The organism is Bartonella sp. W8151 (assembly GCF_016100385.1).
Lineage (GTDB): Bacteria > Pseudomonadota > Alphaproteobacteria > Rhizobiales > Rhizobiaceae > Bartonella > Bartonella apis.
On sequence record NZ_JACFSO010000003.1, the window covers coordinates 237,830 to 353,172 of the forward strand.

The window sequence follows — 115,343 nt, forward strand, 5'->3', positions numbered from 1 at the left end:
TGTCAGAACCGGCATAACTTTTGAAAAGAAACGGATGGGGTTAATGCCCGAAATTCCAAGCAGAAGCCCGTGAATGCAAAACATGATTGCAAGCCCGAGATAGGATGCGACGATAAACGCCAATAATTTCAGAATATCTGCTGCATTGGAAGTTGCCGCAACTTTTGTCATAAGAGCAAAAACACCGTAAGGGGTAAGCAGGATAACAATACGGACCAATTTCATGACCCAGGCTTGTAATGTATCAATCGCAGAAATGACGCCGTTTCCTTTTTCCGGATTGTCTTTCATCAAGCGTATGGCTGCAGCACCAAGAAATGCCGCGAAAATAACGACACTTATAATAGAAGTAGGATTGGCACCGGTGAGATCGGCAAACGGATTTTTCGGTACGAAAGAAAGTATGAGCTGCGGAACACTCATGTCAGCAACTTTGGACATGTAATTGGTTTGAATAGCGCTCAGTCGGGCACTTTCGGCGCTGCCCTGAACAAGACCTTCGGCCGATAAGCCAAAGAGATTGACCATCATCACACCAACAAAAGCTGCAATTAACGTAGTAAACAACAAAATGCCTATTGTGATAGTGCTGATTTTGCCGAGCGACGAAGCCGAATGAAGACGTGCAACTGCCGAAAGGATGGATGCGAATACCAGCGGCATAACGATCATCTGTAACAGCAGAACATAGCCGTTGCCGACGATATTGAACCATTCGATCGATTTTTTCAGTTGCAGATTTTCCAAGCCGTAAATGGACTGCAATATAACCCCGAAGATGATGCCAATCACAAGTCCGATCAGAACACGGCGGGAGAGGCTCCATCCGGTTCTGGACGTTTTAGCGATTGCGACGAGTAGCAGAATGAATATGACGAGATTGGCAATAAATCCGATGATCATTAAAAGCTGTCCTATGGCCGGGTATAAAAACAACCCATTGCATCAATGTACCCCAATCATGTGATATAGGGGACAGCACCTATGATCTCAAAGAAAAATATTTCAATAATAAAGATAATTAAGCGAAAATATGCTACCTCAAAACAATTATTGAGGATCTTTTACCGTGTCGACTTGAGGGATAGCAGACTGGTTAACCGAACCCGTCATAGTTGTGTAATCCACTTTATTCTGGAAAATTGATTGTGTCAGCTCGGCATCCTTACGATCACCCAACATAGGGACGAGGATGAGACCAAGCGCGATGGCAACGGAACCAAAAAGCAATACTATTCGCAAAACACCTGTCCCTGCTGATTGAGTAAGGTCGTTACGGTTTGTTTTTAAAGACTCTTGGTGGTGCATTATAATTACTCCAGAGTAACCGTCTGCCAGACTAAAAGTTACCTGTTAATAAGGATTTAACGCGCGACTTGGGTGCGACATTTTTGTCAAACAACGTAAAGAAATTGTTAAAGAAGAATGTCTTTCAAAATAGGTATAAGCGGTTTATCGGCAGGCGGCATCGGATAGTGATCAAGATTGGAAGCCGAAACCCATTTAAGGTTTTGTCCTTCGGCTCCCTTTGCTATTCCTTCATAACGTCTACAAATATAAAGCGGCATCAATAGATGGAATTTTTCGTAAGTGTGACTTGCAAAAGTCATCGGTGACAGACAAGTTTCATTTACAGTGATTTCCAACTCTTCATGAAGTTCGCGAATGAGAGCTTCTTCGGGCGTTTCCCCGGGCTCGATTTTTCCTCCGGGAAATTCCCATAATCCGGCCAGTGTCTTTCCCTTCGGGCGCTCTGCCAGTAACACGCGATTGTCGGCATCAATCAACGCGCAGGCGACGACAAGAAGAATAGGTTTTGAATTGGTCAAACGCCCGGTCTCCAATATTGATAATGGTAAATTGTTTTGAAACCTGCATCGGTATAAAGGCGCCATGCTGCACTGTTCAAAGTTTCCACCTGCAACCACAGACATTCAATGGGGACTTCAGCCGACTTCCGGCTGATCGTGCTGATCAGGCTTTGCAATGCTAGTCCGCCAAGGCCGCGCCCTCTCAAACCCGGAACGATTGCAAAATCGATAAGCCCGACCTGACCGAAATCGTTTACAGCAATGATATTGCCGATCACTTGACCATCACGGTCGAGTTCAAAAAATGAAGGCTTTCCTTTGATACGTTTTAAAAGCTTGAAATAAATCTCGGCATAGCGATTTTCATGGGTGTGGTTCAGCACAGTCAATTTGCTATAAGCTTCGACATCAATAGCTTTCAGTTTGACATCCGATCTAGAAATATGGGGAAGTGGTTTAAGAGCCATCACAGCCACATCTTTGAAATTTGCCCAACCGTTTTGCTTGAGTTCGTCGAAAAGCTCGAGCGGGGCAAGCGGTGTCATACGAAGTGGCCGCTTATACACGCCGTTGTCAAAACAGAGGTGTTTGACCCGTTCCCTCATATTTTTGTTATCATCAGGATCAAGCGGGGTCACCGAATTGATGCGGTCCGATGGAAAATCCGGCGTTGACCGGCAAGCCCAGACACCATCATAAAATTCTTTCTCTGTCGGCCACGCACGGGCAGAAAGTGCTTCAAGCCGGCGTATCTCGGCCAGAGTTGTACTCCGGCGATCCAAATTATCAACTTCTGTAGTCACCATTAATCTCGACATATTCTTTGGTCAAATCGCATGACCATATCGTTGCACAGCCATTACCCAAGCCAATATCGGCTTTAATGACTATATGGGAGCCTTTCATGTAGTTCGAGGCTTCCTCTTCACTATAACGGGGATCACGTTCGCCATCAACGGCCAAGCGGTGGGGGCCGAACCAGATTGACAATCGGTCGCGGTCGGCCTCCATTCCGGCTTTACCGACTGCCATAACCACGCGTCCCCAATTGGCATCTTCACCGGCGACTGCGGTTTTTACCAGTGGCGAATTGGCAATGGAACGGGCAATGGTTCTAGCCGCTTCATTTGTCGTTGCACCTTCGACTTTAACTTCGATAAGATGATGGGCTCCTTCACCGTCAGTGACGACTTGCAAAGAAAGCTCGTGCAGAATTTCATAAATGCCGTCGGCTAGAATTTTGTAACGCGGGTCATTTTTTTGATTGAGCGGTTTGGTGTTTCCCTCAGCTGTACCGGTAGCAAACAAAAGAAGGGTATCTGATGTCGAAGTATCACTATCAACTGTAATCGCATTGAAGGTATCGCGCACTTTATCGGATAATATATCCTGTAAAATTGCCGGATGCACGGGAGCATCTGTCACAATAAATGAAAGCATCGTTCCCATATCGGGGGCAATCATTCCGGCACCCTTGGCAATGCCGTTAATGATGATCGGGTGACCATCAAAATCGACGGTTCGCGTTGCAAGTTTCGGATACGTATCCGTTGTCATAATGGCTTTGACGGCTTCAAGCCATTTGTCTTCTTTGGCATTTTTTGCCATTTCAGGTAGCAAACCGGTAAAGCGCGAAGCATCCATTGGTTCACCAATAACGCCGGTGGATGCAAGATAGATTTCTTCCGGAGTAGCACCCAATGCCTCGGCTGCCGCTTTCGCCGTGGCATCCGTCGTTGCTATCCCTTTTTTGCCGGTAAATGCGTTGGCATTACCGGAATTAACAACAACGCCACGCGCCACCCCATGAGAAAGAATTTTTCTGCAATGATCGACAGGGGCAGACGGACATTTTGACCGAGTGAACACTCCGGCGACACTTGTTTCATTATCGAAAACAATAAACAGGAGGTCGGTACGGCCTTTATATTTGATATGCGCTTCGGCAGTATCGAGACGGACGCCTTTTATTAACGGCATTTCGGGATAAGCCTTTGGTGCAAGGGGAGAAATTTTGCCAACCATAGCAACCTCTTGAAAAATGGAAATTTAAAAAACAATAATGCCGGACAAAGCATTTGAAAAGCTAATTGTCCGGCATTTATCATAAAATCAAAAAGAAGCTTATTGGTCTTCTTCCTCGGGCTGTTCTCCGGGAAGATCACCCGTGTCGCTATCGGGCTTCTGCATCATTTTAGCGACATCTTCATCGGGATATTTGACGTCCATTTTTCCACGCAGATCACCAATCATTTTGACGTAGCGTTCGCGTGCAATCATATTACGAATACCGTCTTTGACATCGGCCAATGCAGGTGGCTGTTTTTCGCGACGGTCTTCAACCTTGATAATGTGCCAGCCGAACGGGCTTTCAACCGGTGTTTTTGTATATTCGCCAACTTTCAAAGCAAAGGCAGCGTCTTCAAACGGCTTGACCATTTGCCCACGGCTGAAGTAACCGACATCGCCACCTGTTGTAGCAGCCGATTTTTCGCTTGATTTTTCCTTGGCAACCTCGTCGAATTTCGCACCTTTATCGAGGCTTTTGATAATATCTTCAGCTTCTTTCTTGGTTTTTACCAGAATATGGCGGGCGCGAACTTCCTGTTCCTTGGGAAGACCAGCGATTTCCTTTTCGTAACGTGCTTTGACATCGTCATCGGTAATTTTATCAACAATGGAATTTTTGAAATAAAGCTGCTGAAGAACATTATCGCGCATAATAGCCATGCGTTTTTCGTATTCGGGTGTTTTGTCGAGCCCGTCTTTCAACGCTGCATCGGACAATGTCTTCATATCGACGTAAATTTTTAAAACGGTAATCCGGCGTTGTTGGTCGGGTAGACGGGCAAGTCCCGGATCAATGTCATTGGCCATGGCGTCAAGGTCGCCGGCAGTCACATTTTTGCCGTCGACGACAGCCATCACATGTGACGGATCAACCGGTTTTTCAGGCTGTGCTGCGGGTGCTCCTGAAGGATCCGGCAATTTGGGCTGGGCCGGAGTGGCAGCGTCCGGTGTGCTCTGTTGAGGTTGAGGAGCATTCTGTGCTGACGATGTCAGGCTGGTGCCAAGAAGCAGAGCCGACGACAGCAATAGGGTTAGGGGAATGGATTTCATAAACGGTCTCCTTGCGAACAGACAAGATGTTCTGGACTGAAATTTTGGTTAAATTCGGGACATTCATACCATGTTGTTTGACAAGTTGATAAAAATGTTTGGAATTTTGGGCAAAATTCACATCTTTTCTGTGGCTATTGTGATATTCGGGTGTTGTCCCACTTTCCAAAATATGTGCAAAGTGAGCCGAAACGGGTGTAAAATTTGGAAACTATGCGGTTTTTTATCCATATTTCTCATGGATATAAACTTCGGCCTCAATGTTGACAGAAAAAGTCGCGACACCTATCTGTGTCGTAAATATTGGGTATACTTCAGGTTTTAAGACTTTGTCGGCATTCTTGCAGCCATAGTCTGTTGCATGCTCTGCCGTTGAAGGTTAAAGCGTGTACGTCATTCAACCGGCGTTCATCAAGCGCCAGTAACTAACATCGGAAAGGACCAGAAATGGTCAGTTTAGGCGGCCTTGCGCGCAAATTATTCGGTTCGGCTTTTGAACGTCGGGTAAAATCTCTTCGCCCTAAAGTTGCAGAGATCAATGCACTCGAAGAACAATTCAAAAAATTGAGCGATAGTGAATTGCGGCAAAAAACCGATGAATACCGCGCAAGATTACAAAAGGGAGAAACACTTGATTCTCTTTTGCCAGAAGCTTTTGCAACTGCAAGAGAAGCTTCCAAGCGCGTTTTCGGTTTGCGACCGTTCGATGTCCAGCTTATTGGCGGTATTGTTTTGAATAATCGCGGCATTGCGGAAATGCGTACCGGTGAAGGTAAAACATTGATGGCAACCTTGCCGGTCTATCTCAACGCTTTGGAAGGCAAAGGGGTACACGTCGTCACGGTTAACGACTATCTGGCAAAACGCGATGCCGAAACAATGGGGAAGCTTTACGGTTTTCTTGGTCTTACAACCGGCGTTATTGTTCATGACCTTGATAACGACCAGCGTCGCGCTGCTTATGCCTGCGATATCACCTATGGCACCAACAATGAACTCGGCTTCGATTATCTGCGTGACAATATGACATTTGATCGTAGCCAGATGGTTCAGCGAGGACATCACTACGCGATTGTCGACGAAGTTGATTCTATTCTGATTGACGAAGCAAGAACGCCGCTTATCATTTCCGGACCTCTTGAAGATCGTACCGATTTCTATAAACAGATTGATACTTTTATTCCGCCGCTGAAGCCCGAAGATTATGAAATCGACGAAAAGCAGAAGACAGCAACTTTTACCGAAGTCGGTACAGAAAAAGTTGAAAAAATGCTTGCCGAGGCAGGGCTGTTAAAGGGGCACGGCCTTTATGACATCGAAAATGTCAAGATTGTGCATCACATCAACAATGCGTTGAAAGCCCATAAATTGTTTACGCGCGACAAAGATTATATTGTGCGTAACGGCGAAGTCATGATCATTGACGAATTTACCGGTCGTATGATGCCGGGGCGCCGCTATTCGGAAGGGCTTCATCAGGCTTTGGAAGCCAAGGAACATGTCGCTATCCAGCCGGAAAACCAGACACTTGCTTCAATCACTTTCCAGAACTATTTCCGCATGTATGACAAATTGGCCGGTATGACCGGTACTGCGGCAACCGAAGCGGAAGAATTCGGCAATATTTATGGCCTCGAGGTTATCGAAATTCCGACCAACCTGCCGGTCAAACGTATCGACGAGAATGACGAGGTCTATCGCACTGTCGAAGAAAAATATCAGGCAATTGTTCGTGATATCCGTGCCTCCCACGAACGCGGGCAGCCTATTCTGGTTGGTACTACATCAATCGAGAAATCCGAACATCTGGCTGATCGTCTGCGCAAAGACGGCATTACCGGTTTTAATGTATTGAATGCCCGTTATCACGAACAGGAAGCTTATATCGTGGCACAGGCCGGAGTGCCCGGTGCAATTACAATTGCAACTAATATGGCAGGTCGCGGTACCGATATCCAGCTTGGCGGCAATGTCGATATGCGTGTTGAACAGGAATTGAAAGATGTTCCTGAAGGTCCCGAACGCGAAGCAAAAATTGCGGCAATTAAAGAAGATGTTGCAAAATTGAAGGAAAAGGCACTTGCCGCCGGTGGCCTTTACGTTCTGGCGACAGAACGCCATGAAAGCCGGCGTATTGATAACCAGTTGCGTGGTCGTTCAGGTCGTCAGGGTGACCCCGGACGGTCGAAATTCTATCTGTCATTACAAGATGATCTTATGCGCATTTTCGGTTCCAACCGCATGGACGGAATGCTCCAAAAACTCGGCCTGAAAGAAGGCGAGGCAATTACCCACCCGTGGATTAACAAGGCACTCGAAAAAGCGCAGAAAAAGGTCGAGGCGCGCAATTACGAAATTCGTAAAAATCTCCTGAAATATGACGATGTCATGAATGACCAGAGAAAAGTTATTTTTGAACAACGTATGGAGGTTATGGATTCGGAAGATCTGACAGATATGATCGCAGAAATGCGCGATGAAGTTATAGAGGATCTCGTTGAAAAATACGTGCCGCATGGAACTTATTCCGAACAATGGGATGCTGTCGGACTGCGTGACCAATTACGAGAATTGTTCAACCTCGATTTACCGGTTGAAGATTGGGCAAAAGAAGAAGGCATTGCCGAAGAACAGATATTGGAACGCGTCAAGAAAGCGATGGACGAAAGGGCAAAAGAGCGTGCGGAACGGTTCGGCCCGGAAGTCATGGCCTATTTCCGCAAAGCTATGTTGCTTGAAAGTATTGATACATTATGGCGTGAACATCTGGTCAATCTTGACCATTTGCGTTCTGTCGTCGGATTCCGCGGTTATGGTCAGCGTGATCCGCTCAACGAATATAAAACTGAATCTTTCGAACTCTTTCAGGCAATGCTTTCCAATTTGCGGCGTGACGTGGTTTCCAAACTTATGCGCTTTGAAATCGTTGAACAGCCGAGCGAACCGGCTCCGCTTCCGGAAATGCATGCTGATCATCCGGAATTTAACGGTCAGGACGACGCTGATGGCCTGGTTTCGGTTAGCGCGCAGGACGACACTGTCGTTGCACCATCCAAACGTGATCCGAAAGATCCGACAACATGGGGGAAAGTCGGACGTAACGAACTTTGTCCCTGTGGGTCAGGTAAAAAATACAAACACTGCCATGGATCGTTTGTTTAAACGATAAAACAGTATCGCCTTTCTAATTTGTGCTACATAAGATAAAAATTCCGGTTACAAAAAATCGGAATTTATTCGCTCGACATTCTGAAAATTTAAATTGACGCAAAATTGCGTCTATTTGTGCTTGTAGCAAATTTTTGTAATGGTTGGAAAATATGAATAAATATTTGAAAGCCGGATTGGTCAAAAAGAGTTTTATTTAAAACGTGGTGCAAGCTTAACTTGTCCGGTTATTTTAGGTTACATTCAGGGGTTTTAATAAACTTATATGCAAGTTATAAAATCTGAATGAAAAACTCTTTTTTCTTTTACGCAATTAGATGAACGGTTCAGTAGTTATCATGGAAGATAAGCCCGATTATGAAAAAGAATTACGCAAAAGCGGCCTCAGAATTACGAGGCAACGGCGTATTATTCTTGGTCTTCTTAATAATAATCTGGATCACCCGAACGCGTTCGAGCTTTTCAAACGTGCGAGTGAAAAAGATCCAACGATTTCGTTGTCAACGGTCTACCGTACAATGAAGGCTCTGGAAGAAGTCGGAGCAATCGAACGGCACGAGTTTGAAGGCGGGCCATCCCGTTTTGAACAGAAAGATCGCGAGCATCACGACCACCTCATTGATATCGACACCGGCGATGTTATTGAATTCCGCTCCGACCTGATTGAAAAATTGCAAGAAGAAATTGCCCATTCATTAGGCTATGACATTATTCATCATCGCTTTGAACTTTATGGGAAGAAACGCAAGCGCTAGATGAGAGGTTTGTCTTTAAAAAACGTGTTCATCTCAAGATGAATGGTGCAAAAAGACGCTTGTTTTTCAAATTCACGTCGAGCAAATGCCGTTTTGGCATTGGCAAGCAGCTTGTGGTGCATTATCAAAGATTTGACCGGTCTTAGTCAGTGATCGGAACGATTGATCCATATAAATATATAGGCCTTTGAAAAATATGGTTGCATTACCGCAAGAGCGTATGAATCAACTCGAAAAGCATTTCGAGATGATCGAAAGTGAAATGGCGAATAATCCGGATGCCGAGACCTATGTAAAACTCGCCTCGGAATATTCCGAATTGCAACCTGTTGTCGGTCTGATACGCGAACTTAATAAAGCTCATCATGAAGCAAATGACCTTGAAGCCATGTTGAAAGATCATTCAATTGATCCGGAAATGCGTGGTCTTGCCGAAGAAGAACTTCCCGGCATGAAAGACAAAATTGCAAAATTGGAACATGATGTTCAAATCGAGCTATTGCCGAAAGATGCTGCTGACGAAAAAAGTGCAATTTTGGAAATACGTGCAGGTACCGGCGGGTCGGAGGCTGCTCTTTTTGCAGGTGATCTTTTTCGCATGTATGAACGTTATGCGAGTTTGCACGGTTGGAAAGTGGAAGTGGTTTCCGCAAGCGAAGGGGATGTCGGAGGCTATAAAGAAATTATCGCTTCTGTCACAGGAAAGAGCGTGTTTTCGAGGTTGAAATTCGAGTCGGGTGTGCACCGTGTTCAACGTGTTCCGGAAACGGAAGCCGGTGGGCGCATTCATACCTCGGCGGCAACCGTTGCGGTTTTACCTGAAGCGGAGGAAATTGATGTCGAAATCAAACCGGAAGATATAAGGATTGATACAATGCGGGCATCAGGCGCTGGTGGCCAGCATGTCAACACAACAGATTCCGCTGTGCGTATCACTCACCTGCCAACCGGTATTATGGTTGTGCAGGCCGAAAAATCCCAACACCAGAACCGCGCACGCGCGATGCAAATTTTACGGGCACGACTTTATGATCTGGAGCGACAAAAGGCCGACAGTGAACGCTCTGCTTCCCGTAAAAGTCAGGTCGGTTCGGGAGACCGTTCCGAGCGCATTAGAACTTATAATTTTCCGCAAGGTCGTGTGACAGATCACCGGATAAATCTTACGCTCTATAAGCTTGACAGAGTTATGGAAGGTGAACTTGACGAGTTGATTGACGCATTAATTGCCGATCATCAGGCGAGTTTGCTTGCAGAACTCGGCAATAACGGCTGATTATGGCAAGTCTTTCTGACGTTTTGAAAAAAACAAGAAAACTGTTTCGCAACAGAAAATTGGACAATGCCGATCTTGATGCTCGCCTACTGGTCGAGTTTTTCACATCGACGACGCGAAAGGATGAAATCCTCAATGCCGATTTTCAAGTGAGCGAAGACGCCTTGCAACGGCTTGATAAGGCAATTGTTGAACGTCTGAATGGTAAGCCGGTCTACCGGATTATCGGAAAACGGGAATTTTACGGGATAGAATTTCATCTGTCCGCTGATACTCTTGAACCAAGAGATGATACAGAAGCGCTTGTCGATCTGGTGTTCCCGGAAATTCGCTCTATTGCTGATCGGTACGAGGAAGCCGAAATTGTCGATATGGGAACTGGAACAGGGGCCATTGCAATTGCTCTTCTGGCAAATGTTGACGGGCTTAAGGCAACGGCTGTCGATATCAGCGAGGACGCCTTAAAAACAGCATCATTGAACGCGGAAAGCGCAAGAGTAGCAGATCGTTTCAGCTCATTAAAAAGCGACTGGTTTTCTGGTTTGTCAGGAAAGTTCGATATGATTATATCGAACCCGCCCTATATTCCGGAAAGCGAAATTTCCATCCTTGCAACCGAGGTGAAAAAATATGACCCGCTCAGAGCCTTGTCCGGCGGAAAAGACGGACTTCAATTTTATCGGAAGCTCGCCGAAGAAAGCCGACCATTTTTGAAACCGCATGGAATGATTGCGGTTGAAATTGGCAAAGGTCAGGAAAAAGACGTGATTGCTCTTTTTTCAGAGAATGGTTTTGAATTGAAAAAGACGCGCAAAGACTTGAATGGTATTTTGCGCGCCTTGTTGTTTTGCTGACCGTGAAACTCACGTTCTTAGCATTTGCTTCATTTTTCTATAGCAATGAAAAATTTAAGCCAGTTCACGGCGCCGTAACAAATAGCAGAATATAAATGCAATGATGACGAGCGTGCCGGTAAAGGCGATGACCATGTCCCAGCCGCCATGGAACCAGAACCAGCCGCCAAAAGCACCGATGAAGCTCGATCCCATGTAGTAGAACAGAAGGTAAAGTGCTGTCGCATGCCCTTTTGCTCCAACTGCAATGCGCCCAACCCAACTGCTTGCCACCGCATGAGCGGAGAAAAAACCGATTGTTACGCACACGATACCGACAATAAACCAGAACAGACTGTTAGTGAGGGTCAAAATCAGCCCTAAAGCCAGAATCGCAACGGAAATGAACAATAGCGAGCTGCGGTGATATTTATTGGTCAGGTTCCCGGCAATCGGCGAAACGATAATACCTGAAACATAACTCAGGAAGATAAAGCCGATCTCAGTCGGGCTAAGGAAGAACGGTGCTCCGCTCATACGAAAGCCGGTATAGTTCAAAATCGCAACGAAATCACCGAACACCAAAGCGATGAAAAGATAAATGTAAAGCAACCGTATCGAGCCGATATGGCCTATCCATGCTCTTATGTGGTGATGGATATTGATGCCGTGTACGGCGACGAAGTTCTTGGATGGTGGCAACAGAAAATAGAACGCAATGGCTGCAATCAAATCGATAATACCGATAATAGCCAACGCCCATTGCCAATTGAACCACTCGATAAGGCTGCCCATACCAACCCGGCCCATCATGCCGCCGAATGCCGTACCACCGACATAAAGCCCCATGATTTTTCCGAATCCTCGTGGTGCAATTTCTTCGGCAAGGTAGGCCATCGCAACGGCCGGCACGCCCCCTAAGAGAATGCCTTCCAACGCACGTGCGACAAGAAGCCAATGCCAGCTCGACGCAAAAGCTGCGACTATGTTCAGAACAGAAGCACCGATCATCGATGCGGTCATCAAACCGCGGCGGCCGAGCGCTTCGGAAAAAGCACTTGAAAGAAGAATGGAAAAGGCGAGAAAGCCCGTTGATATAGAAAGCGCCAACGAACTGTTCGCTGGCGTTATATGATAGTGGTTTGCGAAAGATGGTAGTAGTGGCTGAACGCAATAAAGAAGAGAAAAAGTTGCGAAGCCGGCAAAAAACATTGCCACGCTTATGCGCTTATATAAAGTCGTTCCGCTTTGTACACCAGGTTCAGCCTTAGTGGCTGTTGAGGTAGTCATTTTATACTCCGAGTATCTACCTCCCCCCGATTAACTCTCCGCTATTATGGCGGGTGGCTCTAATGTAATTTCATAAAAATCTAAATTCAATTTATATAATTGAACCGTCAACAAAAAGTGACATTGTAAAAGGGAAATTTGCGTGATCCCTTTTTCGCAAAACGCGTAAAAATTGTATATAATCTGACTTGGCTTTTTAAAACATATTGACGCAAATTTCATGAGTGATACTAGATATTGTGTTCAGGGTTCTCTTTGATTCGAATTTTGAGATTCGAAATCGGATGAAAGAGCTAAGAGGGAATTCGGTAATTTATTAGAAAGCCGAAGCTGCCCCCGCAACTGTAAATGGTAAGTCAGAACCGTATGCCACTGGGGTCACCCGGGAAGGTGGTTTTGGCGCTTCAAGCCATGAGCCAGGAGACCTGCCTTGAATTGAATGTCAACAGACGGGGTGTTCTGGTTATGGCCTTTCCGGCCGTGTTTTGTGCGGATGTGGGCTTAGCCATATCCCCCACATTGCTTCGGGAAGGAAGTTTTATGTTCAAGATTCTTAATCATTTTTCCTGACCGGCTGAAGTTTGCCTTATCGGCGCAACTTTTAAAAAACGTCTCTTATGCTGCTTTCTCAAGGAAGAAAGCAGGCGGGACTTTGCAACCAAAAATCAGGAAAAATCATGACAATTACAATTTACAGCCGACCATCTTGCGTACAATGCAAAGCAACATACAAGGCATTGGATAATAAACATATTTCTTACGATATTGTGGATATTTCCAAAGATGCGGAGGCTTTATCCTATATCGAAAGTTTGGGTTATAAAATGTTGCCGGTGGTTATTGCCGGAAACAATCACTGGGCCGGTTTCCAACCTGATAAAATAAACGGGCTCGAATGATATGGCACTTCTTGTTTATTATTCGAGTGCCACCGGCAATACCGATTATTTTGTGCAACAAATCGGTGAACCGTCTTTAAGACTTTTCAAAAAAACGGCAATTCCGAAAGTGGTTGAACCTTATGTTCTGGTGGTACCGACTTACGCCGGTGCCAAAGGCGATGGGGCAGTGCCTAAAACCGTTATCAATTTTCTCAATGATCAAGAAAACCGGCAATTTCTTAAAGGCGTTATTGCTGGCGGCAATCGTAATTTCGGCTGGGCTTATGCGCTTGCCGGAAAAGTCATTTCTCAAAAGTGTCGTGTGCCCTGGCTTTATAGTTTCGAGCTCAGGGGGACAACAGAAGACGTGAACCTTGTCAGACAAGGATTAGGAAAATTATGGAAACAGATAGCGCAGAAAAAACAGAAACTTTAGATAGTGACAAAAATTATCATTCCCAAAATGATCATTCCCAAAATTATCACTCATTGAATGCAATGCTCAATCTTTTTGACGATAACGGGCTTATCCAGTTCGATAAAGACCGTGAAGCCGTGCGGCAATATTTTTTGCAGCACGTCAATCAGAATACGGTATTTTTCCATGATCTTGAAGAGAAGATCGATTACCTCGTGCGTGAAGGATATTACGAAAAAGCCGTTTTCGATTGTTACGACTTTGCTTTTATAAAAAAAGTTTTCAAACGTGCCTATGCGTTCAAATTCCGCTTTCCCACGTTTTTGGGTGCCTTCAAATATTATACGAGCTACACGCTCAAGACCTTCGACGGGAAAAGATATCTCGAACGTTACGAAGATCGTGTCGTTATGGTGGCGTTGACACTTGCACGAGGCGACAAGAAATTTTGTGAAAAACTTGTCGATGAAATGATGACCGGCCGCTTTCAACCTGCAACGCCAACATTTCTCAATGCCGGCAAAAAACAGCGCGGCGAACTTGTTTCCTGTTTTCTTCTGCGGGTTGAAGACAATATGGAGTCGATCGGTCGTGCAATCAATTCTTCTTTGCAATTGTCCAAGCGCGGTGGTGGGGTCGCTTTGTGTCTCACCAATATCAGAGAACGAGGCGCACCGATCAAAAAAATACAAAACCAGTCGTCCGGTATTGTGCCGGTCATGAAACTTCTTGAAGATGCATTTTCTTACGCCAATCAATTGGGCGCAAGGCAGGGGGCAGGGGCGGTTTATTTAAGTGCCCATCACCCCGATATTATGCGTTTTCTGGATACCAAGCGGGAAAATGCCGACGAAAAAATTCGCATTAAAACGCTCTCCCTTGGTGTGGTCATCCCTGATATTACTTTCGAGCTTGCGCGCAATAACGAGGATATGTACCTCTTTTCACCCTATGATGTAGAAAGGGTCACGGGCAAAGCTTTATCCGACATATCTTTGAGCGAACATTATCGTAAATTTGTTGATGACCCGCGCATCACCAAGAAAAAAATCAATGCCCGCGATTTTTTTCAAACTCTGGCCGAAATCCAGTTTGAATCGGGTTATCCCTATATTGTGTTCGAAGATGCGGTCAATCGCGCTAACCCCATTGCCGGACGCATCAATATGAGCAATCTTTGCTCCGAAATTCTTCAGGTCAATGAGCCGAGCACATTGAATGCCGATTTGAGCTATCGTCACATCGGTAACGATATTTCGTGCAATCTCGGTTCGCTCAATATCGCTCAAGCCTTCCAGTCCAACGATTTCGGAAAAACGGTTGAAACAGCGGTCCGGGCTTTAACAGCGGTTTCCGAAATGAGCGATATTGTCTGTGTACCATCCATTGAAAAGGGCAATCGCGAGGCGCACGCTATCGGCCTCGGTCAAATGAATTTGCATGGCTTTCTTGCCAAGGAGCATATTTATTATGGCTCTCCGGAAGCACTCGATTTCACCAATCTCTATTTTTATACAGTTGCCTATCATGCATTGAGAAGCTCGAACCTTATTGCCAAAGAAAAGGGCAAAACATTTCAAGGTTTTGAACAATCAGCCTATGCCGATGGGCGTGCGTTTAGAAAATATCTTACTCAAAAGTTCGAGCCGGAAACACAACGCATTAAAAAGCTTTTTGCCGATCGCCATTTCATAATTCCCAATGTGAAAGACTGGCAGGAGCTTGAGCAATCGGTAAAAAAATGGGGGCTTTACAACCGTTATTTACAGGCGGTTCCGCCCACCGGCTCGATTTCCTATATCAATAATGCCACAGCGTCCATTCACCCGATTGTTGCAAAAATAGAAATACGCAAAGAAGGCAAGATCGGTCGGGTTTATTATCCGGCACCTTATATGACCAATGATAATCTTGAATATTATCAGGACGCCTATGAAATAGGTCCTGAAAAGATCATTGATACTTATGCCGCAGCCGGTCAACATGTCGATCAGGGCTTGTCATTAACGCTGTTCTTTCCGGATACTGCCACGACGCGCGATATCAACAAAGCGCAAATCTACGCGTGGAAGAAAAAACTCAAAACCATCTATTATGTACGGCTACGCCAAAAGGCCTTGAGCGGGACCGAAGTCGAAACCTGTGTTTCCTGTAGCCTTTAAGGATAAATTTCTGATGCTAACAAACTATTTAAAAACCATTCCGGCTATCAACTGGAATAAGATTGAAGACGAAAAAGATCTCGAGGTCTGGAACAGATTGACAGGAAATTTCTGGCTTCCTGAAAAAGTACCGCTTTCCAATGATGTCTCGTCATGGGCAAGTTTGACACCAGAAGAACAGCAATTGACCATCCGCGTATTCACCGGACTTACTCTTCTTGACACAATGCAAAATTTTGTTGGCGCCATTTCGCTTTTGCCGGATGCAATCACTCCGCACGAGGAAGCGGTGCTCACCAACATTGCTTTTATGGAAGCAGTCCATGCCCGTTCCTATTCGTCAATTTTTTCGACGTTATGCCTGACAAAGGATGTCGACGAAGCCTATCGCTGGTCGGAAGACAATGCTTGTCTCCAGAAAAAGGCGGCACTCGTTCTTGATTATTATAATGGCAGTGATGCTTTGAAGCGAAAAATTGCTTCGGTTTTTCTGGAAAGCTTTTTGTTTTATTCCGGCTTTTATTTGCCGATGTATTGGTCAAGTCGGGCAAAACTTACCAATACTGCCGACCTTATCAGGCTGATCATTCGTGATGAGGCGGTGCATGGTTATTATATCGGTTACAAATTTCAAATCGGCTTCAACAAACTTCCTCAAAGCAAGCAGAATGAAATCAGGGATTTTACCTATACGCTTTTAATGGAGCTTTACGACATAGAAACAAAATATACCGAACAGCTTTATGACGGAGTAAATTTGAGCGAAGAAGTGAAGGTATTTTTACACTATAACGCGAATAAGGCATTAATGAATCTGGGATTTGAGCCTCTGTTTCCTCCAGATATTTGCAAAGTCAATCCGGCCATTCTTTCAGCTCTTTCACCGAATGCAGATGAAAACCATGATTTCTTTTCAGGCTCCGGTTCATCTTATGTGATCGGTAAAGCGGTAGCGACAGAAGACGCTGATTGGGATTTTTAAAACTTTAAAGAAAAACAGAAGAGAAGAGTGCTCCTCTTCTCTTCTTAAAGAAAATGCAACACGCAATTTGCCAAAACGTAATGCCCATTAAAATCTATGGACAACGAAACTAATCACTAGCGCCGCGGCAAATATTGGGCACCAAAGCTGCCGCCTCATCAGAGGGCTGGCGCTTGATCATGTAAAAAACCGATTGCTTGAAAACAGCTTAAAGCGCGGTTTCTTCAGTTTGTTCAATGGCATCAGAAGGGGTGAAACTATTGTGTATCAAACTATTGCAGACAACAGAGTTTTGACCGATGCGTCATCTATTCGCCCTTCGCGTTATGAACGTGCAATCGGAAAACGGGAAAGCGAGATGACGCAGGACTCGATAATCTCTTGCCGATAACGATATAACTTAGCGGGTCTGCCACCGGTTTTTGTCTCGAATTCCCCGACTTCTTCAATAATACCTTGTTGTTCGGTCAAGCGACGGAAGTTCGGCTTATGAAGGCGCCTTCCAATAATGGCCTCAACTGTCTTTTGTAACTGCAATAAGGTAAATTTTTCGGGCAAAAGCTCGAATATAACAGCACGATATTTGATTTTTCTTCTAAGTCTTGCAATTGCTGTTGCCAAAATCCGGCGATCATCAGCAAACATCGGCGTACCAGCATATAGGCTCCCACCTGCTTCGGCAATCAATCCTGCTTCATACAAAAGTTCGTATCTTTGAAGTATGAAATCTTCATTCCATGAAAAACCGTTACAGCCGAAGAGAAAAGAAATCCTGCGCTTTTTAAAGGCGCATGTCTGCGGATCTTTTTCCGCCCACGCGTTAAGTGCATCGATAATTTTATCAACGCATGAATGTTTCCCGTTGCGACAATCATCCCACGGAAAATGTTCGTACCAGTCATGCCACTCGACTTCAGGCAAAAACCCGTCATGCTCGCGTACCAACCCCAAATAGCTAATCGAGACAGTAGGCATATTGCCTTCCGATATAACTCGGTCGCGATTGGTAAAAGTATAAAGTTGTTCGAGAAAACCGACGGGATGCCCTGTTCGTGTGTTCACCCAATCGCGCAGAGTTGATTGTAAACTCTGTTTATAGTTTTTGAGCGGTCCTGACGGTAATTTTTGTTGAGGTCCGACGGTAATAACTTTCGGATTGTCATCAGTAACCGAGACTATGACTCCGATAAGTTCAATCTTGGAAAGAGCTGTCTGTTTGGTTGCAATTGTCATTTTTCAAATATTTAGCTTTAGTTTAGGGCCTAAAGAAATATAAGTCGCGCCCGATGCCAGTTTTATATTTCTTCTTATTTTTGTCTCCAAGCAATTAGGGGCATGGATTTTCTGCCATATAGAGCAGCAAACTGAATAGCCAAGATTAAAAAACAGCGAAATAGCAATTTAAAGCCATTTGGAGATTATCCGGTTCTTGAAAGAGTTCGCATGCGAGGAGGAAGAATAATTTTCAAATCTCATTTTCGAGTACTCTCCAACAAATTTATTTAATATTGTTGTGATTGTTCGATTGAATGCTTTCCGTTGAATACCATAAAATCCGGATGAAAAGGTAGTTTAAAATTTTTTTAAAAAATGCGAAAAATAAAAAATTATTTTTTCAGAATACAAAACTCTTTATCACTTCGGTTGAAGACATCCAAACAATTGGAATTACTGAAAATTTCCGTTAAATAACCTTGAATAAAAATCTCGTCGGCATCGATTTTAAAATTTAATACGACCTGAAGATGGTAAATAAAAACCGGCTTTAAAGCCGGTTTTTAATGAAGGGATATTATGCGATTGCTTTATTAATGGTGGTTTACAGGCGAACCATCGCCAAAATGCGCTTCATTTGCCAAAACTCCGTGCGTTGCTTCACCGGATTTTTGCGCGTGACCGATAATATAACTGTCTTCGACCGAACCATCGCCGAATCCATTTGCCCGTGTATAAGCACGTGAATTACCAGTGTAACCATGGTTGACACCTGATTGGGCACTTGCACCGATGACAAAAGTGTTGACCGGCGAACCATCGTCAAAAGCATAACCACTGGCATAGGCGCTGCTTACACCACATAAACTTGCAAGCGCAATAAACATTAATTTTTTCATTTCATTCACCGTTTTTATGAGCCCTTAGCTTTGGCTAACGGCTTTAATTGCAATTGGATCAATCTGGATATTTTCCAAACTCTCTATCGCTTATATCTTCATCGCGGCAATCAATCTCAAATCACTTTAAAATGTATATATCACGGAAAAGTGATAATACAAAATATAGCAAAAACAACAGGTTAATATTCATTAATTCCCGTCCAATGGAGGTTTATCAAGTCGGGATCACGATTTTTGTGAAGTGGCTTCAAAAAAGGCTAGAAGGTATCTCTCATGTCTTTCAGAAAGTCGATTTTTTGCCTTGCAAGCTGCAAACTTTGTTCGAATCTTGCAGTCTCTTGTTTCTTCAATTCTTCCGATTTGATCCGGAGGATATATGACGGGTGAAAAGTGACAAGAATCGGTGATTTTTCTTCTGTCTCGATTATTTTGCCTACCAAACCGGTTATCGGCTCGTTCAAACCCGTGAGAGAAAACAGGGCCGTTTTTCCCATGGCAACGATAAGTTTCGGTTTGACAACATCGATTTCTTTCATCAGCCACCAGCGACAATGCTCGACCTCGCTGCGATCAGCTCTTTTATGAAGGCGTTTACGACCTTTAAGCTCGTATTTGAAATGTTTGACGGCGTTAGTGATGTAAACTTCGTTTCGTTGGATGTGGGCTTTGTAAGCCGCCTTTTCAAAGATTTGCCCTGCCGGACCGATGAACGGTCGACCGACAAGATCTTCACGATCGCCCGGTTGTTCTCCAACAATCATAAGAGAAGCATTTTCAGGCCCTTCGCCACAGACAGCCTGCGTTGCTGAACAATGCAACGGGCAACGCTTGCATGATTTGACGCCTTTATTGAGATGATCCAAAGTTCCAAACTTTGCTTGCAACTTTAAATTCGTCTGCAAGATATTCTGAGCACACCTTTTCGATAAGCGGGAATGAAAGAGCGGAGGTTGAAGAACCGGTTGTCTTTCCATCTTTTCAACGCGCGTATCCGCATTACCAATGAGACTATCGATCATTTGCGCTTCGGGAAGGTTGCTCCAGTATTTTTTCGGCATATGACTTTGCATGGTTTTGACTTTCAGTCTCGCCGGGTTAAAGATACTGGCAAAATAGGTTTTCCAGAGCTCTTCGATTTCATCTTTATTTTGCGGCTTTTTTAATATTGGTTCGCCAAAAAACAGACTTTTGTTAAAATAGAACGCACTGCCTTTCGGCGTTAGAATTTGCCAATCCATGTCACCAAAACGCCGGCAGAAAAACGGTATAGCTTCCGCAATAATGAAATGCTGAGGTTCATACCAGGCGGTAAAACAACGCCTGAAAGTATCGTCGCCAAGACTGTCAATTTCTTTGAACCGTAAAAACGCATGCATATGGTGGATATCATGGCAAACAGCCTTTTGCCGCGATAGGGCAGTGGCGATATCAATGTCGTAAATTTTTTCAAGAACAGTTTTGTCCTGCTGTAAACGGTAAAGAAGGCGATATAAAAGGGCGGCCGAATCTTCGCTTTCGTGGCAGATGACATTTTTCGCAAGATTGATGAACTGCTTGGGCACCAGAAATTCTTGGCCGTCTTTTGTAGGCGGATAATTTTCTGAATGTTGAGAAGAAGGCTCGCCATCAAATAAAGTTGGAGCCGAATAGTGATGCCAAAACACATTTTCCGGACATACGTCTTCCTGCAATAGCAAACGCGCCTTTGTTCGCCACTCGTTAAAATCTCCCTGTTTTTTCAAAATAATTGTTTTCATGATGAAAATAGATCAAGTTGAGTGGGACGCGCACGAAAACGCTCGGCAAGGTGTGAACTGTCGAGAAGGTTTCTGGGTGTCCAACGTTCGGCAGTCACAAACGGTTTTATTTTTTCAAGGCTGATATGAAAGGTTTTCAAATCCGAAAAATCGAGCCGCTTGAACCGGCGCGCTATCAATATCCGTTTCACATTACGCACTCCAAGGCCTGGAACACGCAACAACATTTCTTTGTCGGCCTTGTTGATGTCAACCGGAAAAAGATGCCGGTTTTGCAACGCCCAGGCGAGTTTCGGGTCAAATTCAAGTTCGAGCATGCCGCCATTTGTTTTTGTGGTCAGCTCTTCCATTGAAAATCCATAGAACCGGTAAAGCCAATCAGCTTGATAAAGCCTGTGTTCCCTTAAAAGCGGCGGGCGCTTGACAGGAAGCAGGTTCGATGCATCCGGAATCGGACTGAATGCCGAATAATAGACGCGTTTCAGCCGATAACCTGAATAAAGCTCGGCGCTTGATTGCAAGATTGTTGCATCATTGGCATCGTCGGCACCGATGATCATTTGGGTGGATTGTCCTGCGGGCGCAAAGCGTTGCGTTTTTTTCGTCTGCAATGTCGCGTCTTTGGAGGCTTCGATATCAATCCTGACATTTGCCATAGCTTGTTTGATTGTCAGGATCTTTTTTTGCGGAGCAAAGCGGTTAATGCTTTTTTCTGTTGGCAGTTCAACATTGATTGACAGTCGATCTGCATAACGTCCGGCTTCCTTGATAAGCGAGTCCGAAGCATCCGGAATGGTTTTTAAATGGATATAGCCGCCAAAATGGTGAATGGTTCGCAAATCGCGGGCCACCTTCACCAATTCCTCCATTGTCTGGTCCGGAGAACGGATAATGCCGGAAGAAAGAAACAAGCCTTCAATGTAATTTCTGCGGTAAAATTCGAGCGTCAAAAACACCACCTCGTCAGTGGTAAAACGAGCCCGCTCGACATTGCTTGAAGACCGGTTGACACAATAGGCGCAGTCAAAGATACAAAAATTTGTGAGTAGAATTTTTAACAGCGAAACGCAGCGCCCGTCAGGCGTAAAGGAATGGCAAATTCCCATATTTGCCGTAGACCCCAAGCCGCTTCTTGTGGGCGGTTGACGCGTGGAACCGCTTGATGCACAGGAGGCATCATATTTGGCAGCATCAGCCAGAATTGCCAATTTTTGTTTAAGCGTTTTGACCATTATGTTCACTATTTGTTCTTTTTGGAAATATAGACATGGAACCGAGGAAGTAAAGGAAAAATAACGTTTCACCACGCGCTGAAATCAACAATTCTGCTGAATATCAGTGTTATTCCGGATAAAGCCGGCTTAATCGGTCAAAGTGTTTCTCATTGTGTTCCACTTTGTAACGTTACCGCTGCGAATGACCTGAGCCAAACGTTAATAATAAGCCTTGAATGAATAATCTATCGAATAAATATGCTGTCGCCTGAACTTCCATAAAACAAATTGTCCTGTGATAATTCGGGTGAGGAGACCTCATAAGGTTTTGCGTGGCTTATGTGTTGCGCGCCATTTTTGCGATAAGCCGTAAGCCAGTCCGAAGATAGCCGACACCAGAGATCCGCAAAGAATCGCGAATTTTGCCGCTTCCAATTGTTCAGGATGGCTAAACGCTAATGTCGCTGTAAAAATAGCCATAGTAAACCCGATCCCGCCCAGTAAACCGACAAGAACCATTCCGCGCCAGTTTACACCCGAAGGAAGATTGCAAAGGCCAAAACGTACGGCAATGAAACTTATAAGCACAATGCCTAGCGGCTTACCGATAATGAGACCAAGTCCAGTTCCAATTATGATGATGAAGGAGGAATGATCTGCAAAATCGACATTGGAAATATCGATACCCGCATTGGCCAGAGCAAAGAGTGGCATAATGACAAACAATACCCAAGGACTAAAGGCGGCAACGAGTCGGGATACGGGAGCGTCAACTGCAGCTTCGCTCTTCTTTATTTCAAGAAGAGCAAAACGGTGCTTTGAAGCGCTATCTTCAGGCTTTTCATTTTTCAATATCTCCAAAGCGTAAGACATACGTTCGATAGGCGAAATCAATGAGCGGGGCGGAAGCGCCGGCGTCAATAATCCCAATATAACGCCTGAAAGGGAAGGATGGATTCCGCATATCATCAGTCCAAGCCAGAGGAGAGCAGCGGGAAGGACGTAAATCAGAGCCGAATTAATTCCTATCCATTGCAAAAAAACGAGGATGATAATTGCAAGACATGCAATCGGCAGTCCTGTCACGTCAAAGCCATTAGAATAAAAAATCGCAATAATCAAAATAGCGATAATGTCATCAATAGTGGCAAGCGCAAGCAAAACAATTCTTAAATTGTTTGGAACCGATTTACCCAGAAGAGCCAAAATGCCGATTGCAAAAGCGATGTCAGTTGCAGTGGGCACTGCCCAACCATGGCTGGTCTCTGGCCCATGATTGATAGAAAAATAAATGATTGCCGGCATAATAACGCCGCCGACAGCTGCAACCAGAGGCAACAGCGCCTGACTTAGTTTTGACAATGCCCCATCGTAAATTTCCTGCCTTATTTCCATACCTGCGACAAGGAAAAACAGAGTCATGAAACCGTCATTGACCAGAAAGTGCAGGTCTTTGGAAAAGGAGTATCCAAAGGCTTCTATCGAAATCCTTTGGTGCCAGAAATTTTGGTAAGCGGTTCCATAAGTTGAATTGGCAAGGATGAGAGCAACCATTGTTGCAATAACGAGGGCAACACCCGCCATTGCATCAATATGAAGTAAATTGCGACAACTTAAAAATATTTTTTCGGCAATAACTGATGCACGATTGGGCAAGCGGTGGGAATTATTTTTCATGGCAAGTTCCTTTTTGCTGGCGGCCCGACCAGCTTGAAACCTGCCCGAAACGATTTTCCAGACACCCGTTGGCAACTATATAAAATTGACTGGAAACTACAATGACAATTTTCTATCTTTCTTATCCGACAGTTGTCAGAGCAGAATAAATTTCCGCTTATCACTCTTTGAACGCTTTGTTAAATTATATAAAAATAAATTTTTTATATACATAAAAATTATAAATAAAAAAAGAAGCAAAACAAATATGATTGAATATTTTATTTAATATAAAATAATATATCCTGAATAAATTTATTATAAAGGGGATGAGATCCCCTTTATAAATCGGAATTTATGTCCTTTAATTTTCGTTTTTTACCGTAAGGTTTACTTTGTTGAGCGCAGTTGCAAGATCGTTTTGCAAGGCGGTTTCAAGATCGGTAGCTGTTAGCCCTTGATTATCCTTGGCTTCAAGCGATATTTTGAGCATTCCGGGTTTTTTAGCAAAAGCGCCGAACGCAGATGAAATCTTTTGTGCTTCTTCGTGATCTTTCAAAAGCATTGCCGGACTCTTCGTCATAACGACATAAAAGTCTTCATACAGTTCCTGTTTGAGATCATGTTTACTGTCATTCAGATTTTGGGCAAGATAGGTAAACAATTTATCTATGAAGCCGAAATCGGAATAACGCATATCTGCTTTGGTAATGCCAATCTGGTTTGCAGCATCAAGAGCCGCTTCTTTATCGCCGGAAAATAGTGCAGATCCGGCATTGATAATTGTAGCTGACATTTGACCCGAACCGATACCGTTGGCGGTGAAAGAAAGGTCGTTCAAAGACAGAATTTTTCGACTGGAATTATACGAAAAATCAATCTTCCCCGAGAGATCCAACGTAGTGAACCCCATATTTTTCAACATTTCAAAATCTTTTTGCGGCATTTCGGATGTGTTGAGCGAAAAGCCATCGAGCGACACCAGCAGACTTTCGGGAACCGGTTGATTCCATTCGCGAGGCAGAAGCTGAAACGAATTGAGGCTCGCCTTGATTTTCGGCAAATCAATATCAGCTTTTTCAACCTGCGCATCAATAGCTGTTATCGCTGAAACAAGTGTTACAACCAATGCATTTCTTGCAGCCTTTTCATTTTTTTCATCCCCGCTCTTTTTGGCTTCAAGATAGGCTCGTGCAAGATTTTCCGGCACTGCTTCCATCGGATGCATTTTCAGTCCGTTGGTTTTGAACTTATCAAGCGAAAAATGCGCATTGCGGTTTGTGCCTTCAAAAACGTCAATTGCGATATCTCCGAGTTCTACCGGTCCGAAGATAGTACGCCCGACCTTGTCGGGTTTGATTTTACCGGCGAGTATTGAATAAGCATAACCGACATCAATATCATCCGCCCGCATGGCATTGCTTTTACCGATGAGACGAAGACCGTTGGTACTATTTGTATCGGAATTTTTTAAACCGACATTGGTAGTCATGCCTTCAATGCCAACAGAGCCGATATTGCCGCCCTTCAAACTTGAAAGCCAGAAGCCTTTAACGTTGAGTTTTTCTGTTTCGCCATTCGGATTGTCTAACGAAACCTCTATGTTCGGCGCATTGACGGATGATACGTCAACCCTCATCAAGGCCTGTAAAACATTGGATTCAATTGATGTATCCTTGTCTTTCAGCGTGATACCATTGAGAGTAACTTCCGGAACTTCGATGTGGATATTGTCGCGTTTCAAATCGATATTATAAATAGTAAACGAGCCAGGCACAAAACCGACTGGCGGACGGCCGGAAATGGCTCCGATTTTAAGGCTGACGCCTTCAGGCACAGGCAATGTCACATTTTTGAGGTTGACATTCCCGGCAACTGTTACTTCCGATTGATCGGCCTTGACGCCATGTTTTACCATCTCGTCTTTGACAAAGCTGTTAAGGTAGGGGGCGGCCATATAAAAAGCGCCAACAGCCAATATGGCCAGGATGACCACGCCTCCGATAATATAAATTAACCAGCGTTTGAGTGTTGCTATCAACCAGCCACCGAAATTGGCCATTCTTTTCTTCCAGTCTTAATGTTGTATATCTGCGCTCAAGTCGATTTTATCGAACAGGCTCAACGGAGCAAGTCGAGCCGCTAAAAAGTCTGCTAATCCGATACCTTGTTTGGATCTTGCTTTGGCATGGATATTAAGAGTTCCACCGCTTTCTATAAAGTTTTGCAGTGCTTCTCCAAATTTTTGTGAATTTTCCGCACCAAGGAAAAGTGCAATAGCCAATCTGGCTTTGACAGCCGCCTCCTTGCGTTTATCAGCAAAATTTTCGTCTGTATTCGCATCATAAAATTTTGCAAAACGATCAAGAAAGTTATCAGCGTTTACAGTCAAGTCCATGCTCTTTGCATGTATAACCAAACCTGCTGCGGCAATAGTCATGACATTATCCGAAAAAAATGCCGGATCGACATTGATGAACGAGCCTTTAAGAGACCAACTTCCCATGTCGGGATAATTCATAGTCAACTCCTTAATATCAAGAGTTTCATTGTCGGCATTCCATGAACCATCAAAAATAAAATCCTCCGATATTGTCTTATAGCCGAGCTGATTGAGCAAACCGCCGTTCGTGGCCTCAGAAAAGCCGAGCTCGGTTAAAATGGGGAATTCCTTATCCCAATCTGTCGCGGAGCCTTCCACCCCTTTCAATGCTATTTTCAGTGATGTCGGAATGGCTCCCAGACTGAAATTCGCTTTCACATTCAGAGAATTTATTGTGACAGGGGAGTTGTCAGCGCCGTTTTCTGAAGGCGGAGGCAATAATGAAAAACCGGACAGATGAATAGTGTCAAATTGCGGCATCAAAGGGAGGTTCTCACTTTGAAGAAAAGCTGTAAAAACACGGCTGATACTATCAAGATCGCCTTTGTCCAATTTGTCCAATTTAGTCAGCAAGTCATTAATATGAGGAAAACGCAGTTGCGAGATTGAAAAATCGTCAAGCGTTGTCGTGTTGTTGTCTCTGTCTATGTTTTTAATGCCTTTCAACGCGATGTCGAATTTGCCATTATTGTAAATGAAAGCGCTATCTTGAACATCTGTGCTGTTATCGGGGTGTTTTATAGCAAGTCCGGTTAAATGAATATCGGCAAAACCGATAGACGGAATGATAGCAAGTTTCTGTGTGAGCAATTTTGCTTCATCAGATTTGTCAATGCTGTTAACGCCATCGGCATTGTCAAGCTGTTTGACCATTTCCGAAATAGAAAATGGCAGTTGGCGCACTGAAAATTTTGTTCCGGAAATTTTTTCGAGCGTTGTATTGCCGGCGTTTTCCTTATCTATAACGTCGTCAATCGACAATTTTGCAACCCACCAATTGCCCGTTATATCTTTAAACGGGTTTTCTGTTTCGCCAGCAGAAGACGGCTCACTATAATAGCGAACGAGATAACCGATATTGAAATTTTCAATTTCAGCCTTGCCGGTTTTGGTCGATATAATACGATCTATTGTGGAAGCATCACGTTCCTCAGACAAACGGATTTCCCCCGAAAGACCATCGCTCGTCAATTTTTTGACAATTCCTTTATCAAAATCATTGAACACAACATTGTTGTACGTCATCGACTCGCCGCCGTGACCGGTTTTGCGTGTCACAGTCATTGAAGGGGCAACAATTTTTTTTACTGCAATATTTGTAACGTCAAAAAAAACGTTTCCATTATTGGCGCTGGTCTTATCATTAAGCGCAAAGTTTTGCACGTTCATCGCGGGAACCGAGACTTCGGTTTTACCGAATTGATAAGAAAGGTTTTCCAATTTTAGATTTTTACTGGTTTTACCAGAAAAATTGACCTCACCTTTGATTGTTTCGATGTTCAAGCTTTCTGCAGACGAGAGTTTCACTTTCGCATTATGGGCAGTGAAATGACGTCTCCAATTGACGTCAAGTGAACCAACGCTGACACCATTGGTTTTCAGAAAATTTTCAACATGCTTTTGTGCCGAGCCTGCAAGATAAAAAACAAAGCCGCCACAAATAAGGGCAATAATAACAAGGCCTGTAATGATCTTTTTCCAAGGCATTTTTTTTGTAGCCTGATCGGCGGTCTGTTCACTCATTGAATTCACCCTCAATTGACAAAAAAATTTGTTGCAATACGGCTTGTCCCATTTCTTTTAATGCCAAACAATCGCGACTTTTTTCTGGCAAAACAATCCTTAATATAAGCGGGCTCAGGAGTCTCGTTCTTTTTTAAAACCTTAGCCCATCAATTTCCGGTTGATAAAAGGATTTTGCATGGTTTAACCGGATTCGGGCAGAAATCTATGGTTGCAGGGGCTTGATCCCATATCCCGACGTGGTTTTCAATATGCTAGCGGGTTCTGTTTGATTATCCGGCATCTCATAAAGCGGAAAATTGGTCGCGGAATTGATAAAAGTCTGTTTTGCCGGAAATCTTGAATGGGAACCGGTTGTTGAAAAGGCTTAATTCCTCAAATATCTACACAGGATCAATTATTTTACCGGCAATTATTTTACCGGTAATGCAGTCTTGCTGTTTTTCTCCGTCGGATTGGCCGTCATTAGACTGTTATAGGAGCTAAACAGACCGATCATACTTTGAGGAGCGTATCTACCAAGCAATTCAAAGACAATCAGGAGAGCAACAGCAACAACGACGCCGCCGATCAAAAACTGACGCATTCTGGTTCTGGACTTTCGTTGATACATGAATTCCCACCTTGATCATAATTTATATGAGTTATTATCAGAAAATAATAAATTATACTGTTTTCGAGAAAAGCGAAAATGTAGTGAAACGTCAAGTTTTGTGATAATGAACGAATGAAACTTCCGAACCTAAGCAGCAACATATTTGGGTTTGATGTATTTTTTTACGGCTTTTTCCAAACTTTTTTCAAAGTGAACCGAAGGTGGCTTAATTCCGTGCGAAAGAAAGTCTTTCAAAACCTGTTCTGAAGCTCCACAAATAACAAGGGTAATTCCTTGTTTTTTGGCTTTTTCGGCGAGGCTTTCAATTGTATTCGCACCTGTTGCATCAAGAAATGGAACCTGCACGAAATCAAGGATCATTGTGCGATAATTATCGCCGATCCGGTCAAGAACGGAGCCGATAGATGCAGCAGCACCGAAAAAGAATGCGCCGGAAATGTGGTAGATGACTGTATTGCTATCCTTTTGGATGTTGCCTTCATAGTGCGAGTTTGGCTGATTTTTAGCGTCTGCAATGTCTTCGGCAACCAGCGGACGATCGGCGGTAACGCTGGCAGCTTTCGACATGCGATGGATAAACAGTAATGCACCCAAAGCAAAGCCGATGATGATGGCTTCGGTAACATTGCGGAAAATTGTCAACGATAACGAAACAAGGAGGACGACAGCATCGCCTGCCGATGCCTTAAGAAGAAGCAGGATTGCACGCTTGTCAATCATGTTCCACGAGATAATGGCAAGAATTCCGGCAAGGCACGCCAGCGGAATAAAATTTGCAAGAGGAGCCAAAATTACCAGAAATAGAAGCAAAAAGACGGAATGGAAAATTCCGGAGATTGGACTTCTTGCACCGGCACGTATATTGGTGGCTGTACGTGCGACAGCACCCGTAACGCAAATACCGGAAAAAAGCGCGGAGGCTATATTGGCCACACCTTGTGCGACCAGCTCGCAATTCGAGCGATGTCTTCTTCCGGTCATGCCGTCGGCAACAACTGCCGATAACAGGGATTCAATTGCGCCGAGCAATGTAAATGTCATGGCATTGGGAAAAACCGCTTGAACCTTGTCGAAATTGAATTCCGGCAGTCGCGGTGAAGGGAGTGTCGAAGGCATTGTGCCGAATTTTGAACTGATGGTTACAATATCAAGGTTGAAAAACGCGGTAACCGCACCGCCGATAATGATTGAAAGCACCATGCCCGGCCAATTCGGACGTAATTTTTTCAAGCTTGTAATGAATATGATCGTGGCCACACAAAAGATGATAGAAAGCAGGCTGTACGTCCCGATATTATTCCAGATAACCGGTAGTTTTTCCAAAATCGGCCCGGGCTCTTTCTCGTTAAGCTCAAGTCCGAGCATATTGATAAGTTGGCTTGAAACAATAATAACGGCAATACCGGCGGTAAATCCCACTGTAACAGGATAGGGGATGAATTTGATATAAGTGCCAAGCCTGAGATAGCCGAGCGCCATAAGCATCATTCCCGACATCAGTGTAGCAAATAAGAGCCCGTCCATACCGTGTTCGGCAACAGTCGTTGAAACTACGATAATAAAGGCGCCTGCAGGGCCGCCGATTTGAAAACGGCTTCCGCCAAGAAGAGCAATGAAAAATCCCCCGACTATCGATGTGTATAATCCCTGTACCGGCGATGCACCGGAGGCGATTGCGATTGCGATGGAAAGGGGCAGGGCGACAATGGCGACTGTAAGACCGGCAACCACATCGGCACGAAAATCAACAAAATGATAACCTTCGCGCAAGACTGTTATAAGCTTTGGCTGGAAAAGCTCGCTAAAGGATATTTTTTCAACAGCCTTTTTGGATCGCGCCATGATTGAACACAAAGAACCTGAAAGAGTAGTTCAATTTTGATAGCATAGTTGTTTTTGTCTATCTACTTTCTTCAACGATAATAAAGCGCCGATCACATAAGTTTTATAATGTTTTTCAGGTAAAAAATTGTTTTCTGTTTATTATCATTGAAGCAACAATGACATGAAAGTTAACCTAATGCCAAAAACAAAGGGCGAGCATCAAAAAGTTAGCAAAAATAATAATAGCGTTGCCCGATTTGTTGCAATTCTTGTCGCTGCTGCGTTTTTTATGGAAAATCTTGATGCAACCGTTATCGCAACGGCATTGCCGCAAATGGGGGAAACATTTGCGACAGATCCGGTCAACATCAATGTTGGCATGAGTGCCTATATGCTAACACTTGGCGTATTCATTCCGGCAAGTGGCTGGTTGACAGACCGGTTCGGTTCGCGTGCCATGTTTTCGTTAGCAGTTTTTGTTTTTACACTTGCATCATTCTTGTGCGGACTGTCACCGAATTTGACTGTTTTTATTTTGGCCCGTATTCTGCAAGGAATAGGAGGCGCACTTATGGTTCCCGTCGGCCGCCTCGTCGTTTTGCGCGAAACTCCAAAAAACAAGCTTGTCGAAACAATTGCTCTTCTTACCTGGCCGGGATTGGTTGCACCGATTTTGGGGCCGCCTCTTGGCGGTTTCATTGCACAATATTTCCACTGGAGCATCATTTTCTTCCTCAATATTCCTTTAGGACTGATTATCCTTTTGTTGAGTCTGAAAATTTTTCCTGATGAAAAATTGAAAACATCGCAATCTTTCGATCTTATGGGGTTCCTGCTTACAGGTGTAGGGCTGGCAACCCTTCTTTTTGCTGCAGAAAAAGTCGGTGATAGCCACGGTTTGTCGGCGCTTGTTATGGCTTGTTTTATAATTGGTGTGACATTGCTTTTGTGGAGTATTTTTCATCTCAAGCGTGCCGAGGCGCCGCTGGTTTCGTTAACAGCACTTTCCTATCAAACATTCGCCGTGTCGATATATGGAGGAACAGCCTTCAGGATGACAACCAATGCCGTTCTCTTTATCCTGCCGCTGATGGCCCAATTGGCAATGGGGTTTTCGCCGACAGAGGCGGGGCTTTTATTAATGCCGATCTTTATCGGTACTCTTGCAATTAAACCATTTACAACTCCGCTGCTGCGCTATTTCGGTTTCAAGCGCACGCTCGTTGTCAATTGTCTTTTCAATGCGTTATTCTTGGCACTTTTTGGCACATTCTCGCGTGATATGCCGCTTTCTGTCATGGTTGGAATATCGGCTTTAAGTGGCGTTTTCCGTTCGGTACAGTTTACAGCGCTCAATACAATTGCATTTGCCGATATTCCCGATGACGAAATGAATGGTGCGAACACGCTGTTTTCAACAGTTTTCCAATTGGGAATAGGTCTTGGTATCGCTCTGGGTGCAATTTCATTGCGTGCCGGTGTCGCCTTAACAGGTGTCGAGCTTGAAACGTCTATAGAGCCATTCAAAATCGCGCTTTATCTCGTTGCGTTCATCAGCCTGTTGCCACTATGGGGATTGATGCGGATGAAACAGGGCGCGGGAGATCTTGTCGCCGGACATGTGAAGAGCTAGATTTAAAAAAAGCCGTAGGCCATCCTGGGGAACAGATAGGCCGGAAGGATGAATGGAGAGTGGGCAGCATCTTATCATGACAGCAGATCAGGTTATGGCTTTTTCCATCATCGGTTTGATGATGGCCGTTTTCATTTGGGATCGCTTTCGCTATGACGTCGTTGCAGTTTTGACGCTGCTGCTTGCTTGTGCCGTCGGTATTGTCAGTCCTAAAGACGCTTTCAAAGGATTTAGTGACGACATTGTCATTATTGTCGCCAGCGCATTATTGGTGAGTGCCGGAGTAGCCCGTTCCGGAATCATGGAGCTGATCATCCAGCGTGTCTGGCCGGATGTCAAATCCGTGCGCTTACAACTCTGTTTTCTTGTCATTGTGGTGACAGTACTTTCGGCCTTCGTCAAAAATATCGGCGCTCTGGCAATTATGCTGCCGATTGCGTTCCAGTTTGCCCGCCGTTCGAACGTCTCGCCTTCTGTCTTTTTAATGCCTATGTCGTTTGGTGCCTTGCTCGGTGGGTTGATGACACAAATCGGCACCTCGCCAAATGTGGTGGTTTCTGCGATGAGAGAACATCTTGTCGGCAAAAGTTTTACAATGTTCGATTTTACGCCTGTGGGTGCAACTGTTGCTGCTGTCGGTGTTTTATACCTTGTATTTTTTTCGTGGCTGGTACCGGCTCGTGCCCGCAAGTCTTTAACAACCGATAGCAGTTTTTCCAACCGCGACTACATTGCCGAAGCACGCGTGGAGAGCGGATCAACCGTGATCGGCAAACAGATTTCCGACCTTGTCAAACCGGCGGCAGGAGATGCAATGGTTTTACAGGTCATAAGGAACAAGAACCTTATTTCACCATTGCCGGATTTTTTGCTTGCTGAAGGTGACACTATTGTCCTTGAAGGAACACATGGTGGCCTCGATTCCGTTATCAACACCGCAAAACTTGATATTGCCAAAGGACGAGACGTCCAGACGGGAGACAAGCTACAGCAGGTTGAAGTTGTCGAAGCTGTCGTCACAGATAACTCGCCCTTGATCGGCATCAACGCAAAAAGGCTTAATCTGTTTGATCGCTATGATGTCAATTTGTTAGCTTTAAGCAGGCCGCAGGAACGGGTGAGGCAACGGCTTGGAGATATTGTCTTCAGGCTCGGCGATGTTATCGTTTTGCAGGGAAGGGATGATGTTATCCCCAATCTTTTGCAGGAATTGAAATGTTTGCCGCTCGCCAAACGTAACATCATGTTCGGTAGCCTTCGTCACGGCCTCGTGCCGTTAGCGATATTGTTTGTCGCAATTGCTGCAACAGCATTGCAAATTGTGCCGGTCGCGCTTGCTTTTTTTGCGGCAGCCGTTGCCATGATTGTTTTTCGTGTCATCCCTGCAAGAGACGCTTATCAAGCACTCGACGGCCAGATATTGGTTATGTTGGCGGCGCTTATACCGGTAAGTGAGACGCTGGAAAAAACCGGTTGCACAAAAATTATCGGACATTGGCTGAGTGTATTTGCCTCGTCCCTGCCGCCATCGGGGGCGCTCGCCGTTATACTGGTTGCGGCTATGCTTGTGACACCTTTTCTTAACAATGCGGCTACGGTTATGGTCATGGCACCTATCGCCTCAAGTTTTGCCGATTCACTCAACTTCAAGCCCGAAGCTTTTCTGATGGCTGTTGCTATCGGGGCGGGATGTGATTTTCTCACCCCGATAGGCCATCAGTGTAATATGTTGGTTATGGGGCCGGGTGGCTATCATTTCAGTGACTATCCCCGCCTTGGCGCACCTTTGAGTATCATTATCGCACTTGTTTCTGTTCCAATGTTGATGTGGGTGTGGCCGCTCACATGATGACAATCGATTTTAAATTAAAATTCATTCAGGCCATGAACCAGGTAAAATCAAGCTGGAAAGACGCTTTATGCGCTGGTCTAGCTTCGGGTCTTGCCTGGTTTGTTGCCGTCCATTTTCTTGACCATGAACACCCGATCTATGCGGCAATGACGGCGCTTATCTGCTTGGCTCCGGGGGTGCCCAGCCATGGGCGTCAGGCAATTTATGTATTGATCGGCGTGTTGACAGGTGTGGCGGTTGGAGAATTGACGTTGCTCCTTCCCCCCATGCCTACCGAAGTGCGCATTGCCATTGTGGGATTTGCTGGGATGACGATTGCTTCGGCTTATTCCATCGTTCCTGCGATTGTCATTCAAGCAGGCATTTCAGCAGTTATGGTTTTTGCTCTTGGCGCGGATGTCGCCGGTTGGACGCGTGCAATTGACGTTGCAGTGGGAACCTCTATCGGATTGATTTTCAGCCAGATCCTTTTTACGCCCGACCCTTTAAAAACTCTTCATTCGGCCGTCGAGCGGTTTTTTAAAGAAATGGCTTTAAACTACACATTGGCTGAAGATGCACTTCAAAGAAACGACGTGTCCGCAGCAATCAAAGCAATGAAAAGCTGTAGCAGAACCCATACAGCCCTTATCGGACTTATCGGAGCAATTGATGTTGCCAGATCGAACGCCCGTTGGACATTGCGCGGAAGATTATCTTCGCGCGAAGTTGTATCACTTTCCGCCCGCTATGACCAGTCAGGCATCAGACTTTATGCCTCCTCGCTTCTCTTTTGCGAGGCATTGGTCAATGCTATTCGTAAAGGTCGGGAAACGCCTCCGGAATGGTTGGTCAATGCTTTGAAACTTATTGCCGAAAATTGTCAATTTATCGCTGGCGAAGCACAACTCGGGCAGGAATTTGTTTTTCCAGATCGCTCAGGCAGAGCCGAAGCGTCACTCACATGGCGCGAATGTGTGATTGACATCGAAATGGTAGAGACGACACTTGCTCGTTTTTATAAAAGCAGGACACGCCGAAATCGTCTTGCGGCCTATCGAAAAAAGCAGATTCTTGATGCCGTGAGAGAGCAGATTGCCGAACGTAAAAGGGCCGAAGCTTTGTTATCGGATGAAGAAGACGGTAAAAATCGTTAAAATTATCGATCAATCGGTCTTATTTAACCCTTTTTTCGTGATAAGGGCTACCATCTTCGCTAAATTATGCTTAAAAGCCCTGAAAACCCATTTTTGACAGGAACAATATAATGTCGGATGAAAGTTTTATTCGTGAAGTCAATGAAGAAATCCGTCAGGAAAAGGCAAAAGCCTTATGGGGAAATTACGGTCCATATCTAATTCTTGCAGCTGTCCTGCTTGTTTTGGGAACAGGCATATATCAGTTTTATGACCATTGGCAGTCGTCAAAGGCAGGGCGCATCGGGGATACATTACTTACAAGTCTGGACCTTGCCAATGAACATAATTTTGACGAGTCCTTGAAAAAGCTTGATGAAGTGGAAAAATCGGGTTTTGGCGATTATCCGTTTTTGGCAGGTTTGAGAAAAGCATCCATATTTATGGAACAAGGGGACGCCAAAAAGGCGGTTGCCGAATTTGACAAAATCGCCGATGACAAAAAAGCTCCGGAAATTATTCAAAAAGTAGCAAAACTTCGTGCTGCTTATATTCTCGTGGATAACGGTTCTTTTGAGGACGTTGAAAAACGTGTGAAGGATCTTGCGACCGATGTAGATCCGACGCGCATTATGGCTCGCGAGGCCTTGGGGCTTTCGGCCTATAAAGCTGGGAAAATGGACGAAGCACGTTATTACTTCCAGAAAATTGCCGATGAAGGGCTTGAAGGAATCAAGGCTACGGAACGTTCTCGTCTCATGCTTGATTTGATGCAGAGTTCCGGTGATGCAGCAAGGAAATAGAAAATGGGCTTGACCATTGCAATCGTCGGCCGTCCGAATGTGGGCAAATCGACACTATTTAATCGGCTTGTCGGGCAGAAGCTTGCTCTCGTTGATGATACCCCCGGTGTGACACGTGATCGTCGCCGTCATGAAGCGCGTTTGATGGATTTGCGTTTTGATGTCATTGATACAGCCGGCTTGGAAGAAGCTAAAAGCGATACTTTGGAAGGTCGCATGCGCGCCCAGACAAAAGCAGCCATTGATGAAGCCGATCTCATTCTTTTTGTGCTTGATGCAAAAAGCGGCATGACATCGAGCGATCTTAATTTTGCTGCGCTTGTTCGCAAGTCGGGTAAGCCGATTGTATTGGTTGCTAACAAATCGGAATCGAAACAGGCAACAGCAGGCTTTTATGAAGCATGGTCACTCGGCATTGGCGAGCCTTGTCCGATTTCTGCCGAGCACGGTTTGGGATTACAGGATTTACGCGACGCTATTGTTGATGCCGTTGGCAAACAAAAAGCTTTCGACAAGACAGAAACCGATAAGGAAAATAGGCAAAGCGACGATGAGTTTGGCGAGAAAATTGATGATCCGGAAGCTGAAGAACCAGCTTACGACAAGACCAAACCTTTGCACATTGCAATTGTCGGTCGGCCGAACGCCGGTAAATCGACCCTTATCAATACCATGCTCGGGCAGGATCGTTTATTGACCGGTCCGGAAGCCGGAATAACCCGCGATTCTATTTCGGTGGATTGGCAGTGGAAAGGGCGTCAGATAAAGCTTTTTGACACCGCCGGTTTGCGTCGTAAGTCGAAGGTTGATGGAAAGCTTGAAAAACTCTCTGTTGCAGAAACCTTGCGCGCGATTCGCTTTGCCGAAGTCGTCATCATTGTGCTCGATGCAACGATTCCATTTGAAAAACAGGATTTACAAATTGCCGATCTCGTCATCAGAGAGGGAAGGGCGCCCGTCATTGCTTTCAATAAATGGGATTTGATCGAAAACAGGCAGGAAACGCTTGCCCGATTACATGCAGAATGTGCGCGTCTATTGCCGCAAGTGCGCGGTTTGAGAGCAGTGCCGGTTTCCGGCGAGCGTGGCGAGGGAATTGACCGGCTCATGGAAAATGTCGAAATGGTCCATCGTATCTGGAACCGGCGTGTGTCGACGGGCAAGCTTAATAGATGGCTTGCAGAAATCACCGCCTATCATCCGGCACCGGCGGTTTCGGGGCGACGTTTGAAGGTGAAATATATCACCCAGATAAAAACGCGCCCTCCGGTTTTTGTTATTTCCTGTTCCCGACCGGAAGCGATGCCTCAGTCCTATCTGCGTTATCTTGTAAACAGTCTGCGTGATTCTTTCGATATGCCGGGTGTTCCTATCCGGTTGACGATGACAACCTCCGATAATCCGTTTGCCGGTCGCGCAAAAAAACGCTGAGTCGTTTTTTAAAAAAAGTGTTTGCACTCTATTCAGAAACATTAACAAATCGGCTTTGCTTTTTTTAAGAAAGCCGATAAATGCGCTATTTTTGCATTAACCATTCTGATAAATTAAGGAAAAATTAATCAATAAAATCAACGAATAAGGGGGTTTTGTTAACCATAAATAAAGGTTGATGAGGCAATCTTCAAACCACAGAAAACAAGTTTTTCTTTTTGTTTTGCGTAAGCGTATTTGCGTTGGAGTGATGTGGTGTTTGAAGTGTCTTTCATACCGTCTTTGCGCCGTTCCGGTAACGAAGGTGAGCAGACCTTGATGCTTCGCGCCGCATCCTCTTATTACATGCCGGAGGGGCGGTTTTATGAAGCGCCGGCCGTTTTAAAACAGAAGAAGCGTAAATCCCGAGTTTTGCCGGTTTTCCTTGGTGCAAGCCTTTCGGCTTTAGCTGCAACAACTATTCACAAAACCGATTTTTCTCATGCGGTCCTGTCTTATAAAACGGCTTTTGTCGATAATGCTGAAAACGGGGCAGGTGAAGTTGTCGCATCACTTGGTCAGGCGAATGCTTCAACCATTGCCCAATCACATAATGAGCGGGCTTTGGAGGATGAACAAAGAAAAGCTGACAATCACCTTCAAGGAAATAATACCGAACAGAAATCGACTCATGTTGATGAAGTTGAGGCCAATAGTCGGCAAGATCTTTCAAACAATCTGTTTCAATCGCTGGCATCGGAATTTCCGAAATTCAGCATGACTGTCACACCGTTCCCGGAAAAATTCCGGCAAGTCGGTGTTTTTGAAGTTGCCCGGAATGTCGAGACCGGAAACGAGAAGCCAAAAAGCGTGGGCGGAAACAGTGAAAAGATAGAAAATAAATCCGAAGCAAAAATTGCTCTTGTCGTGCCACAGAAGAAACCGGTCTCGAAACTTCCTGTGCCGAAGATTCTCAAAAATCTTGTAACCAATGATAATCCGGATGTTCTGGCGTTAGGTTACGCGCCGGCCAATGCGAAAGTCGATACAAGCGCATTTGATAGCGTATTGACGGAAAAGCAAAACTCGCCAATCGACCGGAATGGACGTTTTATTCCGCCTATCGGGCGTAACGACCATGCCTGGGCTGCAACACCTCTGCCTCCTGAAGCTTTTACAGCAAAAGAACAGAAGTGTTTGGCCGAAGCGGTTTATTTCGAGTCTCGCGGAGAATCAATCAAAGGGCAGGCGGCTGTTGCACAAGTCGTTTTGAACAGAGTAAGAAACCCTGCCTATCCGAAAACAATTTGCGGCGTCGTTTACCAGAACACCAACTGGATCAATCATTGCCAGTTTTCATTTGCTTGCGATGGACGCAAACACAGAGTAACCGAGATGGCGCAATGGACCGTGGCCCAGCAGGTTGCCAGAGCTGTTACGGCTGGTCAGATATGGTTTCCCGAAGTAGGCTCGGCCACCCATTATCATGCGGTCTATGTCCGTCCTCGCTGGGCACGCACAATGATCAAGGTTGACAAGATCGGATTGCATATTTTTTACCGTACGCGCTATGGCGGGTGGATTTGACATAAAGACTATTTTTCAAGATAGAAAATTCATAAAATACAATATGATAATAGATGTTTCAGACATCAATTCCGAGAAAAAACAAGTTCAACCAAGCCGTTACTTTCCTTTTTGAAGAAAATTCCTTTTGATCTTGGGGGCTAGCGGCTTGACGAATGCTTCAGGTAACAATATGTTGCGCCCAACTCTAGAGGTCAGACCTTTACTTTGCATTTGGGATCAAGGGGCCAAATATGGCGAAAGGTGATAAACCTGTTAAGCCTGAGAGGGGTACTCGAATACCGGAGCAGGGGAACAGTCCTGAAACTTTGGATCTGGAAACACGCAGACGCAATCTGCAGGAAAAATTGGCTCGCTATCAAGCGGACAAGAAGCCGGATCCCGAAAAACAGGAAGCAGGACCTTCGAAAGGGATGGCGCAGGCAATCAGACTGTCCAGCGAATTTTTGGCTGGCGTTGTGGTTGGTGTTATACTAGGGTTAGGATTTGATCAATTGGCAGGAACATCGCCGTGGGGATTAATTATTTTTCTTTTCCTTGGTTTTTCTGCCGGAGTATTGAATATATTACGGTCGGTGGGGGCTGTTGCTCCCAGTCAAATTGGCAAAAACGGCGCGTCGCGCCAAGATGAAGGGCCTGATAAGCCCGAGTAAAAGAGGTTAAGGTGTCAGCGAGCGGTCCAGATCCTATTCATCAGTTTCAGATGTCTAAGCTGATCAATATTTCTGTCGGAAATATGGATTTATCATTCACCAATGTTTCGCTCTTCATGGCTATAACAGTGGTATTTTCCTCGTTGTTTTTGTTTGCGTCTTCGTCGAGTCGGGGCATCATTCCGACAAGGATGCAATCCATTTCGGAAATTACCTATGAGTTTGTTGCCAATATGTTGCGCGGCTCGGCGGGGGCACAGGGCATGCGGTTTTTCCCGCTTGTGTTTTCTATATTCGTTTTTGTGCTGGTAGCAAATTTCTTGGGGCTATTTCCGTATTTCTATACGGTTACGTCGCAAATTGCGATTACCTTCGCTCTTGCCATGCTCGTCATTTTTACGGTTGTCATATACGGTTTTATTAAAAACGGGTTCGGCTTTTTAAGATTGTTTGTTCCGTCAGGTGTGCCGGTCATCATCCTGCCTCTGGTAACAATTATCGAAGTCATCTCGTTTCTTTCCCGTCCGATCAGCCTGTCTGTTCGTCTTTTTGCCAACATGTTGGCAGGGCACATTACCCTCAAAGTTTTTGCCGGTTTCGTCGTATCTATGATAAGTCTTGGTGCGGCAGGCATTGGCGGTTCAATTTTACCTCTTATTATGACTGTGGCAGTTACGGCCCTTGAAGTTCTTGTGGCGTTCCTTCAAGCCTATGTCTTTACTATTCTAACCTGTATGTACCTTGCTGATGCGGTGCATCCCGGACATTGATGAAACTGGTGGGGTTCCACCGCTTTTAAATGCGATTTTGCTTCAAAGGAGAATGAAATGGAATTAGCACTCGCAGCAAAATATATAGGCGCCGGTCTCGCCTGCTTTGGTATGGCAGGTACAGCCCTTGGCCTCGGTAATATCTTCGGTAGCTATCTTTCGGGTGCGCTTCGTAATCCGTCTGCTGCTGATGGTCAGTTTGCACGTTTGGTCTTTGGCTTTGCTGTTACAGAAGCGTTGGGCATTTTCTCTTTGCTCGTTGCCATTCTGCTTCTGTTCGCTGTCTGATAATTTGAATGCCTTTGGCTATTGCATTTGACGAGGCAGGCCCAAGGCCTGCCATTCGTTCTTGGCAGTGAGCCAATTGTTTATAATAAAACCTTGAGCTGCCGGAAGGCTGTTACCAATTGTGTTAAAACATTGGAGCTTGTGAGAGGGTAAAACGGGATGTTTCTATCAAGCGCATTTGCGCAAACTGTCGAAACGCCAGTAGAACATGCGGGCGAAGCTGCACAACATGCAGGGCGTGTTTTTCCGCCTTTTGATTTTTCGTATTACGAGTCGCACATTTTCTGGCTCATTATTTGTTTTGGCCTGTTTTATATAATCATATCGAGGATCATTGTGCCACGAATAGGCGGCACGATCGAAATTCGTCGTGACAGGATTGCATCCGACCACGATAAAGCCGAACGTATGAATATGGAACGCGAAAGTGCCATTGCTTCATATGAACGCGAGCTTTCCGAAGCCCGTGCAAGAGCTATTGCGATTGCTCAAACGTCTGCCGATGAAATACGTAACAAGGTCGATGAAGAACGTAAAAAGTCGGAAGCCGAGCTTGATAAAAAACTTGCGGAATCGGAAGAGCGGATTAAAAAAATACGTAACAGTGCGATGGGCAATGTGAATAAAATTGCTGAAACAACAGCAGCCGAAATTGTCGAAAAACTTATCGGCTCGAAAGTCAGTGCTTCGCATGCAACCGCGGCTGTCAAGTCTGTAAGCGGTTTGGAGTGAAAGACCATGATGACAGATACGTTCTGGGCGCTGATAGGATTGCTTCTCTTTATAGCCGTTCTTGTCTACTACAAAGTGCCTGCACTCCTTAACCGTTTTCTTGATAAAAGAGCAGAGCTTATAAGAAGCGAGCTTGATGAGGCGCGTCGTACACGCGAAGAAGCACAAGAGCTTCTTGCAGTTTATCAGGCAAAGCGCGAGCAAGCCGAAAAGGAAGCTAAAGAGATTATTGCCGCTGCCAAGCGTGAAGCCGAATTGCTTGCAAAAGATGCCCACCAGAAAATGGCTGATTATGTTGCCCGTCGTAACAAAATGGCAGAGCAGAAGATCGCCCAAGCAGAAGCGGAAGCTGTTGGCGCAGTAAAATCCATGGTTGTTGATATCGCTGTAGCAGCAGCAAAAGAAATTCTCGTGAAAGAAATCGATAGCAAGAAGTCTTCAAGCCTCATTGATAAATCACTTGAGGACGTCAAGGCTCATCTCAACTAGATTTCTCTTTTTATGAAATGACGATGACCACGCTCTGATCAGGCGTGGTTTTTTTTGCCTTCAAATAATCTTCAGCTGTTGCTTAGCCAACGATATTTATCTCTTTTGTCTATTGAATGCATTCAAGCTAACGGCATAAACAATTCGGCGATTTGTTCGTTGCGTTAGCGGATAATGCTGCACTTTGTTTTTGGGCGTCTTATTTCATTAAAAGGCAAAGTTTTTTAGACGTTCCCAGTGACGATGCCGTTTGAACGGTCTGCCGAGAATATTGAGTTCCCGAACTTTGTCGCGCGGGAACGAAGTGCCGTAAAGGTTAAGTAGACTTTCCTTATACGGCCGACAGACCCTTTTTATCGATGTCAAATCCGTTCGCCGCTCGACAAAAGTTGGCTTGACTATTGCTTTTCAAATCGGAAATATAACTTTATGTGGGACGTGTCATGTCCCCGCCCATTTTGTATGGGTAACCTTCTTAAAAATTAAGTAAGGCGATCCTTTTGTCTAGGCATTATTCTTGGGGCATTTGTGGCGCCTTCATAATTTCGCGTTTGACAAAAATAAACAGACTCTCTTCAGAAGAATTCAGTCACCAAGTGTAGTTAGCATGTGATCCAACGAGGTACTTTTACTGAAATTTCAAGCGGCCGGAGTAAACAAAAGTACTGATAGAGTTTCTTTGACGACGTTCCTGATGTGTTTCCTCTCATTCAAATTCGTGGAATTCCTAAGGATAAGAAGTTCAGAAGCAATGGCTACCAGAATCCAAAACAAGCTTTAATTGGATAAAAACCCACCCTTATTGGCGTCGTTTGTGAGAGAATGGGTTGTTTCAGTTATCTTGAGCCACGCTATGATCCGTTTAGGCTCATTCAAGAAGATCACGAGGATAGAACCTATACTCAACTATTATCCCAATTATTTTGGGCGCCATTAAAACTCGCTCCACAAAAGCAATTCTGTTAATAAAAACAAGTGGTAAAAATTTTATTACATTTTTCATAAGACAGTTATTAATAAATAGAAATTATTTTTATATTACTTTTATTCAAATTGATAATATTGATATTTGTTAATTATGTGACGAATAAAATAAAAATATACATGTATGACAATTAAAATATATTTATTAAATTCAGAAAACGAATTATATTTTGTTAGAACTTTAAAATCACTAACTTCAAAGGGTTTTTATTATGGCTAAAAATGAAAAAACTTCATCAGAAAAAGTGGCTAAAGAAGCATCGAAACAATTGAAAGATCCTAAGTCGACAAAAGCACAAAAGTCGGTTGCAGGATCCGCTTTGACACAAGCAGCAGGGAAAAAGAAGTCCAAATAAACGGTAAAGACTGCTCTTTATCATCTGCTTGAAATGCAGATAAAGCAATATAACTGCTACATTCCTCCATCAACTTTGAAGGAGGTGTGAGTTGTAAATATTGTAGATTATTGTGCAATTTCGTCATGCTTGTAAAACAGGCTTTTAAGCATTGAAATCGCGCCGAACTTTTTCGACAAGCGTTCGGGAAGGCATGGAATCCTTGATCATCTGGGTGGGTGCCGCCCTTTAAGGGCAGGATTTTTATAAATAAGACCGGTCAAAAACGGGATGGATAGCGCTTGCCGCGAAGCGGGTGACGTAATGGCATCGTTGTTTATGAATACCGGACAATTACGGGAAGGTCGAACGGAATAATTTATCTCCACTATTGACCCGTTTCTATCGTTGGCCGTCTTAATGACAAGGCTTATCAAATTAAAAATAATTCTCTGACCGATTTTTTCTTTCTTGCATAGACAAGTAAAATAACACAATCTAAAATATCTACCGGTCTTAACCTATATATAGTTAGGCACGCTAGGATGCGGGGGTGCGTTCGTCGCGGTTGTTGGCAAAGTTAACAAACGTTTAGAGGGATTTAAAATGTTTAAAGCTGGCAATATTGTTCGGTTGAAATCCGGTGGTCCTAAAATGACTGTCGATAAGGTCAACAATAGTAAAATTTCTTGCGTATGGTTCAAGGAAGAACATTTGAAGACTGCCATCTTCCGCAAGGATACATTGGAACTCGTGAGCGAAGGCGAGAAGCATAAATCTTCAAAAACCAAGGGCAAAACCAAGATTGAAGAAAATGGCAGAGCGATGGCAACGTTTAAAGCAGCTAAAAAGGCAGACAAAAAGTCGCTCTGATATTATCTGATAGTTATCCTCTAACGATGAACCCATTCCCTTTAAACTTTTCCGATCCTCGTTTCACGCTAGGTTTTAAAGCGGGATTTTCGGGGGGGCAACTCACAGGTCAAGGATTTATCGGGAATTGTGGCCCACTTTGTTTGCAATGATATCGCTGCAACTCAGAGGTATAAAACAAGGGGAATGGTTAGGCATTGACCACAGAGGAGGGATAGAGCTCCAACTGTTTTTAAAGGGAGGAATGATTGCTAAATAGGGAGTTCTGCCAACCATTGTTACCATTGAACAAGTTGGCGGGATATGACCTTTGTTGGTTAACCAAATGTTCCGATATATCTCGGATGAGGTCTAGTCAGAATGGCGTTTCAGCAAAAATATTGTCTGTAGAGTGACGTAAAATCTGCAAATGACACTCAAACGGATGCACGACGGTTGCGACTTCAGGCTTTGGCAGGCTTAAGCATTACATAAATATGGTTCCATCAGTTGGTTATGATCATTTGAACACCCGTGGATGCCCTTTAACAACGAAGATTGACCGTAAAAAGATTCCGCGTTGAACTGTTGACCGGTTTAACCGGATCGGTAAAATATTCTTAAAGTTCCTTGAAAGTCTTTCTGATAAATCGCTACGCCATAAAGTGCAAATTTGCTTTTTGGTAAACGAGCCCGCAAATGAACAGCAAAATTGTATGGCTTGTGAAGCCGCTTGCTTTGGTAAGTTTAAGCATTATCCCGATATGGGCCGTTATCCGAGTAGGTAGTGAACGACCTTGAACACTTCTAAAACGAAAGATTGACCACTAGGTAGGTAACGAGTTTAACAATTGTTGCCCGTGAATGAAGTAGCAAAACATCACATTTATTGCTCATAATTAGTTTGTGTCGCATTTCTTAATGGCGTTCAGGTCAAATGGCTTTCTGTAGAAGCAATCCCCTAGATTCGTGCCATATCAGCAAATAACCCGTAAGACGATGCCTGACATGATGAAGCCACAGGCTTTCGAGGCTTAAATCATTAACCGATTGGCTCATTACCTGAGTATGAAGTTGACGACTTCGACAGGTTTTGGAAGCGGAAGCCCTATAGCTGCGCAAACGTCACGCTCGATTATTGTTGCCATTGCATGAATTGGAAGAACATTATCAAGGTTGCTGAACGGTCTTTCCAATTCGTCGCTCAGAGCGTCAAGGCCAAATAGCGTATAAGCGACAAGAAGGCTTGCAACTGGTGTCCACCAACCAAGTATATCGGTGAAACCGAACGGAATGAGAAAACAATATATATAAGCCGTGCGATGGAGGAGAAGCGTATAAGCGAAGGGTACGCGCGTATTATTCAATCTCTCGCACGAAGTCTGGTTTTCATTAAGCTCGGTCAAGCTTTTATCAAACATTTGATATTGAATATCGCTCAGAGCTTTTTGCTGCTGCAAAGTTGCAAGATACTTCGAAATCTGGTTGAGGATGAATGAAGGCTTATTATGGCTTGCCTGATAGGCTTTAACAAACTCTTCCGGAAAGTTTGAAATTAACGAGGGGAGGGATGATGTCCCTTTCAGATGGTCAACAAGGCTTTGGGAAAAGGCGGAAGTAAGTTCCAATATTGTTTTTCGTTCCGCATCATTACCGGTCAGGACAGCCGATTGGCGAATAAGATCGCGCGAACCGGAAATAATTTTTCCCCAAACCTTTCGCCCTTCCCACCACCGGTCATAACAGGCGTTATTGCGGAAGCCCAGAAAGGTCGACAGTGCAATGCCAAGCATCATGAACGCTGTCCCGTTATTATAGGTAGGTATGACGCGGGGATAAAAATGGTGGGCTAATACCAAGGCTGTTGAAAGAATTAGAATTGCGACAAGTTGTGGTGCTATGGCAGGAAGAATAGAGCCATGCAATACAAAAAAAAGCCGTAAGAATCCCGGCCGTTTACGGATAATCATATCATTCTCCGCTGCCGGCAAGCATCGAATAATCACCGGCAACACTCAAATTTTTATAATATTCTTTGTGGCAGTTTAAGGGCAATGCACGTAGGCACCGCCGGACAAATCCATTTTTGAAAACAATTCAAATCAGATCTGTTTCAGGCGGATTCCCACGTAACTTTCAACCGGCTAGTTTGGAAAAATCTGCCACCCTTCCGGTCACTGTCGTGATGCGTTGCAGAATTGATAATCTGTTCGCACGCACGGCATTATTGTCATCATTGACGAGCACTTTTTCAAAAAATGCGTCGACAGGTTTGCGCAATCCCGCCAGCACGAGCAAAGCGCCCGAAAAATCATTGGATTCAATGTGGGATTTCACCTTGCTTTCAGCATCAACAATTGCCTTGAAAAGTGATTTCTCTACTTCTTCAATGAACAGCTCGGGATCGACATTGTCTGCTATCGGAGTTTTTTTCTTGATTTCAGCTTCAAGAATATTGAAAGCGCGTTTGAAACCGGCAATCAAATTATTCCCGTCATCTGTATTAATGAAGGAAATTAAAGCTTCGACGCGGCGGGCAACCTGCAGGAGGTCATCTGCGTCATTTTGCATGACGGCATCAATTGCGTCGTGGCGCGCACCTTCGTCCTTAAGATAAACTTTGAGGCGCTCATGGAAGAAGGATAAAAGATCGTCAAGAACCGGACCGGTCTTTGCCGCCACTTCCTTCTCGAGTTTCTTTTCCTCCATTGAAAGTGCATTGTCGACATCTTCTCCGGCATCGGTTTCTTTTGCGTTTTCATGACGCAAACCGGATTCATAAAGGCTTAAAGCACGCTCTATCGTGTGGCGTGAAATAAGACCGATAGCCTGTTTGAAAATCGGCATAAGATGGATTGTCCAATCGCGCGCAAGAAGCAGACGGATGACACCCAAACACGCGCGCCGGAGGGCAAAAGGATCTTTTGAACCGGTCGGCTTTTCGTCGATAAGCCAGAAGCCTACAAGCGTGTCAATTTTGTCAGCAAGGGCAACAGCAATGGAAACCGGGGCACGCGGAACGCTGTCTGTCGGCCCTTGAGGCTTATAGTGCTCTTCAATAGCGGCAGCAACGCTTGGGTCTTCGCCTTGAAGAAGAGCATATTTGTGCCCCATGACACCTTGTAACTCGGGAAATTCGCCAACAGCTTCTGTTTGCAAATCGGCTTTTGCAAGGAGCGCGGCGCGTTTCGCCAGTTTAACATCGGCGCCAACCAGCGGAGCAATGATTGAAGAAAGAGCGGCAATACGCTCGACTCTTGCGCCTTGTGTGCCGAGTTTTGCGTGAAAGGTTACATTCAAATGGTCAAGACGCGCCATACGTTGGTCAAGCGGCTTCTTCAAATCAAGGCCAAGTTTTTCAGCCGACAGAGTAAGCTCGGAAAGATCGGGCAGATTGTGTTGGTCGGTATGCCAGAAATACAAGGCATCGGATAAACGCGCACGCACAACTTTTGCGTTGCCGCGCGCAATTTCCTTGCCACCATCAGGCGCGACAATATTGGACACCAATATGAAGTGATTGGAAAGTTTCCTCTCTTCACCTTGTTTGCGGGTGACAAAGCATTTTTGATTGATGCGGATGGTGAGCCGGATAATTTCCGCAGGAATTTGCAAAAAGCTTTCCTCGAATTCCCCCATCAGAACCACCGGCCATTCAACGAGGTTTGATACTTCTTCAGCCAGTCCATCATCTTCGACCAGATCAAGCCCCTTGGCAAAACAAAGATTGCGTGCATCTGCAAGGATGATCTCCTTGCGGCGATCGCCGTCCAGAATGACTTTCGCATTTTCAAGTTTGGTGACGTAATCGTCAAAGCGGCGAACTTCAATCGGCTTGCCGTCGCTCAAGAAACGGTGACCATAGGTTATGTTGTTGCTCTTAAGTCCTGCAACCTCGAAAGGAACGACTTCCGTTGCATCATTTTCAGGCCCGAAAACACACAGAATGTTTTTCAATGGACGGACCCAGCGCAAGGCATTCTGTTTTGTCGATTGCTTGCCCCAGCGCATGGATTTCGGCCAAGGAAAATTGCGGATGATATCAGGCATGATATCGGCTATAATTTCTTCGGCATTGCGACCTTTTTTGGTAATCCGGGCGATATAGAAATCCCCTTTCTTGGGATCGGTTTTGATTTCGGCTTCGCTAATATTGGAAAGACCAGCCGAACGTAAAAAACCGTTTATAGCTTGCTCGGGAGCTTTCACGCTCGGGCCCTTGCGTTCTTCATGGACATCCTTCGAACGGGCACTCAAACCTCTTATATCAAGTGTCAGGCGCCGCGGTGTCCAGTATTCCCGTGCTGCTTCATAAACAAGACCATTGTCAACAAGTCCGTTGGTGACGAGCTTTTTCAAGTCACCTGCAGCTTTACGCTGCATACGGGCCGGAATTTCTTCACTAAAAAGTTCCAGAAGAAGATCGGGCATCAGGCTTCCCCTTTATAATTTGCGCCACCGGCATCGGTTAAAAGAAAAGCTTCGCCACAACGGCGTGCGAGATCGCGAACCCGTAAAATATAGCTTTGTCTTTCGGTAACAGATATAACACCGCGTGCTTGTAAAAGATTGAAGACATGACTGGCTTTGATGCATTGGTCATAAGCAGGCATGACGCAAAGGTGAAGCCCGCCTTTTTCTTGCGGTTTTCCTGCTTCAAGAATAGCAGCACACTCGCGTTCGGCATCAATAAAGTGGCGGTGTAAAAGTTCGGTATCGGCAAATTCGAAATTAAAACGCGAATATTCCTGCTCGGCTTGCAGGAATATATCCCCATAGCTGATTTTATCACTTCCCTTGCGGCCGTTGAAATTCAAATCATAAACATTGTCAACGCCTTGAATATACATTGCCAACCGTTCCAGACCATAGGTGAGCTCTCCGGAAACGGGCGAACATTCGATACCGCAAATCTGCTGGAAGTAAGTGAACTGAGATACTTCCATGCCGTCGCACCAGCATTCCCAGCCTAGCCCCCATGCCCCCAATGTCGGGCTTTCCCAATCATCTTCGACAAAGCGGACATCATGGAGATTTGTATCGAGTCCGATAGCCCGCAAGGATCCCAGATAAAGATCCTGTAGATCATCCGGCGAAGGTTTGAGCAAAACCTGGAATTGATAATAATGTTGCAAGCGGTTCGGATTTTCGCCATAGCGCCCGTCGGTCGGACGGCGGGAAGGTTGCACATAGGCAGCTTTCCACGGGCGTGGTCCCAATGACCGCAGGGTCGTAGCCGGATGAAAAGTTCCGGCTCCCACTTCCATGTCATAAGGTTGCAAAACGGCGCAACCATATTGTGCCCAATAGTTTTGCAATGTCAGGATAAGCCCCTGAAAAGAGCATTTCGGATCAAGATATTCGGGTAGGCTCACGATATTACCCTTTTGAGATTGATAAAAACATATCCGGAAAGAGAAAATCCGGCACAAAACGTCTATTCTTTCACGTCCCCATGGTCAAGGGACGAGGCGCTTCAAAAAGCCATTTGGCCAAAAAGTCGTTTGGTGAAATCGACCGTCTGCCCAAAATATTCATTTGATTAAAACTTGTCATCCGGTAAAAGCAGCGTGCGGATCAAGAAATCTCAAGAATTATAGCTTTCCTGTTTTAATGCTTGGTATTATCGGTTTTTTCAGGCGTCTTTTCAGTGCCTTTTTCCGCGGTGGGTGTTTTTAATCCTGATTTCAGTTTTTCCTGAATTTTTGCAAGTTCTTCCGGCTCGGGTTTTCCGGCAATTGCGTGGTTCCACTGGAATGTGGCTTCGAGTTTGCGTCCGACCATCCAATAAGCATCGCCAAGGTGGTCATTGATGGTTGCATCTTCAGGACGCAATTTTATGGCATTTTCCAATGTTTTGACGGCCTCGTCATAACGACCGAGTTTGTAATAGGCCCATCCGAGGGAGTCGACGATATAACCGTCTTGTGCACGCAACTCGGCTGCCTTTTTGACCATATTCAAAGCTTCATCAAGTTTTTCATTGCGATCGATTAATGAATAGCCAAGATAGTTCAAAACCTGCGGCTGGTTAGGATAGAGTTCCAGCGCTTTTCGAAAATCCGGTTCGGCTTTATCCCATTCTTTCAAGCGCTCTTCGGCCATGCCTCGTTGATAAAGCATCAGCCAATTTTCTTTTTCGAGGTGTGGAATGCGAGCAATTGCTCGATCCATGACGGCGGCGGCTTTGTCATATGACTTTTCTTGCATATAAACGCCCGTCATTGCCATCGAGATGCGCTGGTCTTCGGGATAGTCTGTTTCAAGGGCTGCCAAATGGCGAATTGATTCATCACTTTTCCCGGTGTCAGCCAGAATAAGGGCTAGTCTTAATTCTGCATCGCGATAGTAAGGGGATTTGACCGGTATTTCCTGATAAATATCAATTGCCCGTTCGTTTTCTTCCAATTTTGAAGAAATATCGGCAAGCTGGAATAGCGTTGCGTCATTATGCGGGCGCAGCGCTTCATCAAGCTGGAGGAAAATACGGGCAAATGCTTCAGCCCCGCCACGATTGATAGCTGTGCCGAGATCATAGAATACTTCACCAGCACCCTCTTGAGGCGTTTTGATCAGCATATCAAGCGAACCGCCTTCCTCGACCCTTTGGCGAATGTTTTTCAAGGCATCGCGTCCGGTAAGCATTTTTTCACCGTCGCGCAGTGTAGTGAGGGCTTCATCACGCTTGTTGTTGCGTAGTTCAAAAGAAGCGTAGGAAACGATAATGCGTTCATAGGTATCAGGGGCTGCGGCACCCCCTTGTTGGTCATTCAAAGCCTGCTTGTAATATTTTTCCGCATCATCCCTGTGTCCGGCAAGATCGCTCATCAACGCCATATGATAGCTTAGAAATAAATCGTACCAGACCGGTCCGAGCAGCTTTTTAACATCCTCGACAGCACCGGTTGTATTGCCACGACCGAATGTTGCCCATGCCCCCAATAAACCGGATGAAAGTGTATCCATGTCGGAAGGTTCGGAAAATTTGAGCTCGCTTTTTGCAGTAATATAATTTTTTCTGATAAAGGCATCGCTTGCAAGTGTAAGCCTGACATAGCGTTCAACGTCGGGATTACCTTTCAGCCGTTTTGCCTGTTTGACAGCGTCTTTGAATTCGCCTGCTGACAAAAGGGTTAAAAGCATATCCTGCTGCATGGATACGTTATCCGGTTCAAAACCGAGAGCCTGTTTGAAATAGGAAATAGCAAGATCGACATTGTTGTCACTTGCAGCAATGCGGCCAGCCAGATACGCTCCGGCAAATGATCCTGCTTTGACAGGTTCTTCCTTTTTTGCAAAGGAAGGTTCTGTCATCAATATTGTACCCGCTAAACAAAGCGCAATCAGGCGGGTAACTTTTGCGGCTTGCATGAAAAGATCCTCTTTCCGACTTAAAACAGGTTGGCCACCTTTATAGGATATATCCAGCCAATATGTTCAAAAATATCATCTGTTTCGGGTCATTTTTACGAGAAAACAACCCGACGGAAACTCAGTTGACGCGTGAAATACAAAATTCGATAACTTCACACAATGCTGCTTTTTCCTTACTTGGTGCCAGTCCATCAAGAGCTTTCAATGCTTCATTGCCGTGATGACGTGCTGCTTTTATTGTATCTTCAAGACTATGATGTTGCTTCATGAGCTTTTGCGCATGGGCTAACGCTTCATCGTCATTTTTTCCGTCTTCAAGAGATTGTTTCCAGAAAGCTTTTTCTGTTTCGTCGCCGCGAATATAGGAAAGAATAACCGGCATGGTTATTTTGCCTTCGCGGAAATCATCACCCGTATTTTTACCCAGATTTTTGGAATTGCCGCCATAGTCGAGTGCATCGTCGACAAGCTGGAACGCGAGTCCTAAAGAGGTTCCGTAATGTCTTAAAGCCTGACGTTCTTTTTCTCCGTAGCCTGCAATGATAGGTCCCACTTCTGCTGCAGCCGAAAAGAGGGCTGCAGTCTTGGCATTGATAACTTTCAAGTATTCATCTTCGGTTGTTGTCAAATGTTTTGCAGCCGCAAGCTGCATGACTTCACCTTCTGCAATAATCGCAGCAGCATTTGCAAGCACTGAAAGAGCATCCATCGAATTAACTTCGACCATCATTTTGAAGGCCTGGCCCAACAGAAAATCTCCGACAAGGACGCTTGCTTCATTGCCCCAGATCATTCTGGCAGTCGATGTGCCGCGCCGCATATCGCTGTCATCGACAACATCGTCATGAAGCAGAGTTGCCGTGTGCATAAATTCGACCGCTGTTGCCAGTTTGATGTGCCCTGATCCCTCATAGCCGAACAAGCGGGCGGAAGCCAATGTCAACATCGGTCTTAATCTTTTGCCCCCGGAAGAAATAAGGTGGTTTGAAACTTCAGGAATCATTTCCACATCCGAACCGGCCATGGCAATGATAAGCTCGTTTACTTTTTCCATATCACTTTTGGTAATATTGATAAGCGGCGTTATCGAAGCCTGATTGTCGGCTTTTTTATTTGAATTTTTCTCAGCAACCAATGCCCATACTCCTGAAAAATCTCTTGATTTTTGCCAGCACCTTAATGAAGCAAGAGGATCAACTCAAGCGTGATATTGCTTGAGATAGCGCGTTTCAAAAAATATTTAAGGAAAAATACCATTTTCTTGTGTAATTGCATGTCATGCCGATAAAAAATAGGTGACTTGACTTTATGATCGAACTATTTGCCACCAATGATATTGTGCTCATTTCATTTGTCGAAAGTCTTATGAAATCGGCAGGCATACTTTATTTTGTGACCGATCAGAATACCAGTGTCGCAGAAGGTTCGCTCGGCGCAATCCGTCGTCGATTTCTGGTGGATCAAGAAAGTGCTGAAGAAGCAAGAGAAATCATGATAGACGCAGGTTTGGCTCATGAGCTATCACAATGACAACAAAGCGGATATGACCTCGCTTGATGAAACGATAGATGTTTTTCATCGGGGCGGTTTTTATCTGGTGCAGCCCAAAAGTGGCGGACATCGTTCGGGCATGGACGCAATGTTGCTCGGCGGGCTCGTGCCAACCGGTTTCAAGGGCAAGATTGCAGATCTCGGAGCTGGTGCCGGTGCTGCAGGTTTTGCCGTTGCCGCACGTTGCAAAAAAGCTGAAGTTACACTTGTTGAACGCGAAGCCGGAATGGTTGCTTTTGCCCAAAAGAGTATTGCACTTACCGAAAATCGGGAAGTTGCAAAGCGGATGAATATAATTTTGGCCGATGTCACATTAAGGGGTAAAGAAAGACGGGAAGCGGGGCTTTTAGACAATGCTTTCGATTTCGCAATAATGAATCCGCCTTTCAATTCTCCATTCGACCGTAAAACTCCCGATGATTTGAAAGCCGCGGCCCATGTTATGTCCGATCATATGTTCGAAGACTGGATTCGTACTGCCTCGGCCATTGTAAAACCATCCGGTTTTTTAGGCTTGATCGCCCGGCCACAATCTTTGTCCGAAATACTGCAATCATGTGAGGGGCGGTTTGGTAATATAATGGTATTTCCTGTCCACTCACGTAAAAATAGTCCCGCAATCCGCATTCTGATCCACGCTAAAAAAGCAAGCAAAGCGCAACTGTCACTCATGCCTGCACTTTATATTCATGAGACCGACCTTCATGCTTTTTCGCCGATAGTTGATGCAATCAATAATGGCAAAAAGAGCATCTGGCAGAGTATTTGAACGGGATTTTAACAAAATATTGCTTTTTGCCATTTACATCTTAAATGACAATAGTGCAGTTTTTTAGGCTATAAAAGCAGATTTTCTTATCAGGAGTTCAAACTTTGTCAGGCTTTTTTAAACGTTTTATTCCACGCCGTTTTCGTTCCAATGCTGTTGAAATTCCGGTTGTGCGGTTGCAAGGAATGATTATGGAAGCTTCTTCCCCTTTGCGTCAAACTTTATCGCTTAGTTCTTGTGCAAATGCTTTGGAAAAAGCTTTTTCCGACAAAGAAGCGCCGGCTGTCGCTATTTCTCTCAACTCTCCGGGTGGCTCTCCCGTTCAATCGCGCCTGATTTATCGTCGCATTCGTGACCTTGCGGAAGAAAAGCACAAACGCGTTCTGGTTTTTGTTGAAGATGTTGCTGCATCCGGCGGCTATATGATTGCTTGTGCAGGCGATGAAATTTTTGCAGATCCGTCTTCGGTTGTTGGCTCAATCGGCGTAGTTTCCGCGTCATTCGGTTTTTCTGAATTGCTCAAAAAAATCGGCGTTGAACGCCGTGTTTACACAGCCGGTAAAAACAAAGTTTCGCTTGACCCGTTCCAGCCTGAAAAAAAGGCAGACGTCGATCATTTGAAGGCTCTGCAACTCGAAATTCATGAAACTTTCATAAATCTTGTAAAGGAAAGTCGGGGTTCCAAACTGGTTGATGACCCCAATCTATTTACCGGCATGTTCTGGACGGGCAGAAAAGGCAAGGAGCTCGGGCTTGTTGATGAACTTTCCGATTTGCGTTCTTTGATCAAACAACGCTATGGTCACGATGCCAAAATGCGTCTTGTTTCAGCTTCGAGAAGCTTGCTGGGACGCAAAACGCCGGCAATTTCTGCGGGTTTGGTCTCTTCGGCTGTCGATGGTCTTATCCAATCGGCAGAAGAACGGGCTTTATGGCAACGCTATGGACTTTAAAAAGACAAATTTTTGCAGGAAGATATAACAATAGTCGTTTCAAGACTTGATTTGCGCTCATTAATTATCAAATAATGACATGGGAGCGAAAGGTGAAAATGTTGAGATTAGTTATTTATGGTCTGATTTGTGCAGCCGCACTTTATGCCTATCGCGCTTTCAAGCGCGAATCACAACGCGTTGCTCTGCGTGTAAAACATGCCGAGGATGAACGCCGCACAGGTGCAAATGGTACATTGGTGAAAGATCCCGAAACGGGTGAATATTACGTTGAACGGGATTAAACGTGCCTTTCGAGGTTGCAAAATCCGCAACAATTGTAACACCGATTAAAATCAATCTGGCGCTCCATGTGGTGGGGGAGCACAACGATGGTTATCACCTTCTTGATAGTCTGGTCTGTTTCAGCTTTGAGGGTGATGTTCTCTCTTACAAAACTGCCAAAACAAATAGTTTTTCCATTGTCGGCCCTCAATCTGTCGCGCTCCCGGCAGATGCGAACAATCTGGTTTCAAGAGCGCGCGATGTTTTTGTTAAAAAATTTCCTCTAAAGGCCGAGCCTTGTCAGCTCATCCTTGAAAAAAATCTACCTATTGCTTCCGGTATCGGTGGTGGCTCCGGCGATGCTGCCGGTGTATTTGCTCTCTTAAAACAGCAATGGCAAATCGAAGCATCCGATCAAGAGCTTTTTGAACTCGGTTTGACATTGGGGGCCGATGTGCCGATGTGCCTGTCGGCCTTTTTAAATCGTCAATCGCTTCGTGTCTCGGGTATCGGCGAAAAACTTCAGCCGGTTGATTGTTGTAGAATTCCTATGGTGCTTGTCAATCACGGGCAAGCCATTTCGACACCGGAAATTTTTAAGCTTCTAGGCAATAAAAAAAGCCTACCTCTTGATATCAATTTTGCAAAATTGGCAAATCTTCATTCACTTGTGAATGAGCTCAAAAAAACACACAACGATCTTTATGAATGTGCATGCTTACTTGCACCAGAGCTCGAGGATGTGCTGGCGCTACTTGGTAGGAATGGCGCTCTTTTGTCACGCATGTCGGGGTCAGGTGCAACGTGTTTCGGCATTTACGAAAATATCAAGAGAGCGGAAGAGGCGGCAAGAAAGATAAAATCACAAAAACCGGACTGGTTTGTAAAAGCAGTCGAGACAACGGGTAAAATAAACGAATAATCAGGAATGAAAATCATGAGTCATATTGATGAAAAAGCCAAGATAGAATCGCTCAATATTGCGGTTTTGTCAGTGTCGGATACACGTAATTCTAGTGATGACCGGTCGGGAGATGTTCTGGAGGAACGTATCAAATCGGCGGGCCATAATTTGGCTAAACGTGATATTGTTCGCGATGAAATTGTCGAAATCCGCAAAAAAATTGTTGATTGGGCAGCCGACCCTGACGTTGAAATTATTATCACCACCGGTGGCACCGGTTTTACCGGACGCGATGTTACACCGGAAGCAATAGAACCGTTGTTTGACAAGCGGATGGACGGATTTTCGGCTATGTTTCATAAAGTTTCCTATGAGACAATCGGCATGGTAACAATACAGTCGCGTGCAACAGCAGGACTTATCAATGGAACATTCGTCTTCTGCCTGCCCGGTTCAACCGGTGCCTGCAAGGATGCGTGGGATAATATATTGAAAAGCGAGCTTGATAGCCGCCAGCGCCCGCATAATCTGGTTATGCTTATGCCGCGCTTGACAGAACGATAAGAAAACGAACGATTTTGTTTGTAATCTTTTAATGGAAACGGCTCTTTTAAAAAACAAAAGAGCCGTTTATTTTTGTTTCGTGGGGACAAAAATCTGAATCGGTAAAACCACCGGCCTAAGACTGTTTATCGCTTTCTTTAACGCTGCTTCATTGTCGGCATTGTCAATAAGCTTTTCTTTCAATACAACTAAGCCGCATTCCATCAAACGGGTTTTTTTGAAAAATTTTGGCAGGAGAGATGTTTTTGATAAATCGACAGAGCGGAAGCTTGCAGGATTTGTCTCCTTCTCGACATAACGACTTAAAATTTCCCGCCATTGGTCGAGTAAGCGTGCACCCGGTGTGAGAAAAAGCAACCATTTGCTTTTTGCCGACATAATCACTTCACCTAGTGTGCTTTTTGGGAGATAGCGACAGCCGGTATCATTGGCAACAGTTTGCAAGACATTGCTGTGATTTTCCGACCATAAAATGACCTCGCTAACAAGGCCGAACACACTTACCGATACAAGCATTGCTAGTGTATCGGCAAGAGGATCTATATCTTCATTTGCGTGAATAATAACGCTAACCATAGTGTTTCAATTAAAACATTATTTTATCAAAAGCACGATAATTTATGTTCTTGTTTTGTTCGCATCGGCGTGATAAATCGCGGAAATGGGAAAAACAGTGATCAATCAGCATCTGGTAAATGTCATGGCAAAGGCCGACCGATTGGCTTTCAACGCGATGTCGACCGATGGCGGAAGAATGTTGATTGATCAATCTTTACTTCATGCAGAAGCAGAAAAAATAAGGGGAAGGGGAGCGGCGCTCAATCCTGCCGGTAGGTTCGAGAAACAGTCAGGCGAACGGTTTTATGATTTTTGGGATTTGGATGAACAGCTTTGTCCGCTTCAAACGTCTGTAGAAACCGAAAAAGCCCGTACGATTATTACCCACAATGATTCGCCCGATATTTTCTTTGATCGCTCGATCAATCCTTATCGCGGGTGCGAACATGGTTGTATTTATTGTTTTGCGCGCCCCACCCATTCTTATATGGGGCTCTCGGCAGGGATTGATTTTGAAACAAAATTATTTGCCAAACCCGATGCTGCAAAACTTCTTGAACGGGAATTATCAAAACCCGATTATAAGGTTCGGCCAATTGCTATCGGAACCAATACAGACCCTTATCAGCCAATTGAAAAAAAATGGCAGATTATGAGGCAAATTCTTAATGTATTGGATAAATGCGGTCATCCGGTTTGCATTACAACAAAATCTGCACTTATTGTAAGAGATTGCGATATACTTGAAAGAATGACTGAGCGAAAGCTTGTCCGCGTGGCGTTATCCATCACAACATTGGACAGAAAGCTTGCCCGCCTCATGGAACCACGTGCTGCAACACCCGAGCGACGTTTATGGGCAATCAAGGAATTGACGAAAAGGGGCGTGCCCGTAAGCGTTATGATGGCGCCGGTTATTCCCGGATTAAACGACCACGAAATAGAAAATGTTTTGACGAGAGCAAAAGAGGCCGGTGTGATTGACGCCGGTTACGTCATGCTCAGACTGCCTTATGAAGTTGCTCCGCTCTTTAAAGATTGGCTATTGCGCGAATATCCTGATCGTTACAGGCGGGTTATGCAATTAATCCGTGATATGCGTGGCGGCAAAGATTACGATGCGGATTGGAAAACGCGCATGTCCGGCGAGGGGCCGTTTGCCAAACTTGTTGCCGACCGTTTTCGTCTGGCACGACAAAGACTGGAATTACATGAACGCCATCAAAAGCTTGAGACGGGGCTTTTTAGACCACCATTGAAAGTAGCAAAGCAATTGTCGTTTCTTTTTGATGACAAAATTTGACGAACGTTTTTCTTAATGTTTTCGAATTGCCGGACTTGCGCAAAAACTCTCGTAATGCAATTAGATTGTCCATGTCTCACAAAAACAACGATTTGCCGTTATTTGATGATTTTCCTTTAATGCCCGATTATTCGATTGAGCAACGTCTTATTGCAAAAGGCTACCGGAATATAGCCGGAGTGGATGAAGTCGGGCGTGGCCCATTGGCCGGTCCTGTCGTAACGGCTGCGGTCATTCTTGACCGGAACAACATACCCGAAGGCTTAAATGATTCCAAAAAGCTTTCGGCAAAGAAACGTGAAGCACTTTATGACGGGATTTTGCGTTCGGCATTGGCAGTATCTATTTGCAGCCTGTCGGCAATTGAAATTGATCGCACAGATATCAGGAAAGCTGCTCTTGAAGCTATGAGGAGAGCCGTCTGCTGTCTTTCTGTCAAAGCAGATTATGTTCTGGTAGACGGGCGCGATATTCCTCCGAAACTTGTTTGTCCCGCTCAGGCACTGGTAAAAGGTGACGGGCGATCCCAATCTATTGCGGCAGCATCCATTATTGCAAAAGTCACCCGCGACCGGCTAATGGAAAAGGTGGGAAAAGTTTATCCTGCTTACGGTTTTGAAAAACATGCCGGATATGCAACAGCGTTCCACCGCGCGGCAATAGAACGTGAAGGACCTGTCAAAAGATTGCATCGCTTCAGTTTTGCCCCGATCAAGGGGGCGTTCTAGAGGATTGGTATGATGATTGTTCTTGCCTCGTCAAAAGACGCTGTTTCCAAGGCTGTTTCCTATCTTGATAAAGGGGAGCTCGTGGCTTTACCGACCGAGACCGTCTACGGACTTGCGGCAGACGCAACAAATGGCAAAGCGGTTGCCAATATATTCAAAACCAAAGGACGCCCCCGATTCAACCCGCTTATTGCGCATATCAGCGGTATGGATATGGCGGGAGATATTGTCGAGATTGACGAGATTTCGAAAATGCTGATGGACACTTTCTGGCCAGGACCTTTAACATTCGTTTTGCCGCTTAAAAATAAAACTTCGATAGACCCGCTTACCAGTGCGGGTTTGAAAACTTTGGCGGTTCGCAATCCTGTCGGTATATTCGCAACAATAGTAAAAGAACTCGGCCGGCCGGTTGCAGCACCGAGCGCAAATATTTCCGGCCGTTTGAGTAGCACATCCGCCACGGATGTTGCCGATATGTTTGGTGAAAAAGTGCCGCTTATCATTGATGGCGGCCCGACACGTGTCGGTGTTGAATCGACCATTATCAAAGTGGTAGGCGACCATATTTATCTGCTTCGTCCGGGCGGGCTTGCAGCTGAAAAAATTGAAAAAATATCAGGAATTAAGCTGGAACGTGTAGACCAGCGAGCAGCCATTGAAGCGCCTGGTATGTTAAAATCACATTATGCACCCAATGCATTTGTGAGGCTTGATGCCAAAGATGTTAAAAACGATGAAGCACTTTTAGCTTTTGGAAAACAACAAACCATAAATGCCGGAAGTGCAGTGGCAATGCTCAACTTAAGCGAAAAAGGTAATCTTGAGGAGGCGGCCAGCAATCTGTTCCATTATTTGAAGGAACTTGATAGAAAAGATGTTAAATGTATAGCTGTCGAGCCGATACCGTTTACGGGCTTGGGCGAGGCTATCAATGACCGGCTTCAACGCGCAGCCGCACCAAGGAAATAGGATTATGGACAAAAAGCTGATTGATCGTTTTATAGAAATTGTTGGTGTCAATCACGCTTTGGTGGATCAGGATGTGATTTCATCCTATCTTGTCGAACAACGCGGTCTTTATCATGGGCGCACCCCTCTTGTTTTGCGCCCTTCCTCTCCACAAGAAGTTTCGGAAATTATGAAGCTTGCGAGCGAGACTTTGACCCCCATTGTTCCACAAGGGGGAAATACAGGTCTTGTCGGCGCACAACAACCGGACGAAAGTGCTAATGAGATTATTGTTTCGATGGAGCGTTTGAACAGAATCCGCTCGATAGATGTCGAAGGTAATCTGGCATTGGTCGAAGCCGGAGTGGTTCTCCATACATTACAGGAAAAAGTTGATGAAAAGGGGCGCTTTTTTCCTTTATCACTTGGTTCGGAAGGCTCTTGCCAGATCGGGGGCAATCTTTCATCCAATGCCGGAGGCACGGATGTTCTTGCTTATGGCAACACGCGTGAACTCTGCCTCGGGCTTGAAGTTGTCCTGCCGGATGGGCGCATTCTTGATGATTTACGCTATGTCAAAAAAGATAATAGCGGCTATGATTTGAAAGACTTGTTTATCGGAGCAGAAGGAACGCTTGGTATTATAACAGCTGCCGTCATGAAACTTTTCCCGAAACCACAAGGAAAAGCGGTTGCTTATGCGGGCATGAAAAGTCCGGAAAAAGCGTTAAAGCTTCTACTCCTTGCCCAGAAAAAAGCCGGTTCCATGCTTACCGGTTTTGAACTTATGGCAAAGGTTGGAATGGAAATGTCTTTGCGCTACGTCAAAGGTGCTCATGCACCACTTGAGCATGAAAGCGAATGGTATGTACTTCTTGATCTGTCTTCGTCCCATAGTGACGGTGAAGCTGAAAATACGATGGAAGATATTCTGGCAGATGCACTTCAACAGGGAGTTATAGAAGATGCATCCATTGCCCGGTCGGTGAGCCAGCAGAAGGAATTCTGGCGGCTTCGCGAAGATATGTCACCAGCGCAAAAATTGGAAGGCGGGTCGATCAAACATGATATTTCGGTTCCGATAGCTTCTATTCCCGATTTTATTAGCGAGGCGGCAAAAATTATCGAAACGATCTCGCCTGGTGCCCGCATTGTCTGCTTTGGACATATGGGGGATGGAAACCTGCATTATAATGTGTCGCAACCTGTGGGCGCCGACAAACAAGCCTATCTTTCCCTTTGGGGGGAAATGAACCACCGTATTCATACATTGGTTATGAGCTATAATGGTTCATTTTCAGCCGAACATGGCATCGGACAATTAAAGCGCAAGGAACTTGTTGCCTTCAAATCTCCGGTAGCACTTTCTCTCATGCGTTCGATCAAACAGGTATTTGACCCGAAAAACATTATGAATCCGGGTAAAATGCTATAAGTCTTGGTGAATAATGGCTTAAAGCGCCGTTTGTAATTCGATAACCAAAAAACAAACCAATAATTTTTTAACCTAACCTTTTAACAAACCGATTAACAAAGGTTGCTAAGGTGTTCCCAGTTGAATTGAAGAGGATATTGGGGACAAAATATATGGCCACTCAATGGGCTAATCGGGCAAAAGCAGGACTTGAACTGAGACTGGATCCCTGCCATTTGCCACAATATGTTTCTTTCGACGTTCAGGATAAGACAATTGTCTGTTCATTGAACGAGCGTGGCGCAGCGTTAAAAATCGAAAATGAAAACGGTACATCGCAATTATCGCGCCTGGTGCTTGCCCATCAATTCAGAGGTGTTGCTGCGCGTGCGGTCGTAACCTCTTCAGGACAAAAAGCGGTTTCTCTTGAATTGTTACACCGAAATCATGAAGCGTGCATTCCGCTTCTTGTTTCGCGCGATCTTGATGATGTGCTCCTTGATTGGAGACTTTGGGCAGATACCTACGATTTGCCGATGCTTCTTCTCAACGACGACGGTTCGGCTATTCCTGTAAAAGACCGTTCGCCGCTTGAACATTTTTTCGGAAAACAATCGCACCAACATATAAAGAAGAATTTCTCGTTGCGATGCCGCGGATGCTCTTTAGGCATAAGGTTGGTTATCAACAATCAGGTTATGCTCGGATAACATTGTGGCTCGTACAAGAATTGACGCCGTTATTTTATTGTTTTCTCCGATTTGGTAGTCGATCGCATTTAAAGCCGGTTTTTAGAGAAAAAATAAAAGCCTTGAAAGATTTATTTTTTCGTCCGTGTTTATGATGGAACGGGGCCAGAAGGCTCGTGATTTTTAACGTGGGCTTCTATTGCTTTAAAAAAGATAGCTGTTGAGTTTTTGACAAAATTGGAAGCCGGTTTTATCCGTATTTATTCGCGCAAACAAAATTCCCGAAAATTTTCATTTAAAAATTTTCTTTGCCATTTGACAATGAACCGGTGTTAAGCTTACGAGGAGGTTATATCCGGAGGACTGAATGACGCGGCAGATTGTTTTTATACTTGAAAAGCAGGATGCAATCGAGGCACTTAAAGCTTATTATCGCGACCATGCGCTATCAAGACGAACATTTATGCGTCTTTTCCTGCTCTGGATCATTGCAGTTGCTCTGATGTCAGCGGTTCTTGTGATGATTGACGGTTCTGACTGGTATCAGAATTGGGGGCGTTCTCTCTATCGCATCTCGGCCATTTATGCAGCTATTATCATTGCTATCTGGGCGTTGAACTATTGCGTTCTCATTCCCCATCATGTCCAACAATTGGTAAAAAATGATAAACAGATCGGGCTTGAACAAAGCTGGATATGGGATGATCATGCAGTTGCAATAAAGAGCTCTTATATCAGAGGGACATACCCGTTTCGTTTGTTTTCCGGCTGGCGAGAATATCCGACGTTTATTGCACTTTATATATCGCCCAAGAAATTCAATGTATTGCCGAAAGCGCCTATGAATGACGAGCAACTTGAAGATCTGCGGACTATTTTCAAACGCGAAATAGCCGCCGAAGAGAAGTAGACGTTTTTTATTTGCCATCTCCCGCAAAATCATATGGCAGATGCCGCCACAATGACAATGAGTAGCATATCGAGAACAACATTTTTTGATAAATAACGGCAAAGGCGGGCTTGTCAGAAAAAAATGCGCAAGCTTAAGGCGATTATTTTGATTTGATGTCGGCAGCGGACAAATCCGATATGCTTGAATTTTGAAATGTTTTTTTGGAAAAACACGTATCCGATTTTTTTACCCGCTTTATCCGGTCAGGCTTGAATGCGGGCATCCCTTAAAATTATCGCGGGGACTACAATTCTCCGGATCAAGTTGTGGTCAGTTGCGAAAGCGTTCAATGTCTCAAACTGCGCTCCGATACGGTGAAAAACCGTTATTCTGCAGATTTATGCCGGATCCATCGCGTGCCAAGTGCTAAAATTTCAGCTAGCATCGGCTTTTTCCCGTTCAATGGCACGCCAGCCGATATCATGGCGATAAAACCCTTCGGGCCAATCAATCAATTTTATTGCTTTATAGGCTTTCTGTTGCGCCTGTCTTACAGTTTTTCCTGTTGCTGTAACATCAAGCACTCTTCCGCCATTAGCTATGACTTTTCCGTCTTTCAATGCGGTACCGGCGTGGAAAACTTTGACGTCTGGCAGTTTATCCGCTTTTTCTATGCCTGAAATAATGCTTCCACGTTTCGGCGCTTCCGGATAGCCTTTAGCGGCCATAACCACAGTCAAAGCTTTGTCTGTGTTCCAGTCGAGTGTGACACCTTCAAGATTTCCTTTTGCAACAGAATAAAGGACAGGCAGCAAATCGCTTTTTAACCGCATCATCAGAACCTGACATTCAGGGTCACCGAAGCGGACATTGAATTCAATAAGTTCTGGGCCTCTTTTTGTAATCATCAAGCCTACAAACAGAACGCCGCTAAACGGGCAACCAAGATCGGCCATTCCATGCATCGTCGGTTCGACAATCTCTTTCATAACCCGCTTTGTCATCTCGTCGGTCATGACAGGTGCTGGTGAATAGGCCCCCATGCCACCGGTATTGGCACCTTTATCGCCATCGCCAACGCGTTTGTGATCTTGTGCAGAGCCAAAAGGAATTGCAGTTTTACCATCACAAAGGCAAAAGAAACTTGCTTCTTCACCCGCAAGAAATTCTTCCACAACAATTTCAATTCCGGCTTTTCCGAAAGCCCCCTCAAAGCAGGCATCGACGGCGCGGAATGCTTCTTCGATTGTGGTTGCAACGGTGACACCTTTACCGGCAGCTAAACCATCGGCTTTAATGACAATAGGTGCACCTTTCTTTTCAATATAGTCCCTGGCTTTTTCAGCATTATCAAAACGCTGATAGTCGCCGGTCGGAATATTGTATTTGGCGCATAAATCTTTTGTAAAACCTTTCGAACCTTCAAGCCGCGCTGCGCGTTTATTTGGCCCTACAACCGGAATCATAGCTTCGCGAAGAGCATCTGCAAGGCCATCGACAAGTGGCGCTTCCGGCCCGACGACCACGAGTTCTACCGAATTTTTCTTGCAAAATTCGACGACAGCTTTATGGTTTTTTGCATCAAGATCAACATTATCTCCCAATTCAAGAGTACCCGGATTACCCGGAGCACAAAAGAGCTTTCCAAGAAGTGGGGATGACGAAATTTTATATGCCAATGCATGTTCGCGTCCACCTGAACCAATGAGAAGAACGTTCATTGCTTGCTCCTGTTGAAGAAGATGTTAAAACCCTTGCTCTTGTCATAGAAATGAAATGCTTTAGCTTCAAGGTAAAAGGTGTGCGCTCGTAAATGGTAAACAACAAAAATATTGTTCCCGACAGTTTGAGAGCCGACGAAACGCTTCAACAACAAGGCGTGAGAGGACGTGTCTTCGACGCACCATCAGGCCATTGGGTTTATCGCTTGTTGCCGCGTTCCCTTTGGCCTTACGCCCAATTGGCACGCTGGGATCGGCCAATCGGCTGGAAACTTCTGATGTGGCCGTGTTTCTGGTCGCTAATTTTGGCAATGGATGCAAAGGACTTTTCTTCCGAACTGCATCCATATCCCGTTACCTTGGCAATATGGTATCTTTTTCTTTTCTTTATCGGTGCTATTGCCATGCGGGGTGCAGGGTGCACCTGGAACGATCTTGTTGACCAGAAAATCGATAACAAAGTCGAGCGTACCCGTTCAAGGCCTTTGCCATCGGGGCAGGTCAGCCGTTTACAGGCTAAAATCTTTATGGGGTTGCAATGCCTGGTCGGGCTTATCGTGCTTGTTGAATTTAATCTTTTCAGCATTATTCTGGGCATTTCATCGCTTGTTGTTGTTGCGATTTACCCGTTCATGAAACGTGTGACCGACTGGCCGCAGTTCTTTTTAGGTCTTGCCTTCAATTGGGGAGCGTTGATGGGGTGGGCGACAATTTACGGTGGTCTTGATTTTGCACCCTTGAGCCTTTATTTCGGCTCGGTCTTATGGACAATCGGCTATGACACAATCTATGCCCATCAGGATAAGGAAGATGATGCGATTGTCGGTGTGCACTCGACAGCACGGCTTTTTGGGGAAAAAACCAAATCCGCGCTTGTTTTTCTTTATAGCGGGTTTCTCGTATTAAGCCTCATTGCATTTCTTCTGGCTGGTGTTCCCGCCTTTGCCTATCTTGGCCTTTTACTTGCCGCAATACACATGTTTTACCAGATAATTACGATCGACATCGACAATAATAGTGAGTGTCTGAGGTTATTTAAATCGAATTCGACAGTCGGCTGTTTGATCTTTCTCGGTCTCGTACTCGGTGCGGCGACACGTTATTTCCAGTGACAACCGTCGCCCATAATTGAAGCCGACTTTTTTAAAGCCGGCTTTAAAACTGTCCGGCTTGCCGGAAAATGTTGCCGATAACGACGCCTCTCAAGGATAGAGGCGGTGTTTTTCCCATGATTTAGCATCGGGGGAAGGACGTGAAAAAACCACGCGGTCGTGAAGTCTGAATGGCCTGTCATGCCAGAATTCTATTGAAAGTGGTTTGATTCTGAAGCCGGACCAGTAAGGAGGGCGCGGAATATTGCCGATTGCATATTTTGCAGTGTATTCGGCAACGGCTTTTTCCAGCGCAAAGCGACTTTCCAACGGGCGTGACTGTTTGGAAGCCCATGCGCCGATACGGCTTCCACGTGCGCGTGATTGATAATAGGCATCAGCTTCTTCATCACTTACCTTTTCAACCAGTCCGCGTACTCTCACTTGCCTGCGCAAGGATTTCCAGTGAAAACATAAAGCCGCTTTCATGGAAGAAAGGATTTCTCGTCCCTTGTTGCTTTCATAATTGGTGTAAAAGACAAAACCGTCCGCACCGAAAGCTTTCAAAAGCACCATACGTACATCTGGCAGACCCGTCGGATCCACTGTAGCAAGTGCCATGGCATTCGGGTCGTTAATTTCGCTTTTTGTCGCGTCATCCATCCATGTCGTGAAAAGTGCGAATGGTTCATTTGCTTCAACAAAGTCACCAGTTGTTAACGTTTCATCTGTCATAATGCACCTGAATTATGTGTTTTGCGTATTATAGTGTGTTGTCAAACTACCTGGCCGACACAGAAAAAAGTGAACTATGGAAGCTTTTTTTAACTTGAAAAGCCGGCTTGGTCGTTTTGTTATTTGTGTCACGATCATATTGCCAATGCAAGGCTGTATCATATCGGGTGATAAACTTGATAATATGGCTTCGACGGCTGCACCAACGGAAAATAATGTTGATGCCTCGCTTGTGACCGGCTCGATTCCTTCTCAGTCAACAGAACTCGCGAGTGATCCCATTTTACAGTCTGATGAACTCGTCATACGCGACGAGATTAGAGTGATCGAAAATTTGAAGACCTCGGACAAAGAATTGAAATGGGATAATACCATAACCGGAAGCGAAGGGACGATCAGTGCCATTGTCGAAAATTCGGATAAAGGGCGCAAGTGCCGCAAATTCAAAGCGACCCGTTCAGCCTTCGACGGTGAAAATCTCTATCATGGTGAACTTTGTGAAGTCGCTCCCGATGTCTGGACAATGACAGCCTTTGATGTGGTACATTGAAGTTCATAATCGGGTCATTCAAAAACGCTTAAAAAAACATTTAATGATCTGGTATTTTTGCTGTTTCATAGGCATATAGAGAATTAGATATTTTTCTGCCCTTCGAGGTGGAACAGATTTTTTATAAAGCCGTCTTGAGGGAATGCCCTTTTTTCGGCTGGAAAGAGGATAAATATGCGTGATCCCTATACGGTTCTGGGTGTGGCGCGCACTGCCAAACCGCAAGAGATTAAGTCTGCATTCAGAAAGCTGGCAAAACAATATCACCCCGATCTTCACAAGGGCGATAAGACTGCTCAGGACAAATTTGCCGAGGTCAATCAGGCCTATGAAATTCTGGGGGATAAGGAAAAGAAAGAAAAATTCGATCGTGGCGAAATTGATGCCGAAGGCAAGCCTGTTTTTCAAGGCTTTACAGGTGGTGGTCAGGGCTTTGGCGGAGCGCAAGGCTTTGGTGGCCGTGGCAATCCATTCGGTAATGGTACCAGCCATTTCGAATTCCGTTCAGGCGGCGGCAAAGGTGGCTTTGACGCGAGCGATATTTTTCGCGATCTTTTCGGTGCAGGAAACGGTGCCAATCGAGGTGGCGGTTTTTCCGGCTTTGGCAGCCGCAGCCGTGCTCAAGCTCCCCAACAGGGGGCTGATATTCACGCAAGCCTGGACGTAACGCTGGAACAGCTCGTTGGTGCCGAAAAGGTTGAAGCTATTTTCCCTAATGGCAAAAAACTTAAAATCAAGCTTCCCGATTATGTCGAGGATGGACAAACAATTCGTTTGAAAGGTCAGGGAGAAAGCATTCCTTACGGTCGTGCAGGAGATGCGTTGGTGACAATTCACATCAAACCTCATCCCCACATTCACGTTGAAGGAAGAGCACTTCATCTTGATTTACCGGTATCTCTTAAAGATGCAGTTTTGGGCGCTAAAAAGCCTATTGATACGCTTGACGGGCGTATCATGTTGACGATCCCTGCATGGTCAAGTTCCGACAAGGTATTACGGTTGAAGGGGCGGGGGTTGCCATTAAAAACAGGTGGCCGCGACGATCTTTATGTTCATGTACGCATTATGCTGCCGGAAGGTGGAGATGCCGGACTTGAACAATTCATGAAATTGCAATCATGAAAAACGCAGATTGATGAAGGCAACACACAGGAATAAAAGCGGGATAGAGGATTGTCATGAAGATCAATTTTTGTCTCGCTTTTTTGCTGCTGCCGGTTTTTTGTTCATCGGCATTAGGTGAAAATTTTACCAAAGGCGATATTACTGTCGAAAGCCCGTGGGTACAAAAATCCGATACAGGCGAGAATCGTGCAGAAGGATATGCTCTTATCCATAATGGCGGATTTAATGAAGATCGCTTGTTATCAATCAGCGCGGATATTTCCGATCACGTGGTGATTCACGAGACGATTAGACAATATGGCAAGGTCAAGATGCAAAAGCTCAAGGAGCCTCTCACGATCGAGCCAAACGGTTATCTCGAATTAAAGCCGGGTGACTATCATTTTATATTTTTCAATTGTCAGGATGAGTTACGTGAAGGTGAAATGATTCCGGCTGTTTTGCATTTTGAAAAAAATGGTGACGTAAAAATCAACTTCACGATAGAGACGCCAGACGATAAACCTGATAATCCTTGATTGCCGGTATCTTCACTTTATAATTCTTACAGCTTGTCGGGCGCGCTTCCTGATTTGACGGGGCGCACCTTTCTAAAGGCCTGCTTATCCACCGTACCGAAACACTTTGAAAATAGTAAAGAAGATCAATCGTGTGTTTCTGTATCGGGGCTTTTTTACGTGTCTGTAGTCTATCGAGCGCATTTATTTGCCACGATAAAGGAAAGCGCAAAGCATTACTAAACCAACGATTGCCTGTCAAAAACACTGTTTTTCTTATTTCACTCCAACGCGCTGCTATTGTCGATTGTTCAATTGGAACCACCGGTTTTAATTCCAGCAAAAATTTTGTTAAAACCGGATTGATGGGTTTGCCGGAATGGACGCCGGTTCAAATAGACTGACCTTAGCGAATGCTGGAATCTATTCGTCACGAACGAAAAAACGGACTGCTTTTCACAGCTTTTCTGTGTTAGCGTTGCATAATTAACGGTTTTAACCGACAAATTGCACCAATTACTTGAAGAAACGTGCGAGCTATGTCATAGGGCAAAAAGCGAAAACTGATATCAAGCAATTATGAGGCAATACCAATGGGTGACAGTAACGGTTTGTTGCGTGGCAAGCGCGGTTTAATTCTCGGGCTTGCAAATAATCATTCAATTGCATGGGGTATCGCAAAAGCTGCACACAAAGCAGGTGCCGAGCTTGCTTTTACCTATCAGGGCGAAGCACTGAAAAAACGTGTTGTACCGCTTGCAGAAGAGGTCGGGGGATTTGTTTGTGGCCATTGTGATGTAACAGATGCGGCATCAATTGACGCAGCATTCGATGCGGTAAAACAGAAATGGGGAAAAATCGACTTTCTCGTTCATGCAATCGGCTTTTCCGACAAGGATGAATTGACGGGACGTTATGTTGATACATCGGAAGCAAACTTCAACATGACAATGAATATTTCTGTCTATTCCCTTACAGCAGTTACCCAGCGGGCAGAAAAACTGATGCCCGACGGCGGTTCGATTTTGACATTGACCTATTATGGCTCGGAAAAGGTCATGCCGAATTATAATGTTATGGGTGTTGCCAAGGCTGCTCTTGAAGCAAGTGTCAAATATCTTGCGGTCGACCTTGGGCCTAAGAAAATTCGTGTCAATGCTGTGTCGGCTGGCCCGATCAAGACATTGGCTGCTTCTGGTATCGGTGACTTCCGGTATATTCTCAAATGGAATGAATATAACGCGCCTCTTCGTCGGACGGTTACAATTGATGAGGTCGGTGATTCAGCGCTTTATCTTCTTTCGGATTTGTCCCGTTCGGTAACTGGCGAAGTTCACCATGTTGATGCCGGTTATCATGTCATTGGCATGAAAGCAGTCGATGCACCGGATATTTCTGTTGTAAAGGATTGATAAAGTGTCCAAGCGTCCACTTATTTATTTTTCCCGTCACGGTCAGACGGACTGGAACATTACCAAACGCATTCAAGGCCAGATAGATCGGGATATCACCGAATATGGCCGCCAACAGGCTGCCCGTAACGGACGGTTGTTGAAAGAGCTGTTGGGCGATGCAAAGGGATTTGATTTTGTTGCAAGCCCGTTGCGTCGCACCCGCGAAACTATGGAAATTATCCGCGGGGAAATGGGGCTCGATATTCGTGGTTATCGCACAGATCCGCAATTGATGGAGATGCATTTCGGTGATTGGCAGGGTACTACCGAGGATGATATCGCCAAAGTCCACCCTGAACTCATTGCTGCCCGTGTTGCCGACAAGTGGAATTTTTTGCCACCCGGTGAAAAGGCAGAAAGTTATGCCATGCTTGCCAAGCGTGTAAAAGACTGGGTCGAAAAGGTTGACGGCGATACAGTTTGTGTCACCCATGGCGGGTGCCTGCGTTCAATTATGCATATTTACGGTGGATTGAGCGAAGCGGAAGCTGCCAACTTTATGGTCGATCAGGATCGTATTTTGCGATTTGATGAAAACGGACTGGAATGGCTCTGAGCCAATTTCAAATTCTCGATAATTGATGACACACCAAATTCGCGAGTTGGATCTGGTGTGTCTCATTTTTTAATTTATAACAGTGTCATGAAAAAGATAATCAGCCTTCTTGTGGCTCGATATCCGTGACATAGCGGTTATCACCTTCTGTGTCGTAAAACACGATAACCTTCATGCCCTCATTTAAAACAGAATAATCGAATTCGCCTGGTAAACTGTAGGTTTTTCCATTGTCGAGTACTATGGTGTTATTATCCTGATCAATGGCAGTTATCGTCCCTTTGACGTCGTCGGCAAGGGCTAAGGCTGGAAAAAGAAATGTAGCTAGGATCCCCGCAAAAACCAGTTTTCTCATAGTGAGCCTTTCAAAATTGTCTATTATAAAATTTCAAATCAGTATGGATTGATGACGAGGGATTGTGTCGAAACCATAGCCATAGGTCAACCATAAATGGAATATGCAGAATGGCACCACGTATTTCTTTAAAAAATGCCCGGAAGTCATGCTGGAGTGTTTTGTTGAAAAACTTGCATGAAATATGGGTAAAATCCCTTAATCGAACAAAATTGTTTCAATCTTGGCTCTCAACTGTTTGACCGGAAACAAAAAGCTTAATAGAACAAAAAGGTTCGCAAAGTTGGATTGGCGTTTTTATGTCATATAATACATTCGGTAAACTCTTCCGCGTTACAACATGGGGCGAAAGCCACGGACCGGCATTGGGCTGCGTTATTGATGGTTGCCCTCCGGGGATAAAATTCTCGGTGGCGGAAGTGCAAGCTTATCTTGACAAGCGCAAACCCGGACAATCCCGCTACACGACCCAGCGTCGTGAAGCCGATGAGGTCAAAATATTGTCGGGGGTGTTACCTTGTGACGAGGGAAAGCAATTGATCACCACTGGAACGCCGATTTCTATGATGATCGAGAACACCGACCAGCGTTCGAAAGATTATGGTAATATTGCCCGTGAATATCGTCCTGGACACGCCGATTATACTTATGATGTCAAATATGGTATTCGCGATTATCGTGGCGGGGGACGTTCTTCGGCACGTGAGACTGCAGCCCGCGTTGCCGCCGGTGCAATAGCCCGAAAAGTTGTTCCGAATCTTCGTGTGCGTGGTGCAGTGATTGCTATTGGCGAAATCGATATTGACCGCTCCCGTTGGGATTGGAACGAGGTTAATAACAATCCGTTTTTTACTCCCGACAAGATAGCCGCTGAAAAATTCGCAACTTATCTTGATCAAATTCGTAAAAAAGGTTCGTCAATCGGTGCTATGGTGGAAATTGTTGCAGACAATGTGCCTGCCGGGCTTGGCGCTCCGGTTTACGGGAAACTTGATCAGGATATCGCATCCTTTCTTATGTCGATCAATGCAGTCAAGGCCGTTGAAATTGGTGAAGGATTTAATGCTGCCCGCTTGACAGGTGAGGAAAATGCCGACGAAATGCGGCATGGGGAAAATGGAAGACCGGTTTTTTTAAGCAATCATGCCGGTGGTATTTTGGGAGGTATTTCCAACGGCGAACCGGTCGTTGCGCGTTTTGCCGTCAAACCGACATCATCGATATTGACGCCGCGCCGTTCGGTGGATGTTGACGGAAATAATGTTGATGTGGTGACAAAAGGGCGCCACGATCCTTGTGTTGGAATACGAGCTGTACCTGTAGGGGAAGCGATGGTGGCTTGTGCCATTGCCGACCATTATCTTAGACATCGCGGCCAGACAGGCCGGATCTGAAAGGACTATTATGACATTCAACCAGAAATCGGTCGTGGACGCTATAAGAGCATTCGAACGCGGTGAAATCGTTGCGGTTACTGATGATAACGGCCGTGAAAACGAGGGTGACCTTATTGTTGCTGCTGTTCACTGCACACCTGAAAAAATGGCATTTATTGTGCGCAATACTTCCGGAATTATTTGTGCACCGATGACAGGCGAGGAAGCAAAACGTCTCAATCTTGCCCCTATGGTTTCAAATAATGATTCAGCCCATCATACGGCTTTTACTGTGACAGTCGATTTTCTGCATGGCACGACGACTGGAATTTCTGCCGAGGACCGGACATTGACAGTGAGGAACCTCGCAAATCCGAACGCCAGTGCGTCCGATTTCAGTCGTCCGGGTCACGTATTCCCGCTTATTGCCCGTGAAGGCGGCGTATTGATGCGTTCCGGCCACACAGAAGCGGCTGTTGATTTATGCAAGCTTGCAAATCTTCCCCCGGTTGGTGTGATCGGCGAACTCATGAATGATGATGGAACAGTCAAACATGGTCCGGAAGTAAGAAAGTTTGCCGAAGAACATAATCTTCATGTCGTGACCGTAGCCGATCTTATCGCTTATCGGCAACGCAAGGAAACGCTCATCGAGCATGTTGACGAGATGAAAGTCGATACACTCGTCGGACCAGCTATAGCACATAGCTATCAATTGCCGTGGGAGCCGATGCAACATGTTGCTGTTGTTTTTGGCGATATCCGTGACGGCGAAAATATTCCCGTTCGTCTGCAACGGGAAAATGTTGTCGCCGATGTCTTTGGCAAGAAGCACGAGATTGAAGCTGTGTTGCGGCGGATGGCCGAAACGGAAAAGCGCGGTGTTTTTGTCTATCTCAGAGCCGGGTCTGTCGGTGTTGGTAGTGCCGACGAGAATCGCGATCGCGAAATGGCTATGGAAGGGCTTGAGACACACGAACAGGCGGTCGAACGTGAGGAAGAATGGCGCCAGATCGGTCTGGGAGCGCAGATTCTCAAAAGCCTCGGTATTACCTCGGTTATTCTTTATGCCTCGCGCGAGCGTCATTATGTTGGACTTGAAGGTTTTGGTATCCATATAGAAAAGACAGATATTTTGTGAGGCTCGAATGGCAGAACAGAAAGATAATGCCGATGTTTCTCAAATGAGTTTCGAGAAGGCACTCGGCTCTTTGGAAGAAATTGTTGAAAAACTCGAGCGCGGCGATGTCGCGCTTGATGAGACAATTCGCATATACGAGCGTGGAGAAGCTTTGAAAAAACATTGTGACAAACTTCTCAAAGAAGCTGAAAACAAAGTTGATAAAATTCGCTTGTCGCGCGAGGGAGAGCCGGAAGGGCTGGAACCGCTTGATGCCGAACAATAAGCGGAATTTTTAAAATAAAAATTTTACAAGATAGGGGCCGCCGCCCCATACAAGAGTCCACGCGGCTGCCCCGATAATATTGGCGACCAGAAATTTTGGAAAAGCCATTCCTCCGGAACCGGCAATAAGCCCGTTCAATTGGCGTAAAACGACTATAAATCGGGCCGTCGCTACAAAGAAGAATCCGCGTTTATCAAGCATATTCTGAAACTTTTCGAGCCTTTGTGATGTGAGTTTCACGTAATGGCCATAACGCAATAAAAGTTTTTCGCCGCCGAAATGGCCTATTGCATAACCTGTGCAGTCGCCAAGCACACTTCCTGTAAAGGCACAAAGCAACATGGGCAGTAAATCGAGCTTTCCGGCAGCTGCGAGCAGAGAACCGGCGATGAGACCGCTTTCTCCCGGTACAGGAGCGCCGAATGATTCGAAATAGAGGATGAAGAAATAGGCAAATGGGCCATATTGTGAAATCCAATGTTGTAAATATTCTTCAACCATTGCCTATCATCTATCTTACGCTAATTTTATCACTCTTATGACGAAAACGGACGCCGGTTTGGTCATATGGCGCATCTTTATTTGTTATCAAGCGCATCATAAAGCTTGAAAATTATGTCTTGTCGACAGTTTTAAGCGGATAAGAGGAGACAATCATCGCAATTTGATAGATGTGAGGCCTTAAATGACCAAAATTTTTGAGTTTTAAGGTGCAAAATTGCGTCAAAAGCTGTAAAGCTTTGGCAACCAGAAAAATATGTTAACAGTTGAGAAAAACTAAGGAAAATAATTTGTCGCGACCATCAACACCATTGTTGGACAAGATACATCTGCCGGAGGATTTGCGCCGCTTGCCGGAAAGCGCCTTGACAGAAGTCGCTAATGAATTGCGGGCTGAAACGATTGATGCCGTATCGGTGACAGGGGGACATTTAGGCGCGGGGCTCGGCGTGGTAGAACTTACCGTTGCTTTGCATTATGTTTTTAACACACCCGAAGATCGTATTATTTGGGATGTCGGGCACCAGTCTTACCCCCATAAGATATTGACAGGTAGACGCGATCGTATTCGTACCCTTCGTCAGGAAGGGGGATTATCCGGTTTTACCAAGCGCAGTGAAAGCATTTATGATCCGTTCGGGGCAGGGCATTCTTCAACTTCCATTTCCGCAGGTCTCGGCATGGCTGTTGCCAACGAACTAAAACAGGAAAAGAAGCGCAATGTTATTGCCGTCATTGGTGATGGTTCAATGTCGGCAGGCATGGCCTATGAGGCGATGAACAATGCCGGCTCGCTTGACGCGCGTCTCATTGTTATTCTCAACGATAATGATATGTCAATTGCACCGCCAACCGGTGCCATGAGTGCCTATCTTGCCCGTCTGGTCTCGAGCCCTTCCTATAGGAACCTGCGCGAGCGTGCAAAAGCTTTAAGCAAAAAACTGCCCAAATTTTTCTGGGATAAAGCACGTCGTGGCGAAGAATTCGCGCGTGGCTTTTTGACCGGCGGCACGCTTTTTGAGGAACTGGGTTTCTATTATGTCGGGCCGATCGACGGTCACAACATAGAGCATCTTTTGCCGGTTTTGAAAAATGTGCGCGAACATCCGAACGGACCGGTGCTTGTTCATGTCATTACCCGTAAAGGCAAGGGTTATGCTCCTGCTGAAGCGGCCAGCGACAAATACCATGGTGTAAACCGTTTCAACGTCGTGACCGGCGAACAGGTAAAGATTCAAAGCAAGGCTCCCTCTTATACGAAAGTGTTTGCCGATTCACTCATCAAGGAAGCAACTCTGGATGACAAGATTGTTGCAATCACTGCCGCTATGCCTTCAGGAACAGGACTCGACAAGTTTGCCGAAAAATTCCCCAAGCGCATGTTCGATGTCGGCATTGCCGAGCAACATGCAGTGACTTTTGCAGCCGGAATGTCTTGTGAAGGCCTGAAGCCCTTTGTGGCTATCTATTCGACATTTCTCCAGCGTGCTTATGACCAGATCGTGCACGATGTCTCGATACAACAACTGCCAGTGAAATTTGCAATTGACCGCGCGGGTTTTGTTGGTGCAGACGGTTCGACCCATGCCGGAAGTTATGACACGGTCTTTTTGTCTGCACTTCCGGGTTTTGTTGTCATGGCACCGTCCGACGAGCTGGAATTGATGAATATGGTGCGCACGGCTGCAGCCTATGATCAGGGGCCAATTTCTTTCCGCTATCCACGCGGTGAAGGCGTTGGTCTTAAACTGCCGGAACGTGGCGAATTGATCGAAATTGGTAAGGGACGCATCCTGCGTGAGGGCAGTAAAGTGGCATTGTTGGGCTTTGGTACCCGTTTGCAGGAGGCACTTGCCGCCGCCGATGAACTGGGAGCCGCCGGACTTTCGACAACGGTTGCAGATGCCCGTTTTGCAAAACCGCTTGATGAAGATCTTGTTCGTCGCCTTGCGCTCGAACATGAAGTTCTCGTCACGATTGAAGAGGGGGCAGCCGGCGGTTTCGGTGCGCAAGTTTTGCAATTTCTCGCCAGGGACGGATTGCTCGACAAGGGATTGAAAATCCGTACAATGACATTGCCGGATAAATATCTCTATCATGGGCCGCAAGCAAAAATTCTTTCCGAGATTGGGCTTGATAAAACCGGTATCGTCAATACTGTCTTTGCCGCTCTCGGCCGCGAAGCATTGGTGACACCACAAATTCGAGCCTGAAATGCCGGAACGGCTGAGATTGGACACACTTCTTGTTGAAAGAAATTTCTTTTCAACACGCTCACGTGCAAGGGATGCTATTTCACGAGGTACTGTAACCATCAACGGCATTGTTGTGAAGAAAGCAGGGCAACCTGTTTTGGAAAACGCCGATATCGGCGTTTTTGACCCTGCACAACATTATGTATCCCGTGCTGCTTTGAAACTGATTGCTGCACTTTCATATTTTCCGGTTAAAACAGAAGGTGTAACCGCGCTTGATATCGGTGCTTCAACGGGGGGATTTACAGAAGTTCTGCTTGGAAAAGGAGCGAGCCACGTCATAGCTGTCGATGTCGGTCACGGTCAGCTTCATTCTTCCCTCGTTAACCATCCGGCTATCACCCTTTACGAAGGGCTCAACGCCCGTGACCTTACGAAAACCCACTTGAAAAATCGTCAAATTCAACTCGTCGTCTCGGATGTAAGTTTCATATCGTTAAAGTTGGCTTTGCCTCCGGCATTAAGTCTCGCTGAAAGGGGCGCGCAGGCTGTGCTTCTCGTCAAACCGCAGTTTGAAATCGGGCGCGAAGGCGTAGGTCGGGGCGGCATTGTCAAAGATCCATCACGCGCAGAAAGCGTGGCACACGAACTTTTTTATTGGCTCGACGGGCTTGATAACTGGCGCGCGAAAGGGTTGATTCCTTCCCCGATTGAAGGTGGTGATGGAAATCGCGAATATTTACTTTTCGGAGAAAAAAGCAATGATTGAAGAGGTCGTAATAGACCATATCGGTGTCGCCGGTGACGGGGTTGCAAAGACAAAACATGGATTGGTCTATGTGCCGTTCACACTTCCTCAGGAAGTTGCCAATATTGCGTCGGAAAACAATCACGCTTCAGTCATTGCGTTGAAAAAACGGTCCTCCGAAAGGGTTGAGGCGAAATGCAAACATTTTGAAGACTGCGGTGGTTGCTCGTTGCAGCATTGGGCCGATCACCCTTACAGAATGTGGAAGAAGTCTTTGGTCGTCGACGCATTGGAGGGAAGGCAAATAGAAACCGATGTGGATCCCGTTATTCCATGTGAGCCCCATACACGCCGGCGTATGATATTGACTGCCCGTGTCACGCCAAAAGGACAAATTGTCGGGTTCAATCGCTACCAATCCCATGAAGTTGTGGCCATTGAGGAATGTCCCGTCTCGCGTCCGGAGCTTGTGGATGCACTTGGGGCAATCCGATCGGTTGCTGCTTTATTGGCAAACTACTCTAAGGAAATCCGGATTACCGTGACACTGGCAGAAAACGGAATCGATGTTGCCTTGGAGGGGTGTAAAATCAACGATGAAAAATTGCGCCAGCGACTTGTCGAGGAGGGCTTGAAGCAATCGTTCATACGTTTGACGGCTGACGGCGAGATCATTATAGAAAAAGAAAGACCTGAGCTTCATTTCGGTTCAACGATTGTCGAACTTGCGGCAGGCGGTTTTTTGCAAGCAACCAGAGAAGCGGAAGAGTTTATGGCTAGCCTCGTCCTGGAAGGCTTGAAAAAAACTAAAAATGCGGCCGATCTTTTTTCCGGTGCTGGCACATTTACATTCCGCATGGCCGAAAAAATGAAAGTTCATGCCGTTGAAAATGATGATGACGCTTTGAAAAGCCTTGATCGTGCCTATCGTCAATCGGTCGGGCTGAAGACTGTAACTTATGAAAAGCGGGATTTATTCCGTCGTCCACTTCTTCCAAGAGAGTTGGAAGCTTTTGATGGGCTTGTTTTTGACCCGCCGCGGGCCGGTGCTGAAGAACAAGCGCGGGAAATTGCCAAAACAAATATTCCGCATGTGGTTGCGGTTTCCTGTAATCCGGTCACAATGGCGCGTGATTTGTCTATTTTGATTGAGGGTGGCTACACAATTGAAAAGCTCGTGCCAATAGACCAGTTTTTATGGTCCCCCCATGTCGAGGCAGTTGCTTTACTCAAAAAGCGCAAGCCCAAACCGGGCTGGCGCCTTTAAGAAATGTGAACTGCGCTTATCTCTAGCAGGATTTGATTTGCGGCGCAGTTTGAGGATTTTTATAAAAAACCGGTCTTAGGTAAACACCAGCCGTATTTCCGAAGAACGCGGCAACAACCCAAAGCCAGCCATGCAAGCTGCCTGATGCGATACCTGAAAAATAGGCACCGATATTGCAGCCGAAGCCAACACGGGCACCATATCCAAGGAGTAGCCCGCCAATAACGGCTGCACATGCAGAGCCGACAGGCATACGGAATTTGAAAGCAAAACGGCCAGCTAAACCTGCAGCAAGCATTGCTCCGGCGATAATGCCGAAATCCATCACCGAAGTGACATTGGAAAATATGCTTGAGCTAAGGTTTTTTGCGTTTCCCGGGTTTTGCCAAAACTGCCAGCTTGCGACGTCGACACCGAAAGCAGAGCTGATTTTTGCCCCCCAAATCGGAAAGGCGCCGGCAATGCTCCACGGCTTTCCTGAAATCACAAGTGTCAAATAATTAAGCAATGCCAAGGCAATGCCGCCCCAAACCATTGGCCAAGGGCCACGGAAAAAGCGTTGTAAACCTTTATGAGTTGTTGTCTTTTCCTGTTCAAGCGCGCCGTGGCGACGTTTTTCGATGATAACTGTCACCGATGCAATGATTGCAAAAAGCACAAGCGAGACAAAAATTCCTAATGGTGCGCCAAGGGTTTTAACTAGCGAAACCGGTTTCAGTGCCGGCATATTTGCCCAGAATGATGCATGAGCCGTTGAAACAAAGCCACCAAGAACAAAAAATGCAAGAACGAGAAGCATGCGGGCATTGCCGCCACCGAGAGTAAATAGCACACCGGAAGCGCAGCCACCGGCAAGTTGCATTCCCACGCCGAACATAAAGGCTCCAATGATAACCGAAAGGCTTAATGGGGCGAGTGAGCCATTGACGGGATGGCCAAAAACTTCACCGAGGCTTAATGTCGGGAAAAAAAGTAAAACAGCAATTGCCAGCATCAGCATTTGCACGCGCAAACCGCGTCCCCGTCCATCAAGAATGAAATTGCGCCAGGCCGAAGTAAAGCCGAATGACGCATGGTAAAGCGTTATTCCAAGCGCTGCACCGACAAGAAGCAAAAGCCCTTGCTCAACGCTGTAGCTAACTGAAAGCCAAATAGCAGCAAGCACAATGAATAAAGCGCTGATAATTTTTGGAAGTGTAAACTGACGAGACAGCTTTTGAGGCTGACCAGACACGACCGTGTACATGGTAATTCCTTTCAATCATGAAAGCCCGTTTCGGGCAATTTCATTATTTTTCCTACAAAATTAAGGTTACATTTTCAATGTTCTTTGTTCAAAAAACAAGAAAATTAGGTTTTTGAAGTGAAAGGTTTTTTTTGAGCTTTTGCAGTGAAGATAAAAAGCGGGATGCTCGATGGACGTTCGGTAGAACTACATTCCAAACGGTGTCTTCTCATAATTCGAAATTGCATCGGAATTCGAATTTTTAAAGCAGAGTTTACGATCGATAATTTACGATATCTTTCCAAAAAGAAAATTGCCATCGTTTGGTCAAAACATTGGTGAGATTGACAATTGAAAGCGGCTTTTCGATAGTTCGTTCTTTTGCCAGATTTCCTGATTAATGGCGAAGATATTTTTATCATTCAAGGATGGCAATTCAGCAAAGGAACTTTGCGATTTCCGTAATCAAAGCCGTCTATTTCGCATATTTCGGTCGACAATTTGTCGAATCCGATTTGACAGCAATGTGCCATAGAAACTATCAGGATTTGCCGTAAGGTGTTCTCGAAGCTTTAAAGAGGGAAGTTTGTGATAACAATTTCATCCAAACCTCGATGTATCGGTATTATGGCCTTGAGCAAGTGTCCATATCAAGGTTTCACAACAGTGATAGATGGTCAAAAAAATACCTGAAGGAGGGCGTGTTCGTCTCCACTTCAATACACTCGGAAAATTATATTTTCGCGTGAACGGCCTATGTCTTGCCTTCAAATAAAAGGATTAGCCACCAGTAGAGAAAATTTTGTAGGATATCATCAACTGACGAAAACGACCCGATTATTTGTTAGCAGAATTGCTTAACCATCATTTCCGAGATAGTGGCAATGCTAACTGACAATCTCATGGTTGGCATCAAACAGCAGTGCCACCAATCGTCATTGCATTAATACGCAAATGCGGAAGTCCGACACCGACAGGAACACTTTGGCCATTCTTGCCACAGGTACCGATGCCATTGTCAAGTTTGGGGTCGTTGCCGATCATTGTGATGCGTTTCATGGCTTCCGGACCATTGCCGATAAGTGTAGCCCCTTTGATCGGGGCAACGATTTTGCCATTTCTGACACGATAGGCTTCGGTACATTCGAACACAAATTTTCCGGAAGTAATATCAACCTGTCCGCCACCGAAGGAAACAGCATAGATACCGTCCTTCAAGGAGCCGAGCACTTCTTCAGGAGTGTATTGGCCACCTAACATCATTGTGTTGGTCATTCTTGGCATCGGTGCACAGGCATAGGATTCACGCCGCCCGTTTCCCGTAGGGCGCATGCCCATCAAACGTGCATTAAGCCGATCTTGCATATAACCGACGAGCTTTCCGTCTTCGATCAGAACATTACGTGCAGAAGGTGTTCCTTCGTCATCCACGGTGAGAGAACCACGACGCCCGGCAATCGAGCCGTCATCAATAACTGTCACACCTTTTGCAGCGACCTGTTGTCCCATGAGACCAGAAAAAGCAGAAGTCTTTTTCCGGTTAAAATCGCCTTCAAGTCCATGCCCAACAGCTTCATGCAACATAACACCCGGCCACCCGCTTGCTAGAACTACGTCGAATGTACCAGCCGGTGCAGGCTCGGCTTCGAGATTGACCAGAGCCATACGGAGCGCTTCATCGGCAGCCATTTGCCAATTGTCTTCCGTAATAAAGCGGTCAAAAGCTTGCCTGCCACCGCAACCGTAAAAACCATTTTCAAGCCGGTCACCTTTTCCTGCAACCACTGAAACAGCAAGCCGCACAAGCGGGCGAACGTCTCTTACAAGCTCGCCATCGGCACGTAAAATCTCGACTTGTTGCAACGATCCTGCAAGCGATACAGAGACTTGCCGAACGGCATCATTTTTATTGCGGATATAAGAATCGATCTTTTTAAGAAGTGATACCTTAGCTTCAAATGAGGGGGAATTGAGCGGGTTCAGTTCGTCATAAAGCTTTTTATTGGTGCCCCGTGGTGCCGCGCTATAAGTTCCTTGGTAGCCGTTGGTGACAGCCTTTGCCGCATCCGAGGCTCTTTTTAATGCCGCTTTTGTGAGCTCTCCGGAATGGGCATAACCGGTCGCCTCATCCGCTACAGCACGTAAACCGAAACCTTTATCCTGATTGAACGAACCATTTTTCAGTCTTCCATTATCGAAAAGGAGTGATTCACTTTCACGATATTCAAGAAACAATTCTCCATCGTCAGCATTTTTCAAAGTGTCCTTCACAATCGATTGGACATCATTGGCTCCAACGTCGAATTGTTCGATCAGCGGTTTCATATAATTTTCCTGTCTTTAAACGGCCCTTTTCGCTCATTTATATAAAAAACACGAGCACGATAATAAAGACCGCTTCAATCTTTATTGATCGGTCAGAGTGATCCGCGGGTTTGCTATCGTTTTCGCCCTATTCTTTTGGCAAGGAAGCATAAGCGTCCTTCAAGCCGTTAAGATCGATCATGCCGCCGACACCTTCTTCAGGTGTCGTAAATATGAAATAGGTTGCCATTTTCCCTTCAAGAAATGACTTAAGATCGTCATCTTTCAGAAATGCTTCGGCTACGCAATTGTCACCAAGACAGCGACGATATTCCATTTTGCCCATATCTTTATTGTCTATCTTGATTCCTACACCCAGACGCAGTTCAACTCTGATAGGAACAAAGACCCTCATAAGTGTGCCCTGATTTTTCGGCAACTTATAAAGCGTGACACGAAAAGCAATGTCGGGCCGGTTTTGCGCACGCACATTCTGGACAACTTCACATTGGACATTCGGTGTCCCCGGGGGGAGAGAACAGACTTTCGTCCATGCTCCAAAAGTTTTCGGAGCAGGTACATCCTGTTGGTTGGGTGTTTGCGCCTCTGCAAGAGCAAGGCAAAGCCCGATCATCGTTAGAGAAGACGCGGCGACGCCACAAGCTCGTTTGAAAAAATGACGAAGTGACATAGAAACTCCTGCTCGAATCATCCTGACGATATCGCGCTTCAGCGTTTGTGAAAAGAGTCCACAAGCACGACAGTGTAAACCATTCACAACAGATATCACTTAAAGTTCAATTCTTGGGCAAGAACATGGCAAAAGCGCGCGGAATTGACAATTATGGCAATGAAGTGTTTCTATTTGGGGCTGTTTGTCGCATTGTTTTGATGTAAATATGTTGTTAAACGAAGTGAAAACAGGTTCCGCAATCAATAGATTGCTTGATTACGTTGGCAAAATTGATGTCTGAATACGCAAAGAAAAGTTTTTTTTCATCGTTATCGAACTTGGATAGCAAAGCAATCGGTACACTCTATCTGGTGCTCGCAATCGTAGCAGGCGTCATCGGTGCAGTATTTTCGTTTGCCTTGCGTCTTTCTATGAACGGAAACGATTTTGCCTTTCTCGACGGAGTTTTTCCGAAAGATACAGCTCTTTTATCATTCATGAGCACGGCGCACGCGCTGATTTTGGTGTTCTTCATGGTTATGCCGGCATTGATCGGCGGTTTTGCCAACTGGTTTGTACCGTTAATGATCGGCACCCATAATGTTGCATTTCCACGTGCAAATTTGGCAGCTTTCTTATTGCTACCCATTACTGTTCTCTTTGGATTCATTGCACTTTTGTCAGACGGTGATGGAAATAACTTCAAAATATTGATGCTTGCAACGATCGTCATCGGGTCGATCTCGTTCATTATTACTTATATCAATTTCATCACAACAATTATTACAATGCGGGCGCCGGGACTTACCCTTTCTCGGTTGCCGGTTTTTGTCTGGTCGGTGCTCGTCTCGTCGTTTCTGGGACTGGTTTCGGTTCCGGCGATGCTTGCGGCTTTGACGCAACTTGTTTTTAACGGTTCGGGCAATGCCGGACATTTATCAATGATGGTGTGGTTCTTCAGCCATCCGGAAATATTTGTGCTGCTCCTGCCGGCTTTCGGAATTATCAGTGAAATTCTGGTAACCTTCTGCAAGCGTCGTCTTTTTATGGAAAACGTTGTCATTGCGGCTATAGTGTTTACTGGCACAATCGGTTTCATTCTTTGGATGAACGATCTTTTCCAATTCGAGAAGCCTGATATCATGGCTCATTATTTCAAAGTTGCGGTGCCTTTTATCATTTTACCAACTGCTTTTATCCTTTTGAGCTGGTGTGTGACATTGGTTCAAAGCAATTTCAAATTCGAGACACCGATGTTGTGGGCAATGGGCTTTTTCTTTGTTGTCCTGATGGGGCAACTTTCAGCATTGCAGCTTGTAACAATCGGCAACGGCATTAGCCCGAAAGATCAGTCTGCATTTGTTGCCCACTTCCATTACATCCTGTCACTCAGTGCTGTTTTTGCAATTTTTGCCGGTTGGTATTACTGGTTGCCGAAAATGACGGGATATCGTTGCAGCAAAGCCATGACGAATTTGCACTTCTGGTCATTGTTTATTGGCGTTAACGCTATTTTCCTGCCTCAACATCTCAATGAATTAACTGATAATGCTCTTTTCAGTCCGGCTATATCGGGTATGTTCTCGTCAGTCGGGGCACTTCTTGCAGCCTTTTCGGTTATTGTTTTTCTATTCGGGCTCTGTAAAACTTTTATTGTAAGACAAAAAGCAGAAGGCAATCCGTGGGGCGAGGGGGCTTTGACTTTGGAATGGCAATTGCCGTCACCTCCTAACAAAGACGCATGGGAAAAAGTGCCTGTCGTAACGAAATAATGGCTACCGCGCTTACGGATTTTTAAAATCAAAAGCGTTTATTGTTTAAGTTTGAGCCGATTAAATATGGGGCGAGCCAATTACCTTATAACCGGAGAAAACTCTCTGAAAGGTTAGCAACACATATTTTTAAAAAAGCATCAGATGTGTGATTTTAATTATCTATTCCGCAATCGGATTTTTAAATTTACGTTGGTATATTTTTCAAAGATTCATTTTCGAAAATGGAATAGTGCATACAAAATAAGCGGAAATTTTTCCTGCTTTTGCCATTGAATTGAGCGCCCCGAACAATGTGCTTAAAGTCAGTTTGATCTTCAAGAAATCGATATTGTTTCCTTAAAAAACAAATTAATAGTTGCGTTTTGTTGTTAAAATAGCTTCTATAGTCGAGGTTGTTTTGACCTTTCGTCCGGTAATGCCACGAAGGCACCGCTTTAAAAGGTGCATTTAAAAGAACGGGTTATGTATGTCCATATCAAAGCAAGCATCGCAAAAACCGCATTTGGTTGGCCCTTCGGAAGCCGATGCGAACGACTATATAATTCTTTTGAAGCCGCGGGTGATGTCTCTGGTGGTGTTCACAGCACTTGTCGGCATGATGGTCGCACCTAATCCTATCAATCCCGTTCTCGGCTTTCTGGCAATTTTATGCATTGCCGTTGGTGGCGGGGCGTCGGGCGCTTTGAATATGTGGTATGATGCCGATATTGATGCCATCATGAAACGCACTAAAAAACGTCCTATACCGGCTGGCAAGTTGACGGGCGGTGAAGTGCTGGTTTTCGGCCTCGTATTGTCGGCATTGTCAGTGCTTACAATGGGCATTTTCATTAACTGGTTTTCGGCCGCATTTCTTGCTTTTACAATATTCTTTTATGTCGTGATCTATACCATGTGGCTTAAACGCTCTACGCCGCAAAATATCGTTATCGGCGGTGCTGCTGGTGCATTTCCTCCGATGATCGGCTGGGCAGCGGCAACCGGTACAATCAGCATTGAAAGCGTTGTGCTCTTTCTCATTATATTTATGTGGACCCCTCCGCATTTCTGGGCCCTCTCGCTTTTTGTTACGACCGATTATGGTGCTGCCCATATTCCAATGATGCCGAATGTGAAAGGCGAGCGATCGACGAAAAACCAGATTTTCGTTTATGCAATTTTGATGGCGCTATGCGGAATTGCACCCTATTTTATCGGTTTTGCGGGCATGACTTACGGGGTTTTGTCGACAATTCTAGGCGTTATCTTCGTCTATCATTCCTACCAACTTTGGAAGACGGAAAATCGCGAAGAAACTGTGGCACGTGCGAAGAAACTGTTTTTCTTCTCGCTCTTTTATCTCGCAGCTTTGTTTGCAGTGCTACTGATAGAATCGCTGGCTACTCGCCTCATGGGCTATCCGGGAGCATGAATATGGACGGGCACAAGCCTCTCAATCAAATCGAACTTACAGAAATTCAGAAAAAAGCTCAGCGTCATAGGGCAAAAGGTCTTGCTATTGCACTTTTTCTTTTTGTTCTTCTTGTATATGCGGCCACGATGGCGCATGTGGGTGCCTGAAATAACGGGTTCACCCAAGGAAAGATTATGACATCAAAACCTCCATTAACAATTCGCCTTTGCGGGCCGCGCGGTTTTTGCGCCGGAGTCGACAGGGCGATACAGATTGTCATTCTTGCATTGAAAAAATATGGTGCGCCCGTCTATGTGCGCCACGAGATCGTCCATAACCGCTATGTGGTTGAAGGGCTACAGGCACGTGGTGCAATTTTTGTCGAGGAACTTGACGAGATACCGGACGAACACCACAACCAACCGGTGATTTTTTCGGCCCACGGTGTTCCAAAATCGGTGCCGGAAGAAGCGCGCTTGCAAAATCTGTTTTATCTTGATGCAACTTGTCCGTTAGTGTCAAAAGTTCATAAACAGGCTATGCGTCATCAGCGCAACGGGCGTCATGTCATTCTGATTGGCCATTCCGGTCATCCCGAAGTTATCGGAACAATGGGGCAGGTAGACGCCGGTACAGTAAGTTTGATTGAAAACGTCGAGGATGCTGAAAATTACCAGCCATTGCCCGGTCAAAAATTGGGGTTTGTCAGCCAGACGACTTTGTCTGTTGAAGACACAGCAGAAATCATCGAGGTATTGAAACGCCGGTTTCCCGATATCGAGCCACCGGCTGCCGAGTCGATTTGTTATGCAACGACCAATCGTCAGGAAGCGGTGAGAGCAGCGGCTCCGGGCAGTGATCTGTTTTTGATTGTTGGTGCTCCGAATTCATCGAATTCCCGTCGTTTGGTCGAAGTTTCCGAGCGCTTTGGTGCAAAAAAGTCATTGCTTGTTCAACGTGCGGCGGAAATAGATTTTGCCCATTTGAATGACGTCCACACGGTGAGCCTTTCCGCCGGTGCGTCTGCACCGGAAATAATTGTTGATGAAATTATTGCGGCATTCAGAAAACGCTATGATGTGACTATAGAAATCGCCGAGACTGCGGTTGAAAATGAAACCTTTTTGGTCAACAGGGAATTGCGGGAAGTTGTGTTGACGCCGGAAGATATGGAATTTGTCAACGGCAAGGGCATTCCCGATAAAGACAAGTGAAGAAAACATGAGCTTGCTCGTGTGGGGCAAATAATGGCTGTTTATACCGATATCAACGAAGATGAATTAACAAGCTTTTTGACCGATTATTCTATCGGCGCATTACAATCGTATAGAGGTATTGCCGAAGGTGTCGAGAACTCGAACTTTATGCTTCATACAGAAGCAGGGCGTTTCATCCTCACTTTGTTTGAAAAGCGCGTCAATAAAAAGGATTTGCCATTTTATCTTGAATTGATGAACCATCTGGCACTTAAGGGAATTTCGTGTCCGCAGCCCATCAAACGCAAAGATGGAAAAATGATTGGCGAGCTTGTGGGTAGGCCCGCTACAATTGTTTCTTTCCTTGAAGGGGTTTGGCTCAGAAAGCCGAATGTCGAACATTGCCGTGAAGTCGGCAAAGGCATGGCAAAAATGCATCTTGCAGGTCTCGACTTTCCTCTTAAACGGAAAAACAGCCTGTCGATCGACGCTTGGCGACCTTTATGGAATTTAAGCCGCGGACGGGCAGAAGAATTGGCATCCGGCTTAGTTAAAGAGATTGACAGAGAACTCGACTATCTCGAAAGCAACTGGCCTGATAATTTGCCTCAAGGCGTTATCCATGCCGATTTTTTCAATGATAATGTTTTTTTCTTGAACGATCATATGTCAGGCATCATAGATTTCTATTTTGCATGCACAGATATGCTTAGCTATGATCTTGTCATCGCCCTCAATGCATGGTGCTTTGAACGGGATTATTCTTATAATGTGACGAAAAGTGAGGCGATGCTCAAAGCCTATTGTGCTATTCGTCCGCTTCAACAAAATGAGATTGATAATATACTGGTTCTCGCCCGTGGGGCAGCGATCAGATTTTTCCTCACCCGCCTTTATGATTGGTTCAACACACCTTCAAATAGTCTGGTTGTGAAAAAGGATCCTCTGGAATATTGGCGAAAATTGAATTTTTTCAGAGACGTCATTAAACCATCTGAAATCGGGCTCTAAATTGCGGACGGTTCCTTGAAACAGGTCGAAATATTCACTGATGGCGCTTGTTCCGGCAATCCCGGACCGGGAGGTTGGGGGGTGCTATTGCGTTGGAACGGGGTCACCAAAGAATTTTACGGCGGTGAACCCGACACCACCAATAATCGTATGGAGTTGACGGCAGCAATCAATGCGCTCAATGCCTTGAAAGAACCGTGTAACGTTGATCTTTATACTGACTCTGTTTACGTGCGGGATGGCATTTCAAGCTGGATTGATAGCTGGAAGGCGAAAGACTGGAAAACGTCTGCGAGAAAGCCTGTCAAAAATGCCGACCTTTGGCAAAAACTTGATTTGGCTCGCACACGCCATAACGTGAACTGGCATTGGGTCAAAGGACACGCCGGTCATCCCGAAAACGAACGCTGTGACGAACTTGCTCGTAAAGGCGTTGATGAAAACCGCTAACGATTTATTTGCTTTGTGAAGTCAATATGCCGGTGAAAGAAACGGGTTTTGCTTCGGCGATATAAGAGATAGTCAAAGGACCTTTGCTGTTTTTCGTAATAATCGGTGCAGCAAAAACAGTTTCATTCCGGCTATTTTTGATAATTTCAGCCGGACCTATTTCATCTGTCTTTCCGTCAAGATAAAGCGCTGATATGTTTTCTTCATCTTGATGGGTAATCGTAATGTTAAGCATTTTTTCGTCGTTACTGGCGTGAATAACAATATTTTCCGGAGCCTTTTCAGGTAATTTTTCTTCCGCCATTGTAAGAAGGGAGCTTGAAAGAGCGATATTGGCAGTCCCGTCGGAAAAGTCGAACGGGATATCAAGAGGCATACATATTTCTTTACATAAGCCGATTGTAAGTTGACCTTTCAAGCTTTCGCCATTGTCGGATTTTTCAACCGTAAAAGGCAAAAGAACGCTGTTTTTATAGCCGATCGACCAATCACTGCCATCTTTGAATAGATGAGGTACAGGATACATAATCTCGTAGCTTGAAGGGGGAGAAAAATCGAAAGAAGGGGCCATACCCGAATTTCCGGGATTTTTCCAATAGGTTTTCCAATCCGGCTTCAGGTTGACTTCTATAACACCACGCAGACGCTCCTTTTCGGCAACAGGCTGTAATGCGAGGCGCACCCGTCCCCCCTCGAACTCATGCCATGGCGTTGCCAATAGCGTTGAAGTGTCATTTGTTTTGGTAAATGCGGGCGTCTGGGCAACGACTAACGTTTGGCCAAAGCCGAAAAAACATGCAAGCACAAGGAAAATCAAAACGGCTTTGAGCTTAAAAAACTGGTACACTGTTTCGGCTTCCGTTAAAACATCATTTTGTTTAAGACTTTTGACGAAAAAATTCACTTTTTCCTTGCAACTCATCAATACACGATTACTTTTAAATTATGGATAAAATTAGCACAATGAAAAAACGCGACGGCTTTTTGAATGGTCATCTGCTTATAGCAATGCCCGGCATGGGGGATGAACGTTTTGCACACGCGGTTATCTATATCTGTGCCCACTCGGACGAGGGCGCAATGGGCATCATGCTGAACCGGCGTCAGGATTTGAAGTTTCCGGATTTGCTGTTGCAACTTGGGATAATCAATGCTGCCCAAGCCATCCATCTGCCCGAGCCGATAAAGCTTTTTCCTGTGAGAAATGGCGGACCGGTTGATCGTTCGCGCGGTTTTGTCCTACATACCGATGATTATGCCTGCCGGACGACGATACCTGTTACCAGAGATATTTGTCTTACTTCAACAACTGATGTCTTGAAGGCAATGAGCGTCGGAAAAGGGCCACAGCACGCCATAATTGCGCTCGGCTATGCTGGCTGGGCAGGCGGGCAACTCGAAGCCGAAATCGCAGCAAATGGCTGGCTGACAAGCCCCGTTGATGCCGATTTTCTATTTGCTCAGGATTTTGACCATCAATATGAACAAAGCCTGAAGAAAATGGGCATTGATCCGACATTTCTTGTTGGTCAAGCCGGTCACGCGTGAAAAAAGCGCGCCACTTCAATCGTTTATACCTTTTTTATCCATTATCTTGGCTTCAGCGAAACTGTAGTCTAAGCGTATAAGAGCGGTTTTCGCCCGATTTATTGCATTTTCCTTTGAGCCGACGTTTCATTCGCTCAAAAAGCGTAGGCGTTATTCAAGCAACAAATGCTGTTATTGGCGCGTTCCGAAAGCGAGGAGACCGGATATCCATTTGGTAATTTGTTAAACGGCAGCTTTCGGATGTTTCATGACGAGTGTAATCAGATCTTCGACGCCGACAGGTTCGGTGAAAACATTGCTTTGAACAAATTCACAGCCTTCTTCGCGCAGCATAACAGCTTCATTTTCTTTCTCGACACCTTCAGCAATTACTTTGAGGTTGAGGTCATGTGCGAGTGTGATGATCGATTTTAATACCAGTCGTTTTTTCGAACTATTGACCTCCAGAAGCGAACGGTCAAGTTTGATCATATCGAACGGATAACCTAATAGAAAGGCAAGCGAAGAATAGCCGGTTCCGAAATTATCAAGCGCAAGGCCGATGCCGAGGGCCTTGATTTTTTCTAACAAATTGGAAGATTGTTCGGGATTTTCGATCAGGATCGATTCAGACATCTCCATCATCAGTCGCCCCTTGTTAATAGGATTGCGCATCAGAATCGCTTTAAGCTCGTTAATCAGTTCCTGATGAACCATTTCCGCACTCGGTATGTTGACAGACACGAAAAATGACTGCTTCGGGAAACGGTCCTGAATATGGGTGAGATCTTCGACGACGGTTTTCATTGCAAAACGGGCGAGATCCATAACCACGTGTTCGCTTTCGGCTGTATGGATGAAATCAACGGCAGAAAGGTTACCATGACGCGGATGGTGCCATTCCATCAAAGCTTCGAATCCGACGATTTGTCCGTCATTGAGGTCGAGAACAGGGTGATAGAGAACCTTGATTTCATTGCGTTGCAAGGCATAACGAATGTCATTGCCCATGCTGTTTCGCTCAAGCCCCAATGTGCGGAAATTCGGGCGGAACGGTTCAATTTTATTACCGCCTGATTTTTTGGCGTGAATCATTGCAAGTTCCGCATCACTCAGCATATCTTCGGCATTCGAATTGCCTTCAGTCCATGTGATGAGGCCAATTGAAGCGGAAAGTTTGACTTCGCGTTCGGAAAACAGAATTGGTGCGGCAACTGTTCTTTGTAACTGGTCGGCAAATGCTGCGATTTTTGCAGGGTCGGTCTGACTGGTGAGCACAATGGCAAAACGGTCAGTCGACAGACGCGAAAGTGTGTCTTCGGGCGTAATAAGACGTCCAAGCCTACGGGCAATTGTTAACAGAAATGTATCGCCGACAGACATACCGAATTGATAATTGATGTTACGGAAGCCATCAAAATCGATAACGAATACGGTCGGTCTGACAGGACGACCAGCGACAGCAAGATTTACAAAAGTTTGTAAGTGATCAAGAAAGAGCTGTTGGTTCGGAAGACCTGTCAGATTGTCATGGACAGAATCCTGCAACAATCGCTCTTCGGCTTTTTTGTGGTCGGTTACATTGACGAGGGTGCCAACGATCCGCACAATTTCTCCGTCCGAACCTATGACCGGTCGTGCTCTGAGTGAAAACCAGTAATAATGTCCGTCACCGGAACGGAGTCGCAGTGTCTGGTCGATGCGCCCCTTACGTGTGTCGAGGATCATATCAAGTATGGCACGGAAACGATCGCGATCGTCGCTGTGTAAAGCATCAACCCAATTGCGGATGGTTCCATTCAATTCACCGGCTGTGGATCCGAGGTAGAGAGAAAGATCGGGATTGATGACCACACGGTCACGGCGCACATCCCAGTCCCACACGATATCGCCAGCCCCCATAACGGCAAGAGCTTGCCGTTCAAGGTCGGAAAATATCCCCTGATGGAATGCGCCGCCTGAAAAAGCATGTTGCATAACCGTGAAAGCAATGAGCAGAACAATGAGAACCAGACCGCCTGCTAGTGCGGGTTGAACAATATCGTTATCAAGTTTTCCGGTTACACACACATATGCCCCGCATAGCCAGAAGATAATGAGTAGCCATGTCGGTATCAGCATAATAGCGCGATCGTAACCGCGAATGGAAAGATATCCGATGAGCACAACGCCGAGAAGAGCGGTAAGACCGAAGGAAAGCCGTGCAATGCCCGCAGCACGCGTCGGGTCATAAATTGCGAAGGCACCAAGGGCACAAAGAGCGATAATCCATGCTGCTGCGCCATAGCTGAAATGGTAATGCCAGCGATTGAGGTGGAGGTAGGTAAAAAGAAAAATGAAAAGCGATGCTGCAAGTGCCACTTCTGTTGCCGCGCGCCAGATCGGTTCGGTTTGGGCAGAAATGACGAACAATTTATTGAGAAAATTGAAATCGATACCGATATAGGCAAGCACCGACCAAGCCACCGCTGCAGTGGCCGGAAAAAGTCCGGTTCCGCGTACGACAAAAAGAACACTTAAGAGTAGTGCAAGAAGACCGGAAATGCCAAGCAATATGCCATGATAGAGCGTGTAGGAATTGATGGTATCCTTATAGGCTTCGGGTTCCCAAAGATAGACTTGCGGCAATTTCGGTGAACCAAGCTCCGCAACAAGAGTAACGACTGCTCCAGGATTGATTGTGATACGGAAAACATCTGAATCGGCACTTGATTGGCGGTCAAGCGCAAAACCTTCCGATGGCGTGATAGATTGTATACGTACAGAGCCGAGATCGGGCCAAATCAATCCCGAACCCGCCATACGATAATGTGGGGTGACAATCAGTCTGTCAATCTGGTCGTCTGTAGGGTTGGCAATAGCAAAAACCGCCCAGTCGCTTTCTGCATGATCGCCATTTCCTTGCATTTCGATACGCCGCACAATTCCATCAGGACCGGCCGCTGTCGATGTTTGGAAAGTGTTTCCTTTTATGTGGTGAATTTCGACTGCACGCGAGAGATCAAGTGCTGTATCCTGTGAAGATATTTTGACCGGTTCAATAGACAATGCTGTCTGGCACAAGGTGATCAAGCCCAATGTCCAGAATATAAAAATGCCAATGGTTTTGCCTATTGTCTTCACAACGCCTCACTTTCAAATTGACTTCGTTGTTCTTTCCGTTTCCAACAAAGAATAAAGGTAGTGATCTTGCCATTCGCCATGGATTTTTACATAGGAGCGCATCAACCCCTCCCGAACAAAACCACATTTTTCCAGTAAGGAAATGGAGCGTATGTTTGTCGGAATCGTGGCAGCTTGCAGACGATGCAATTTGAGCTGTTGAAAAGCAAAATCAACCATCAGCTCCAGACTTTCATGCATAAATCCATGGCCGGAATATTTTTCTCCACACCAATAGCCGATCTCGCCCGATTGTACGACACCCCGTCTGATGTTACCGAGACTTATTCCACCGATAAGATTGTTATTGTCGTTCAAAAACACAAAAAAGACAAAGAACTGGCCGTTTTTGCGTCCTTCAATGTAACGTTCAAGATGGTTTTTATAACGGGTAAGTGTGTGTGCATCCTCTGGCCAGAGGGGTTCCCATGGTTCCAGAAATGGCCGGCTTTCGGTTCTCACGGCTGCCCATTCCTTATAGTCATCAATCATCGGAAAACGTAAATAAACGTCTTTCGCCTTTAAATTCGGAAGCCGAATTTTCTCCTGCTGTTTATGCGGCAGTCGCCGGAAGGGCATTTTGAACATGCCATTGCCTTTCTGGCTGCTCTTAATAAGGGCGCCGTCCGGCTCCTGAAGAAAGAGCCGCAACCAGATCACCATAACTCATAATTGGTCCTATCGCTCCAACTGCTGCCAATGTGGGTTTTGAATCAATAAATAAGCGTTCGGCCAAATCGGTCAACCTGTCGACTGTAAGAAGAGACAGACGTTCCAATGTTTCGGATGCGGGAATCGGACGACCATAAAGAAGCATTTGTCGTGCAATTGTTTCGGCGCGGCTCGAAGGGCTTTCTTGTGACATTACGAGACTGGCGCGATATTGTTCGCGCGCACGGTCAAGTTCTTTCTGGTCTATCTTTTCGCTCACTTTGTAAAGTTGTTCCAGAATAACGGGAATGAGGTCATGCAGGCCGTCTTCGCTTGATGCAGCATGGACCCCGAAGAGGCCAATGTCGGAAAATCCCCAGTGAAAAGCATAAATAGAATAACAAAGTCCGCGTTTTTCACGCACTTCCTGAAACAGACGCGACGACATTCCTCCACCCAGAATAATGGATAGAATTTGGGAGGCATAATAATCGCGTATATGGTAGGCTCGCCCTTCAAAGCCTAAGAGCACCTGGGCATCTTTGAGGTTACGGTATTCGCGAAAATCTCCACCTACATAATTTGCAAGATCGGCAAGAGGTGCCGGCGAATGGGCGCGATAATTGCCAAGTCGTTTCTCGACTTCCTTGACAAAAGACTGATGGTCGACAGCGCCGGTTGCTACAAAAATCATGCGGTCGGCACTGTAATGCTCATTCATGAAGTTACGTAAATTATCGGCAGTGAGACTGCGTACCGATTGTGCTGTGCCAAGAATAGGCCTTCCGATTGTCTGGTGACGGAACGCGGTTTCAGTGAAATGGTCGAACACAATGTCTTCCGGCATGTCGTTGGCTGCACCGATTTCTTGCAAGACGACCTGCTTTTCACGTTCAAGTTCGGTTTCGTCGAATTTCGGCGTGGTGATAATGTCGGCGAGAATATCGACGGCAAGCGGTATGTCATTTTTCAGGACACGGGCGTAATAGGCAGTGGTTTCGACACCCGTTGCCGCATTGATTTCGCCACCGACATCTTCGATTTCAGCGGCAATTTCATAGGCCGTGCGGTTCGCTGTCCCCTTGAAAGCCATATGCTCGAGCATATGGGCTACACCATGTTCCTCAAATTTTTCATTGCGGGAGCCGGATTTTACCCATATGCCGAGGGCAACACTCTCGATCTGTGGCATCGTATGTGTGACGATCGTCAAACCATTGCCGAGCCGGCTGATTTCTACGCCCATACTCATAAAGCTCCTTCATTCAAAACTTTAATAAAAAACCACATTGCGCATTTTCTGTCTTTCGGAAAAAATGAATAGGGTTAATGGCAAGCACGGGATTTTGCGCCAATATAATCCTTGACGATTTTTTCGTCGTTCTTCAATGTTTCATAGTGTTCGGGCTTTTCCATAAGCCCGTCAAGCCATTGGGGAAGCTTCGGAGTTTGACCACAAGCTTTGTTGACAGCATCCGGAAATTTTGCCGGATGCGCGGTAGAAAGGACGACCATCGGAATGGTTGCTTCCATGTGTTCACGCGCAACCTTTACAGCTATTGCAGTATGGGGATCGGCAAGGTAATGGCTTTCCCTGTAAAGTGTGTCGATCATATGGGCGGTTTCTGTTTCGGTTGAACGTCCTGCCGAAAATAGAGCACGGATTTTTTCAAGAACTGTTTTTTCAATGGTAAACTCGCCGGATTGTTTAAGACTTTCCATCGAGTTGCGGATTAAAACCGCATTGCGTCCGGATGCCTCGAATAACAGGCGTTCGAAGTTTGACGAGACTTGTATATCCATAGATGGCGATGTGGTGTGTTTGAGCGAACGGATCTGATAAATTCCGGTTGAAAGTGTGCGTGCCAGAATATCGTTATCATTGGTGGCAATGACGAGATGGGCAATGGGTAGCCCCATGCGGGAAGCGACAAAGGCTGCAAAAATGTCACCGAAATTGCCGGTGGGGACAGTAAAGGAGATAGCCCGGTCAGGTGCTCCAAGAGAAATTGCCGAAGTAAAATAATAGACAATTTGCGCCATGATACGCGCCCAATTGATCGAGTTGACTCCGGAAAGAGCTGTTTTATCCCGAAAAGCGTGATCATTGAACATGGCTTTGACCAAAGCCTGGCAGTCGTCAAAGTTTCCTTCAATGGCAAGCGCATGCACATTGGCATTGTTATTTGTTGTCATTTGCCTTTGTTGGACCGGTGAAACATGCCCTTTCGGAAAAAGAATAAAAATATCGCAGCGCTCGCGTCCGGCAAAAGCCTCAATTGCTGCCCCACCGGTGTCTCCCGACGTTGCTCCGATAATTGTGGCACGCTTGTTCTGATGGCTCAGTATATAGTCCATCAACCGGCCAAGCAATTGCATCGCAACATCCTTGAACGCCAATGTGCGACCATGGAAGAGTTCAAGTATGAATTCACTGGTATTGGTCTGGACAAGGGGGCAAACCGCAGGATGACGAAATGTGCGATAGGCTTCGTCAACCATAGAATCGAAATCATGGCGTTCTATTTCACCGTCGATAAATGGCCAAAGAATAGTTTTGGCGATTGTCGCGTATGATTTTCCGCGCAAAGCTTTTAGCGAATCCGGTGAAAAATGGGGATAAGTTTCTGGCAGATAAAGCCCGCCATCACGTGCAAGTCCCGTCATGACAGTATCGCAAAAGCCGAGTACCGGTGCGTTGGCTCTTGTACTGATATATTTCATTTCTATACTCCTCGGGCCTAAACCTGTGAAAAAAATGTTTGATGTCGCGCTATTTTACAACCTTTACGGGACTGAAAACGTCCTCTATTTTTACCAGACTTGCCAAATTATAGAAAAAGCGAGAAAACAACAAATCACTATTATTGATCGCTGATATAGAACAGGTTTACTACTCTAGGAAAGTCCACTTCATGGATAAAAAGTCGATTTATCGTTTTTCATTGGGCTTTGGCCTTATTATTGCCGCTTCGTCAACACTGTCTGGATGTTTTATTCATAAGAAAGTGGACAATGTCCCGCCCGAACCGCAAATAACCGAAGCACAATTGCGCGCCTATTGCCCGATTGTTCTCATGCGCGATGACACGGCTTTTTATGATGTTTACGAGCGCGGTGGTGAGGGTGACGCCAATAAAGTCATGTATCAGGCTGCCATCAGAGATGTGACAAGAACCTGCAATACAACAGACACAACACTTTCAATGAAAGTTGCAGCTTCCGGCCGCGTCGTCCCGGGACCGATGTTTAAAAAAGGCACAGTATCACTTCCGATCCGCGTCACAGTTATGGAAGGGGATAGTGTGATATATTCCAAGTTGCGCAATTATCCGGTAGAGATCAGCAATGGCGTTGACGCAACGCAGTTTATTTTTTCCGACGATCAAATATCGTTTCCCAAACCTACAGCAAAAAACATTCGCGTTTTTGTCGGTTACGACAGAGGACAAAAGAAATAATGCTTAGCCACTGTTCATAAGCTGGTTTCGTTTAAATGACTAAACTGACTGAAAAGGCTTGAGAACAAGCGTTCTCAAGCCTTTTTTATAAGGTTAGAAAAAATTTCCGACAAAAAGATTGTAAGCTCTGTTCGTTCAGGATTCTTTACAAATCCTGCAACAGAATTTCTCAAGGTTGGCAAAGGCCAATTATTTTCAGCAGTTTGATAGTAATAACGATCAATGTCGCTAACGAAGTTATCGAACTTTATTGATTGCCAGCGACCGGAGATAATGCGATTGGCCGATCAAGATAAATTCAGATATCTTTCCACTCGGACATGGCTTTCAAGACAGCAGGTAAATCCGTATGGTGAGCAATAACTGTTTCGGCACCCGCTTCAGTGAGAACGTCGGCAAGGCCGCGGTAAGCATGGGAACCGCCGGTGAAGCCGACAACACGCATACCCGCTTTAACCGCTCCGCGCACACCATGGACGGAATCTTCTATAACAATTGTATTTTCAGGCTTTGCATGCATTTTATCTGCCGCATAAAGGTAAACATCCGGTGCCGGTTTCACTTTTCCTGTGCCGACTTCCGGTGCTGAAAAAATCTTGTTTTCAAAGAGATCATATAGACCAACAATCGTCAGCATATGTTTTATGTCTTGGCTCTTCGAATTGGAACAGATACAGTAAGGATAAAGCTTGGCAACAGCTTCGACGGCTTCGCGCGCACCGTCAATTCCAAGCAACTCGTCTTTCATACGCTTTTTGAAAAGTTCAGGCACTTTTTCAATCAGGCTGACAGAAAGCGGAACATCCGACTGCTTTTCAATTTCTTTAAGAATATCAAGGAAAATAAGCCCTGCATAACGTTCGGACAGTTCTTCAGGTGTTATTTCATAACCTTCTATTGCCAGTAATTCAGATTCAATCTGGGCCGCCAGATATTCTGAATCAACAAGAACACCATCACAATCGAAAATAACCAGATCTATCTGCGGCATCGGTTTTATCCTGTAATCTATCAAATTGATTGGCAATCTTTTAGACGTTTCAACTTGTCATTGGCAATAGCTGATGAAAAATGTGCTGTTCTTAATTTTGTGTTCTTTCAACCTCATGAAACGTGCGATTGATTTGACAAAAAGCCAAAATTCAAGCGCTTGTCATGCCTTGAGCAACGATTAATTGGCATGAAAATGACACTTGTTCGGCTTTATATCCAAGTGTGGCGCTTGCGAATTCTTGACCAAGGATAGGTCTATTTCAAAAACCTGTGCGCTTTAACGCGATATTTACCCTATTTCGTCAATTTAAGCTTGTCAGAGCCGTGATTCGATTGGTCACGGAGTATTTAGTATCTTGAGTATGTGTGGTCGAGTATCCAATGACTGTTGTTCGTCTTGTAAAAGATCTCGTGCAAGCTTCGCCGGAAGAAGCATGGCGTAACCAGATTTTAAAGGGTGACTGCGTTGCAGCACTCAATAAACTGCCAAGTCAATCGGTAGACGTTATTTTTGCCGACCCGCCTTACAACCTGCAGCTTGCAAATGCATTGCATCGCCCTGACCAGTCATTGGTGGATGCTGTGGATGATGATTGGGACCAGTTCGAGAGCTTTGCAGCCTATGATGCCTTCACACGTGCCTGGCTTCTTGCTTGCCGCAGAGTGTTGAAACCGAACGGGACAATCTGGGTTATCGGTTCTTATCATAATATCTTCAGAGTTGGTACTGCTTTGCAGGATCTCGGCTTCTGGATGCTTAATGATATCATCTGGCGTAAAACCAATCCAATGCCCAATTTCAAGGGGCGTCGTTTTCAGAATGCACATGAAACGCTAATCTGGGCATCGCGTGACCAGAATTCCAAAAAATATACGTTTAATTATGAAGCGATGAAAGCTGCCAACGATGACGTGCAGATGCGTTCCGATTGGCTGTTTCCGATCTGCACTGGCCAGGAACGGCTGAAAGACGAAAACGGACATAAAATCCATCCCACGCAGAAGCCGGAAGCATTGCTTGCGCGCGTTATCATGTCTTCGACAAAACCCGGCGACGTTATTCTGGATCCATTTTTCGGTTCCGGTACTACGGGGGCAGTTGCCAAGCGGTTAGGGCGTGATTTTGTAGGAATCGAGCGTGAACAATCCTATATCGATGCAGCATTGGAAAGAATTCGTGCAGTCGAGCCGCTCGCAAAACCGGAGCTTGTCATGCTTTCGGGAAAACGCGCAGAACCACGTGTGGCCTTTATAAGCCTGCTTGAAGCAGGATTATTGAAGCCGGGCTCTGTGCTTTATGACAAAAAACGCAAACACGCAGCCATCATCCGCGCAGACGGGACAGTGGTTGTTGATGGTGAAGCCGGCTCTATCCATATGATGGGGCGGAAAGTACAAAACAGCGCCAGCTGCAACGGTTGGACCTTCTGGTATTTCGAGAAAGATGGTCAACTGGTTCTGATAGATGAACTACGTCTTATTATTCGGGAACAAATGACAAAACAGGGCGTTTGAAAGATGAACGGTCGGATAATCTCCAGTCTCCGATCATAAAAAAGGCGTGCGCATGAATTGCGCCGCCTTTTATTTTTTTCTGTTTGATTTTTTTGGTTTCATGCCGCTGGTTTTAAAACTATCAGGAATGGCTGCAGCAATTGCCTTTTTCATAACAGTAGGCAGAGCTTCACCCGAAAGTTCATTTGTTTTGCACCACCAACCATTGCCCGCAATTGATTTGTCTACATTTCTGGCCAAATAGACATCAAGAGTGAGCGAAAAATGGGTAAAGACGTGGTGGGCTTTGCCCTTCAACACCCAGTTGGCATGAAATGGAGCGTCGGCGACAGAATAATTATTTTGTTCGCTGAAGTGATTGGGGATTTGCGTCATTCCGCCGAGTAGTCCGGAACTATGCCGTTTTTCCAGATAGATCTCGTTATCTTTACTTAATGCGACAAAGGCAACTCCATAGCGTTGGGGACGCTGCGGCTTTGGCGGTTTGACCGGAAAGGCTTCGGGGTTACCGTTGCGCTTTGCCTCGCACAGGTTTTCAACCGGACATATCATGCATTTAGGGGCGCGTGGTGTGCAAATCGACGCACCGAGGTCCATCATGCTTTGGGCAAAGTCGCCACAACGCTTGTCAGGTGTTATTTCCTGCGTTCTTGTTCTGATTTTTACCTTTGCTTGCGGCAAAGGTTCACCAATTGAAAAGACGCGGGCAACGACCCTTTCGACATTACCGTCAACGACGGCGACAGGTTCGTTATAGGCAATAGAAAGAATGGCTGCTGCCGTATAATCACCAATACCGGGCAGACTCTTCAAGCTTTTTAACGATTTTGGAAAAACCCCATCGTATTCGGCCACTACTTGTTCCGCACAACGTTTGAGATTTCTTGCTCGTGAATAATAGCCGAGGCCTGCCCAGGCTTTAAGCACATCTTCCAATTCGGCTTTTGCGAGAGAAAAAACCGTTGGCCATGTTGTTACGAATTTTTCAAAGAAGGGTTTTACAGCTTCAACAGTTGTTTGTTGCAACATGACTTCCGACAGCCAGACCCGGTAAGGATCATTTTTCTTACCCGTCAACAAGTCGGCCGGAGCCACGCGCCAAGGCAATATACGATGGTATCGGTCATACCAGGAAAGAAGCTTTTCTGAAAAATCATTCATGGATTTTTCCAATCACAGTTTATCAAAAAAATCAAAAAGAAAAGGCAAGCCGTTAAAAGACTTGCCCTACATTTCATCAAGCTTATTCGATGCGAATAATCGACTATGTTTTTTCAATCAATGTGATGGCCTTGAAGGTAACCGCCATTTCTTGCGTCTTTCATTTTATAGGCGCAGACAAAAGCAATTACCATCATGATCGTCACATACCAGTAGAAGTAATTGCCGACGCCTTCATTCTTGAACCAAAGCGCAACATATTCGGCCGAACCGCCAAAGAGTGCGTTCGCCACAGCATAGGAAAAACCTACCCCTAATGCTCTGACAGAAGCCGGAAACATTTCTGCTTTAACAATACCGCCGATGGAGGTGTAAAGACAGGATACTGCGAGCATCACAACGATCATGAAAAAGGCGGCGAGTTCACTATGTGTAGATCCGATAAATGACAGCGCGGGAATGGTCAGGATGATTGAAAGAACTGACCACATCAACAACGATGTGCGCGTCCCGATACGATCCGCAAGCATCCCGAAAAGAGGCTGAAGAATCATAAAAATAAATAATGCAGCAAGCATCATTGTATTGGCATCTTTGGCCGAAAAGCCGGTAGTAGTCACTAGATATTTCTGCATGTAGGTGGTGTAGGTATAAAATGTGAGAGAGCCGCCGGATGTGAAACCCACAACAAGCAGGAACGAGCGGGTATGGTTCTTCAACAGGCTGATGAGGCTTCCGGCTTCAACACTGGTGCGCGATTTTTCCGTTGAAGTTTCATGCAGTGAACGACGTAAGTAAAAAGCGATGATTGCTGTTAATGCGCCAATAACAAAAGGAATACGCCAGCCCCACGCCTTTATCTGATTGTCATCAAGGAACAGTTCCAGAATAACAACAACCAGAACGGCAAGAAGTTGTCCGCCGACGAGTGTCACATATTGGAAGGAACTGAAAAATCCGCGTCGGCCTTTCAAAGCAACTTCACTCATATATGTGGCGGTGGTTCCATATTCTCCGCCGACAGAAAGCCCCTGCATCATACGAACGAGCAACAAGATGACACCTGCGGCATTGCCCCATGTGGCATAGGTCGGTAGAAAAGCGATGATAAGCGAGCCTAGGCACATCATCACCACAGAGATCATCATGGATTTTTTCCGGCCATACCGGTCGCCTATACGGCCGAAAATATATCCGCCGATCGGGCGCATCAGAAAACCGATGAAAAATATGCCAGCCGTTTTAAGAAGTGCTGCGACCTCGTCATTGCCAGACGGATAGAACTGGTTGGCAAAATAAATCGATGCAAATGCGTAGATATAAAAATCATACCATTCCACCAGATTGCCGGATGCGCTTGCAACGATTGCAAAAATTCGTTTGCGTGTATCGTGTGGGTCAGCGGACTGAGCTGTTTTAGTCGTTTCGGTCATGTCTATCTCCCATGAGGCAAAGCTTTAAGCCGGATTATTATTTCGTTTGTTGTTGCACGTTCATGGAAAAAGGCAATGGAAACTTTTGGAGACACACAAGTAAAAGTGATATTAATAGTTTAAAAATGATATTGGTTATTTGTGGCTAAGAACCATTTCAACATTTTATTTATTTAAATCTCCTTAGAGATGCGTTTATGAGGGGGGTAAAAGAAATAAAACATTGAGTTTGTTTTTTTGCCTGAAAAATTATCGAACGACCATTGCGGGAGTAAACGAAAGAGAAGGAGAGATCAAAAGCGTTTACATCGGCCTGCCAAATAGCTAACTTGCCCACTGTTTTTGATCGAACAAGAAGATTGGTGATGCGCCCATTTCCGTCTTTCCGCTCAATTTGGCTACCGAGGTTACTTTGAATATTCCCGTCTATATAATCAATCTTGATCGGTCAAAAGATCGTTTCGAAGTTGTCGCACGATCAGCTGAAAGCGTTGGACTGGACTATCATCGTATAAGTGCGGTTGACGGTAGCGAGATCGACATTCAGCATTCTCCCGAAATTGATGTGAAAAGGTTTCGCCGCCGGCACGGGAAAAATATCCTGCCTGGAGAAGCAGGGTGTTATCTTAGTCATCTTCGGGTGTTGTCGGTTATTGCAAATGGCGAGGATCCTTATGCCGTCATTGCAGAGGATGATGTCGGCTTCGATGAGGAATTTGTCAGAATTATCAATAAACTTTCTCAAATCGACGGATGGGATATGATCAAATTTTCCAACCATCGTAACCGGATTTTTCGTAAAATGATGGATATAACCGATAATGTATCCATTGGTCGGTATTTGCATGGTCCTTTAGGAAGCTCGGCGGCCTATATGGTGACGCGCGAGGGAGCAAAAAAGCTTCTTGAAAAACTCACTCCGATGAGCCTTCCTTACGATGTAGCGCTTGAACGCGGTTGGAGCGGCTATAAAGCATTTTCAACCAACAAGAATATCGTAAAATTTTGTGGAGTGAATGGCTCGACGATCGTGAAGGGAAGAAAAACCTATCACAATATGCGATTGCCGAAGTGGAAGCGGATTGGTACCCTGTTTTTCCGGATATCGGATTATATTCGTCGTATCATTTATGGGCTACAGCCGTCCCACCTGAAACTTCAAGATAGGGTTAAAAAATGAAAGCCATTGTCACAGGTGCTGCCGGTTTTATCGGTTTTGCAACGACGAAAGAATTGCTACGGCAAGGTTTCGAGGTTGTCGGAGTTGATAATCTGAATGATTATTATTCTGTCGAGCTTAAAAAGGCACGTCTAAAGAATATCAGTGACGATTCGGCGTTTCGTTTTGTTAAAGCGGACATCGCCAATAAAGAACAAGTCGAGCGGGCTTTGGGTCACGAAAAGAATGTCGACGTCATTGTGCATTTGGCTGCTCAGGCGGGCGTGCGTTATTCGATAGAAAATCCGTCTGCATATGTAAACGCAAATGTTGAAGGTGAGGTCAGAATCTTCGAGCAAGCGTTGAAGTTTGATTCCCGTCCGCCGGTTGTTTATGCAAGTTCTTCTTCCGTTTATGGGGCAAACAAGAAAGTACCATTTTCGGAGGATGACAGAGTTGACGATCCTGTTTCGGTTTATGCTGCGACAAAACGGGCCGGAGAGCTTCTTGCCCGCTCATATCACCATGTTCATAAACTCAGAACTTCCGGTTTGAGATTCTTTACAGTCTATGGCCCGTGGGGGCGTCCCGATATGGCTCCCTGGCTTTTTACGGATGCCATTTTGAATGGCCGTCCAATAAAACTTTTCAATTACGGCAAGATGCAGCGGGATTTTACTTTTATCGACGATATTGTGTATGGCGTTGTCACTGTGGTAAAAAATATTATCAATGAACCGGAAAATGTCGCCAATATTTATAACCTTGGTAATAACAAGCCGGTTCAACTGTTGGAATTTGTTGAAGCTATCGAACGGGCAACGGGCAAAAAAGCATTGACTGAACTTTGTCCTATGCCGCCTGCCGATGTTAAAAAAACTTATGCCGATATTTCCCGTGCCGAAAGGGATTTGAATTTTCACCCGACAATGTCGATAACCGAAGGCATGGTAAAGTTTGTCGACTGGTTTAAATCTTATCAAGGCAAATGATGGGCTGGAAACCGAAAAAACGTCATTTTTCTTCACTTGCCGAAACGACATCGGGGCTACTCGAGCCACTTTTGCGTAAAAAAACCGGTCTCAGTCTTGAACTTATGGCAAATTGGGCCACCCTTGTTGGCGAAGATATTGCCAAAACCACAATGCCGCTGAAAATTATTTGGTCAAGGCGTGCGAGCATTGATGATCCCTTTAAACCGGGAACGCTGGTTGTGGGATGCGAAGCCTATTCTGCAATGATACTCACGCATGAGACGGGAGAAATCCTTCAACGCATCAATGCCTTTTTCGGCTATGTCGCGATCAATCGCATAAAGATCGAACAGCGTGTTATTGTGAAAGAGGAAGAGGCACGTATCGAACGCCCGCCGGTTAATGAGAAAGACCGCAAACTTATAGACGAACTTACAGGAAAAATCGAAAATGATGGTTTGAGAAACTCTTTGAGCGATCTGGGGTTATCTATTTTTTCGCAAAAATATGTGTCTCATGGCAAAAAATTTAACAATTAATCCGAGACAACTTTTAATGGATGACTTATAAAATAACAAAGCTTGCCTTCGACTTAGCGAGTTTCAAGTTTGAACAAATAAAAAGAAAAGGTACTGTTATGCTTAATAAAAAAAACAGTCAGCGTCTTCGTTCTTTCGCTGCCGCTTTGGGGTTAGCCGCAACCACCTGTTTTACTATTTTTCCCTCTTATGCTGCCGATAATAAACCGGCTGAAGCTACAACAGGTGATAGCAAGACGATCAATGTCAAATCGTCAGGTACTGTTGATATGGCAAAACTTCTTGAACCCGGTAAAGGCAGGGAAATGGTCGAGGGCAAAGCTGATGCTCCGGTAACCATTGTTGAATATGCTTCTGTTACTTGCGGCCATTGTGCTGCTTTCTTTAATGAAACGCTGCCATCCATCCGTGAAAAATATATCAAAACCGGTAAAGCGCGTCTGGTATTCCGCGAATTTGCCTATGATCCGCGCGCACAGGCCGGTTATATGCTTGCACGCTGCGCACCGGAAGACCGGTATTTTCCGATGATTCAAGTGCTTTTTGAAAAGCAGATGGATTGGGCTGCCGCGTCCGACGCTTTGCCGCCATTGAAAAATATTGCTGCGATGGCCGGTCTTGATGACAAAGCTTTCGAAGCTTGCCTGAAAAACCAGACTGTACTTGACGAAGTCAAGAGTTCGTTTGAACGAGGCAAAGAGTTTGGTGTAACTTCGACACCGACATTTTTTATCAATGGCAAGAAATATGAAGGCGCATTGTCTGTGGAAGAAATGTCTTCTGTGATTGATAGTTTTCTGTAATACCATAATATGTGCTAATAAAAGGATGCAGTTATATTTTTGGCTGCATCCTTTTTTGTAACCCGAAGGTAGGTTTATGCAGTTTACCAAGCTGCGACTGGTCGGTTTTAAATCCTTTGTCGAAGCTCAGGAGTTCGTGATAGAGCGTGGGCTAACGGGTGTTGTTGGCCCGAATGGATGCGGAAAATCAAATCTGGTTGAATCGCTCCGTTGGGTTATGGGAGAAAACTCCTATAAAAATATGCGTGCTTCCGGCATGGATGACGTTATTTTTTCAGGTTCCGCAACAAGGCCGGCTAGAAATTTTGCAGAAGTAACGCTTTTTCTTGATAATTCGGACCGCAGTGCGCCGACTGCTTTTAATGATACTGATGAATTACAGGTTTCCCGTCGCATCGAAAGAGATGCAGGTTCGGTTTATCGTATCAACGGTAAAGAGGTTCGTGCCAAAGACGTGCAGTTATTGTTTGCAGACCAATCGACAGGTGCAAGGTCGCCTTCAATGGTCGGGCAGGGGCGAATTGGCGAACTGATACAGGCCAAACCGCAAGCACGGCGTGCTTTACTGGAAGAAGCGGCAGGTATTTCAGGCCTTCATAGCCGTCGTCATGATGCGGAATTGCGCCTGCGTGCTGCTGAAGGAAACCTTGATAGGCTTGAAGATGTGGTCGGCGATCTTTCCTCGCGGATTGAAAGTTTGAAACGTCAATCGCGACAGGCCAATCGCTTCAAAACCCTCTCGGCCGATATCAGACAGGCAGAGGCAGGACTATTCTATCTGCGTTGGTCAGATAATAAATCGCAGGAAGCTGAAGCAATCAGTGCTTTGAATGGCGCCACTCAGCTCGTCGCAGAAAAGGCGCAAGCGCATATGCGCGCAGAAAAGGCACAAGAAGAGAGTAAAAACAAACTTCCGCCCCTGCGGGAAGAAGCTGCAAAAGCTTCCGCCGCATATCAAAGATTAAGCCTTGAGCTACAACAACTTGATGAGGAAAAAAACCGCAATCGGCAACGACAACAGGAATTGATGCGCAGGCTTGAACAACTCGACGCCGATATTAGTCGTGAAGAACAACTTGCCAAAGATAATGGTGAGAGCCTTGAACGACTGAATGAGGAAGAAGAAACTTTACGGTTTGAGGCGGAAAACCAACAGGAAACCGAGGTCGAGCTCACCCTTCAATATGAAGAGCTGCAAAGTGTGTTGAGCAAAAGCGAAGCTCAGGCAGGGGAACTTACACAATTGCAAGCCCACGCCAAGGCCGAGGAATCAAGAATTGTCAATCAGATTGCTGATCTTGCGAAACGTGGCGAGCATCTTGATGAAACAATTGCCGATTTTAAGCGGCAAATAGAAGTACTCCAAATAGAACTGAAGTCTTCCGACAAAATTGCCGAAGCCCGTAAAAAATTGGACGAAGCCGAAGTGAAGCTTACGCAAAACGAAGCCTTGTTGCAAGAATGCGAGTTGGCGACGGAAGCTGCACGGGAAGAGGAAAATGCGGCGCGTCCGGTGGTCGCTGATTGTCGCGATCAGCTGAACGGACTTGCTACGGAAGCACGCACGCTTGAACAACTTTTGAGTTCTTCAATCAGTGGGGAGTTTCCGCCGGTTGTGGATCAAATTACTGTAAAAGACGGTTATGAAGTTGCTCTCGGTGCAGCATTGGGAGATGACCTGGAAGGGTCGGTTGAAGAAGGCGCGCCTCTTTTCTGGAGCGGTCATACGGGAACTTATGAAGCACCAGCTCTTCCCGACGGTGTAAAGTCATTGTCGGATTTTGTAAAAGCACCAGCAGAATTAAAGCGAGCCTTGCAACAAATCGGTGTTGTCGAAGAGGAAGACGGCAAGCGCTTACAAAGGGATTTGAAGACAGGGCAAAAACTGGTGAGCCGAGATGGTGCAATCTGGCGTTGGGATGGTTTAATGGCGCGCTCTGACGCGCCGACTGCAAGCGCGCAACGTCTCGCTCAAAAAAATCGCCTTCAGGTGTTGGCCCATCTCATTGACGAAGCGAAGGAAGCTTTGAAGATTGCCGAACTTAATTTACAGAAACTCACGAAAAAAGTTGAAGAATCGGCCCTTTATGAGCGCGAAATACGCGAAAAACTGCGGTCGAGCCGCGAAATTCGGGATGAGGCACAGCAGTTTTATAGCAAAATTGAACGCGAAGTCTCCGAACATCGTTTGAAGCTTTCTTCACTTGAAAATAATGTGCGTGATCTTGAAGGCGAAAAAGCAGAACTCGTTCAAAAACTTGAAACTTTATCGAATGAACGGAATGAATTGCCTGATATGACTGCTATAGAGGAAAAGATCACGTCATTTTCGGCAAAAATCTCTTCGGAACGCAGAGCAGTATCGGAAGCATTGGCTGCCCTCCAAAGCTGGAAACAGAATGCAAATGCGCGGGTACGCAGGCTTGAAGTGATCGGATCGGAGCGTAAAGCCTGGTTCAATCGTATTGAAAATGCGAAAAATCAGATAGAGGCGCTAAAAGCACGTCGCGAAGAAGCAATGACCGAGGCCGAACAATTGGCCGAGACGCCGGAAGGGCTAGAGGAAAAACGACAAAACCTGCTTGATGCCATTGCAAAAAAAGAAGCGGAAGGCCATGCCGCTATGGACCGTCTGGCAGAGGCAGAAACAATACAGACAACGCTTGATAAACAGACTTCGGAAGCTTTTGCCAAACTTTCTTCAAGCCGTGAAGAACGCGCGAGAGCTGAAGAACGACTTAATGCTGCCGTTGATCGACGGAAGGATATTGAGTCGCGGATAAGCGAAGCTTTGAATTGTCAGCCGCATGAAACTTTGGCTCTTGCAGGGTTTTCGGTTGGCGATGAAATGCCGGACATTGAAACTCTTGATCACAAGCTTGAACGGTTGCGGATCGAACGCGAACGTTTGGGAGCGGTCAATCTACGTGCCGACGAGGAAGAAAAAGAGCTGCGCTCGCGGTTTGATTCAATTACCGGCGAACGTGACGATGTGGTAGAGGCGATCAAGAAGCTGCGTGTCGCAATTGTCAATCTTAACCGCGAGGGGCGCGAGCGTCTGCTTTCAGCCTTTAACAAGGTCAACGACCAATTCCAGAGACTTTATCACCATCTTTTTGGTGGTGGAACGGCAGAGCTGCAACTCATTGAATCCGATGACCCGTTGGATGCTGGCGTGGAAATTCTGGCGCGGCCGCCCGGTAAAAAACCACAAACCATGACGTTATTGTCAGGTGGTGAACAGGCTTTGACTGCATTGGCATTGATATTTGCAGTTTTCTTGACGAGTCCGTCTCCCATTTGTGTGCTTGACGAAGTCGATGCACCGCTTGATGACCATAATGTCGAACGTTACTGCCATTTGATGGAAGAAATGGCAAAATCGACAGAAACGCGTTTTATCGTTATCACCCACAACCCGATCACTATGGCACAAATGGATCGCCTTTTCGGTGTTACGATGGGCGAACAGGGGGTTTCGCAACTCGTATCCGTTGACTTGCAAACGGCAGAAAAAATGCGAGATACCGGTTAATATTGAAGGCTCAAAAAGTTGTTATTCAATCGATTTGGTCAATCTGTAAAGAAAATTGATGTTGGCGGCAGACTAAATGTCATTTAAGCTATAGTTGATAGTTGATATTTGTTTGTCTCCATCAAGGGTAATACAGGAATTCCAGTTTTTAATATTCAACTATCGAAGTCAATCGGAGGATATGTTTCAAATGACAAAATGGGTTTACAGCTTCGGTAACGGGAAAGCGGAGGGGGCTGCATCTGAACGCAACCTCTTGGGCGGAAAGGGAGCAAATCTCGCAGAGATGAGCAATCTCGGATTGCCGGTTCCTCCGGGTTTTACAATTACGACCGAAGTCTGCACCTATTTTTATAATAATGATAAAACCTATCCTGACAAACTTGATGAAACAGTCAAGAAATGTCTTGCCGAAGTCGGTAAACTGACCGGGCGCCGTTTTGGTGACAAAGATAAACCGTTGTTGGTTTCTGTGCGTTCGGGGGCGCGTGCCTCTATGCCCGGTATGATGGATACAGTCCTCAATCTTGGACTGAACGATGAAACTGTCAAAGCCATTGCCAGAGAGACGGAGGACGAACGTTTTGCCTATGACAGCTATCGTCGTTTTATCCAGATGTATTCGAACGTTGTGCTTGGTATTGATGGTTCATTGTTTGAAGAAATTATCGACGATGCCAAAGCCCGCCATGGTTACGAAGTCGATACCGAAATGACTGCCAAAGATTGGCAGGATGTGATTGCTTCTTATAAAGAATGTGTCGAAAGAGAAATCGGAAAACCGTTTCCTCAAGATCCTGAAAAACAGCTTTGGGGGGCGATCAGTGCTGTTTTCTTAAGCTGGATGACACCACGTGCTGTGACCTATCGCGAACTTCACGATATACCGGAAAGCTGGGGCACTGCGGTTAACGTTCAGGCAATGGTGTTTGGCAATATGGGTGATGATTCGGCAACCGGTGTTGCTTTCACCCGTAACCCGTCGACGGGCGAGAATGCGCTTTTTGGCGAATTTCTTGTCAACGCACAAGGAGAAGATGTTGTTGCCGGTATAAGAACGCCGCAAAACATCACCGAAGCTGCGCGCATAGCAGCCGGTTCCGACAAGCCTTCGTTGGAAAAAACTTTGCCGCAAGCCTTTAAAGCATTCAATGACATCGCCCATAAGCTTGAAAAGCATTATCGCGATATGCAGGATATGGAATTTACCATTGAAAAAGGTAAGTTGTGGATGCTGCAAACGCGTATCGGCAAGCGCACAGCGCGGGCGGCCCTCAAAATGGCTGTCGATATGGTTGCCGAAGGTCTCATAGACCGCACCGAAGCAATTTCCCGGATTGATCCCAAGTCGCTCGATCAACTTTTGCACCCCACACTTGACCCGAATGCAAAAAAGATTGTTTTGGGAACAGGCCTTCCGGCTTCTCCGGGAGCGGCAACGGGCAAAATCGTTTTTTCTTCGGAAGAAGCGGAAAATGCAACCAAAGAAGGACATAAAGTTATTCTGGTGCGGGTGGAAACAAGTCCGGAAGATATTAACGGTATGCACGTTGCAGAAGGTGTTTTGACAACGCGCGGCGGCATGACCAGCCATGCCGCTGTTGTGGCTCGTGGTATGGGAAAACCGTGCGTTTCGGGTGCCGGTAGCATCCATATTGATTATCGTAGCGGCACATTGAAAGCAGCCGGCGAGACTTTCCATAGAGGTGACATCATCACGATTGATGGTGGAAATGGCGAGATTTACAAAGGCAAAGTCGCTATGTTGCAACCGAAAATGTCGGGCGATTTTGCAAAACTCATGTCATGGGCCGATGAAAAACGCCGTATGCATGTTTGTGCGAATGCCGAGACACCGGCGGACGCACGTATGGGGCGCTCTTTCGGTGCGGAAGGAATTGGTCTTTGCCGCACCGAACACATGTTTTTTGCCGGTGATCGTATCATCTCGATGCGCGAAATGATTTTGGCCAATGATGAACAGGGGCGTCGCAAGGCTTTGGCAAAACTTCTGCCCATGCAGCGTTCCGATTTTATCGAATTGTTTGAAATCATGCATGGTCTTCCGGTTACCATCCGTTTGCTGGATCCGCCGCTTCATGAATTTCTGCCGAAAACAGATGTCGAAATTGCCGAAGTTGCCAAAGCTATGTCAATTCCGGCTGAACTGATTAAAGAAAGAGCAGCAGAGCTTCATGAATTCAACCCGATGCTGGGATTAAGGGGATGCCGCTTGGCGATTACTTATCCTGAAATTGCCGAAATGCAGACGCGCGCAATTATAGAGGCTGCGATTGAAGCAGGGAAAGCTACCAAGGAAACGGTTATACCGGAAATCATGGTGCCTTTGGTCGCATTGAAAACGGAACTCGATTATGTCAAAGATCGTATTGATGAAACGGCAAAGGCTGTGATGAAAGAGCATAATGTTTCAATCAAATACCTTGTCGGGACGATGATCGAATTGCCAAGGGCTGCGATTCGTGCTGCCGAAATTGCCAAATCGGCAGAGTTTTTCTCTTTCGGCACCAATGATCTTACGCAAACGACGTTCGGCATTTCACGCGATGATGCCGGTCCATTCCTTTCGACTTATATTAAAAAAGGTTTATTGGAACAGGATCCATTTGTATCCATCGACCGTGATGGCGTAGGCGAACTTGTTAAAATCGGCGCAACACGCGGCCGCAGTCAGCGTGCCGACATCAAGCTTGGTATTTGTGGTGAACATGGTGGCGATCCGATGTCAATTGACTTATGTGAAGAAGTCGGATTGAACTATGTTTCCTGTTCGCCGTTCCGTGTGCCGATAGCCAGACTTGCTGCAGCCCAAGCGGCAATCAGGCATAAAAAATAGGTTATGCCAAGAGTAGGTAATTAATGTGGAATTCGATTTGCCGGTGCGTTTTTGCCGGTATCATAAGTTTGAGTGCACCGGCCATAACTATGGCCGGTACCGTCGAGCCGATATTGCATATTGAAAAAGGTGAAGCGTCAAGTCCACAGGTGGCTTTGACGCTTGACCTATGTATGGGGGATATCGACCACCGTATTTTTGACACTCTCGTCTCTCATCAGATCAAAGCCACTTTATTTGTTACGGCCCGATGGTTACAACGAAATAGGCAAATCGTCGAAGTTATCAAGGCTCATCCCGATCTGTTTGAAGTTGCAAATCATGGCAAAAATCATGTTCCTGCAATCGACAATCAGACGGATATCTATGGTCTCAAAACAGCAGGTAGTCTTAAAGCAGTTTGTGAAGAAATCAAAGGTGGAGAGCAGAGTTTGCTAGCTGCAGATTTTCCGCGCACTTACTGGTATCGCGATGCATCTGCACGCTATTCTAAGGATGCGGTGAAACTTATTCATGACATGGGGTATGAAGTGGGCGGCTTCTCTCTTAATGCTGATATGGGAGCATCCTTGCCGCCAAAAACGGTTGCTCAACGGATTTCATCTGCTAAGAATGGTGATGTCATTATCGCCCATATGAACCAGCCTAAACGGGCATCCGGTCAAGGGGTCGCAGCGGGTATTCTGGAGCTTGAGAAAAAGGGCTATCGATTTGTGAAATTATCGGATGCCACAAAACCGGTAGAGAGACAAACGACGATTAGCGACTGTAGCATGTTGGAAGGAAAAAGTGCGACAACGGGGACAAGCACGTTACAAGGGGCAATGAACGGACAATGAGAAAAAAATACGTTCGGCTAACTTCCTATGCTGCTTTATGGTCGCCACGTTTTGGCGGTGTGAGTCTGTTGGCTCTTGTCATTGTCAGTCTTCTTCATCGTTTTTCCCTTATCCGGACCCATATATTTCTCGTCTATTCAAGCATTGCCGGTTTATTGGCTCTTATAGCTCTCTTTCTGGCAGCCAAAGGACTTTACGATCTTTGGGAAAATGGTGACAGGGGGGGATTGAAATCACTAAAGGGTATTGTCTATTCACTCATAACACTTACCCCCATATCGGCTTTTTTGTTCATGTGGTGCGTTATGCCACCGCTTAATGACATCTCGACCGATACCGATACGCCGCCACACTTTATTGCAGAGGCAAGACCGGCTGACGCTTTGCCTGTTGCTGCCGACTTATCCGGTCAGGCCAATCTGCAACTAAAAGAATGGCCCGAGCTTTCAGGCCGTCGTTATGATGGCTCTCCTGACCGTATATTGAAATCTGTGCGCAATGTTTTGAATGCACAGGGCTGGCCAATCAAGGCGCAACGCGGTGTTGACGGTGAAGACGACGAGCTCTTTATCGAAACCGAAGCTAAAACTTTTTATCTCGGTTTTATATCGGACATCGTTATTCGTCTGACCGATGAAGGCGATACAACTTTTGTAGATATGCGTTCGGCTTCACGTTATTTATATCGTGATCTTGGTGTTGATGCTTCCTTTATTCTCACCTTTATGGATGCTCTTGACACTGAAATGCTTTCAACACCTATCGATCAGGATAATGAATAAGAACTGAAAAGCGAAAGTGGTTCATCCGTTATGACAATGCCTTTCTCCACCAAATCTTCGAGGTGGGCAAGAACCGAGAGAGCAGCAGCTTTGTGAAGGCGATTGTCGAGTGTTCTGTAAATTGCCATGACAATCTCGCTTATTGTCCGGTCTCCTTCACGCAATCGTTCGATAATTGCCCGTTCACGCATTTTTCTGTGTGCAATAATGGCGCGCACATAAGCGCGCGGCTTCATGACAGGGCCACCATGTCCGGGAAGGTAAATCTTATCGTTGCGGCTCAGAAGTTTTGTGAGTGATTGCATATAATCCTGCATGGCACCATCAGGTGGCGCGACCACTGTTGTTGCCCATGTCATAACATGGTCGCCAGTAAAAAGCACACCGGTTTTATCAAGAGCATAGGCTGTGTGATTTGCCATGTGTCCGGGAGTAGTGACCGAAGTGAGTTTCCAGCCATTGCCTTCAATTGTCTCACCGTCCCCCAGTATAATGTCAGGTTTAAAATTTTTGTCACAATCTGCGTCAAGGGCGATGGAGTTGTTAAGGACATTGGTCAAAGCAGGCCTGTAGCGTCCTTCAGCAACAATTCTTGCTCCGGTAAGGTCACTTAATCTCTTCGCAAGCCCGCAGTGATCGCTATGGCTATGCGTGATAAAAATATAATCCAGTCTATGACCGTCAATGACGCGAAGAAGCGTTTGCAACTGGTCATCATCATCGGGACCGGGATCGATAATTGCAAGCTCGTCTTTTCCTAAAATATAACTATTCGTGCCGGTAAAGGTAAAAGGGGAGGGGTTATGAGCTGTTACCCGACGGATATCATTACCAAGAACGACTGCCTGACCATATTGAGGTGTAAAATCCTTTTTAAAATCGACACGCATCGGATTTCCTTTTCCGTTAAGCTGGAAGGCATATTAAATTGCAAAGCTTCAAAAGCTAACATCTGCAACCTGATTTTAAAGATTATAGCAGACAGGAAAGACGGAAAAGTTACATTTGCTTGAAAATAACTATTGAAATCCGTGTCATAAGTTGAAATTCGCTGGGTCGGTAAAATCGTCAGGTAGATGGATATATGCCGAAGGGTTGGACGCGTTTGAAAATCTGTTTTCAACCAACGTAATGGCAGAACTCGCGCGAGACTATAGCCAAAAAAAAGTGCCGGTACGTGCTTAGACATATTGCACATTTTTATCGAACTCGTTATAAGGCGCGCAGGAAGTATGCCAAGCATGCTTTTTGGGGTATAGCCAAGCGGTAAGGCACCGGTTTTTGGTACCGGCATTCCCTGGTTCGAATCCAGGTACCCCAGCCATTTTCCCTAAATCAGCTTTTGATTTTCGTTCGAGAACGGTCACTATCATTAGAGAGATAATGATATAGCGGTTTTTGGACAGAGATTCTGGCAAAAATACGTGCAAAACGAACCATAAAACAGTTCAATATCGCTTCACCGTAAGTTATAAAAATCCTATTTAAAAATGTGAAATAGCCGCAAAACGCTAGGAGATTCCTGCTTTAGCGTTTCATATTGATTATTTCTGCCATTGTCTCATCGGCAATTTGGAAAACGCGGAAATTGGCTTTAAAATTATGTTCAGCCAGGTCCATATTCACCATGTCGTCTCCGGCATCATATGTCTCGCGACCGACAGTTGTTCCAACCGCAACATTCTGGGCAATCTGATCAAGTGTATCCGCTTGTCTGTTCATGCCGCCTACCGAAATACGCATTGCTGAATCAATAGACATCGAATTCACCCTTTCTGTTGATGCTTTTAATTATCTCAACACGTTAAATATAATACACTTAACGGCTGATTTCCAGAGAAGAGGTAAAAGTTAAAATTAGAGCCAGCCTTTTTTTCTGAAGTATAATATGGGTATAACAGCAGAAATAATCATCAGAAACA

Annotated in this window: 101 protein-coding genes, 1 tRNA gene, 1 pseudogene and 1 riboswitch (2 of these 104 running past the window's edge); of the genes and pseudogenes, 63 read left to right on the forward strand and 40 right to left on the reverse strand. The window is 45.5% G+C overall.

Features of this window, described 5'->3' with window-relative positions:
• The 6 genes from H3V14_RS06425 to H3V14_RS06450 all read right to left on the reverse strand — a co-directional run.
• Positions 1 to 903, reverse strand: partial view of an L-cystine transporter gene (locus H3V14_RS06425; RefSeq protein WP_198227410.1) — the 5' portion only. It extends 489 nt beyond the left edge of the window; 903 of the gene's 1,392 nt are visible here — the first part of the coding sequence; it begins with the start codon at positions 901 to 903; its stop codon lies off the left edge, out of view.
• A 147-nt stretch (positions 904 to 1,050) separates the two neighbouring features.
• Positions 1,051 to 1,308, reverse strand: coding sequence for a hypothetical protein (locus tag H3V14_RS06430; protein ID WP_075870211.1), 258 nt, complete (start codon positions 1,306 to 1,308; stop codon positions 1,051 to 1,053).
• A gap of 107 nt (positions 1,309 to 1,415) precedes the next feature.
• Positions 1,416 to 1,829: an 8-oxo-dGTP diphosphatase MutT gene (gene mutT, locus H3V14_RS06435; protein WP_075870435.1), complete on the reverse strand. Its 414-nt coding sequence runs from the start codon at positions 1,827 to 1,829 to the stop codon at positions 1,416 to 1,418.
• On the reverse strand, positions 1,826 to 2,617 hold the full coding sequence (locus H3V14_RS06440) for a GNAT family N-acetyltransferase (RefSeq protein ID WP_198227414.1): 792 nt from the start codon (positions 2,615 to 2,617) through the stop codon (positions 1,826 to 1,828). The genes mutT and H3V14_RS06440 overlap by 4 nt, the downstream gene beginning before the upstream one ends.
• The gene (argJ, locus tag H3V14_RS06445) at positions 2,598 to 3,836 is read right to left on the reverse strand and encodes a bifunctional glutamate N-acetyltransferase/amino-acid acetyltransferase ArgJ (protein WP_198227416.1); all 1,239 of its coding nucleotides are present in this window, start codon (positions 3,834 to 3,836) and stop codon (positions 2,598 to 2,600) included. Before argJ ends, H3V14_RS06440 begins: the two co-directional genes overlap by 20 nt.
• Before the next feature lie 99 nt (positions 3,837 to 3,935).
• On the reverse strand, positions 3,936 to 4,931 hold the full coding sequence (locus H3V14_RS06450; protein ID WP_198227418.1) for a peptidylprolyl isomerase: 996 nt from the start codon (positions 4,929 to 4,931) through the stop codon (positions 3,936 to 3,938).
• A gap of 447 nt (positions 4,932 to 5,378) precedes the next feature.
• Here H3V14_RS06450 and secA point away from each other — a divergent pair, with 447 nt between their 5' ends.
• The 4 genes from secA to prmC all read left to right on the forward strand — a co-directional run bounded on the left by secA (position 5,379) and on the right by prmC (position 10,984).
• A complete protein-coding gene (gene secA, locus H3V14_RS06455) occupies positions 5,379 to 8,093 on the forward strand; it encodes a preprotein translocase subunit SecA (RefSeq protein WP_198227420.1) in 2,715 nt (904 codons plus the stop codon).
• Positions 8,094 to 8,437: 344 nt separating this feature from the next.
• Positions 8,438 to 8,854 carry a Fur family transcriptional regulator gene (locus tag H3V14_RS06460; protein ID WP_075870434.1) on the forward strand — a complete coding sequence of 139 codons (417 nt, stop codon included), beginning with the start codon at positions 8,438 to 8,440 and terminating at the stop codon, positions 8,852 to 8,854.
• A 196-nt stretch (positions 8,855 to 9,050) separates the two neighbouring features.
• Positions 9,051 to 10,130, forward strand: a complete 1,080-nt coding sequence (gene prfA, locus H3V14_RS06465) for a peptide chain release factor 1 (protein ID WP_198227422.1) — start codon at positions 9,051 to 9,053, stop codon at positions 10,128 to 10,130.
• A gap of 2 nt (positions 10,131 to 10,132) precedes the next feature.
• The gene (gene prmC / locus H3V14_RS06470; protein WP_371809446.1) at positions 10,133 to 10,984 is read left to right on the forward strand and encodes a peptide chain release factor N(5)-glutamine methyltransferase; all 852 of its coding nucleotides are present in this window, start codon (positions 10,133 to 10,135) and stop codon (positions 10,982 to 10,984) included.
• Between the two features lie 54 nt (positions 10,985 to 11,038).
• On the opposite strand, the gene H3V14_RS06475 is transcribed toward prmC, so the two are convergent.
• Positions 11,039 to 12,253, reverse strand: a complete 1,215-nt coding sequence (locus H3V14_RS06475) for an MFS transporter (RefSeq protein WP_075916065.1) — start codon at positions 12,251 to 12,253, stop codon at positions 11,039 to 11,041.
• 229 nt (positions 12,254 to 12,482) lie between these two features.
• Positions 12,483 to 12,701, forward strand: a riboswitch (cobalamin riboswitch).
• Positions 12,702 to 12,930: 229 nt separating this feature from the next.
• Here H3V14_RS06475 and nrdH point away from each other — a divergent pair.
• The 4 genes from nrdH (at position 12,931) to nrdF (ending at position 16,696) form a co-directional block, all read left to right on the forward strand.
• A complete protein-coding gene (gene nrdH / locus H3V14_RS06480) occupies positions 12,931 to 13,152 on the forward strand; it encodes a glutaredoxin-like protein NrdH (protein WP_075870203.1) in 222 nt (73 codons plus the stop codon).
• A gap of 1 nt (position 13,153) precedes the next feature.
• On the forward strand, positions 13,154 to 13,570 hold the full coding sequence (gene nrdI, locus H3V14_RS06485; RefSeq protein ID WP_198227424.1) for a class Ib ribonucleoside-diphosphate reductase assembly flavoprotein NrdI: 417 nt from the start codon (positions 13,154 to 13,156) through the stop codon (positions 13,568 to 13,570).
• A 62-nt stretch (positions 13,571 to 13,632) separates the two neighbouring features.
• Positions 13,633 to 15,714 (forward strand): class 1b ribonucleoside-diphosphate reductase subunit alpha, encoded by a 2,082-nt coding sequence (gene nrdE / locus H3V14_RS06490; RefSeq protein ID WP_246785098.1) that lies wholly within the window; start codon positions 13,633 to 13,635, stop codon positions 15,712 to 15,714.
• Positions 15,715 to 15,727: 13 nt separating this feature from the next.
• Complete coding sequence (gene nrdF, locus H3V14_RS06495; RefSeq protein ID WP_198213380.1) at positions 15,728 to 16,696, forward strand: class 1b ribonucleoside-diphosphate reductase subunit beta; 969 nt, start codon at positions 15,728 to 15,730, stop codon at positions 16,694 to 16,696.
• 324 nt (positions 16,697 to 17,020) lie between these two features.
• Here nrdF and H3V14_RS06500 read toward each other — a convergent pair whose 3' ends face one another.
• The 9 genes from H3V14_RS06500 to H3V14_RS06540 all read right to left on the reverse strand — a co-directional run bounded on the left by H3V14_RS06500 (position 17,021) and on the right by H3V14_RS06540 (position 30,024).
• Complete coding sequence (locus H3V14_RS06500) at positions 17,021 to 17,929, reverse strand: hypothetical protein (protein ID WP_198227428.1); 909 nt, start codon at positions 17,927 to 17,929, stop codon at positions 17,021 to 17,023.
• Between the two features lie 575 nt (positions 17,930 to 18,504).
• Positions 18,505 to 18,810 carry a hypothetical protein gene (locus H3V14_RS06505; protein WP_198213376.1) on the reverse strand — a complete coding sequence of 102 codons (306 nt, stop codon included), beginning with the start codon at positions 18,808 to 18,810 and terminating at the stop codon, positions 18,505 to 18,507.
• 260 nt (positions 18,811 to 19,070) lie between these two features.
• On the reverse strand, positions 19,071 to 20,570 hold the full coding sequence (locus H3V14_RS06510; RefSeq protein ID WP_198227430.1) for a UdgX family uracil-DNA binding protein: 1,500 nt from the start codon (positions 20,568 to 20,570) through the stop codon (positions 19,071 to 19,073).
• Positions 20,567 to 21,802: a putative DNA modification/repair radical SAM protein gene (locus H3V14_RS06515; RefSeq protein ID WP_198227432.1), complete on the reverse strand. Its 1,236-nt coding sequence runs from the start codon at positions 21,800 to 21,802 to the stop codon at positions 20,567 to 20,569. Before H3V14_RS06515 ends, H3V14_RS06510 begins: the two co-directional genes overlap by 4 nt.
• Before the next feature lie 300 nt (positions 21,803 to 22,102).
• A complete protein-coding gene (nhaA, locus tag H3V14_RS06520; protein WP_198227434.1) occupies positions 22,103 to 23,461 on the reverse strand; it encodes a Na+/H+ antiporter NhaA in 1,359 nt (452 codons plus the stop codon).
• A gap of 343 nt (positions 23,462 to 23,804) precedes the next feature.
• Positions 23,805 to 25,502: a hypothetical protein gene (locus H3V14_RS06525; protein WP_198227436.1), complete on the reverse strand. Its 1,698-nt coding sequence runs from the start codon at positions 25,500 to 25,502 to the stop codon at positions 23,805 to 23,807.
• 15 nt (positions 25,503 to 25,517) lie between these two features.
• A complete protein-coding gene (locus H3V14_RS06530; protein WP_198227438.1) occupies positions 25,518 to 27,566 on the reverse strand; it encodes a hypothetical protein in 2,049 nt (682 codons plus the stop codon).
• A 412-nt stretch (positions 27,567 to 27,978) separates the two neighbouring features.
• Positions 27,979 to 28,152: a hypothetical protein gene (locus tag H3V14_RS06535; protein WP_198227440.1), complete on the reverse strand. Its 174-nt coding sequence runs from the start codon at positions 28,150 to 28,152 to the stop codon at positions 27,979 to 27,981.
• A 156-nt stretch (positions 28,153 to 28,308) separates the two neighbouring features.
• Positions 28,309 to 30,024: a SulP family inorganic anion transporter gene (locus H3V14_RS06540; RefSeq protein WP_198227442.1), complete on the reverse strand. Its 1,716-nt coding sequence runs from the start codon at positions 30,022 to 30,024 to the stop codon at positions 28,309 to 28,311.
• A 163-nt stretch (positions 30,025 to 30,187) separates the two neighbouring features.
• Between H3V14_RS06540 and H3V14_RS06545 the strand changes: the two genes are divergently transcribed.
• The 13 genes and pseudogenes from H3V14_RS06545 (at position 30,188) to H3V14_RS06605 (ending at position 43,530) form a co-directional block, all read left to right on the forward strand.
• Complete coding sequence (locus tag H3V14_RS06545) at positions 30,188 to 31,639, forward strand: DHA2 family efflux MFS transporter permease subunit (protein ID WP_198237173.1); 1,452 nt, start codon at positions 30,188 to 30,190, stop codon at positions 31,637 to 31,639.
• A 76-nt stretch (positions 31,640 to 31,715) separates the two neighbouring features.
• A complete protein-coding gene (locus H3V14_RS06550) occupies positions 31,716 to 33,488 on the forward strand; it encodes an SLC13 family permease (protein ID WP_198227842.1) in 1,773 nt (590 codons plus the stop codon).
• Positions 33,485 to 34,627, forward strand: a complete 1,143-nt coding sequence (locus H3V14_RS06555) for an aromatic acid exporter family protein (protein WP_198227446.1) — start codon at positions 33,485 to 33,487, stop codon at positions 34,625 to 34,627. The genes H3V14_RS06550 and H3V14_RS06555 overlap by 4 nt, the downstream gene beginning before the upstream one ends.
• Positions 34,628 to 34,737: 110 nt before the next feature.
• Positions 34,738 to 35,409 carry a tetratricopeptide repeat protein gene (locus H3V14_RS06560; protein WP_075870191.1) on the forward strand — a complete coding sequence of 224 codons (672 nt, stop codon included), beginning with the start codon at positions 34,738 to 34,740 and terminating at the stop codon, positions 35,407 to 35,409.
• A gap of 3 nt (positions 35,410 to 35,412) precedes the next feature.
• On the forward strand, positions 35,413 to 36,840 hold the full coding sequence (der, locus tag H3V14_RS06565) for a ribosome biogenesis GTPase Der (protein WP_198227448.1): 1,428 nt from the start codon (positions 35,413 to 35,415) through the stop codon (positions 36,838 to 36,840).
• Between the two features lie 793 nt (positions 36,841 to 37,633).
• A pseudogene (locus tag H3V14_RS10865) lies at positions 37,634 to 38,406 on the forward strand (cell wall hydrolase); the annotation flags it as partial.
• 233 nt (positions 38,407 to 38,639) lie between these two features.
• Positions 38,640 to 39,059, forward strand: a complete 420-nt coding sequence (locus H3V14_RS06575) for an AtpZ/AtpI family protein (protein WP_075870189.1) — start codon at positions 38,640 to 38,642, stop codon at positions 39,057 to 39,059.
• Positions 39,060 to 39,070: 11 nt separating this feature from the next.
• Positions 39,071 to 39,829, forward strand: coding sequence for a F0F1 ATP synthase subunit A (locus H3V14_RS06580; RefSeq protein WP_075870188.1), 759 nt, complete (start codon positions 39,071 to 39,073; stop codon positions 39,827 to 39,829).
• 57 nt (positions 39,830 to 39,886) lie between these two features.
• The gene (locus H3V14_RS06585) at positions 39,887 to 40,117 is read left to right on the forward strand and encodes a F0F1 ATP synthase subunit C (RefSeq protein WP_075870187.1); all 231 of its coding nucleotides are present in this window, start codon (positions 39,887 to 39,889) and stop codon (positions 40,115 to 40,117) included.
• A 159-nt stretch (positions 40,118 to 40,276) separates the two neighbouring features.
• Positions 40,277 to 40,849 (forward strand): F0F1 ATP synthase subunit B, encoded by a 573-nt coding sequence (locus H3V14_RS06590; protein ID WP_075870186.1) that lies wholly within the window; start codon positions 40,277 to 40,279, stop codon positions 40,847 to 40,849.
• A gap of 9 nt (positions 40,850 to 40,858) precedes the next feature.
• Complete coding sequence (locus tag H3V14_RS06595) at positions 40,859 to 41,338, forward strand: F0F1 ATP synthase subunit B (RefSeq protein WP_075870430.1); 480 nt, start codon at positions 40,859 to 40,861, stop codon at positions 41,336 to 41,338.
• A gap of 1,196 nt (positions 41,339 to 42,534) precedes the next feature.
• Entirely contained in the window at positions 42,535 to 42,678 is a 144-nt protein-coding gene (locus tag H3V14_RS06600; RefSeq protein WP_178391790.1) for a hypothetical protein, read from the forward strand.
• 585 nt (positions 42,679 to 43,263) lie between these two features.
• Positions 43,264 to 43,530, forward strand: a complete 267-nt coding sequence (locus tag H3V14_RS06605; RefSeq protein WP_198213354.1) for a YodC family protein — start codon at positions 43,264 to 43,266, stop codon at positions 43,528 to 43,530.
• A gap of 1,037 nt (positions 43,531 to 44,567) precedes the next feature.
• On the opposite strand, the gene H3V14_RS06610 is transcribed toward H3V14_RS06605, so the two are convergent.
• The 5 genes from H3V14_RS06610 to H3V14_RS06630 form a co-directional block, all read right to left on the reverse strand.
• Entirely contained in the window at positions 44,568 to 45,479 is a 912-nt protein-coding gene (locus tag H3V14_RS06610) for a bestrophin family protein (RefSeq protein WP_198227450.1), read from the reverse strand.
• A gap of 166 nt (positions 45,480 to 45,645) precedes the next feature.
• On the reverse strand, positions 45,646 to 47,940 hold the full coding sequence (glyS, locus tag H3V14_RS06615; RefSeq protein WP_198227452.1) for a glycine--tRNA ligase subunit beta: 2,295 nt from the start codon (positions 47,938 to 47,940) through the stop codon (positions 45,646 to 45,648).
• Positions 47,940 to 48,884, reverse strand: coding sequence for a glycine--tRNA ligase subunit alpha (locus H3V14_RS06620; protein WP_075914852.1), 945 nt, complete (start codon positions 48,882 to 48,884; stop codon positions 47,940 to 47,942). Before H3V14_RS06620 ends, glyS begins: the two co-directional genes overlap by 1 nt.
• Positions 48,885 to 49,119: 235 nt before the next feature.
• Positions 49,120 to 50,880, reverse strand: a complete 1,761-nt coding sequence (locus tag H3V14_RS06625) for a tetratricopeptide repeat protein (RefSeq protein WP_075916040.1) — start codon at positions 50,878 to 50,880, stop codon at positions 49,120 to 49,122.
• 121 nt (positions 50,881 to 51,001) lie between these two features.
• On the reverse strand, positions 51,002 to 52,018 hold the full coding sequence (locus H3V14_RS06630) for a polyprenyl synthetase family protein (RefSeq protein WP_075870181.1): 1,017 nt from the start codon (positions 52,016 to 52,018) through the stop codon (positions 51,002 to 51,004).
• Between the two features lie 173 nt (positions 52,019 to 52,191).
• On the opposite strand from H3V14_RS06630, the gene H3V14_RS06635 reads away from it, so the two are divergent.
• The 6 genes from H3V14_RS06635 (at position 52,192) to moaB (ending at position 55,888) form a co-directional block, all read left to right on the forward strand.
• Positions 52,192 to 52,413 (forward strand): DUF2007 domain-containing protein, encoded by a 222-nt coding sequence (locus H3V14_RS06635; protein ID WP_075870180.1) that lies wholly within the window; start codon positions 52,192 to 52,194, stop codon positions 52,411 to 52,413.
• Complete coding sequence (locus tag H3V14_RS06640) at positions 52,397 to 53,203, forward strand: tRNA1(Val) (adenine(37)-N6)-methyltransferase (protein WP_246785069.1); 807 nt, start codon at positions 52,397 to 52,399, stop codon at positions 53,201 to 53,203. The genes H3V14_RS06635 and H3V14_RS06640 overlap by 17 nt, the downstream gene beginning before the upstream one ends.
• Positions 53,204 to 53,307: 104 nt before the next feature.
• The gene (locus H3V14_RS06645) at positions 53,308 to 54,156 is read left to right on the forward strand and encodes a S49 family peptidase (RefSeq protein ID WP_246785071.1); all 849 of its coding nucleotides are present in this window, start codon (positions 53,308 to 53,310) and stop codon (positions 54,154 to 54,156) included.
• Between the two features lie 98 nt (positions 54,157 to 54,254).
• Positions 54,255 to 54,440, forward strand: a complete 186-nt coding sequence (locus H3V14_RS06650; RefSeq protein WP_075870428.1) for a hypothetical protein — start codon at positions 54,255 to 54,257, stop codon at positions 54,438 to 54,440.
• Positions 54,441 to 54,442: 2 nt separating this feature from the next.
• Positions 54,443 to 55,342, forward strand: a complete 900-nt coding sequence (locus tag H3V14_RS06655) for a 4-(cytidine 5'-diphospho)-2-C-methyl-D-erythritol kinase (protein WP_198227454.1) — start codon at positions 54,443 to 54,445, stop codon at positions 55,340 to 55,342.
• Positions 55,343 to 55,357: 15 nt separating this feature from the next.
• Positions 55,358 to 55,888 carry a molybdenum cofactor biosynthesis protein B gene (gene moaB, locus H3V14_RS06660; RefSeq protein WP_198227456.1) on the forward strand — a complete coding sequence of 177 codons (531 nt, stop codon included), beginning with the start codon at positions 55,358 to 55,360 and terminating at the stop codon, positions 55,886 to 55,888.
• Positions 55,889 to 55,954: 66 nt separating this feature from the next.
• Here moaB and H3V14_RS06665 read toward each other — a convergent pair whose 3' ends face one another.
• Complete coding sequence (locus tag H3V14_RS06665; RefSeq protein WP_198227458.1) at positions 55,955 to 56,464, reverse strand: hypothetical protein; 510 nt, start codon at positions 56,462 to 56,464, stop codon at positions 55,955 to 55,957.
• A gap of 85 nt (positions 56,465 to 56,549) precedes the next feature.
• Here H3V14_RS06665 and H3V14_RS06670 point away from each other — a divergent pair, with 85 nt between their 5' ends.
• The 6 genes from H3V14_RS06670 (at position 56,550) to H3V14_RS06695 (ending at position 62,441) form a co-directional block, all read left to right on the forward strand.
• Positions 56,550 to 57,749, forward strand: a complete 1,200-nt coding sequence (locus H3V14_RS06670) for a PA0069 family radical SAM protein (RefSeq protein WP_198227460.1) — start codon at positions 56,550 to 56,552, stop codon at positions 57,747 to 57,749.
• A 71-nt stretch (positions 57,750 to 57,820) separates the two neighbouring features.
• Entirely contained in the window at positions 57,821 to 58,477 is a 657-nt protein-coding gene (locus tag H3V14_RS06675) for a ribonuclease HII (protein ID WP_198227462.1), read from the forward strand.
• A 12-nt stretch (positions 58,478 to 58,489) separates the two neighbouring features.
• Positions 58,490 to 59,449: an L-threonylcarbamoyladenylate synthase gene (locus H3V14_RS06680; RefSeq protein WP_198227850.1), complete on the forward strand. Its 960-nt coding sequence runs from the start codon at positions 58,490 to 58,492 to the stop codon at positions 59,447 to 59,449.
• A gap of 4 nt (positions 59,450 to 59,453) precedes the next feature.
• On the forward strand, positions 59,454 to 60,863 hold the full coding sequence (locus H3V14_RS06685) for an FAD-binding oxidoreductase (RefSeq protein WP_198227464.1): 1,410 nt from the start codon (positions 59,454 to 59,456) through the stop codon (positions 60,861 to 60,863).
• 152 nt (positions 60,864 to 61,015) lie between these two features.
• The gene (locus tag H3V14_RS06690; protein WP_198227466.1) at positions 61,016 to 61,552 is read left to right on the forward strand and encodes a DUF6101 family protein; all 537 of its coding nucleotides are present in this window, start codon (positions 61,016 to 61,018) and stop codon (positions 61,550 to 61,552) included.
• Positions 61,553 to 61,898: 346 nt separating this feature from the next.
• Positions 61,899 to 62,441, forward strand: coding sequence for a YcxB family protein (locus H3V14_RS06695; RefSeq protein WP_198227468.1), 543 nt, complete (start codon positions 61,899 to 61,901; stop codon positions 62,439 to 62,441).
• A gap of 416 nt (positions 62,442 to 62,857) precedes the next feature.
• Here the strand turns inward: H3V14_RS06695 and purD are convergent, their stop codons facing one another.
• The gene (gene purD, locus H3V14_RS06700) at positions 62,858 to 64,144 is read right to left on the reverse strand and encodes a phosphoribosylamine--glycine ligase (protein ID WP_198227470.1); all 1,287 of its coding nucleotides are present in this window, start codon (positions 64,142 to 64,144) and stop codon (positions 62,858 to 62,860) included.
• Positions 64,145 to 64,236: 92 nt separating this feature from the next.
• On the opposite strand from purD, the gene ubiA reads away from it, so the two are divergent.
• Positions 64,237 to 65,256 carry a 4-hydroxybenzoate octaprenyltransferase gene (gene ubiA / locus H3V14_RS06705; protein WP_198227472.1) on the forward strand — a complete coding sequence of 340 codons (1,020 nt, stop codon included), beginning with the start codon at positions 64,237 to 64,239 and terminating at the stop codon, positions 65,254 to 65,256.
• A 90-nt stretch (positions 65,257 to 65,346) separates the two neighbouring features.
• On the opposite strand, the gene pdxH is transcribed toward ubiA, so the two are convergent.
• The gene (gene pdxH, locus H3V14_RS06710; protein WP_075914840.1) at positions 65,347 to 65,970 is read right to left on the reverse strand and encodes a pyridoxamine 5'-phosphate oxidase; all 624 of its coding nucleotides are present in this window, start codon (positions 65,968 to 65,970) and stop codon (positions 65,347 to 65,349) included.
• A gap of 76 nt (positions 65,971 to 66,046) precedes the next feature.
• Between pdxH and H3V14_RS06715 the strand changes: the two genes are divergently transcribed.
• The 5 genes from H3V14_RS06715 (at position 66,047) to H3V14_RS06735 (ending at position 70,155) form a co-directional block, all read left to right on the forward strand.
• The gene (locus H3V14_RS06715) at positions 66,047 to 66,520 is read left to right on the forward strand and encodes an RT0821/Lpp0805 family surface protein (protein WP_083650236.1); all 474 of its coding nucleotides are present in this window, start codon (positions 66,047 to 66,049) and stop codon (positions 66,518 to 66,520) included.
• Between the two features lie 174 nt (positions 66,521 to 66,694).
• Complete coding sequence (locus H3V14_RS06720; protein ID WP_198227474.1) at positions 66,695 to 67,645, forward strand: DnaJ C-terminal domain-containing protein; 951 nt, start codon at positions 66,695 to 66,697, stop codon at positions 67,643 to 67,645.
• 56 nt (positions 67,646 to 67,701) lie between these two features.
• Complete coding sequence (locus H3V14_RS06725; RefSeq protein WP_198227476.1) at positions 67,702 to 68,166, forward strand: copper chaperone PCu(A)C; 465 nt, start codon at positions 67,702 to 67,704, stop codon at positions 68,164 to 68,166.
• Between the two features lie 572 nt (positions 68,167 to 68,738).
• The gene (gene fabI, locus H3V14_RS06730) at positions 68,739 to 69,557 is read left to right on the forward strand and encodes an enoyl-ACP reductase FabI (protein ID WP_075870166.1); all 819 of its coding nucleotides are present in this window, start codon (positions 68,739 to 68,741) and stop codon (positions 69,555 to 69,557) included.
• A gap of 4 nt (positions 69,558 to 69,561) precedes the next feature.
• On the forward strand, positions 69,562 to 70,155 hold the full coding sequence (locus tag H3V14_RS06735) for a histidine phosphatase family protein (RefSeq protein ID WP_198227478.1): 594 nt from the start codon (positions 69,562 to 69,564) through the stop codon (positions 70,153 to 70,155).
• Positions 70,156 to 70,255: 100 nt separating this feature from the next.
• Here the strand turns inward: H3V14_RS06735 and H3V14_RS06740 are convergent, their stop codons facing one another.
• Positions 70,256 to 70,510: a DUF1344 domain-containing protein gene (locus tag H3V14_RS06740; protein ID WP_075870164.1), complete on the reverse strand. Its 255-nt coding sequence runs from the start codon at positions 70,508 to 70,510 to the stop codon at positions 70,256 to 70,258.
• 299 nt (positions 70,511 to 70,809) lie between these two features.
• On the opposite strand from H3V14_RS06740, the gene aroC reads away from it, so the two are divergent.
• Genes aroC through H3V14_RS06755 form a run of 3 tightly spaced genes read left to right on the forward strand, consistent with a single transcriptional unit; the run spans position 70,810 to position 73,292 of the window.
• On the forward strand, positions 70,810 to 71,904 hold the full coding sequence (gene aroC / locus H3V14_RS06745; RefSeq protein ID WP_198227485.1) for a chorismate synthase: 1,095 nt from the start codon (positions 70,810 to 70,812) through the stop codon (positions 71,902 to 71,904).
• A 10-nt stretch (positions 71,905 to 71,914) separates the two neighbouring features.
• A complete protein-coding gene (ribB, locus tag H3V14_RS06750; RefSeq protein WP_198227487.1) occupies positions 71,915 to 73,027 on the forward strand; it encodes a 3,4-dihydroxy-2-butanone-4-phosphate synthase in 1,113 nt (370 codons plus the stop codon).
• A 7-nt stretch (positions 73,028 to 73,034) separates the two neighbouring features.
• Positions 73,035 to 73,292, forward strand: a complete 258-nt coding sequence (locus tag H3V14_RS06755; protein ID WP_198227489.1) for an exodeoxyribonuclease VII small subunit — start codon at positions 73,035 to 73,037, stop codon at positions 73,290 to 73,292.
• A gap of 9 nt (positions 73,293 to 73,301) precedes the next feature.
• Here the strand turns inward: H3V14_RS06755 and H3V14_RS06760 are convergent, their stop codons facing one another.
• Positions 73,302 to 73,793: a DedA family protein gene (locus H3V14_RS06760; protein ID WP_198227491.1), complete on the reverse strand. Its 492-nt coding sequence runs from the start codon at positions 73,791 to 73,793 to the stop codon at positions 73,302 to 73,304.
• Between the two features lie 290 nt (positions 73,794 to 74,083).
• Between H3V14_RS06760 and dxs the strand changes: the two genes are divergently transcribed.
• From dxs to H3V14_RS06775, 3 genes are read left to right on the forward strand one after another with little or no spacing between them, the layout of a single operon-like run.
• The gene (gene dxs / locus H3V14_RS06765; RefSeq protein WP_198227493.1) at positions 74,084 to 76,006 is read left to right on the forward strand and encodes a 1-deoxy-D-xylulose-5-phosphate synthase; all 1,923 of its coding nucleotides are present in this window, start codon (positions 74,084 to 74,086) and stop codon (positions 76,004 to 76,006) included.
• 1 nt (position 76,007) lies between these two features.
• A complete protein-coding gene (locus H3V14_RS06770) occupies positions 76,008 to 76,757 on the forward strand; it encodes a TlyA family RNA methyltransferase (protein WP_198227495.1) in 750 nt (249 codons plus the stop codon).
• Complete coding sequence (locus tag H3V14_RS06775; protein WP_198227497.1) at positions 76,750 to 78,003, forward strand: class I SAM-dependent RNA methyltransferase; 1,254 nt, start codon at positions 76,750 to 76,752, stop codon at positions 78,001 to 78,003. Before H3V14_RS06770 ends, H3V14_RS06775 begins: the two co-directional genes overlap by 8 nt.
• A 22-nt stretch (positions 78,004 to 78,025) precedes the next feature.
• On the opposite strand, the gene H3V14_RS06780 is transcribed toward H3V14_RS06775, so the two are convergent.
• The 3 genes from H3V14_RS06780 to H3V14_RS06790 all read right to left on the reverse strand — a co-directional run bounded on the left by H3V14_RS06780 (position 78,026) and on the right by H3V14_RS06790 (position 82,166).
• A complete protein-coding gene (locus H3V14_RS06780) occupies positions 78,026 to 79,249 on the reverse strand; it encodes a YeeE/YedE family protein (RefSeq protein ID WP_198227499.1) in 1,224 nt (407 codons plus the stop codon).
• An 891-nt stretch (positions 79,250 to 80,140) separates the two neighbouring features.
• On the reverse strand, positions 80,141 to 81,553 hold the full coding sequence (gene tldD / locus H3V14_RS06785) for a metalloprotease TldD (protein WP_198227501.1): 1,413 nt from the start codon (positions 81,551 to 81,553) through the stop codon (positions 80,141 to 80,143).
• A gap of 127 nt (positions 81,554 to 81,680) precedes the next feature.
• Positions 81,681 to 82,166, reverse strand: coding sequence for an invasion associated locus B family protein (locus tag H3V14_RS06790; protein ID WP_225867817.1), 486 nt, complete (start codon positions 82,164 to 82,166; stop codon positions 81,681 to 81,683).
• Positions 82,167 to 82,498: 332 nt separating this feature from the next.
• On the opposite strand from H3V14_RS06790, the gene H3V14_RS06795 reads away from it, so the two are divergent.
• The 6 genes from H3V14_RS06795 (at position 82,499) to rnhA (ending at position 88,030) form a co-directional block, all read left to right on the forward strand.
• Entirely contained in the window at positions 82,499 to 83,977 is a 1,479-nt protein-coding gene (locus H3V14_RS06795; protein WP_198227503.1) for a cbb3-type cytochrome c oxidase subunit I, read from the forward strand.
• A 469-nt stretch (positions 83,978 to 84,446) separates the two neighbouring features.
• Positions 84,447 to 85,391 (forward strand): heme o synthase, encoded by a 945-nt coding sequence (locus tag H3V14_RS06800; RefSeq protein ID WP_198227505.1) that lies wholly within the window; start codon positions 84,447 to 84,449, stop codon positions 85,389 to 85,391.
• Between the two features lie 2 nt (positions 85,392 to 85,393).
• Positions 85,394 to 85,540: a hypothetical protein gene (locus H3V14_RS06805; protein WP_178391783.1), complete on the forward strand. Its 147-nt coding sequence runs from the start codon at positions 85,394 to 85,396 to the stop codon at positions 85,538 to 85,540.
• 27 nt (positions 85,541 to 85,567) lie between these two features.
• Positions 85,568 to 86,587: a 4-hydroxy-3-methylbut-2-enyl diphosphate reductase gene (gene ispH, locus H3V14_RS06810; RefSeq protein ID WP_198227507.1), complete on the forward strand. Its 1,020-nt coding sequence runs from the start codon at positions 85,568 to 85,570 to the stop codon at positions 86,585 to 86,587.
• A 33-nt stretch (positions 86,588 to 86,620) separates the two neighbouring features.
• Positions 86,621 to 87,580, forward strand: a complete 960-nt coding sequence (gene thrB, locus H3V14_RS06815; protein WP_075870150.1) for a homoserine kinase — start codon at positions 86,621 to 86,623, stop codon at positions 87,578 to 87,580.
• 15 nt (positions 87,581 to 87,595) lie between these two features.
• Positions 87,596 to 88,030: a ribonuclease HI gene (gene rnhA, locus H3V14_RS06820; RefSeq protein ID WP_198227509.1), complete on the forward strand. Its 435-nt coding sequence runs from the start codon at positions 87,596 to 87,598 to the stop codon at positions 88,028 to 88,030.
• Positions 88,031 to 88,034: 4 nt separating this feature from the next.
• Here rnhA and H3V14_RS06825 read toward each other — a convergent pair whose 3' ends face one another.
• Positions 88,035 to 88,877 (reverse strand): protein-disulfide reductase DsbD domain-containing protein, encoded by an 843-nt coding sequence (locus tag H3V14_RS06825; protein WP_075870148.1) that lies wholly within the window; start codon positions 88,875 to 88,877, stop codon positions 88,035 to 88,037.
• 116 nt (positions 88,878 to 88,993) lie between these two features.
• Between H3V14_RS06825 and H3V14_RS06830 the strand changes: the two genes are divergently transcribed.
• Complete coding sequence (locus tag H3V14_RS06830) at positions 88,994 to 89,578, forward strand: YqgE/AlgH family protein (protein WP_075870421.1); 585 nt, start codon at positions 88,994 to 88,996, stop codon at positions 89,576 to 89,578.
• Positions 89,579 to 89,800: 222 nt separating this feature from the next.
• On the opposite strand, the gene H3V14_RS06835 is transcribed toward H3V14_RS06830, so the two are convergent.
• From H3V14_RS06835 to thrC, 4 genes are all read right to left on the reverse strand, one after another.
• On the reverse strand, positions 89,801 to 92,680 hold the full coding sequence (locus tag H3V14_RS06835) for an EAL domain-containing protein (protein WP_198227511.1): 2,880 nt from the start codon (positions 92,678 to 92,680) through the stop codon (positions 89,801 to 89,803).
• A gap of 12 nt (positions 92,681 to 92,692) precedes the next feature.
• Positions 92,693 to 93,298: a GNAT family N-acetyltransferase gene (locus H3V14_RS06840; RefSeq protein ID WP_246785100.1), complete on the reverse strand. Its 606-nt coding sequence runs from the start codon at positions 93,296 to 93,298 to the stop codon at positions 92,693 to 92,695.
• 31 nt (positions 93,299 to 93,329) lie between these two features.
• A complete protein-coding gene (locus tag H3V14_RS06845) occupies positions 93,330 to 94,616 on the reverse strand; it encodes a pitrilysin family protein (RefSeq protein ID WP_075914826.1) in 1,287 nt (428 codons plus the stop codon).
• 80 nt (positions 94,617 to 94,696) lie between these two features.
• Positions 94,697 to 96,094: a threonine synthase gene (gene thrC / locus H3V14_RS06850; RefSeq protein WP_198227514.1), complete on the reverse strand. Its 1,398-nt coding sequence runs from the start codon at positions 96,092 to 96,094 to the stop codon at positions 94,697 to 94,699.
• Between the two features lie 191 nt (positions 96,095 to 96,285).
• Here thrC and H3V14_RS06855 point away from each other — a divergent pair, with 191 nt between their 5' ends.
• Positions 96,286 to 96,831 (forward strand): hypothetical protein, encoded by a 546-nt coding sequence (locus H3V14_RS06855; protein ID WP_075870143.1) that lies wholly within the window; start codon positions 96,286 to 96,288, stop codon positions 96,829 to 96,831.
• 298 nt (positions 96,832 to 97,129) lie between these two features.
• On the opposite strand, the gene H3V14_RS06860 is transcribed toward H3V14_RS06855, so the two are convergent.
• Positions 97,130 to 97,822, reverse strand: coding sequence for an HAD family phosphatase (locus tag H3V14_RS06860; RefSeq protein WP_075870142.1), 693 nt, complete (start codon positions 97,820 to 97,822; stop codon positions 97,130 to 97,132).
• Between the two features lie 383 nt (positions 97,823 to 98,205).
• Between H3V14_RS06860 and H3V14_RS06865 the strand changes: the two genes are divergently transcribed.
• Positions 98,206 to 99,339, forward strand: a complete 1,134-nt coding sequence (locus H3V14_RS06865; RefSeq protein WP_198227516.1) for a site-specific DNA-methyltransferase — start codon at positions 98,206 to 98,208, stop codon at positions 99,337 to 99,339.
• 69 nt (positions 99,340 to 99,408) lie between these two features.
• Here the strand turns inward: H3V14_RS06865 and mutY are convergent, their stop codons facing one another.
• Both mutY and H3V14_RS06875 read right to left on the reverse strand, forming a co-directional pair.
• Positions 99,409 to 100,500 carry an A/G-specific adenine glycosylase gene (gene mutY, locus H3V14_RS06870; protein WP_198227518.1) on the reverse strand — a complete coding sequence of 364 codons (1,092 nt, stop codon included), beginning with the start codon at positions 100,498 to 100,500 and terminating at the stop codon, positions 99,409 to 99,411.
• Positions 100,501 to 100,613: 113 nt separating this feature from the next.
• The gene (locus H3V14_RS06875; RefSeq protein ID WP_075870139.1) at positions 100,614 to 101,933 is read right to left on the reverse strand and encodes an MFS family transporter; all 1,320 of its coding nucleotides are present in this window, start codon (positions 101,931 to 101,933) and stop codon (positions 100,614 to 100,616) included.
• Positions 101,934 to 102,345: 412 nt separating this feature from the next.
• Between H3V14_RS06875 and H3V14_RS06880 the strand changes: the two genes are divergently transcribed.
• The 8 genes from H3V14_RS06880 (at position 102,346) to H3V14_RS06915 (ending at position 113,421) form a co-directional block, all read left to right on the forward strand.
• Entirely contained in the window at positions 102,346 to 103,113 is a 768-nt protein-coding gene (locus H3V14_RS06880; protein ID WP_198227520.1) for a glycosyltransferase family 25 protein, read from the forward strand.
• On the forward strand, positions 103,110 to 104,084 hold the full coding sequence (locus tag H3V14_RS06885) for an SDR family NAD(P)-dependent oxidoreductase (protein WP_198227522.1): 975 nt from the start codon (positions 103,110 to 103,112) through the stop codon (positions 104,082 to 104,084). The genes H3V14_RS06880 and H3V14_RS06885 overlap by 4 nt, the downstream gene beginning before the upstream one ends.
• A complete protein-coding gene (locus tag H3V14_RS06890; protein ID WP_369522677.1) occupies positions 104,081 to 104,605 on the forward strand; it encodes a DUF721 domain-containing protein in 525 nt (174 codons plus the stop codon). The genes H3V14_RS06885 and H3V14_RS06890 overlap by 4 nt, the downstream gene beginning before the upstream one ends.
• A gap of 98 nt (positions 104,606 to 104,703) precedes the next feature.
• Positions 104,704 to 105,408: a DsbA family protein gene (locus H3V14_RS06895; protein WP_198227524.1), complete on the forward strand. Its 705-nt coding sequence runs from the start codon at positions 104,704 to 104,706 to the stop codon at positions 105,406 to 105,408.
• Positions 105,409 to 105,484: 76 nt separating this feature from the next.
• Entirely contained in the window at positions 105,485 to 108,943 is a 3,459-nt protein-coding gene (gene smc, locus H3V14_RS06900) for a chromosome segregation protein SMC (RefSeq protein WP_198227526.1), read from the forward strand.
• 190 nt (positions 108,944 to 109,133) lie between these two features.
• Positions 109,134 to 111,800, forward strand: a complete 2,667-nt coding sequence (gene ppdK, locus H3V14_RS06905; protein WP_198227528.1) for a pyruvate, phosphate dikinase — start codon at positions 109,134 to 109,136, stop codon at positions 111,798 to 111,800.
• A gap of 23 nt (positions 111,801 to 111,823) precedes the next feature.
• Positions 111,824 to 112,639 (forward strand): polysaccharide deacetylase family protein, encoded by an 816-nt coding sequence (locus H3V14_RS06910; RefSeq protein ID WP_198227530.1) that lies wholly within the window; start codon positions 111,824 to 111,826, stop codon positions 112,637 to 112,639.
• Positions 112,636 to 113,421 carry a DUF1499 domain-containing protein gene (locus tag H3V14_RS06915; protein WP_198227537.1) on the forward strand — a complete coding sequence of 262 codons (786 nt, stop codon included), beginning with the start codon at positions 112,636 to 112,638 and terminating at the stop codon, positions 113,419 to 113,421. Before H3V14_RS06910 ends, H3V14_RS06915 begins: the two co-directional genes overlap by 4 nt.
• Here H3V14_RS06915 and H3V14_RS06920 read toward each other — a convergent pair.
• On the reverse strand, positions 113,406 to 114,311 hold the full coding sequence (locus tag H3V14_RS06920) for an MBL fold metallo-hydrolase (protein WP_198227539.1): 906 nt from the start codon (positions 114,309 to 114,311) through the stop codon (positions 113,406 to 113,408). The genes H3V14_RS06915 and H3V14_RS06920 overlap by 16 nt on opposite strands.
• 359 nt (positions 114,312 to 114,670) lie before the next feature.
• On the opposite strand from H3V14_RS06920, the gene H3V14_RS06925 reads away from it, so the two are divergent.
• A tRNA-Gln gene (locus H3V14_RS06925) sits at positions 114,671 to 114,745 on the forward strand.
• A 203-nt stretch (positions 114,746 to 114,948) separates the two neighbouring features.
• Here H3V14_RS06925 and H3V14_RS06930 read toward each other — a convergent pair.
• Together H3V14_RS06930 and H3V14_RS06935 are read right to left on the reverse strand one after the other, a co-directional pair.
• Positions 114,949 to 115,182, reverse strand: a complete 234-nt coding sequence (locus H3V14_RS06930; protein ID WP_075870132.1) for a hypothetical protein — start codon at positions 115,180 to 115,182, stop codon at positions 114,949 to 114,951.
• Between the two features lie 96 nt (positions 115,183 to 115,278).
• On the reverse strand, positions 115,279 to 115,343 hold the final stretch of the coding sequence (locus H3V14_RS06935) for a magnesium transporter CorA family protein (protein ID WP_198227541.1). It continues 964 nt past the right edge of the window; 65 of the gene's 1,029 nt are visible here — the last part of the coding sequence; its start codon lies off the right edge, out of view — the gene reads right to left on this strand; its stop codon occupies positions 115,279 to 115,281.

Coding starts and splice junctions, on each gene's coding strand:
- H3V14_RS06590 (WP_075870186.1), top strand. CDS start 40,277: ATGTTTCTATCAAGCGCATTTGCGCAAACTGTCGAAACGCCAGTAGAA.
- H3V14_RS06665 (WP_198227458.1), bottom strand. CDS start 56,464: ATGGTTAGCGTTATTATTCACGCAAATGAAGATATAGATCCTCTTGCC.
- H3V14_RS06430 (WP_075870211.1), bottom strand. CDS start 1,308: ATGCACCACCAAGAGTCTTTAAAAACAAACCGTAACGACCTTACTCAA.
- H3V14_RS06650 (WP_075870428.1), top strand. CDS start 54,255: ATGTTGAGATTAGTTATTTATGGTCTGATTTGTGCAGCCGCACTTTAT.
- H3V14_RS06770 (WP_198227495.1), top strand. CDS start 76,008: ATGCCGGAACGGCTGAGATTGGACACACTTCTTGTTGAAAGAAATTTC.
- H3V14_RS06545 (WP_198237173.1), top strand. CDS start 30,188: ATGAAAGTTAACCTAATGCCAAAAACAAAGGGCGAGCATCAAAAAGTT.
- nrdI (WP_198227424.1), top strand. CDS start 13,154: ATGGCACTTCTTGTTTATTATTCGAGTGCCACCGGCAATACCGATTAT.
- H3V14_RS06920 (WP_198227539.1), bottom strand. CDS start 114,311: ATGCGTGTCGATTTTAAAAAGGATTTTACACCTCAATATGGTCAGGCA.
- H3V14_RS06885 (WP_198227522.1), top strand. CDS start 103,110: ATGAAAGCCATTGTCACAGGTGCTGCCGGTTTTATCGGTTTTGCAACG.
- H3V14_RS06805 (WP_178391783.1), top strand. CDS start 85,394: ATGGACGGGCACAAGCCTCTCAATCAAATCGAACTTACAGAAATTCAG.
- H3V14_RS06510 (WP_198227430.1), bottom strand. CDS start 20,570: ATGAAAACAATTATTTTGAAAAAACAGGGAGATTTTAACGAGTGGCGA.
- H3V14_RS06535 (WP_198227440.1), bottom strand. CDS start 28,152: ATGCGTCAGTTTTTGATCGGCGGCGTCGTTGTTGCTGTTGCTCTCCTG.
- H3V14_RS06755 (WP_198227489.1), top strand. CDS start 73,035: ATGGCAGAACAGAAAGATAATGCCGATGTTTCTCAAATGAGTTTCGAG.
- H3V14_RS06555 (WP_198227446.1), top strand. CDS start 33,485: ATGATGACAATCGATTTTAAATTAAAATTCATTCAGGCCATGAACCAG.
- H3V14_RS06610 (WP_198227450.1), bottom strand. CDS start 45,479: ATGATTATCCGTAAACGGCCGGGATTCTTACGGCTTTTTTTTGTATTG.
- H3V14_RS06910 (WP_198227530.1), top strand. CDS start 111,824: ATGTGGAATTCGATTTGCCGGTGCGTTTTTGCCGGTATCATAAGTTTG.
- H3V14_RS06475 (WP_075916065.1), bottom strand. CDS start 12,253: ATGACTACCTCAACAGCCACTAAGGCTGAACCTGGTGTACAAAGCGGA.
- H3V14_RS06895 (WP_198227524.1), top strand. CDS start 104,704: ATGCTTAATAAAAAAAACAGTCAGCGTCTTCGTTCTTTCGCTGCCGCT.
- tldD (WP_198227501.1), bottom strand. CDS start 81,553: ATGAAACCGCTGATCGAACAATTCGACGTTGGAGCCAATGATGTCCAA.
- H3V14_RS06715 (WP_083650236.1), top strand. CDS start 66,047: ATGGAAGCTTTTTTTAACTTGAAAAGCCGGCTTGGTCGTTTTGTTATT.
- H3V14_RS06625 (WP_075916040.1), bottom strand. CDS start 50,880: ATGCAAGCCGCAAAAGTTACCCGCCTGATTGCGCTTTGTTTAGCGGGT.
- ribB (WP_198227487.1), top strand. CDS start 71,915: ATGACATTCAACCAGAAATCGGTCGTGGACGCTATAAGAGCATTCGAA.
- H3V14_RS06695 (WP_198227468.1), top strand. CDS start 61,899: ATGACGCGGCAGATTGTTTTTATACTTGAAAAGCAGGATGCAATCGAG.
- H3V14_RS06450 (WP_198227418.1), bottom strand. CDS start 4,931: ATGAAATCCATTCCCCTAACCCTATTGCTGTCGTCGGCTCTGCTTCTT.
- moaB (WP_198227456.1), top strand. CDS start 55,358: ATGAGTCATATTGATGAAAAAGCCAAGATAGAATCGCTCAATATTGCG.
- H3V14_RS06605 (WP_198213354.1), top strand. CDS start 43,264: ATGTTTAAAGCTGGCAATATTGTTCGGTTGAAATCCGGTGGTCCTAAA.
- H3V14_RS06585 (WP_075870187.1), top strand. CDS start 39,887: ATGGAATTAGCACTCGCAGCAAAATATATAGGCGCCGGTCTCGCCTGC.
- pdxH (WP_075914840.1), bottom strand. CDS start 65,970: ATGACAGATGAAACGTTAACAACTGGTGACTTTGTTGAAGCAAATGAA.
- ubiA (WP_198227472.1), top strand. CDS start 64,237: ATGGTAAACAACAAAAATATTGTTCCCGACAGTTTGAGAGCCGACGAA.
- glyS (WP_198227452.1), bottom strand. CDS start 47,940: ATGCCCGATCTTCTTCTGGAACTTTTTAGTGAAGAAATTCCGGCCCGT.
- nrdH (WP_075870203.1), top strand. CDS start 12,931: ATGACAATTACAATTTACAGCCGACCATCTTGCGTACAATGCAAAGCA.
- H3V14_RS06680 (WP_198227850.1), top strand. CDS start 58,490: ATGATTGTTCTTGCCTCGTCAAAAGACGCTGTTTCCAAGGCTGTTTCC.
- H3V14_RS06670 (WP_198227460.1), top strand. CDS start 56,550: ATGGGAAAAACAGTGATCAATCAGCATCTGGTAAATGTCATGGCAAAG.
- H3V14_RS06840 (WP_246785100.1), bottom strand. CDS start 93,298: ATGCCCTTCCGGCGACTGCCGCATAAACAGCAGGAGAAAATTCGGCTT.
- H3V14_RS06720 (WP_198227474.1), top strand. CDS start 66,695: ATGCGTGATCCCTATACGGTTCTGGGTGTGGCGCGCACTGCCAAACCG.
- prmC (WP_371809446.1), top strand. CDS start 10,133: ATGGCAAGTCTTTCTGACGTTTTGAAAAAAACAAGAAAACTGTTTCGC.
- H3V14_RS06790 (WP_225867817.1), bottom strand. CDS start 82,166: ATGATCGGGCTTTGCCTTGCTCTTGCAGAGGCGCAAACACCCAACCAA.
- fabI (WP_075870166.1), top strand. CDS start 68,739: ATGGGTGACAGTAACGGTTTGTTGCGTGGCAAGCGCGGTTTAATTCTC.
- H3V14_RS06780 (WP_198227499.1), bottom strand. CDS start 79,249: ATGTACACGGTCGTGTCTGGTCAGCCTCAAAAGCTGTCTCGTCAGTTT.
- prfA (WP_198227422.1), top strand. CDS start 9,051: ATGGTTGCATTACCGCAAGAGCGTATGAATCAACTCGAAAAGCATTTC.
- H3V14_RS06525 (WP_198227436.1), bottom strand. CDS start 25,502: ATGGCCAATTTCGGTGGCTGGTTGATAGCAACACTCAAACGCTGGTTA.
- H3V14_RS06890 (WP_369522677.1), top strand. CDS start 104,081: ATGATGGGCTGGAAACCGAAAAAACGTCATTTTTCTTCACTTGCCGAA.
- H3V14_RS06865 (WP_198227516.1), top strand. CDS start 98,206: ATGACTGTTGTTCGTCTTGTAAAAGATCTCGTGCAAGCTTCGCCGGAA.
- H3V14_RS06845 (WP_075914826.1), bottom strand. CDS start 94,616: ATGGGCGTAGAAATCAGCCGGCTCGGCAATGGTTTGACGATCGTCACA.
- H3V14_RS06515 (WP_198227432.1), bottom strand. CDS start 21,802: ATGGTCAAAACGCTTAAACAAAAATTGGCAATTCTGGCTGATGCTGCC.
- purD (WP_198227470.1), bottom strand. CDS start 64,144: ATGAACGTTCTTCTCATTGGTTCAGGTGGACGCGAACATGCATTGGCA.
- H3V14_RS06685 (WP_198227464.1), top strand. CDS start 59,454: ATGGACAAAAAGCTGATTGATCGTTTTATAGAAATTGTTGGTGTCAAT.
- thrB (WP_075870150.1), top strand. CDS start 86,621: ATGGCTGTTTATACCGATATCAACGAAGATGAATTAACAAGCTTTTTG.
- smc (WP_198227526.1), top strand. CDS start 105,485: ATGCAGTTTACCAAGCTGCGACTGGTCGGTTTTAAATCCTTTGTCGAA.
- H3V14_RS06600 (WP_178391790.1), top strand. CDS start 42,535: ATGGCTAAAAATGAAAAAACTTCATCAGAAAAAGTGGCTAAAGAAGCA.
- ispH (WP_198227507.1), top strand. CDS start 85,568: ATGACATCAAAACCTCCATTAACAATTCGCCTTTGCGGGCCGCGCGGT.
- H3V14_RS06635 (WP_075870180.1), top strand. CDS start 52,192: ATGATCGAACTATTTGCCACCAATGATATTGTGCTCATTTCATTTGTC.
- H3V14_RS06855 (WP_075870143.1), top strand. CDS start 96,286: ATGGATAAAAAGTCGATTTATCGTTTTTCATTGGGCTTTGGCCTTATT.
- thrC (WP_198227514.1), bottom strand. CDS start 96,094: ATGAAATATATCAGTACAAGAGCCAACGCACCGGTACTCGGCTTTTGC.
- secA (WP_198227420.1), top strand. CDS start 5,379: ATGGTCAGTTTAGGCGGCCTTGCGCGCAAATTATTCGGTTCGGCTTTT.
- H3V14_RS06775 (WP_198227497.1), top strand. CDS start 76,750: ATGATTGAAGAGGTCGTAATAGACCATATCGGTGTCGCCGGTGACGGG.
- H3V14_RS06675 (WP_198227462.1), top strand. CDS start 57,821: ATGTCTCACAAAAACAACGATTTGCCGTTATTTGATGATTTTCCTTTA.
- H3V14_RS06440 (WP_198227414.1), bottom strand. CDS start 2,617: ATGGTGACTACAGAAGTTGATAATTTGGATCGCCGGAGTACAACTCTG.
- H3V14_RS06550 (WP_198227842.1), top strand. CDS start 31,716: ATGACAGCAGATCAGGTTATGGCTTTTTCCATCATCGGTTTGATGATG.
- H3V14_RS06930 (WP_075870132.1), bottom strand. CDS start 115,182: ATGTCTATTGATTCAGCAATGCGTATTTCGGTAGGCGGCATGAACAGA.
- H3V14_RS06830 (WP_075870421.1), top strand. CDS start 88,994: ATGAAAAAACGCGACGGCTTTTTGAATGGTCATCTGCTTATAGCAATG.
- H3V14_RS06595 (WP_075870430.1), top strand. CDS start 40,859: ATGACAGATACGTTCTGGGCGCTGATAGGATTGCTTCTCTTTATAGCC.
- H3V14_RS06690 (WP_198227466.1), top strand. CDS start 61,016: ATGGCCACTCAATGGGCTAATCGGGCAAAAGCAGGACTTGAACTGAGA.
- H3V14_RS06915 (WP_198227537.1), top strand. CDS start 112,636: ATGAGAAAAAAATACGTTCGGCTAACTTCCTATGCTGCTTTATGGTCG.
- H3V14_RS06540 (WP_198227442.1), bottom strand. CDS start 30,024: ATGGCGCGATCCAAAAAGGCTGTTGAAAAAATATCCTTTAGCGAGCTT.
- H3V14_RS06740 (WP_075870164.1), bottom strand. CDS start 70,510: ATGAGAAAACTGGTTTTTGCGGGGATCCTAGCTACATTTCTTTTTCCA.
- argJ (WP_198227416.1), bottom strand. CDS start 3,836: ATGGTTGGCAAAATTTCTCCCCTTGCACCAAAGGCTTATCCCGAAATG.
- H3V14_RS06560 (WP_075870191.1), top strand. CDS start 34,738: ATGTCGGATGAAAGTTTTATTCGTGAAGTCAATGAAGAAATCCGTCAG.
- nrdE (WP_246785098.1), top strand. CDS start 13,633: ATGCTCAATCTTTTTGACGATAACGGGCTTATCCAGTTCGATAAAGAC.
- H3V14_RS06505 (WP_198213376.1), bottom strand. CDS start 18,810: ATGAAAAAATTAATGTTTATTGCGCTTGCAAGTTTATGTGGTGTAAGC.
- H3V14_RS06795 (WP_198227503.1), top strand. CDS start 82,499: ATGTCTGAATACGCAAAGAAAAGTTTTTTTTCATCGTTATCGAACTTG.
- H3V14_RS06800 (WP_198227505.1), top strand. CDS start 84,447: ATGTCCATATCAAAGCAAGCATCGCAAAAACCGCATTTGGTTGGCCCT.
- H3V14_RS06640 (WP_246785069.1), top strand. CDS start 52,397: ATGAGCTATCACAATGACAACAAAGCGGATATGACCTCGCTTGATGAA.
- H3V14_RS06530 (WP_198227438.1), bottom strand. CDS start 27,566: ATGAGTGAACAGACCGCCGATCAGGCTACAAAAAAAATGCCTTGGAAA.
- aroC (WP_198227485.1), top strand. CDS start 70,810: ATGTCATATAATACATTCGGTAAACTCTTCCGCGTTACAACATGGGGC.
- H3V14_RS06760 (WP_198227491.1), bottom strand. CDS start 73,793: ATGGTTGAAGAATATTTACAACATTGGATTTCACAATATGGCCCATTT.
- H3V14_RS06860 (WP_075870142.1), bottom strand. CDS start 97,822: ATGCCGCAGATAGATCTGGTTATTTTCGATTGTGATGGTGTTCTTGTT.
- H3V14_RS06875 (WP_075870139.1), bottom strand. CDS start 101,933: ATGACCGAAACGACTAAAACAGCTCAGTCCGCTGACCCACACGATACA.
- mutY (WP_198227518.1), bottom strand. CDS start 100,500: ATGAATGATTTTTCAGAAAAGCTTCTTTCCTGGTATGACCGATACCAT.
- nrdF (WP_198213380.1), top strand. CDS start 15,728: ATGCTAACAAACTATTTAAAAACCATTCCGGCTATCAACTGGAATAAG.
- H3V14_RS06460 (WP_075870434.1), top strand. CDS start 8,438: ATGGAAGATAAGCCCGATTATGAAAAAGAATTACGCAAAAGCGGCCTC.
- der (WP_198227448.1), top strand. CDS start 35,413: ATGGGCTTGACCATTGCAATCGTCGGCCGTCCGAATGTGGGCAAATCG.
- ppdK (WP_198227528.1), top strand. CDS start 109,134: ATGACAAAATGGGTTTACAGCTTCGGTAACGGGAAAGCGGAGGGGGCT.
- H3V14_RS06725 (WP_198227476.1), top strand. CDS start 67,702: ATGAAGATCAATTTTTGTCTCGCTTTTTTGCTGCTGCCGGTTTTTTGT.
- H3V14_RS06575 (WP_075870189.1), top strand. CDS start 38,640: ATGGCGAAAGGTGATAAACCTGTTAAGCCTGAGAGGGGTACTCGAATA.
- nhaA (WP_198227434.1), bottom strand. CDS start 23,461: ATGAAAAATAATTCCCACCGCTTGCCCAATCGTGCATCAGTTATTGCC.
- H3V14_RS06500 (WP_198227428.1), bottom strand. CDS start 17,929: ATGACAATTGCAACCAAACAGACAGCTCTTTCCAAGATTGAACTTATC.